This is a genomic window from Litoribacter ruber (assembly GCF_018500185.1).
GTDB classification, from domain to species: domain Bacteria; phylum Bacteroidota; class Bacteroidia; order Cytophagales; family Cyclobacteriaceae; genus Litoribacter; species Litoribacter ruber.
Genome location: NZ_JAHBGI010000003.1, coordinates 57,672 through 173,014, shown reverse-complemented (window position 1 = coordinate 173,014; position 115,343 = coordinate 57,672). Strand labels below are relative to the sequence as shown.

The window sequence follows — 115,343 nt, the reverse complement described above, 5'->3', positions numbered from 1 at the left end:
CGCTGGTTTGCCAAAGTAGGTTGTATTATTTGTCTTTCTTGGCAGTTTTGTCAGGCTCGTCAAAATTAAAGATTGACTTGAGCTCTACTGCGTCGTTTGGACTCATTCTTTTGGCCAAAACCAATCTTAACTGGCGTCGACGAAGTGCACCTGCGTACAACTCCTCTTCCTCTGGATTGGAAGGCTTTACTGAAGGAACCTCGATTGGTCTTCCGTTTTGGTCTACTGCCACGAAGGTGAAAAATGCGCGGTGAGTTTTGACCTTTTTGTTTGCAGGAATATCTTCCGCCCACACTTCGATAAACACCTCCATGGAAGAGTTGAAGGAGCGGGTGACTTGTGCCTTCAATGTAACCACGTTGCCCAAGGCAATGGGGTGCTGAAAAGAAATGCTGTCCGCAGCTGCAGTTACCACGATCCTGTTGGAGTGTTTTTGGGCAGCAATGGCGGCTACAATATCCATCCAATGCATCAGTCTTCCACCCATGAGGTTATTTAAAGGATTGGTGTCGTTTGGTAGCACCAATTCGGTCATGACCACTTCTGATTCGCTTACTAATTTCTGCTTTACCATAAAAACTTTATTTAATGTAAAAATAAGAAATTAAATTTTTACATCATGAAAAACCCATTGAAAAATCAGAATTTTATTTTGAAGACTTCCATCCTTCATCACCCAAAAGCGGTACGAAGGCAAAATTATCGTATTCCTCCTGCATGATTTCGGTAGGGGAAACTTTGGTGAGTTTTAGCATTTTCTGGGAGTTGCGGTCCCCAACTGGAATGACCAAGATGCCATTTACATTCAGCTGTTCAAGCAGGGAATGGGGCACCACGGGGGCGCCTGCGGTAACGATGATCTTGTCGAAAGGGGCTTGGGCTGGAAGTCCTTTGGAACCGTCACCTTGGTAAAAGTTGATGCTTATGCCAAGGCGGGGCAAGAACTTCTTGGTGCGTTCATAAAGCTTTGGCTGATACTCTATGGAATGAACCTCAGCGCCCAAGAGAAAAAGAACTGCTGCCTGATAACCTGAGCCCGTTCCTATTTCCAAGATTTTATCGCCCTGCTTGACTGCCAAAAGCTCAGTCTGAAAGGCCACGGTGTAGGGCTGGCTGATCGTCTGCCCCTCACCAATTGGAAACGCTTTGTCCTCATAGGCATGGGAATGCAGTGCGCTTTCGAAGAAAAAGTGCCTTGGGATGGCATTAATCACATTCAAGACGCCCTCGTCCGTGATTCCCTTTTTTCTCAACAGGTTTACTAATTCCCTTCTTTGGCCTTTGTGGCGATAGGTGTCCTCAAGTCTAATCATTAACTATTATGTTTCTAAAAGTGGTATTTTTGCAAAGTTACGGCTTTAAATGGCTTAATTTGAATTACAGTCGCAAGATATCATTTTGCAGCTGAGTATTTGCATTTTAAAAATCAGCAAAGATGTTTACAGGAATTATTGAAGCTTTAGGAGAAATAAAAAACATTGAAAAAGAAGGGACTAATGTACATTTTACCCTTGCCGCCTCACTTGCCCCTGAGCTCAAGATCGATCAGTCCGTCGCCCATAATGGGGTTTGCCTGACAGTAGTAAAGACTGATGGGGTGAATTATACTGTGACTGCGATAGATGAGACGCTGCAAAAGACCAATCTTGGTGATTGGTCGATTGGGCAAAAGGTCAATTTGGAAAGGTGCATGGCTGCCGATGGACGCTTTGATGGCCATATTGTACAGGGCCATGTGGACCAAGTCGGTGAAGTGGAAAACATAAGCGAAAAGGATGGTAGTTGGGTTTTTGATTTCGGCTTCGATCCCGGTAAAGGTAACGTCACGGTTGAAAAGGGTTCCATCACCATCAATGGCACCAGTCTAACCTGTTTTAACTCCAAGAACGGGAAATTTTCTGTAGCCATAATTCCCTACACATATGAGCACACCAATTTTCACCAGCTCAAGATAGGTGACAAGGTCAATTTGGAGTTTGATGTAATTGGAAAGTATATCCAGCGGATTATTCGCGGATATGATAATTAAGGGGCTTTGGTGAAATAGTTTTTGAGGAATACAGCAACTAACCAAGATAAGACGGCTCCGACAATTCCCACTATTGCCCCTACAATGATATCTCCAGGGTAATGGACTCCCAAATAAACCCGGGTAAAGGCATACATGGCAGCCCAGAGGAACAGCCAGCCAACCCAGTTTCTTTTACCCCAGAAAACTAGGGTGAAATAAGTGGCTACGGCAAAGGCATTGGAGGAATGTGAGGAGACAAATCCAAACATTCCCCCGCAGCCTCCATAATTATTGATATCGTCCAGCCAGCGTTCGTCATGACAGGGGCGAAGCCTGCCAAAGTAGGGTTTCATCAAGGCAGAGGCCACTTGGTCGGCAAAAAGTATGGCCAGGCCAATTCCCATCAAGAACCAAAAGGATTGCTTCCCGTAGTCTTTGAATACAAAATATAGGATAAAAAGATAAAGCGGGATCCAGATGACTGAGCCGGTAAAGGTCAGCATGACAGGATCCAGCCAATCTGCTCGAAGGGCATTCAGCTGCAAAAACAGCTTTTCATCAAGTTCTATCAGTTTTTCAAGCACCTTTGGAGTCAAGTATATGTATCCAGTCTATTTCCTTTTGAAGATGCTTTAAAGTAAACTCCTCTTTGGACCCTACCTCCGGTTGATGCATATATTCCCAATTGGCCATGGGAGGCATGCTCATTAGGATGCTTTCCGTTCTCCCATTGGTGTCAAGCCCGAATTTTGTGCCCGCATCCCACACGAGGTTAAACTCAACATAGCGGCCTCGTCTGAGTGCCTGCCATTTTTGGTTTTCTTCTGTGAAGGGTAGTTGGGCATTTTTGGCCATGTAGTGGCGGTAGATTTTTGGGAAAAGATAGCCCACTTCTTTTACGAAGGAAAAAAGCTTTTCGAAAGGCATCTCCTCATCAGCTTTCAACCTATCAAAGAAAATCCCCCCAATACCCCGTGTTTCATTTCTATGTTTGATAAAGAAATAATCGTCAGCCCATTTTTTAAATTTGGGGTAATAGTCCTGATGGTATTGGTCACAGAGGTCCTTCAGGGATTGATGAAAAAATTGGGCATCCTCCAAATTCACATAATGCGGCGTCAGATCAATACCTCCACCAAACCAGTAGACTCCATTTGACATCTCAAAATAGCGGATATTCATATGGATGATCGGTATCATGGGACTTTTGGGGTGGATCACGATTGAGACGCCCGTGGCAAAAAAGTCCGCTTGGTCCAATTGGAGTTTGACTAAAATCTTTTCCGGGGTAGGGCCGCTTACCGCTGAAAAGGCCACGCCTCCTTTTTCGATGATATTCCCATCCTGGATAATGCGGGTTCTGCCGCCGCCGCCTTCAGGCCTGTCCCATTGATCCTCTTTGAAGACAGCCTTGCCATCCCCAAGTTCTAACTCTTTGCATATGTAATCTTGAATGGACTGAAAGTCCCTGGAAATTTCTTCCTTGCTGATGCGCATATCGTTTTGGTTATTACACCACAAAATTAAAAAATCAAAAAGGATATCCTATCCCAATATTAAATACTGCCTGTCCTCGCTCCCCAAGGGGCCTGGCGAGAGATATCTTATCCAATACAAAGCGTTCACCCTCCGGTTGGGCTGGGTCTAGAGCTTTGACTCCCATATCCAACCTCAGCACGAGAAAATCAAAATCCATACGTAGACCTACACCTGTACCCACAGCAATTTCCTTATAAAACTCTGTAGCCCTAAACTGCGCACCTTCTCTGGTGGGGTCTGGCAAGAATGTCCAAATATTACCCGCATCAATAAAGAATGCTCCGTCAAAATAGCCGAAAAGCTTTCTGCGGTACTCAAACATGGTTTCAAACACAATTTCTCCAGGTTGCTCAAATCGATAGTCAAATGTTCCGTCCTCTCTCAGTTGAGGGGTGAACGAACCGGGTCCTAATCGACGGGGCTGCCAAGCCCGGTTGCTAGTGCTACCTCCGGCGAAGAAGTATTTTTCATAAGGAAGTACCCCATTGCTAATGCCATATGGTCGCGCCAAGCCTAGATTTGCTCTGTAGGCAAAAGTGCTCTGGTTATTTATGGGAATATACCTGCGCCAATCGAGTTGGACTTTCAGAAATTGGAAATAGGCTAGGGAGCGGTTGTCAAAGAATTCATCGGAGAGAAAATTATAGGTTGTTCCCCCGCTTTCTCCAAAAATCCTCAACAAGGAGGCGTTTCTTTTTCCAAAGAGGCCATATTCATTGAAATTGATAATTGCCTGTCCTGAAACGCTGCTGACGTAGGATGAGAGAAAGGAATTGATCAGGTTGTTTCCCTGGCCTTGAAGTTCCTCAAGTCGGGTCTGAAATGCCGGGTTGAGGTTTGAGCGGATGAAGTTAGCATCCAATAAATTGAGTGTAAACTGCTGCCTCAAATCCCGGGTGGCCCAATTGTAAGCAAAAATGGTGTTTAAGGCCTCTCTGACATATTCAGGCCGATTTACATAATTATAACCGAAGAGTACTCTTGTTCTCGGATTATACCGGCCAAATTGGTTCAACGCCCAGGTATTGAAAGGAAAAAGAAACTGGGGGAATATGATGGACGCGGAGGTGTTAAGCTCCCTACTACGATACACACCTCCCTCTGCTGTGGCTGAGGCAACTCCTTCCAAACCTGCCCTGAAATTCAATTCAAAGATTTCCAAACCACCAAAAAGATTCCTGTTCCTCAGCGAATGGCTGACAAACGGACCAGGCAACTGCTCCGTCACACTGGCTCCCAATTGGTTTATCACTTGATATTTTTGACTGGGGCTGGTAAATATCTTGGTGTGTATTTTATTTCCCAGAGTGTCAAAGCTGATGTTCACAAACCTGAAAACATCCAGATTGGCCAGCTGCCTTTGGGTTTCTAAGACATCTCGACGGTTATAGACATTGCCCTCATTGATGAAAATCCTGGAATTCAAAATTCTCTCGGCATATCGATCCCGATAGAAAATGAACTTCTTGTTGTCAAATTCCGACTCCACCTGCCTGTCACGGATCACGTCATTGGGCGAAGAAATGCGGAAGGTGACAGAGTCAACTTTATAGACGCGGTGCTGCTCATCATAAACCGGTTTACGGATAATTTGCTCCACCTGCACATGTTTTTCTACCGTGTCCTTATAAATGTTGTATTCAATATAGGATTTTGAAAATGTGTAATATCCATTCTCTTTGAGCAAATCCTCCACTCGCTGCCTTTCTCTGCTGATGTTGGACTGGATGTAACGTTGATTTGGGCTGATTAGAGAACTTCTATTTGACCTTTGGAGGAGTTCGTAAATGTGACTGTCATCAGACCGTGTAAAGACAGAATCGATCAGGTATTCATCGTGTTCATTTATTTCATAAGTAATGAAGGCCTTACGTTTTTCCCGTCTTACGGAGGAAGTCACTTCCGCGTCGAAAAAACCATTATTGACTAGGTAGTAATTGATTTGCCTTTCGGTTTCAAAGGTTTTGATGCTGTCATAGATCACTCTAGGACTCCCTGTACGCATAAACCAATTTCCGTATTCAAGCTTTCTTTCCAGATTGGAAATTTGGGAGTTGACTTTGATGTATCGTCTGCGCAGTTTTCGCTGATTGGGGTCTTTTTGAAGGGTGGTTTCAAGCAACTCCCTTTCTGCCTCAAATTCGTTTTTCCGTTCGGCTAACTTTGCGCTGTCATAGGTGACCATCCCCATATCGTGAAAAAACACACCGGGGGAGAAATTTGTCAACGGGATGCGGGTGTTGGGTTTTTGGGCGATGAGGTTGCGGATGGCCTCACCATCAGCTTTTTGGATGCCTTTTACTTCATTATTATAAACTAAATACTGTCCCCTATCCAGGCCTTTAGTCAAACTACAGGCCGTGGTTACGATTAGGAACAGAAGAAAGTTTATATATTTGAAGTAATTCACGCTATAGATATCCCAAATGCTCAGCAAAAATACGGTTAAGTTTATTAAATCCTTGCAACAGAAGAAATTCAGGAAGCAAGAAAACTCTTTTTTCGTAGAAGGTGCCAAAAATGTAACGGAATTATTGCGTTCCGAATATGAAATTACCCATTTGCTTTTTACAAAATCCTTTGAGCAAGAGAATATTAGCCTGATTAAGAGATGTGGGGCCGAAAAATTTGAAGTAACACCCAAAGTGTTGGAAAGTGCGGGTTCTTTTCAGAGCAATGACGCCGCGCTCGCTGTCGCTAAAATCAAAGAAAACCGTCCCTTGAAACTCGAAAGTTCTGAACTGATTTTAGCTTTGGATGATGTAAGAGACCCAGGGAATTTGGGAACGATCATTCGAATTGCCGATTGGTACGGATTGAAGAAAATCATTTGCAGCCCTCAATGCGCTGATATCTATAACCCCAAAGTGTTGAACTCCAGTATGGGATCTTTTACCAGAATGGATTATTACTATACCGATCTTGAGCTTTTTCTTCAAGATTGTGGCAAACCCATTTTTGGGGCTTTTTTGGGAGGGGACAACATCTACGATTCAGATCTGCCCGCTGATGGGGTGATAGTGATGGGTAATGAATCAAAGGGGATATCACCTGAGGTCGAAAAACTGGTCACCCATAAACTTACCATTCCCCAATTTGGGCAGGCGGAATCATTGAATGTAGCCATTGCAACAGCTGTCATTTGCGACAACTTCCGAAGGGCCCAATGGAAATAATCAGTTGAAAAACGAGGTGTCGGAGGAGGCTTCGTCCATCATTCTTTGCGCAGTATCTTTGCCTAGGTATCTGTCGATCACACTATGGCCAAGATATAGCATCGGTGTAAGCATCACAGCCACGACGAATTTGTAAATGTAATTCATGATCCCCACAGAGATCACCTGAGGCCAAGTCCAATCCCCAAAGACATAAAAGGCGATAATTAATACCACAAAAGAGTCAAAGAATTGGGAAACCACCGTGGAGCCAGTAGCTCTAAGCCATATTTTGCTTGGGCCGGTGATGGCACGCAGTTTTTGAAATACAAATACATCAATAAGTTGCCCCAAGAGAAAGGCTATCAGCGAGCCGGCAATGATCCCAAGCCCCTGTCTGAATATGGTGTTAAAAGCAAAGTCAATGTTAAAAGCGTTTCCTGCATCATCCACTGGGGTTACCGTTAGCCAAAATGGGGCGGGGGGCAGTCCGGTAACCACCGTTATGACGATGAAAATGTAGGCAATGAAAAAGGCAGTCAGAAAACTGATTTTTCTTACCCCTTTTTTGCCAAAATATTCATTGATAATATCTGTGGTTACAAAAACCACTGGCCAAATAATGGCACCGGCCGTGAGGTTAAAGTCCAAAACATAATCCCCGAAAAACGTCCAGCCGGCCGGAGAGAGCCCTATGGATTTTTCGGCAGAAAAAATCTTTACCCCGATGATTTCGGCTAGGATTGCATTGGTTAGAAAAATCCCTGCTAGGATAATGAAAAGGTTGGTCTTTTTTGACTGGAACTTTTGATCGGTTAATACGGCTTCCATTCTTCCAAAATGTGGGTTTTTCCTTCAATGCTTAATTCGGTATTGGGAAATACTTCTTGAGCTTCCAAGAGGAGCCCATCCAGTTCTTTGTATCTTACAGAATAATGACCCAAGAGTAATTTTTTTGCATTAGCCTGTTTGGCTATGCTTGCCGCCTGGGAGGCGGTAGAGTGGAAAGTTTCATGTGCTCTTTCCTTTTCACTTTCCATAAAGGTGGATTCATGGTAAAGTAAATCCACACTTTCAAAATTCGGAATCAAATCTGGATCATAGATGGTGTCGGCGCTATAGGCGTAAGACCGCCTATGTGCAGGGGGATAGGTGAAATCTTCCAAGCTGAACAGAAGCTCGCCGCTTTCTTCATCAAACACATCCCGGCCTGCTTTCAGATTATTGATAGCCTCAAGGTTCAACTTATGCTTGAAAAGCATTTCTTTTCTAAGATTGCGAGGTTTGGGCTTTTCTGCGAAAAAAAATCCAGTACAGGGCACCCTGTGTTTGGTTGGAAAGCTGTAAACCTCGAAAAACTTGTGGTCGATGAGTTTAGTTTTCTCTTTAGGGTTTATCAGGACAAAATTGAGCGGATAATTGAGTTTGATGTTGCCATACTTCAATTGCACGGTGATGATTTCATCCAGACCTTTTGGACCAAAAACGGTAAGCGGCTTGGTTCTCTTATTGAGGTGGAAAGTGGAAAGGATTCCCATCAAGCCAAGGTAATGGTCGCCATGGAGATGGGAAATCAGGATATATTCGATTCTGGAGGTTTTAACCCCAAATTTCCGAAACTGGATCTGGGTGCCTTCACCGCAGTCCACTAAAACAGAAACCCTCCCAATAGTAACTATTTGGGAGGTTTGGTTTCGGTCGTGGGCCGGTGCGGCAGAATTAGAGCCTAAAATGGTAACATGGAAATCCAATTCTATTCTTCCTCGTCAGAAGTGTTTTTGATTTCATGGATAAAGATTGCCTCAGCTGCTTCCTCATGACTGTCAGCCACGTTCAACACTTTGTCAAGCATTGAGATTTTGATCAATTTCATTACGTGCTCCTGAGGGTTGCTGATCACGAAAATGCCGCCATCTTCATTGAAAGCCCTATTACCAACCAACAAGGCACTCAATCCACTTGAATCCGCGTATTTTACCTCGCTCATGTCCAAAATCATATTTCGGTAGCCCTCAGCATGTACCGTAAGCAATTCTGATTTCAAGACAGGACTCAGAGCAGAGTCAAGCTTTTCTTCGTGTGGGGTGAAAACTACGTATTGCTCTTTTTTATCAACTGAATATTTCATAGTAGTATAAATATTAGAGACCTTGGGTGGCCTGTTATATATGGTTTAAAATTGCTTTTTCAATCCTTTCTGTCAGATTCTCGGCAGGAGCCTTCACAAACTTTTCTCCGGTAATCTTTTCAAAAAGCTCAATATATCTTTCGGATATTTCCTGGACTTTATCTTCCGACATAAATGGTGTTTTTTGATCCTCCTTACCTTGGAAGCCATTGGCGATCAGCCATTGGCGTACAAATTCCTTTGAAAGCTGCTTTTGAGGCAAATTTGCCTGCTGGTTTTTTTCATAGCTATCGGAATAAAAATACCGGGAAGAGTCTGGGGTGTGGATTTCATCAATCAAAAAGATTTCACCCTTGTATTTTCCGAACTCATATTTAGTATCTACCAAAATCAGGCCTTTTTTTGCAGCCAGCTCGGTTCCTCTTTCAAATAGGGCCCGAGTATATTTTTCCAAAAGTACGTAGTCCTGCTCACTGACGATTTTTTGGGCCAAGATTTCTTCCCTGGAAATATCCTCATCATGCCCCTTGTCCGCTTTGGTGGTAGGAGTAATGATGGGCTCGGGAAGCTTATCATTTTCCTTCAACCCGTTTGGCAACAATACACCACAAATTTCTCTTTTTCCATCTCGGTATTCTCTCCAAGCATGTCCCGCCAAATAGCCTCTAATGACCATCTCAACTTTGAAAGGCTCACATTTTTTACCAAAAGTCACATTGGGATCTAATTGGGCAGTCACCCAATTTGGGACAATGTCTTTGGTAGCTTCAAGTGATTTTGCTGCAATCTGATTTAAAACCTGGCCCTTGTAAGGAATCGGTTTAGGTAAGACCACATCAAAGGCTGAAATCCTGTCGGTTGCTACTACGGCAATGGAATCTTCAAAGATGTAAACATCCCTCACTTTGCCTCTATAGAAATCTTTCTGGCCTGGAAAGTTGAAATTTGTCTCTTTTATCGCGGAATTCATCCTAATTGGGTTAATTAAATAATGTTTTCTTGGAGCAACCCACTCTTTTAAAATACAGCGAGAGGGATGGAGCCTTAAGCGTAAACAAAAATATAAAAAGCAGAAGGATTACACGGTTAATCTGCCGATTTTTCTCCCATATTATATTCTTCCTCCTTGACGATATTTTCATCTTCATCAAAATATTGCCAGGTGCCATGCTTTCTGTTGGCTTTAAACTCACCTTTTACCGCTACATTCCCATTAGGAAAATACTTTTCAAAGGCGCCTTCCTTCCAGTTGCCCATGTAGGAGGTCCTGCTTTCTTTTTCTCCTGTAGGGAAATAGGCAATCTCTTCACCTGTCTGCTTCCCGTTTCGGAAGCGTCTTTCCAAGATTAGGTTACCATCTTCATCAAACCTTTGGTACTTTCCTTCGCGTCTGCCATTGACGTATGCGGTTTCTTCCTGAAGTTTTCCGGAAGGATAGTAGGTGTTTTCTTTTCCGTGGATTCTACCTTCTCTAAATGGGGTTTCCTTTTTCAATTTGCCGTCCTCATAAAAATTTTTGGCCAGAATAGGGTCTCCATATTTGTCGTGGGTAGTCACAGCCATTTTTTGTCCTGAAGGATAATAGGCCAGGATTTCACCATCAATTTGACCACGTTTGAACTTGGTGCTTCGGGAAAGTTTTCCATTATCGTAAAACTCCTTGAACTGCCCGTGGGGTTGGCCCCTTCTATAAGCTCCTTCCCGCTGTTTTTGGCCATTTTCGAAGTAAGTGACAAATTCACCATCCTTTACACCTTGGCGGTGAGAAATAACAGAGGCCACTTTTCCTGACGGGAAGTAGGTTTTTACATCCCCCTCGAGCTCTCCGTTTTTATAAAACGCTTCTTCTTCTACTTTGCCGTCGGGGAAATACGAAATTAGCTTGCCTTCCAACTGACCCAGCTCATAAGTAGCTTCTTCCTGAAGTTCTCCAGTGGGGTGGTAGGTCAATGATTTTCCGTGGGGATAATTTCTTGAAAATTCGGCTACTGACTGTAAAGTACCGTCTTCATAATAAGTCTTTACTTCTCCTTCAATGATGTCGGATTGGTAGGTGGTGGTTTGGGAAACCTGTCCATTTTTATAAAAAGTGTGTGATTCACCTTCCTTGAGGCCATCTTCATACTTGATTATGCGCAAAGTGTCTTCCGTACCTGGGTGAAAATCCACAAATGCGCCAATCTTTTTCCCCTCTTTAAAAACTCCCTTTTGTGCCAATGAGCCATCATCATAGTAGAGGGTATACTTGCCCTCTGGTTGGTTGTTGACTTTATTGTAGACTTCTCTTACCTGAGTTTGGCCTGGATCATAATAGGTCCTGACAGGTTCCTGTGCCTGGCTTTCAAAGGCCAGTGGGGAAATCAAAGATAAACAACCTAGTAAGAAAGGTGCCTTTTTCATAGGATAAGCAAAGAGATATTGGGCAGCCTAAAGCTGCCCAATAAGAAATTACATTTTTTCAATTACAATAGCAGAAGCACCGCCGCCGCCATTACAGATACCGGCAACACCGATTTTGCCGTTTTTCTGATGCAATACGCTGTTGAGGGTAGCGATGATTCTTGCTCCGGAGGCTCCCAGTGGGTGACCCAAAGAAACTGCGCCTCCGAATATATTCAACTTGTCATTGTCCAAGTTTAGTTCTTTTTGGTTGGCAATTGCTACAGCTGAAAATGCCTCGTTGATTTCATAATAATCAACGTCTGCTTCCGTGATGCCAGCATTTTTGATTGCCTTTGGAATAGCCAGTGCCGGAGCCGTGGTAAACCACAACGGGTCCTGAGCAGCATCAGCAAAGCCAAGGATTTTTGCGATTGGCTTCAATCCCAACTCTTCAGCTTTTTCCTTGCTCATTAAGATAATCGCAGAAGCTCCATCATTCATGGTGGAAGCGTTGGCTGCCGTTACAGTTCCTTCCTTGTCAAAAACCGGACGCAAGGAGGGGATTTTTTCGAACATGACATTCTTGAATTCTTCATCCTCATCGATTACAGAGGCCTCACCTTTTCGGCCTTTTATTTCTACTGGAACTACCTCATCTTTGAAAGCACCAGCTTCCCAAGAAGCAGCACTTCTTTTATATGACTGGATGGCATAATTGTCTTGGTCTTCGCGGGAGATGTTCATTTCCTTGGCCGTATGCTCTGCACAATTGCCCATCGGGAATTGATTGTAGACTTCAAATAGGCCGTCTTTTACCAAACCGTCAACCATTTCAGCATTTCCGTATTTGTAACCGAATCTTGCCTTTGGTATATAATAAGGTACGTTTGACATACTTTCCATACCCCCGGCTACGACTACATCGTTTTGACCAGTCATGATGCTTTGCGCACCAAACATTACGGCTTTCATACCTGAAGCACAAACCTTATTTACAGTGGTACATGGCACGTTTGTGCCGATTCCGGCTCCCAAAGCGGCCTGTCGAGCAGGTGCCTGACCCAGGTTGGCCGAAATTACATTACCCATCAATACTTCTTGAACTTCTTTTGGGTCGAGGCCGACTTTTGCCAAGGCGCCTTTGATCGCGATACTGCCTAGTTCAACAGCCGTCAAAGAGCTAAGTTTACCTCCAAAACTTCCCAGGGGAGTTCTTACCGCTGCTATGATATATACTTCTTTCATTTGGGTTTATATATTTATAGTTAACAAAATTTATTTTACCATTCTGGCAATCCACGGTTGGTTTTTTGCGTGGGTTTCCTGCGATTTTGTTGAATATGACGCATTTCAGCGTTATTCATCGCATCTAAAATTTGGGTGGCCTGCTGTGGTGTGATATTCATATCCTGAAGCCTTTCCTGCATCTGCTGCATTTGCTTTTCCCGTTCACTGAGGTCACTTTCTTGATCGGAAAGTTCATCTGATGGCTGTTCTTGCTGGGACTTTTCGCCCTGCCTTTCTTCAGATTTTTCGCTTTCCACATCAGCATCTTCATCGGTTTGTTCATCTCCTTCACCTTGCTTCTGGTCCTGAGAGTCCTGCTGGTTTTCCTGATCCTGATTTTGGCCGTCCTGCTGGTCCTGTTGATCTTGTTGCTGCTGTTGCTCTTCTTCGTCCTCTTGGTTGAGCTTGTCTAAAAGCGCCTGCATTTTGCGATCACCGGGAAAACGGGAGAGACCCTCTGCCAGTGTTTGGCCGGTGCTTTCCCGATCAGCATTGACATACTGCTTGGCAGCGCGGTTGAAATAATCGGCTGCCGACTGGGCGCTGGCCATGTGGGTTAGCCCAAATGCCAGCAAACAAACAAATAAGAATTTATTGATTGTTGATTTCATTTACTTCATCTAAATATTGCATAAACTCTTGGTAGTAGGCCACCGTCTCATCAATCTGAAGTGCACGCTCCATGATATTTTGGGCTTCTGCAAAGTTGAATGAGTCCACCATCTTGTCAGCCTCTGCCTTCATACGTTTGGCATAATTGGAAGGTTTAAGCTGATCCTCGTCTGGCTGTTCATCTTGCTCTTCCTGGTCCTCATTTTGAGCCAGCCATCGGGCAAGCATTTCGTAATTGTGCCTGGCAGTTTCGTTTTCCGGATTGCGGACAAGGGCTGCCCTGAAAGCCTGAAGTGCTTCTTTAAAATCCTTTTCCCTCCCAGCAATGGTGCCGTTTTGATTGGAGGCCATAGATGCGATTAACCTGTTTCTGCTCTCAGTTAGTTCCTGAAAACCCCGTTGGGCTTCCTCCTCCTGTCCATTGAACTGAAAACTCAGATTAAGGTTGAAATTGGCCTCAGGGGAATTGACATTGAAATCGTTTTTCAGAGCCAAATGTTCTCTAACCGCTGTTTCGTAATCAGTTTTTTTGTAGGCAGTTTCTGCGCGGTAGAGGGCTTTGTTTCGCAGGGCAATTTCCTTCCAGGTAGCTGGAATAATTAACAAAACGACAAATATGAAAGATAAAACCTGATTCATTCCTTACATTGAAATTGTGCGTAATGGTAAAATCATATCCAGAAGAGCAAGACTCAGACCTGCCAATAGAAAATAGAAGTATTTGTTGGCAGAGGCTTCGACCATTCTGGTTCCCGTGACGGTTCCTTCAATTCTTTCAATTGCTGAAATGAGATAAGGAATGTCCATGGCTATGTCACTAAGCTCAAAATACTGCCCATCTGTGCGGGTCGAAACCGTTTTTAGGGTGTTAGTTTCGAGTTTAGTCATGGCTGGCCGCCCAGTGCGCCGGTCCATGATCACCCCGCTGCCTTGGGGGATGGTGCTGCCTTCAGCGGTTCCCACTCCAAGACTGAATACACGGACCCCTGCCTCGTTGAGGTTTTTGATGGCATTATCCAGATTTTCCCCGAAATCTTCCCCATCACTGATCAAAATGATGGATTTTGAGGTGTTGTCCGGATTTTCATCCTGATTGAATTTGCTTAGAGCCAGCTCAAGAGGAGCAGCTATATCTGTTCCATAATTTGGAACCAATCCTGTGTTAAGGCCATCGATATGAAGCTGAATGATATTTTGGTCAAATGTCAACGGACATTGGATAAAAGCTTCGGAAGAGAAAATGATGATGCCAATCCTGTCGGAGTCAAAGTTTTTGACAAGTCTCTTCAATTCCAATTTGATTCTTTCCAGACGGCTAGGCGCAATATCTTGCGCATCCATTGACCGTGATAAATCCACGGCAATAAATATATCCTTACCCTCTTCCTTTATTTCCTTCAAAGCCCCGCCTATGGACGGACCGGTAAAAGCAACAAGAAAAAGGATAAAGTAGGCTGCACGGATCAACAGTTTAAAGAAAAGCGACCCTTTTTGCACTTTAAGTTTAGTGTTGATGCGGTAGAAGCGGTATAAATATATGACGTATAGCAGGGTGAAAAAAACCACCAATATACTTATCGTATCAAAATCAGGATATGCCCAAATCATGGCTTGAAATTAGGTATTTTTATCAAAACGAAATAGAAGCGGATTAATTATTCGTTAAGGCAGTGTTATAATTTATGTTAATTTTTGCTCCTTTGGGGTGAAACTAATTGTTTTGGGAGTTGTTATCGGTTTAGCATTGTCTTTGGATAGAAAGCATTGAAGATTTATATAGAATTTAGGAAAAGGAAATTACCCCAGTTTTTAGGGCTATTCATTTTGATTTTTACATTTTGTGGCCACCTCTCATTTGCCCAGCAGCGCGATGAAGTGGAAGGTGTGGTGTATGACACGGACTCCGGGGAACCACTCCCTGGGGCGAATATCTATTGGGCTGGCCGTCCTCAAAGCGGTGTGGTGTCCGATGAAAATGGCCGCTTCCGCCTGCAAAAAATCACCTTGCCTGCCGAGTTGGTGGTCAGTTTTATAGGATTTCAAGAGATCAGGCGGCAGATTCAAGAAAATGACAAACCAACCAAAATCTACCTCAGACCAGAAGAGTTTTCCCTCAGCGAAGTGGTAGTGAGTGAGAGGCGACCGGATGAAAATGTCAAGAGTGTGGACATGGGAAAATCAGTGGTGCCCATTGCCACGATCAAAAATATACCGGCCCTCTTCGGAGAAGTGGATATTTTGCGCTCGCTACAAATGCTTCCTGGGATCCAGACGGCCGGAGAGGGGACGACAGGTTTGTTTGTGAGGGGCGGATCGGCAGACCAAAACTTGGTGCAACTGGATGGTGCCCCGATTTACAACCCATCGCATTTCTTTGGGTTTTTCTCAGTTTTCAATCCTGATGCCATAGATAATGTCTCTTTATACAAAGGGAACATCCCAGCACAATTTGGAGGTAGGTTATCTTCATTGGTTGATGTGTCGCTGAAAGAAGGTAATACTAACAGGATCCGGGGTGAGGGTGGAATTGGGACTATTAGCTCGAGGTTGACTATAGATGGGCCGATCAATGATAAGGTGACTTTTGTGGCGTCCGGAAGAAGGACCTATGCGGATATTTTTCTTGGACTTTCAAGCGATCCAAACATTCGGAACAATTCCCTTTATTTTTATGACTTGAGTGGAAAGGTGACTTACAGACCTAGTGACAAGGATAAAATTACCGTGAGTAGTTATTATGGTAATGATTTCCTGGGGCTTTCCGAGCAGTTTGGCTTTGGCTGGACAAATTGGGTGAATAGCGCTGTTTGGAATAGGACATTGAGTGATAAGCTTTACCTGGATGTAAATGCCTATCACAGCTCATATAATTACGCGGTCTCCTTTCAGGATGAAGAAAGCGGCTTTGCTTGGGATAACCTGTTTTCCGAAAGTGGATTGAGAGGGGAGCTGGTTTATATGCCGAATGAAAACCTGAAATTTCATACCGGAGTGCATACCCAGTATTACCACTTTTCACCTTTGAATTTTGCGCCAGATGAAAATAGCAATCTGGAGGGGATTACAACTAATGCCAGAAATGCTTTGCAATATAACTTGTTCCTATCTTCTCAATGGGAAATAAATCCAAGGTTTAGCGCGGAAGTTGGACTGAGAAAAAGCTTTTACCAGCAAATAGGAAGTGGGGTGGCCTATGAATATGAAAATGGTGACCCACGCACAGGTGTGCTTACTGATACGTTGAACTACGGGTCTTTCCAAACCATGCAGACCTATTCCGGTTGGGAGCCTCGTGCGGCTTTGCGATACCTGGTAAACGAATCCAGTTCCTTAAAAGCATCTTATAACCGTAATTATCAATACTTGCAGGTGGCTTCCAATAGCTCAGCTGGTCTTCCCATCGACCGATGGGTGCCCGCTGATCGGTATATGAGCCCGATTAGTTCGGATCAGTATTCTGTTGGGTATTTCAAAAACTTGGTGAATAACAGGTGGGAGTTTAGTGTAGAAGCTTATTACAAGGATTTTCAAAATATCATTGACCTGAAGCAAGGGGCCAATGTTTTATTTACCGATAATGTAGAAACCGAAATTTTGGCAGGTAGGGGCTGGGCATATGGAGCGGAGTTTTTGATCAGGAAAAATGTGGGTTCCACCACCGGGTGGGTTGGATACACGTATTCCAGAACATATCGTCAAATTGAGGGTATTAGTTTGGGCCAGCCGTTCAATCCCAGGTTTGACCGTCCGCATGATTTGAATGTGGTGGTCAACCAGCAATTTAACCCGAAATGGTCCGCGTCATTAACATTCGTGTACACGACAGGGCAGGCGGTAACATTTCCCATTGGCATTTACGAGGTGGATAACCAGCGCCTGCCGCTTTATTCGGATTTGAGAAATGAAGATAGATTTCCCGACTACCACCGTATGGATGTGTCTATTAATTACAAAGCGCCTGACAAGGGTAGAAAATGGCGTGGTAGCTGGAACTTCAGCGTGTACAACGTGTATGGAAGGAAGAACCCCTTCTCGTATCAGTTTGCGGAGATTCTCAATGAGACCATTAATTTCCGCCCTACCAGCGACAACCCTGTCACCACCAGACGGCCAGGTGTGGTAAAAACTTACCTTTTTACCTACCTTCCTTCTTTAACCTATAATTTCGAGTTTTGAATAAGCTAGCATTATATATTGTAGTTATTACAGCCCTTTTGTTAACAGCATGTCAGGAGGAGGTATTTATAGAGTTAGACAGCCAGCCGGATATCCCGGTAATTGAGGCCATATGGACGGATGCGCCTGGCCTCAATCAAGTGACCATTTCTTACTCTAAAGATTATTATAACTTGGATGAAAACCAAGTTGAGCGTGATGCAGAGGTTTTTATCAGGGATGAGGAGACCGAGCAGATTTTTCCCTTCCGATTTGTGCCACAGATAGGAGCTTACTTGCCCATCAACAATCAGACAGCCAGAATTGGCCGTGAGTACTCCCTTCATGTGTTGATGAATGGTAGGGATTTTTACTCCAAAGGCAGGGTTTTGCCACCACCAACCTTGGACAGTATTGCCGTAAACTACAGGGAGGAGAGGTTATTTCGCGAGGAAGGATATTATTTGACATTATATGGGGATATTCCCTTTGAAACAGAGAATAATTACCGTATCCGGATTGTGAGAAATGATACGCTACTTAATCGAAGGAATGATTATTTGCTTTTTGACGACACATTTGGCACCCAAATATTAAACAGAGGTTTTGAATTAAATGGCTATGCATTTAAAGAAAACGATCGGGTCAGATTGGAGCTGTTTAGGCTTAATCGGGATGCTTATGATTATCTGAATGAATTGGTGGGGTTGTTGTTCAATGATGGGGGATTATTTAGCCCCCCGCCTCAAAATCCGACCTCCAATATTCGAGAACTGAATGAAAATGGTGAGGTGTTGGGATATTTTAAATGTAGTTCTGTATTAAGTTCGATTATCACAATTGGAGGTGCTGAAAATTAGCGATATATACATAAATGACTGTCTAACCAGCTTCAAATAAAATTTCGTTAGGGTAGGTTTGACCTCCTCAATTGATATTTTTTTGTATTTTTAGGGAACGGAAATTTTAATTTCGGCTCCTAACAAGAAACTTGGTTGCTTTGTTGTTAAAATAAAATTACTAGCAATCAGAGGGTTAGGTGGAACTGAAAAACCTTATTGTGGTGTCTGTGGAGCGCAAAGAGAAATTTATAGATATTGATAAAATCCTTGGGGATAAGAATCCAACCCTTAAAAAGTGGTTGCCTTCCCCGATTTTAAAGTATATTAAAAGAATTGTTCATGAAAAGGACATAAACGTCATCATGAACAAAAATGGCCATCTTCAAGGTCTGGATTTTGTAGATGCTTTGATTAAAGAATTTGGAGTAGAAGTTGAGCTTCGGGGTGCCGAAAACATTTCATTGGAGAAGGGGGTAATCTTTGCCGCAAACCATCCTTTGGGAGGTCTTGATGGGATTGCCTTCATGCATGTTTTGGGCAAGTATAGGAAGGATATAAAGTTTTTGGTCAATGACATTTTGACCAATATTAAGAATTTTGAATCCCTTTTTGTGCCGGTCAACAAACACGGAAGTCATGGAAGGGGTGGAGTGGCAGCCATCGAAGCGGCTTATTCCGGCGATGATGCCTTGCTGGTTTTTCCTGCCGGCTTGGTTTCCAGGAAGCAGGCTGAAGGCATCAAGGATTTGGAATGGAAGAAGAGCTTTATTTCTAAAGCAAAAAAATATAAAAAGACTATTATTCCGGTTTACATCGACGGGCGAAATTCGGGTTTTTTCTATAATCTCGCCCGGTTCAGAAAGATGGCCGGCATAAAGGCAAATGTGGAAATGTTTTACCTGGCTGATGAAATGTTTCAGCAAAGAGGTAAAAAAGTGGTTATCCATATCGGGAAGCCAGTTTCTTATCAACATTTTGACAATACCAAAAACGAAAAACAATGGGCCAGTGAAATGAGGGATCGTGTGTATAGTATGGCCCAAGAAAAATAGAATTATGCAAGAAATTATAGCACCTATAGATAAAGCAGTATTAAAGGACGAGTTGAATCATGATAGATTTCTCAGATATACCAATAACGGTAGCAACGAAATTTATCTGGTGAACTACCACAATGCTCCAAACGTGGTCAAGGAAATCGGTAGGCTGAGAGAAATCACTTTCCGTCAAGCCGGGGGAGGTACTGGATTACCTTATGATATCGATGAAAATGATACAAACGAAAGATGCTATGATCAACTGATTGCTTACAACCCCGAAGAGCAAGAAATTATTGCTGGGTACAGACTGATCAACTGTGGTGAGAATGGCGTGAGCCAAAATGGCAAGCTCAATCTTTCGACTGCTCATCTGTTTAAATTTTCGGAAAAGTTTATCAAGGATTTTTTGCCATACACCATTGAGTTGGGAAGATCATTTGTTCAGCCCAAATACCAGCCTAGCAAGGACAAGAGAAAAGGCCTGTTTTCTCTTGACAACCTGTGGGATGGCCTTGGCGCTATTGTGATGCTCAATCCAGAGGTGAAGTACCTTTTTGGTAAGGTGACTATGTACCCGCATTATAATAAAGAAGCAAGAGACTTGTTGCTCTATTTCATGAACCACTATTTCCCAGATCCGGAAGAATTGGTGAGGCCTCTTAAACCCTTGGGCTACCATGCGGATCCGTCCAGGTTTGAAGAGCTTTTTAAAGGACTTGATTATAAAGAGGGGTACAAGGTTTTGAATAGTAAAGTAAGAGCATATGGTGAAAACATACCACCGTTGATAAACACTTATATGAACCTGTCTTCGTCCATGAAAACCTTCGGGACGTGTATGAATAACGAGTTTGGAGCAGTAGAGGAGACCGGTATTTTGATCACCATAGATGATATCTACGAGACTAAGAAAAGTAGGCATATGGATACCTTTGAGCGAGATAGGGTGAAATAATATTATTTTAAAAGCCGATAATTTAAAATTATTGGCTTTTTTGTTTTTTACATTTATATTTAGGTCATCATATAGAGAGATTTTCCCTCAGGTGTATTTTTTTGGGCAATAATCTCTTCATAGGATTCAGTAGGAATTCGATTTTTAAATTTTCCCAGTATGAGATTCTCAGACTCACTATTTTATTTTTATCCCATACAGGCTAATTCCTGGAAAATTATAAATGTCCCAACTTCCTATAGTCCCAGTGGTTGTCAAATGAAATTTTAAAAGATTTTATTTAAATGCTTGTCATGTTAAATGCAAAAATGTATATTCGAAAAGCATTTTGTATTGTTTGTAGTTTTTTAGGTTTATAGATTATTTTTATGAGAACTGATTTTTGTCGAGTAGCGTCCTTCCTGTTGATTTTAGCGGTATTTACTGGCTGCATCTCCAACAAAAAGATCATCTATTTACAAAACCTTCCTGGCAAGCCAGAAATAGAGGAGGAAACCCTTGTGACATATGATCTGCCTATCTATCGAATCCAAAAGGATGATATCCTCGACGTACAGGTCCGGTCCACGAATGTGGAGGTGAATGAAATCTTTAACCTTGCCTCCGGCATGGCCGGAGCAGGAGGACAGATGGGTATGGGAGGTTTTATGGGGGGTGGTGGAGGTGATGTCTATTATATGACGGGGTATACCGTGGACAAAACAGGGATGATCGAACTACCATTTGTAGGGAAGCTGTCTGTAGAAGGACTAAATACCGATGAGATAAAGGAACTGGTGGAGAAAAACTTGATGCAATACTTTCAGGATGAAATTTTTGTCAGGGTAAAACTCGGAGGTATTAGATATGCTGCCTTTGGCGAATTTAGAATGGCAGGCAATTTTGTAGTTCTTCAAAATAGGCTTACCATATTTGAGGCCATCGCCAATGCGGGTGACTTGAACATCATGGCCAAAAGGGATGAGATTTTAGTTTTGAGGCAATACCCCGAAGGAACTAAGCTCCATAGGGTCAATTTGAAAGACCGAAATATAATTAGTTCGCCATTCTATTTTATCCAGCCAAATGACCAATTATATGCCGAACCCATCAAAGCCAGGGAAATTGGTGGGGGAGAAACTGGCGTCCAAACTTTTCAACTTTTCATGACTTTGCTGTCGGCAGGGTTATTTATCTATGCAATTTTTCTAAATGACTAAGGTATGAGAAACAATTTTCAAAATAACTCGTCGGGCAACCCTTTTGAATCCTCAGGAGATGGGTATGATTTCCAGGCCTTGCTCAAGAAATTCATGGCCAAATGGTATCTGTTTTTAATATTCCCTGCCCTTGGCTTCGGTATTACTTATATAGTAAACGACATTCTTTTTAGCCAATACAGGGTAGAATCATCCGTATTGATCGGTGATTTTGGCAAGGAAAATATGAATTCTGTATTGTTTGAAAATTTTGGTCCTCAAACGGGGACCAACCTTGAAAATGAGATAGGGATTTTATCGTCCTTTGGCCTTCATGCACGTACTTTACAGGGGCTTGATTTTAATGTTTCTATCTCAGAAAAAAACCTACTAGGTGATGAGCTGGATTTATATAGGGCGGGACCTGTAAATGTTAATCTTGACCTAAATAAACCTTATGTAGCCAATGCTACACTTATTTTGTCAGTAACAGATGAAGGCGTTTTTTTAGAAACCGAAGGAGAGAGTTACACCATATATAACCCCGTTTCAAAAACCTACTCTTATAATGATGGAAAATTAAAGACCAAGTTGAAAGATGGTGTTCCAAGCTCGACTCCATTTGGCTCTCTTACTTTTTCTATTATCGACCAGCAGTTTAGAGGAGAGTTGATTGTAAGGTTCAGACCTACCCATGATTTGGTTTTAGATTACCTTCACGCGGTAAGCTTTGCAGAGCCACTAAACGAAAGTACGATCATAAAATTATCGATGGTTAGCTCTTCGCCTGAAAAAGCAAAGGTTTATTTATCTGCTCTGATGAATCAGTATATTCAGGAGGAGCTAGATCAAGCTAACCAAACAGCTGAAAATATTGTCAATTTCATTGACTCCCAATTGACGGGTATCACAGACAGCCTCAATCATATAGAAAACAGATTGGAAAATTACAGGACGAATAATCAAATATTTGACTTAAGTAGTGAAGGTGCCTCTATTTATGGCAGGCTAGCCGACCTTGAGCAGGAGAAGGCTATTTTAGATATGAATTTAAGGTATTACAATACTTTGAATGAATATGTCCAAGAGGAGAAATTTGAAGAGTTGATGGTCCCTTCTTTGGCAGGTGTTACAGAGCCTGTGTTAAATCAGCTTGTGAGTAAAGTGTTGGAGCAACAGGGCAAACTTTCGACATTGAGGCTGGCATTAACAAAAGATAATTCAAGGCTGAAAAATGAGGAGGAAAAGCTAAGAATTGTTATCCGCTCACTTAAGGAAAATTTAAAAAATCTTTTGATCAATACTAAAGCTCAAAGTGGTGACTTGGAGCGCAGAATAGCAAAAGTAAATGCTGAAGTGAGTAGTTTGCCGGCTACCGAAAGACGCTTGCTCTCCATTCAAAGGAAGTTTACTATCAACGAAGGGATATACAATTATTTGTTGCAGAGAAGAGCGGAATCAGCAATTTCCAAAGCTGCTACTAAGAGCCAAAACAACATATTGGATGAGCCTAGAATAATGGAAACAGTTTTCCCAAAACGGCAGCACAATCTTGCTATTGGGATTATAGCGGGACTTATGATTCCAGGGTTGTTCATATTTTTGAAGGATTTTTTCAGGACCAAAGTAGAATCTATTTCTGATGTGAAAAAATACTTTAGTTTTCCGGTAATTGGGAATGTTCCAAAGAGCAAAGTAAATGGAGAGTTGGCTGTATACAATTTTCCCAAATCCCATGTGACGGAATCTTACCGTTCTATCAGGGCCAATTTTAAATATTTATTTCCTGAAAGGGACATGAAAACAATCTATGTCACCTCAGCCCAGCCCAAAGATGGCAAAACTTTTACGGCTGTAAATTTAGCATCTATTTTTGCCCTAAGCGGAAAAAAGACAGTAATAGTTGGTGTTGACTTGAGAAAGCCGCGGTTGCATGAGTCTTTTAATATGTCCAATAAAGTGGGATTAACATCCTACCTAATTGGGCAAAATAGTTATGAAGAAGTAGTTACGGCTACAGAGTATGAGAATTTATATGTGGTGTTAGCGGGACCTATTCCACCTAATCCAGCTGAATTAATCTTGACTCAGAAATTTAGAACTTTTGTAGCTGCTCTTCATGAGCAATTTGATACCATAATTTTTGATACTCCACCGATGGGGGTGGTCGCGGAAACCTTGGACATCATGTCTCTGTGTGATGCCGGATTGTTTGTGGTTCGACAAAACCAGACATCCTTGGAAGCTATGGAAGCCTGTAAGGATACTTTAGACAAGACCAATTCCCCCGCACTATATATTGTTTACAATGATTGCGATGACGTACGATCCGGATATGCTTCAGGCTATTACGGGGATGAAAGTGAAAGTAAATCCAAAAAGCTGATAAAGGACCCAGCATAAGAGTATTTTTTAGTACGCGTTATATTTTAATTAATTTTATAAGTAGCTGTTGCTAAGCTTTTTAATGGGGCTGACCGGGCGAAGCCGTGTTTTTAAGTGATAGTTACAAATGCACTATACTAAGTTTTTACGAGTAAGATTTATCTGATGAGTAGATTAAAAAAATTGTTTTATAAGTACTTTTCTTCATTTGCTTATTTTTACCAACATCTTCGTTACAGAATATTTATTGCCCTGGCATTAAGCTTATCTGTAGGATTGATGGACGGGTTGGGTATTGCAATGTTCTTGCCACTTTTGGAGTCGACTGATGGACAAGCCTCATCTGAAGGCTTGGGAAATCTCGGGTTTCTTTTGGATTGGATGGATGGCATAGGTTTGGGCACGGGTGTAGGAGCTGTATTAATAGTTTTGGTTTTTTTCTTTTCGATGAAAGGCCTGTTTTATTTTTGTTCTGAATATTATTCTGTGATTCTCCGCCGGTATTTCATTACCAAAATGCGATTTGAAAATATAGATAGTCTAGCAGATTTTAATTACAAATCATTCGTTTTGGCAGACTCGGGAAGAATTCAGAATACATTTTCCGGTGAAGTGGGGCAGGTTCTCCAATCCTATATTTATTACTTTCATACCATCCAGGCCGTGATTATGGTTTCGGTCTATGCTACTTTAGCATTTTTCGCCAATCCGCATTTCGCTTTATTGGTAGTATTGGGTGGTGTTGCCACTAACTTTTTGTACGGCAAAATTTACAAAAAAACAAAAGAGCTCTCAGCCAAAATTACAGAGGACGCACATGAGTTTCAGGGTTTACTCGTACAAAAAGTCGCTTTTTTCAAATATTTAAAAGCAACAGGTTTGGTGTATGCTTTTGGGAAAAAGCTAAAGGAAACCATAGTCAAGATCGAAGACAGTTCCATGAAGATTGGTAAGTATGGAGCTATCTTAAGTGGGGCCAGGGAGCCATTGGTGGTGAGCATTGTGGCCATTGTTATTCTAATACAACTCAATTGGTTTGGTACCAACATGGGGGTGATTTTATTAAGTTTATTGTTTTTTTATAGGGCATTGGCTTATCTGATGGGGCTCCAAAATACTTATAATGCATTCATTGGGACTACCGGTTCGCTTAACAATATGACTGCGTTTATGAAAGAGCTTAGAGAGGGTAAAGAAAGATTTGGAGACATATCCAGTCATTCCTTAGAAAATAGTATTGTGCTCAAAGACTTGAACTTTCATTATGGTATCACGCCAATTCTTACGGATATTAATTTGACTATACGTAAGAATGAAACGGTTGCTTTTGTAGGAGAGAGCGGAAGCGGAAAAACAACTTTGGTCAATATCATTGCCGGATTAATGGCACCTGAAAGTGGGAATATATTGGTGGATGGCATTGACAGAGCTCAAATTGATATCAGAAGTTTTGCACTCAACGTAGGATACATCACTCAGGAGCCTGTGATTTTTGACGATACAATTTTTAATAACATAACATTTTGGGCTGAGGATAATCGTGAAAATAAACAGAAGTTTTGGAAAGCATTGGAGAAAGCCTCAATTGCGGACTTTGTGCGAAGCCTGCCTGAGAAAGAGTATTCCCATTTAGGAAGTAATGGTATAATGGTGAGTGGAGGGCAGAAGCAACGGTTATCAATTGCAAGGGAACTTTACAAAGATATTGAAATCCTTATTATGGATGAGGCCACCTCAGCATTGGACTCCGAGACAGAAAAGGCAATTCAACAGAACATTGAGGCTCTAAAAGGAAAGTATACAATTTTGATTGTAGCCCATAGATTAAGTACTGTGAAGAATGCAGATAGAGTGGTATTGCTTCAAAAAGGAAAAATAATGGGAACAGGGGAGTTTTATGAACTGGTGAATGATTCAGTTACTTTTAAAAACATGGTAGCTTTGCAAGAAATATAACCGTGGTTAAATGAAAACCAAGAGGACTATTTTTATTCTGATTAACACACTTAGGGGAGGAGGCGCTGAGAAAGTGCTAATTGATATTTTGAGGCGAATAAATTTTGATAGGTATGAAATTACCTTAGGTTTAGTGTTCCCAAGCGGAGTACATATCAATAAAATACCCTCCCAGGTTAAGTTGATTTATTTGATGCCTGAGAATCCATTTTTTTCCAGATTATTGAATAAAATAATTTTTGAATGGCCCAATAAAATTGGTGTCGATTTTCTAACCAAGATTTTTATCAATATAAGGTTTAATGAAACCTATGATCTCGAAGTGGCATTTATGGAGGGACTATCCACCAAGTATTTGAGATATAAAAATAACCGTAATAAAAGAATAGCTTGGGTACATACTGACTTAAAGAACAATCATTATACCTCCTCGCTATTTGAGAGTGTCTCGGAAGAATCCCGCTTTTACAACTCCTATGATCAGATCATATTCGTCAGTAAAGAATCTATGCTGGAATTTAATGAAATGTTTGGAGTTCCAAAAAACAAGCAACTTGTTCAATCTAACCTGATCCCCCGGTCAGAAATTTTATATAAAAGTGAGGAGTTTCAGGTTTCTAAATCAAAGTTTACCATTGTATCCGTAGGGAGACTTGAAATTCAGAAAGCGTTTTATAGATTAATTGAAGTAGCTAAGTTTTTGAAAAATGAAGGATATGAATTTGAAATTTGGCTTATTGGTGAAGGTGAATTAGAAGCAGATTTAAAAGCTCAAGTTCAAAATTTGGATCTTACTTCTGAGGTTCAATTTTTAGGGTATAAACACAACCCTTACCCCTATATTAAGGCAGCAGATTTATACCTCAACACTTCAATTACAGAAGGCTATCCATTGTCTGTATGTGAGGCTATATGTTTGGGTAAAGTTGTAGTATGTACTTCGAGCCCTGGTTCTAGAGAAATATTGGGTGATAATGAGTTTGGTATCATTACTTACCATGAATCCTACGCAATATTCAGTTCGATCAAACAACTAATTGATACTCCCGAATTATTTGAGGAATATGAGGTGAAATCTTTAGAAAGAGCCAAAATCTTTGATGAAAAGAAAACCATGCGTGAAATTGAGAACATTCTAGGTTGATGATACTTTCAATTGTTTTGCCCACATATAATGTAGAAAACTATTTGGGAAGTTGCCTCAATAGTATTCTTAACCAAGGAATCAACCCTAGTTTGTATGAAGTGTTGGTCATAAATGATGGGTCCACCGATAATTCTGGGAAAATAGCGGAGAGATTTTCTAAAATTCATAATAATGTCAAGGTTATAAATCAACCAAATAAAGGGTTAAGTGGTGCTCGAAACACAGGTTTGAGAAATGCTATAGGAAAATACGTATGGTTTATAGATAGTGATGATATAATCGTGGAAGGAAGTCTAAAATTGGTTTTCCAAAACTTGAATGAAACTAACGTTGATGCTTTGGTTATTAATTTCGCTAGATGCACTCCTGAAGGAAAACTGATTTCTTCTTCCCCTTTAAACAAGACTTTTGATGAATATAAGACTTATACCGGCGTTGATTATTTTTCAAACAGGCCTGGTGATTTTTTATGTTCTTGGAGATATATTACCAAAAGGGAAATTTTATTGACTAATGACCTTTTCTGGCTTGAGGGAGTGATTCATGAAGATAACGAGCATACACCGAAGCTGCTTTATTATATACACAGTTTAAAAATTCTTCATTCGACTGTGTATGTTTACCAGGTTAGACCAGGGTCAATCATGAGCAGCTTTAGTCCCAAAAAAACAAAAAGCTGGATAGACATATTTAGATCCCTAAAAGTCTTCAGAGATAGTTTGCCAAAAAACGATTCCTACAGAAAGTGTCTGAATGAATATTTCCTTCAGCAGTATAGTAATTACCTTCATGACAGGTGTTTATTACCTAATATCAAGGCGGAAATAAAAATGTTAAATAGGGTCTCATTTCTTGAGTACTGGCAGGGGATGGGTGTAAGAAGTTTTGGGAAATTACTTTGGATTAAAAATTTCCCAATCATGTTTAGTAAATGCTCCTATTTTTATCATAAGCTGACCTGATGAAAATTTGCCTTGTTACCTATAGCGTTTTTACCCATGGCGGAATGCAGAGGATTACTGCTACAATGGCCAAGGAACTATGCAAAAGACATGATATTCATATTTTAGTGACCTCGGGAAAATCCGATGGGAACATTTATAATATTCCTGAAGAAATCCCCGTCACCATCCATGAGTTAAGTCTACCTAGGAAGGTGATCAGAAATTTTTTTAATTATATCGCCAAAAAAGGATTTTTCAACCGAAGACGTGTAAAGAGTTATAAAAAATTAATGTTTCTCAAAAAGCAGAGGGATTTTCTAATAGACTTTAATTATAGAAACAAGTTTGACCTTGTAATTGGATTTGATAATGGTAGTGATTTTTGGATGGCATCGGTTAAAGACCAAGTAGAAGTTCCCATGATTGGGGTGATCCAAGCGTCTTATGAGCACTTTTTCGGTAGTCCTTCAAGAGGAAATTATAATCACGAATGGATATTCCAACACCTTCTTGGCAAATTAGATAGGCTAATTGTGCTTTCTGATGATGATAGGAGATGTTTTGCAGAGAAGTTAGGCCTTGATACGGTTAAGGTTTATAATGCACATGACATGGCCTATGATCAGATCACCGGGTTGACAAATAAGAAATTTATTGCGCTAGGAAGATGTGCGCACCATAAGGGATTTGACATATTAGTTGAGGGGTTTAAAATTTTCGCTGAAAAAAATTCGGAATGGTCCTTAGAAATTATAGGAGATGGACCTATGAAGGCAGAGTTGCAGGAAAAAGTTGCTGAGTACAAATTGTCGCAACGCGTTAGTTTTCACCCTTACACTAACAACGTTCAGGCGCATTTGGCGGCTGCTTCTGTCTTTGTTTTTAGTTCTAGAAGTGAAGGGTTTGGAATTGTGCAGGTAGAAGCCATGAGTTGCGGTTTGCCAATTGTTGCCTCTACTATTCCTGTGACAGCCGAAATTCTTTCTGACCGTGGTTTAGCTATATTTTATGAAACCGAAAGCCCCCAATCTCTAGCTGCAGCCATGAATGAAATAATTCAGTTAGATTTGGCGCAAATGAGTCAGAGAGCCTTGTCCTATTCCAAAAATTTTACGGCCGAAGAGATTGGTAAGCAATATGAATCCATTTTTTATGAAGTAGTGAAATGCGTTCCGGAATACAATATATAATTAACCTATTCATGCCCTTGATTCCCGAAACGAGGCTATTTGGGCTAAAGAATAAGCTTTATAAAATTGCAGGGGCGACAATTGGTAGGGGCGTGAGGATCTGCTCATCGGTGCAAATCAGAGGAATTGGCGAACTGAGTATTGGGGACCACACATGGGTGGGCCATAATAGTCATATTATAAGCGCCTGTAATATAGTAATAGGGAAAAATGTGGACATTGCCCCAAACGTATTTTTCACCACGGGTTCTCATCAAATTAATATGTCGGGCGAGAGAATTGCGGGGAAAGGCACTCAAGAAGCTATTAACATAGGGGATGGTAGCTGGATTGCAGCAGGGGCTATCATTTTGCCGGGGACTTCTATTGGTAACAAATGTATAGTAGCTGCTGGTGCGGTAGTGAAGGGTTCATTTCCTGACAATTCATTGATAGGCGGAGTCCCCGCCAAACTTATAAAACAGTTAATCTAGATTTTTAGGTTGTGAATAAACTCATCAAGTATTCTGCATTTTTTGTTGGAGCAATAGGCATCAATCAAGTTTTAATCATTAGTCCGGAGGTAAATCAAAGTATTTATTACGGGATCTGTGGACTATTTTTTATCATGTTGCTTTTTTCTGGGGGGATAGATAAGCTGAATATTTTCCTTAGCGGATTTCTGTTTTTTGCGGTAGTAAGCATCATGATGAATACTATCCCTTCACAATTTCAACCTTGGTTTAGGTTGGTTTCCTTCATAATTATGGTTGGCTTGTTGGGCCCATTTATTTCTTCTCCAAAATTCTTTGCCTTTAGATATTTTACCTTTAGTAAAGTGAATTTATTTATTCTGATCCTTGGGTCGAGCAGCTTTTTAACTAAAATTGTTCCAATGGGTGTTGCGGAAGGACGAGGAGGTTGGAGCGGTTTATTTGTTCACACGATGATACTTGGACCTATGGCAGCCATTTCAATGGTTTTGGCATTGTACCTTTATTATAATGAGAAAATCAGCTGTCGACCACGAAAAAACTGGCTACTTTTGTATCAAGTCTGTATGGCTTCTTCATTTTTTAGTCTATTGCTTGCTAGTTCGAGAACGGCTATTTTGGCTTGTATAGGGGCACTTATATTCTTTTTTTATAAGATTTATCAAGATAGGCTGTCTAGGTTTTTCACCAAAATAATATTGATCTCAGGCTTATTGATATTCTCGAGCCCATTATGGCTTTCTTATGCCGAGGGAATTCAGGATAAGATGCATCAGAGTGAGAAAAAAGGTGATTTAGTATCCACCCGAAGGGCAATATGGGATGCCCGTTTTTTGGAGTTCTACGAATCCCCAATCTTTGGGGTTGGATTTGCCCATTTGAAGTACAATGCTAAAAAGAAAAAAGATGATGATGGGAAAATAGAACCCGGCAGCTCATTTTTAGCGACTTTATCTATGACAGGTATTTTAGGGTTTCTGATGCTGGTGGGTATTTTAGTATCCTATATAATTTTTGTAATTAGGAATAAGACTGATGTCTTAAATATTGGTGTTCTGGGAAGCCTCTTGGTATTCTTCTCAATTCATATGTTGGCAGAAGGCTACTTGCTTTCTTCTGGTGGAGTTATGTTTTTTTACCTCTGGCTCTTATTGGGAAATATTGAACTTTTTAAGCAAACTGGCAAAGTGCAGATTTTATAGCATATGAAAACCTTAATTTTTTGGCAGTACGCATTAAGCATTCATCAGTCCGCATTCACCAAGAACATTGCAAAAACACATAAGGTGATGTTATTGGTAAATAAGGACTTTAGTGAAAACAGGAAGGATTTGGGTTGGATTGCACCTGATTTTGGAAATGTGGAAGTCCGAGTTGCTCCATCTAAATCTGAAGTTGAGCAGGTCTTCAGATCCCATCCAGAGGCCATACATGTTTTTGGCGGTATAGACGCTTTTCCATTTGTATTTGAGGCATTTAAGTTGGCCGTGGGGCTAAAGAGTAGGATACTTGTTTACCTAGAAACCGTTAATCTCGAGGGTTTTAAAGGTCAGCTGAGGTTCATTAAATATACCTTGTTGTTTCGGAAGTATGAAAAACACATTCGTGGCATTTTGGCCACTGGATTAACAGCTAAAAGGTCTTTTATCAAATTGGGTTTTCCTGAAGCAAAAATTTATGATTGGGGATATTTTACTGAAGAACCTGATAATGTCTTGGATTTTGGTCAAGAGAATAAAAATAAGCCTAGCTACCTCTACGTGGGCGCTCTAATCAAAAGGAAGAATATAGTACCCATTATAAAAACCGTTTGTAAATTTTCTGAAAAAGTTGAAAGATTCACAGTTTTAGGTGGTGGACCTTTGGAAAACGAGGTTAAGGCTCTGCTGGAACCTGTTGGCAACTTCCATTTTTCCGGAAGCGTTTCCAATACTGAAGTTTTTGGCCTTATGAAAACCCATGACTATTTAATCCTGCCTAGTTATTTCGATGGCTGGGGGGCGGTGGTCAATGAAGCACTGATGTCGGGCATGAAAGTGCTGGTGAGCAACCGGTGTGGGGCCAGTGTGTTAGTGGCCAAAAATGAGGCTGGGTTGGTATTTGATCCATTTTTTCCAGAATCGTTTGAGTCGGTTTTTCGAAAGTCATTGCAGGATGGTCCATTAGAAAATGAATCAAGGGTGGCCATTCAAAATTGGGCCGTTTCCACAATTTCAGGTCCGGTGGTCTCTATGTATTTTGAAAAAATTATTGAACATATTTTTGAAGGTTCCGAGGACCTGACAGAGGCCCCTTGGCTTTAATATTCACTTTTTTATGCAAGTTTTACATGTTATTTCCACCTTGAATAAACGTTCCGGTGGGCCCTCCTTAAGTTCTTTTACTTTGGTGAAAGGGCTTCAGCAAATCGGGTTGAATATCGAAATGCTGACTTTTGCCCCTAGGGATGAAAACGAAAAATTGATTTCAGAGGAAGTTTTTATCTGGAAGCTTCCTTACTCTATGTTTCCAAGATGGGAGTATTCGTTGTCAGCTATCAAGTTTTTAAAATATAACCACAAGCAATTTGATATTTTTCATATTCATGGTCTGTGGGAGTTTTTGCCCCATGCCGCGGCCAGGCAGGCCATGAAAACCAATAAACCCTTTGTTTTTACCCTTAGGGGCATGCTGTATCCTTCAGCGCTGAATCACTCCAAAGCAGTGAAGACGGTAGCATCCATGCTTTTTCAAAACAAGGATTTGGCCAGTGCCGCAGTTCTGCACGCCACGTGTGAGGAGGAATACAAGGTCATCAGGTCATTGAATTTTAAAAATCCCGTTGCAATAATCCCCAATCCGATCTCTCTTCCGCCTGAATATAAAACGCTTAAAGAAAAATGCAGGGAAAAAGTTCGATTTGGATTTGTGGGGAGGCTCAATTTTATTAAAAATATTGAAGGGTTAATTTTTTCCTGGAGATTATTGATGAATGAACTGGATGAGGAAAGTGTAGAATTGGTGATTGTGGGCAATGGGAATAATAAATATAAGCGCAAGCTTACAAGTTTGGTGGCTAAAGAGAAATTGAAAAATATTATTTTTTCGGGATTTCTGGACGGTGAGGAGAAAGATGAAATGATCTCCTCTTTCCACTACCTTCTTTTGCCTAGCAAGTCTGAGAATTTTGGAATGGTGGTAACCGAAGCATTATCCAAAGGAGTTCCAGTGATTGCTTCCAAAGGGACGCCGTGGGAGGACTTGGAAACATTTGGCTGTGGATGGTGGGTGGATAATGAGCCATCAAACTTCAAATCTTACATATTGAAAGCCTACCATCAAAAGGAGGCAGAAAGAATCCAAATGGGCATTTCAGGACAAAAGTTGGTTAGAAATAAATACAGCCAAGCTGCTGTGGCCGACAATATGAAAGATTTATATAATTGGGTGATGAATAAAGAAACTATACCGCCTGCATTTGTAAAACTTCATTAATGATTGAGCAAATAAACAATATAGAGGTAGATTTATCCAAATACCAAAACAGGTTAAGTTTTGGCAATAAAGTGGGTAGGCTATTGTGGACCATAGTTCATCTATTATTAATTAGGCCATTTACCTTGGGGCTATTCAATTCCTATAGGGTGTTTATTTTTAATTTATTCGGTGCAAGTGTATCATATAAGGCGACTGTTAGTGCCAATGCGCGCGTTTGGGCACCTTGGAATTTGATTATGGAACCTTTTTCCTGTCTTGGTCCCAATGTGGACTGTTATAATCCAGGATGTGTCAGAATTGGCAAAAACTCAACAGTTTCTCAAAAAGCATATCTATGCACTGCTACGCACGACATTACTTTAGCGCACCATCCTCTGATAATTTCCCCGATTACGATTAAGGATCAAGTTTGGGTGGCCGCCGATGCATTTATTGGACCCGGGGTGACCATTCACCAAGGGGCAGTGGTAGGAGCGAGGGCGGCTGTTTTTAAAGACGTGGAAGGGTGGTCAGTAGTAGGGGGGAATCCTGCAAAGTTTATAAAAATCAGACAATTGGTAGGTTGAAAATCAGTGTTGTCATATTGACTTTTAATGAGGGAATTCATCTTCAAAGGTGTCTGGATAGTGCCAAATCCATTTCCAACGACATTCATGTAGTTGATTCCTTTTCGACTGACAATACCAGTCATATAGCCAAACAAAATTCAGTAAAGTTCTACCAAAGAAAATGGGAAAACAGCCACGCCAAACAATTGAATTGGGCACTGGCTACGTTGCCCTTTGAAGGTGATTGGATACTTAGGATGGATGCTGATGAATACCTGACCGATGAGCTTATTGAAGAAATGAAAATTAAGTTGCCTCACCTGGATTCCGATGTAAATGGAGTTTATTTGCCCTTGCAAAGGGTTTTCCTGGGTCGCCACATTAAAAGAGGTGGGGCAAATGGGGTGAAAATCATGAGGCTTTTCAGACCTGGAAAGGCATATTCCCAACAGAAATGGATGGATGAGCGGATGGTCGTACCAACTGGCTCTACTACAACCTTTAAAGGCGCTTTTGTAGATGAAAACTTAAATGATATCAGCTGGTGGATTGCAAAACATAATCAATATGCAACTAAGGAAGCCATTGATTTGCTCTCGGCTAGTTTCCGCAACCCAGATTTAAGGGTGCAGGATGATACTTTAAAGCGAAAGACCACCGAAAAGGTTGTCTACAACAAATTACCACTTTTCTTCCGAGCCTTCTTATACTTTTTTTATCGCTACTTTATTCAGTTAGGTTTTTTAGACGGCAAGGAGGGCTTTGTATGGCATTTCATGCAGGGGTGGTGGTATAGGACTTTGGTGGACGTGTTATTATTGGAAGTAAGGATCAAATACGGTAAAGACACAGAAGCCATTAAAACATATTTTTTGAAAGAGCATAATATAGACTTTTAAACTTTTGAAGTTATGAAGATTAGCGTTGTCACGGTCAGCTTCAATAGTATCCGGACTATTAAGGACACCATTAATTCGGTACTTGCCCAAGATTATCATGATTTGGAATATATCGTAATCGACGGAAATTCTTGGGACGGGACAGTGGAGATACTTAAGTCATTTGAGGATCCCAGGTTAAAATGGATCTCAGAACCCGATAAAGGGATTTATGATGGGATGAACAAAGGTATAAAAATGGCCTCGGGTGAAATAGTAGGGATTTTGAACTCCGATGATTTTTATAAGGATGAGACGGTTGTAAGCCAAATTGCAAAGGAATTTTCCAATTCAAATGCAGAGGCGGTATTTGGTGACGTGAGCTTTGTGAATCCTAAAAAGCTAAATAAAACCGTGCGGTATTACAGTTCCAAATTCTTCAACCCTTCAAAATTTCGGTATGGTTTCATGCCTGCCCATCCCACTTTTTTTACAAGGAAAATATGGTTTGAGGAATTCGGTTATTATCAAACAGACTATAAAATAGCGGCGGATTATGAGCTGCTGACTAGATTTCTTTACAAACACAAGCTCCCATACCGGTATGTTCCTGTAGATATGGTGGTAATGAGAACGGGTGGGGTGAGCAACCGATCCATTGTCAGCAATTACATTTTAAACAAGGAAATCATTAGAGGGTGCAAGGAAAATGGTATTAGGACTTACCTCGGTTTATTGATGTTCAAATATTTCGTAAAAGTTTTTGAATTGGTGCCAAAGTGGAAAGTCTCCTAAAATATGCTAATTTTGGGCTGTTTTAATCTAATTACCATATGCCGAGGCATATAAACGAAACTTGATGAAAGGAATTATTTTAGCTGGAGGCTCTGGCACGCGATTACACCCCCTTACCATATCCGTAAGTAAGCAGTTGATGCCTATTTACGACAAGCCCATGGTTTATTATCCGCTATCGGTGCTTATGTTGTCGGGGATCAAGGAAATCCTGATTATATCCACGCCTCATGATTTACCAGGCTTTGAAAAGTTATTAGGTGACGGAAGTCAATTAGGAATTAAATTAAGCTATGCCGAGCAGCCCTCTCCGGATGGTTTGGCCCAGGCTTTTATTATTGGAGAAGAATTTATAGGCGATGACGATGTCTGCTTGGTTCTAGGTGATAACATTTTCTATGGTGCAGGCTTACCGGGCTTGCTTACCAATTCCGCCAAAGTAGCCGCATCGGAGAAAAAAGGAGTGGTGTTTGGATATTATGTGGAGGATCCTGAAAGATATGGGGTAGCCGAAATTGATGACAATGGCAATGTTTTGAGTATCGAAGAAAAGCCAACAAATCCGAAGTCCAATTATGCAGTGGTCGGCCTATATTACTATCCAAACAATGTAGTTCAATACGCGAAGCAGATTAAGCCTTCAGAGAGAGGGGAGCTAGAAATTACCGCCATTAACCAGATGTATTTAGATGACAAAAATCTAAAACTACAAAAATTGAGCAGGGGATATGCCTGGCTGGATACCGGTACCCATGAATCGATGAGTGAGGCTACTGAATTTGTAAAGGCTGTCGAGAAAAGAACAAGTTTGAAAATTGCCTGTATAGAAGAGGTTGCCTACAGGATGGGGTATATTTCGAAGGATGAATTAAGGGAATTAGGTACACCGTTAGCAAAAAGTACTTATGGGCAATATATTTTGAAAATTGCAGAATAAATTATATAGGTGTTACATGTAGTAGCACCTTTTATTTCTTTATTTTTTTATGACATTAGTTACTGTTCTGATGCCAGTCTATAATGTGGCACCCTGGCTGCCTGAGACTATTAGCTCTATACTTAACCAGACTTTTACAGATTTTGATTTTTTGATTATAAATGATGGAAGTACAGACAATAGCGGAGAAATAATAAACTCTTTTAATGACCCCCGAATTAGGTATATTAAAAATAGCCGGAATTTGGGATATATTGAATGTCTCAATTTTGGGCTAAAAAGCATAACTAGCAAATATATAGTCCGGATGGATGCGGATGATATTTCTATGCCAGATCGACTTGCGAAACAAGTTGCCTATATGGAAGCTCATCCAGAAGTAGTAGTATGCGGAGGCAGCAGAATTAATCTGTTTGAGGAAAGTACCCGAAAGCCACAGTTAATTAAGGCAGTTACAGATACAAATCGGCTTTTTATTCAATCTATATTTAATACCTCAATACATCATCCCAGTGCAATTATTCGTACTTCTGTGGTAAAAGAAAATCAACTAGAATATAAGGAGAGGTTTTATTACGCTGAAGATAAGGAGTTTTGGTTGAAGTTGTCGCAATTTGGCCTTTTAGCAAATGTTTCAGACCCTGTTCTATATTATAGAATCCACAGTAAACAGGTGACTTTTTTGTTTTTGGAAACCCAGCGAGCTAACAGCACTACCATCACCCAGGAATTTTTTAATAGAAATGGGATTTGCATACCTGGCCGAAGTTTGAAGGCCCTCAGAAAAATTTGTTACGAGGAATCCTGCACCTCCCTTTCCGAATTAAGAGAGGTTGAAGAGTTAATTTTTTTTATCCTTGAAAAGGCGCTTGCAACAGGTTTAGCCTACTCAAATGAATTGGAGATAGAACTGAAAAAAAGGATGGTTACGATTGTTTCCCGGTCGTCAAGAGTAGGTTTTGAGATGTTTGCCTTTGTGTATAAAAGCAAACTTATTAGTCTTATGCAAATGGGCCCTTCTACCTATTTGAAAATTGGGGCCCGATACTTTTACAAGGGCAACAACCCCTTACCCAAAGGTATTAGAATATAGATGATCCTAAGCGTAATCATATCAGCTTATAATCTAGAAAACTTCATTGGGGAATGTATAGAGTCATTAATGCTTGATTCCGATTGCTATGAATTAATTGTTGTTGATGATGGGTCGAGTGATAAAACAGCGCAGGTTATTAAACAATTTTCGAATTCAAATTCACAAGTCAAATACTTTTACCAAGAAAACAAAGGAGTAGGAGCGGCCAGGAATTTGGGTCTTTCAAAAGCGGATGGGGAGTACGTATGGTTTGTGGATGGGGATGATTTTATAAATACTGTTCAATTTTCCAAAGCTCTTCAAATTGTAAAAAATAGTGAGGAAGATGTGTTAAGCTTTGGGTTTGACCTGGTAGATGAAGCGGGAAGAAAACATGATTGGTTAAATCTGAAACCTGTTTTTGAGAAGTCAATAAGTATGTCAGGCGAGCAGTTTTACCTTCAGAATTTGCGGTTCAACTATGTGTGGCAGTTTATCATTAGAAAGGACTTGTTGCTAAAAAACAACATAACTTTTCTAACTCCTTATAAAATGCAAGATGCAGCATTTTTTCCCCGTCTAATGTATCATGCAACTTTAGTAAAGACAATTGATCTTATATTGGTTAATTACAGGCAAAGATTAAACTCGGCCGTAAATAGCATAAATCCTTCCGATCGCCATTTTTTTTATTTATCAATGCTAGAGGTGGCCAATAGTGTGCAAAGATTCAGAGATAAATTAAAGGAAAATTCGTCCTTTAAAAATGGATTGGAAAAAGCCATAGACAGGTTTAATCAGATGCTGTTTTTAGATTTTATTAGTTCTGACTTTGATATGGAGAAGGAAAGTCAACTGTATAAAATGCTTAAATCGTATGGATTTTTTCCCTTTAAGAGGATTACCGGGTTTACCACCAAGATGAATTTAAAACTGAATTTCTACAGGTCAATTTGCAATACAAATCCACTATTTTTTAAAAAAATATATCGTATAATTAACTGATGGTTGAGGTTGATTCAAATTCAAAAATACACTGCATAGTTCCTAGGCCGCAATCGGCCCATTGTAACCAGATCTTTACCGGTTTTTATACATTGCATAAGATGGGCCTGATTGATATGCAGCTCACAAACCCGAGTCTGGCTAACAATAATATTTTTGATGTGATAGTCAACAATCAAATCAAGGTCAGGTACGATTTGTTGGATGGGTTTAATTGGGGGCTGGGTGAAAGTGATTCCGGAAAATTTGAGCTTTTTAGCAAGCTAACAGGGGATTGTGATTATTACTTTAAAAGAAGCTTCCACCCAATTTTAGAGAATTATGCCAAAGCGTCATGTAAGGTTTTGCCACTGGGCTTCAACCTGAATGTGGTACCCTCATCCTATTATTTTTTAAAGAAAGGACTCTCATCTTTGATTTTCACTCCCAAGGTATTATTAAACTGGCTTTCAAATTTTGCTCAAGACAACATCGAGGAAAAATACTATTCCTATCCGCCAGTTCAAGGAATAAATGTCAATATTTTATTTTATACACGACTGTGGGACCCTGCTGATTATGTAGATAGTTCTGATTTTTCGGATCACTTGGCTCAAATTAATATCACCAGAATTCAATCCCTTCAGACTTGTAGAAAAAATTTTGGCGACCAATTTAAGGGAGGTCTATATGACAGTCCAATAGCTAGAAGGTTGGCTCCAGAGCTAATTCTTAATAGGAGAGCTGTTCGGAAATTGAATTACTTAAAGGAAATGAAGAAAAGTAGCATATGCATCAGTACGGCTGGCCTTCATAATTCCACAGGCTGGAAAATGGCCGAATATATTGCTGCAAGTCGAGCTATTGTATCGGAGCCCTTGCATTATTTGCCGACAGGTAATTTTCAGAAAAACATGAATTACTTGGAATTCCATTCAACTGAAACATTGATTGGTCAAATAGAACAGTTGCTAGTCAATCCTGATTTACGGGCACAAATGATGAAAGCTAATCAGGAGTATTATCAAAATTTTTTACGACCAGACCAGCTGGTATTAAATTCCTTAAAGAAAATCCAAGAGTATGCGTGATTTGGTTACAGTGTTGATGCCTGCCTATAATTGTGCAAATTATATTCAGGAGTCTATTGATTCTATCCTGAATCAAACTTTTTCTGATTTCAAATTTTTAATCATTGATGACGGGTCTACCGATGCCACTAAAGAAGTGATCAACTCATATCCTGATCCACGCATCCAGTTTGTAAATAACCCAACCAACAATGGCTATATACATTGCTTAAATCAGGGGATTGAGATGATTTCCTCTAAATATATAGTCAGGATGGATGCTGATGATATAAGCTTACCTCAAAGGCTGGAAAAGCAAATTGAGTTTATGGAAAAAAACTCAAATATTGCAGTCTGTGGATGCGGTAAAATTAATTTCTTGGATGGCCATCCGGAAACTGAAACGGAAGTTTTTAATATTACAGATTCTAGAGAATTGCTATTTAGCTCCATATTTAACACCTCCATACCTCATCCCAGTGCGATTATAAGACGATCTATTTTATCTCAGAATAACATTAAATATAATGAGCACTATTATTATGCCGAGGATAAAGCCATGTGGCTTGACCTTTCCAAGTTTGGTGATTTGGCCAATTTACCAGAATATCTGATCAAATATCGGCTTCACAAAAATCAAGTGTCCACCACAAAGCATCTTATGCAAAGGAATAATAGCTTAGAGAAAACTAAGCTTGCTCTTAATGATTACGGGATTGACCTTGCACAGGAAGAAATGGATGCGCTTCATTTTATTTGTTACCCACAATGCTGTACTTCACTAAAAGATCTCTATCAAGTCGAAAGTCTGATCAATAAGATGATCTATTTTTTCAAGATCTCTAATCAGTTTGATATACAATTTGTAGAGAATTTTTTATTCAATAGGCTTTTGATGAACGTGACATGGTCCACGCCAATTGGTCTTGAAATTATCGGGTTTATTAAAGGCAGTAAATTCCTGAATTTAAATATGTTTGATGTCAAGTTCTTCGTTAAGTCAATTTTGAAAAGAAAAACTAGAGGGTTATTTCCATGAAAATTGTTTACCTCATATTGGCACATAGGTATCCAGATCAATTGATCAGGTTAGTAAATAAATTGAATACCGAGCATACCCATTTTCTGATACATTTGGATAAAAAAGTTGGGCGTTATGAATATCATTATATTCATAACGCCCTGGCCTCAAATGGTAATGTTGATTTTTTAAAAAGACATACTTGCAATTGGGCTGGATTCGGAATAGTGAAGGCAACTTATGAAGGTATAAAATTTTGCGTTGAAAATAACATTGCCTGTGATTACCTCTGCTTGATGAGTGGTCAGGATTATCCAATCAAAAGCAATGGATTAATATTTGATTACTTAAAAGCACATGAAGGTAAGTCATTTATAAACTTTAATTCTTTGCCAAACCCGATTTGGACGAATCACAATGGGGGATTGGAACGGTTAACTAATTGGTATATCATTACCGACAAGCAGCGATACGGATTCCCAAATAACCTATTTAGTTCTAGACCTAGGTTGTCTAAACTATTTAAAAGTACGATTGGCAAAGTAATTCCAAAAAGGAAGTTTCCATCAGGTTTCAAACCGTATGGTGGTGCTCAATTTTGGACCTTACATAGTAAACATGTCCGATATGTTTATGACATCATTCAAAGCCATCCTGATTTTTTCAACTTCTTTAAATATGTGATGGTTTCTGACGAGTTTTTGTTTCAAACCATCATGGGCAACTATCCCCAGCAAGCGGAATTGATAAACACTACACTTCATTTTTTGGAATGGGACAGGCCTGGAGCTGTATTGAATTATAAAGACCGTGAAAACATACGGACAACTGAACATCTTTTTGCCCGCAAATTTGACTGCAACGTGGATGCTGAAATAATCGATTATTTGGATTCACATCTTTTATAAACCTTAATTTTTTTTTATGGCTTCTGTTTTAATTACGGGCTCCTCTGGTTTTGTAGGTAAAAATCTGGTCAAGTATTTTCAACTGGATAAAGGTTTTGACATTACGGAGGTTAATAGGTCACCAGCTTTTCCAAATCCAAATTATTTTACGTTTTCAGAATTTTTCTCTGATAACAATCATCAATTTAACCACTATATCCACTTAGCTGGGAAAGCCCATGATGTACACAATGCATCAAGTCCAGAGGAATACTTTGAGGTCAATTTAAAGCTGACCAAGAAAGTTTTTGATAAGTTTCTTCAAGATTCTCAGGCAGAAACCTTTATTTATATAAGCTCCGTAAAAGCGGTTAGGGATTCTATTGAAACTGCCCTTACTGAAGAAATTGAACCCAATCCGCTTTCGGCATATGGGCTGTCAAAATTAAAAGCTGAGCAATATATCCTTGAAAATTGCCCTTCTGATAGGAAAGCAATTATCCTCCGGCCATGTATGATCCACGGTCCTGAAAATAAGGGGAATTTAAACCTATTGTATTCTTTTATTTCCAGAGGCATACCATATCCATTAGGGGCATTTTCAAATTTCCGATCATTTCTCAGTATCGAAAACCTTTGCTTTATTATCATGCAGGTTATTGCCAAGCCCATTGCCACAGGAATATACCATATCTCAGATGACATCCCGTTGAGTACCAGGGATTTGATTGAAATCATGGGCGATTCCACAGGAAAAAGGGCTAGGATTTTACATGTTCCCAAACCAATTATTCGGGGTATTGCTAAAGTAGGTGATTATTTACGCCTTCCCATCAATTCAGAAAGGCTCAAGAAGCTGACAGAAAACTATGTCGTTTCTAATTCAAAACTGACCCGCTCACTACTTGTCGAACTCCCCGTGTCCAGCAAACAAGGACTTTTTCAAACTTTTAAATCTTTTCAAAAGCTATGTATTATCTTTTTGCCATATGCGCTCTTTTAGCCACAGAAATCCTCTACATTCAGTTAGCCAAAAGCTTTAGGATAGTAGATTTACCAACAGACCGGTCTTCCCATAAATATGCTACAGTAAGGGGAGGGGGAGTCATCTTCCCGATAGCATTATTCCTGCCATATTACTTTGGTGAAATCAATTCCAGCTTGGTTTTGGTGGTCCTTTTGGTAGCCGCGATTAGCTTTCTTGACGACATGTTTTCTTTGAGTCAACTGCCGAGGGCTGTAGCTCAAATTGCTGGAACACTTTATCTCTTTTATGATCTGGAAGTTCTTTACCTGGAGTGGTATTATGTATTGATTTGCGCGGTGTTGTTTTTTGGATGGATCAATGCCTACAATTTCATGGATGGGATTAATGGAATATCCGTACTGTACTGTTTGGTAGCTTTGATTTCCTTCAGTGTAATTGAAGCCAATTATATTTATCATGAGACCTTTGCCATCCTGGGGCTGGCTTGTCTTGTTTTTTCATTTTTCAACTTACGCCAAAAAGCTGTTGCTTTTCTGGGGGATGTGGGAAGCATAAGTCTCGCAATTATCCTCGGCTACTTTATGCTTCATACAATTGTGGCAACTGATAACATTTACTATTTATTGTTTTTTGCCATTTATGGAGTGGATGCCATAATTACTATCTTTATAAGATTACTGAAAAGGGAAAACATTCTTAAACCACATCGCTCACACCTGTACCAACAGCTGGCAAATGAGCACGGCAAAAGTCATATTAGGGTCTCCTTCTGTTACGCCTTGGCACAATTATCTCTCAATTTCCTACTGATTTATGGAATCGGTATGGCTAATATGAGCGCAATATTATTTACGCTTGTATTGTGCACAATCTTCTTTTTTTACATCTTGGCAAGAATCAATTACCGGATTAAAACCGTAAGTTGATAGTTAAGAGAGAAACAAAAAAGGCCAGATGTTTAGTCTGGCCTTTTTTGTTTAGGTTAAGATCATTGTGAAAGAATCTTTGCAACTCGAAAGTCATCCTCATCAACCTCCTTGTCATCCACAATGGCACGCTTAATTGGGGTATAAACGATCTTGTTGTTTATAATTCCCGCCATCACGTCTTCTTTTCCATGTATCAACCCCTCTACGGCGGCAACGCCAAGCTTACTAGCCAACAAACGATCGAAGGATGATGGAGACCCTCCTCTTTGAAGATGGCCCAAAATGGTAACCCTGATGTCGTATGTTGGCAAGAACTTTTTCACCTTCTTGGAAATCTCCAATGCTCCACCGCTCTTTCCGCCTTCCGCCACGATTACGATATTGGATTGCTTTTTGGCTTTTGCCCTGGATTTTAGCCTTTCAATAAGGTTTTCCACCGGCATTTTTCGCTCAGGGATCAAAGTAGCAGCAGCGCCACTTCCAATTCCGGCATTCACTGCAATAAAACCTGCATCTCGTCCCATCACCTCTACAAAGAAAAGGCGGTCGTGTGAACTTGCCGTATCCCTAATCTTATCGATTGCTTCTATGGCCGTATTGCAAGCCGTATCAAAACCTATGGTACTGTCAGTCCCGGAAAGATCATTATCGATGGTGCCCGGAAGGCCTATGGACGGGATTCCAAATTCTTTATAAAACAGGTGCGCACCCGTAAGTGATCCATCACCACCAATGACTACCAGAGCATCAATGCCATGGGATTTCAAGTTGTCATAGGCAGTTTGTCGGCCTTCCGGAGTCCTAAACTCCTGGCTTCTGGCAGACTTGAGAAACGTGCCTCCTCTTTCAAGAATGTAGGCCACATCCCTATTTTCGAGTTTTTTGATGTCATTTTGTATCAATCCTTCATAGCCTCGGAAAATCCCAAAGACCTCCAAATTGTAGTATTTAGCCGATCTTACGACAGCTCTGATGGCGGCGTTCATTCCGGGTGCATCGCCTCCCGAAGTGAGCACACCAATGCGTGTGATCGTTTTGTTTGCCATTTTATTTCGAAATTGTGTTCAGGTGTTTAAACATTAATTCTGCAGACGCCAGGTTGGTGGCCAGGGGTATATGGTGTACGTCACATATGCGCATCAACATCTGTACATCCGGTTCATGAGGGTGTTTGTCCAGTGGGTCCCTGAAGAACACGACCATGTCGAGCTCTTTTTGGGCAGCCATGGCGGCAATTTGTGCATCGCCTCCCAAAGGTCCCGAAAGAACTCGGGTAACTTCAAATCCGGCTTTTTCTATGTGAAGTCCTGTGGTGCCTGTGGCGACCAACTGAACGTTTGAACTTTTCAACTTTTGCTTAAAGCCGCTAAGAAAATGAACCATATCGGCTTTCTTGCCATCGTGGGCAATCAGGGCAATTTTCATAGAGAGTGAGTAATAGGTTTAGTTTACCTCTATCGATGCTAGTGCGCATATTCATGGACCGGAGATGGAAGACCGAAGACCGAAAGAGTCCTCATTAGTCCCTCTTCCCTTCACCGTTGGAGCTTACTGGCAATGATGCGGGTTAACAAATAGGTTCTAAAGCTTAAAGTTATAAAAAAACCATTGACCAATAAGCATTCTGCCAAGTGTAAAATACTTTAATTTTTTGTTATAAGAATATGCTGAGGAAATATTTTGGCTGGAGAGGGGCATGGTTAAACGCATTAGTATCTTACCCCGGATCCACATCCACCACAAATCTGGTCGACCGGAAGGTCTTGTCTCCTTGAAGTTCCTCTATTTGTCGCATTAATTCCTGCTTGAAGTAGGCGGGGACTTGGTGGGACTTGTCGAGCTTGACCAAGATTTCAAAAATGTAGAGGTTTTTGATCTTGCCTATCAGCGCTTTTTCCGGACCGAGAATTATCTTTTTGACTTCTATGCTGTTCAGCAGATTGACTAGATGTTTGGCTCCACGCTCGGCAATGTTATGGTCTTTGTGCTTTACACTTATTTTAATGGCCTTAATGAATGGGGGATAGAAGAAATTTTTTCTCTCCCCCATTTCCTGCAGGTAAAAATTCCGGTAGTCCCCCTTGATGATTGATTGGTAGATAGGATTATCAGGTTGGCGGGTTTGGATGATCACCGAACCGGTTTTTTCTCTCCGCCCGGCCCTGCCGGCCACTTGGGTAATTTGTTGGAAGGCTCTTTCTCCGGCACGGTAATCCGGGAAATAGAGTATTCTGTCAGCATCCACGATGCCCACTACAGTCACCTTGTCAAAGTCCAGTCCCTTGGTAACCATTTGGGTGCCCACCAAGATGTCAATATTGCCTTGACCGAAATTTTCCAGGAGTTTTTGAAACCCATATTTGCTGCGGGTGGTGTCCATGTCCATTCTAGCGATTCTGGCTTCTGGAAAAAGCATGGACAAATTTTCCTCTATGCGCTCGGTACCTTGCCCCACCGTGGTAATGGATACACTGCCGCAGGCTTCACATTTTTTGGGAAGCTTTTCCTTAAATCCACAGTAATGACACCGCATTTCCTCGCCAAACTGGTGATAGGTGAGGCTCACATCACAATGCTCACATTCGGGAATCCAGCCGCATTCCTCGCAATTCACAAAAGGAGCGTAGCCTCGGCGGTTTTGAAAGATGATGACCTGTTCCTGATTGTTGAGAGCGGCCTGTATCTTTTCCCTAAGCTGTCGCGTGGTGTCAAGTTTGAGTAAATTTTTTTTCTTGTCACTCAAAATATCCGACAAGACAAAATCAGGCAACTGGGCATTTCCATACCTATGGGCCATTTCCACCAAACCATATTTTTGTTGGCGGGCATTGTAGTAGGACTCAAATGAAGGCGTAGCGCTGCCCAATAGTACCTTGGCTTGATGCAGGTAGCCCAACATAATGGCGGCATCTCGAGCATGAAATCGCGGTGCCGGGTCAAATTGCTTGTAGCTGGTCTCGTGTTCCTCATCCACAATGATAAGTCCGAGGCTGTCAAAAGGCAAAAAGATGGAAGAGCGCACCCCAACCACCAATGGAAAACGACCGCTCAGCACGCCCTGCCATACTTCCACGCGTTCATTGTCGGAATATTTGGAGTGGAAGACGCCCATTTTGCTTCCAAAAACTTTTTGTAGTCTATTAACAATCTGGGTGGTAAGTGCAATTTCAGGTAATAAAAATAAAACCTGAGAACCACTGTCAAGCACTTCTTCTATCAACTTTATGTAAATCTCAGTTTTCCCGCTGCCGGTGATTCCATGGAGCAGCACGGTCTGCTTTTCTTCAAAATGGGCCTTGATGGCTTGCATAGATTGGTCCTGCGCATCGGATAATTCCACCAGCTTTGGCTCATCCACCTGAAGTCCATCAAATCTGCTGATCACCTTTTTAAATTCCTCAAACACCCCGTTTTTGACCATTGTTTTGACAGTGCTAGGAGAAGACCCTGTTTCCAACAGGAGTTTTTTATCTACCCCAGCCTCATTCAATTCAGGTTTTTGATAAATGGGCACCATTTGAAGATAACGCAGGAGCAATTCTTCCTGCTTGGCTTTTTTGGAAAGGAGCTCGAAAAGCCCTTCCAAGGCCGCTTTTTCTTCAATGAATTTCCCATGTAACCTTATCCTGTTTTCTATCTTGGGGGAGAATTTCTCCTTTACTTGGTCAAAAATCAGCACAGCCTCTTTGGCCACAAGGCTTTTGATGATATGGTGAGCTGATTTTAGCTGCAGGAGCTTCCCACATTCCTCGTAACTAAGCTCATCCTTAGTTTCCAATTGATCCAAAATGACCTGTTCCCTAGGATCCATGGGGTATTTGGTTTCGTAAGGGTCAAAATTGGGGTTGAGCTGGATTTTACTTTCACTGCTTAATTTGAGCCCAGATGGCAGTGCGGCATTCATCACCTCCCCTATATGGCAACAGTAGTATTCAGACATCCAGGTCCAAAACTTGATCTGGAGCGGATTGACGGTAGGGTTGCTATCCAAAAGTTCCAATAGGGGTTTGGCCTCATATTCCTTTGGGGGTTTTTGATGCACCCTGCCAATGATGCCCGTCAACACTTTTCTTTTCCCGAAATGCACCATCACGCGCTGGCCAATTTGAATTTCAGCCAAGAGCTCTTTTTGGATTTTATAGGTAAACATTTTGGGAATCGGGACCGGAAGGATTACATCCGCAAAATGGCCACCTTGGGCCGATTCAGAATTGTCGAATAAGGTGTTCTCAAACATTTAATTCAGCTTAGGTAATTGTTTCAAGGCCTCTTCTACTGTTTCTACAGGCTGTTTGCAGGTCTTATTAAAGCAGACATAAAAACGTGAACCTGTTTCTGGGACAGTTTTGCCTTCCAAGAGTGGGGGAGTGGAAGATTCCACTTTTGAGAAACTGAAAACAACATTAGGGTGGAGTGATTTGGCAAGCCTTTCCGCTTGCTTCTTGGCACTTGGGCCCATTATAGCTATCTCGCCTGTAGGCAAATGCATCTCCATGTAATGTTGAGCCCAATGGGCCATAAAAGCGGGATCAGATAGGATAAGCTTTTGCACCATTCCCAGCATCTTTTTGGAAAGGTCCAGATATTCCTCATTGTAATAATACAGACCTAAGAAATGAAGATTTCTGGCCATTTTGGAATTGCTTGATGGGATTACATTATCGAAAAGCTCTTTTTTATTGGCAATAAGTTTTTCCGATTTTGGATTGTTGAAAAAGAATAGGGGTTCCTTCTGGTCAAGAAATTCATCCATAACCACTGCAGTCATCTCACGGCTTAATTCAATCCATTTTATATCCCCCGTCATTTGATAAACTTTGATGTTTGCCTCTATTGTTGTGGCGTAATCTTCCAGGAAGGCGTTGTTGTAGGCGGTCCCTTCTTTGTAAACTCTATAGAGTTTTTTGTCGGTGTATAATTTGTCTGCGATGAAATTAGCCGCATTAAGAGCCAAATTTCTATACTCCTCTTTTCCACAGGCGAAATAGCAATCAACAAGCCCAGTAATGGTTAACGCATTCCAGCCGGTCAAAATCTTGTCATCCAAGCCTGGTTTTACCCTGTTTTGACGATGTGTGAAAAGTTTATGCTTTATCCCCTTCAATTTGGTATGTAGGTCTGTTTCCGTAAAGCCATACTTCTGAGAAATTTGGTCGTATTCCTGGGTTTGAAATAGAATGTTGGTGCCTTCTTCCCAGTTTCCTGCATCCTTAATGTTGTAGAGGTCTTTAAACCACTCAAAATCCTCCCCAAGCATATCCTCCAGATCGTTTGCCTTCCAAGTATAGAACTTTCCTTCTACTCCCTCACTGTCGGCATCAATGGCAGCATTAAAGCCACCTTCAGGCTGAAGCATATCATTTTTAAGCCATGCTATGGTTTCACAGATCTTTTCCAAGAAAAAGCTGTCATCACTGGCTTGGTAGGCCTTGGCATACATGGATAAAAGTTGACCGTTGTCGTAGAGCATTTTTTCAAAATGTGGGGCAAACCACTCGGCGTCTACCGAATATCTTGCAAATCCACCTCCGACATGGTCATAGATGCCTCCCATTCCGATTTTTTTGAGCGTAAACAATACCTGATCTCTTACCTCCAAATTGTCGGAAAGCCTAGAGTAGCTCAACAGAAATTCCCAGATTGCGGGCATGGGGAACTTAGGGCTCCTTGAGAGACCTCCCCATTGGCCATCAAATTGCTTTAGGATCTCTTCAGCTGCTTTGTGTATGACCTCATCAGTGGTCTGTATGGTTTCATCGGAAAGCCCATATTTATCCTTTTCCAACCTACTCAAGGTTTCCCCAAAGCCATCTGCACTTTCAGCCAGCTTATCATAGTGCTCATCAAATGCCTGGGTAATGTTTTTCAATAAAGCCTTAAAGTTTTTATTGGGAAAATAAGTGCCTCCATAAAAAGGCTTTTGGTTTGGCAAAAGAAAAACATTTAAGGGCCAGCCGCCATTGAGCCCCATAGCCTGCACAGCATCCATGTAGATGTTGTCCAGATCTGGCCGCTCCTCACGGTCAATTTTGATGCATACAAAGTGCTCATTCATCAACTTCGCGGTAGCCTCATCCTCAAAGCTTTCTTTTTCCATCACATGGCACCAATGACAGGCTGAATAGCCAATACTGACCAGAATGGGCTTGTTTTGAGACACGGCCTGCTGCAAAGCATCCTCATTCCACTCCTGCCAATCCACCGGGTTGTAGGCGTGCTGGAGAAGGTATGGGCTTTTGCTATGAATGAGTCGGTTAGCGTTTTTCATGGGTGTTAAGCTGGTTAAGGATCGTTTGTTTTTCCGATTTAAAGTCAAGGCTTTCAGGAAGCTGTTCAATCTTCAGTAACAATTTTTTCAAAAATTTCTGGTGTCCCTCAGAGTCTGGATTGAATGGCTTATGCGCCAAATCCTTTTGAATGGAAGTGATCACCTGGTTTAATTGTTTTTCTTCTTCCTTCAAAAATGCATTTTCAAATTTCTCCCAAATGTAATCTTCTGCCATAGGGGTGACGTGAAGCAAGTCCGACTGGTAGAAACGGTAGTCCCGTAGATCATCCATCACCAATTCGTAGCTGGGGAAATAATGTACGTTTGCAAATTTGGAGCTGAGCTGATGGCTTAGCACCCTCAGAAGACTTTTGCTCACCTGGTTTTCAGGTATCCCGTCTTTGATATGACGTACTGGGCTTACAGTAAAGATCAACTGGATCTTCGGATTGACGGAAAGGAGTATAGCGTGAAGTTCTTCAAAAGACTCGATGTTTGCCTCCAGGCTCAGCAACCGTTTGCTAAAGTTTTTTGCGGGCTGCTTATGGCAATTGGCCACTAGCTGGCCTGAATCCAAATGCTTATATACGAATGAAGTACCTAGCGTGATAAAAAGATGGGAAGCCTGCGTTAAGTACTCTTTAGTTGCGCTTAGCTTTTCCTCAATTATTTTGCCCAGCAACTCTTTAGATCCGGCTTTGATTTCCGAGTGGACATGATAATGTAAATGTAGCCCGTTAGTTTCAAGCCTTAGAATTGGATCCAGCTCCTTATTGAGAAGAGCGCTCTTCAAAAGGTGAAAAAGGGAAATGGGGTTAAATATAATCCCAAATGGATTGGATAGAATTTGGTATTTTCTTTCCCCAAGCTTGTGTCCCAGCATGTTGGCAAAGCAGGAACCTACCGAAATTATTTTTTGGGAGTGGGTTAGGGGTTGCTGAAAAGTGGGGATGGGAAAAGTGGTGCGAAAATTCATATTATAAAAATAAGAATTTCAGCTTGAATGAGCCATAAAAAAAGCTAAGAACATACGTCCTTAGCTTTCTATTGGGGAAATAAAACAGTGCTTATTCGGCAACTACTTCAAATTTCACGTTAGTTTTTACTTCTCTGTGAAGGTCGATCTCAGCTTCGTATTCACCGGCTCCAACTACTGGAGAAGTGATTGCGATTTTCTTTCTGTCCACGTTGATGCCGTTGTTGGCAAGAGCGTCAGAAATCTGAAGAGTAGTAACCTTACCGAAGATTTTACCTGAATCACCGATTTTAGCTTTGATCTCCAAAGTGATTTTTTCGATCTGAGCAGCTATGTTTTCAGCTTCAGTTTTGATTTTTTCTGCTTTGTGAGCAGCTTGCTTGATATTTTCAGCTAGGATTTTCTTGTTAGAAGAAGTGGCCAAAACAGCAAAACCTTGTGGGATAAGGTAGTTTCTACCATAACCCGGCTTTACGGATACCAAGTCGTTCTTATAGCCAAGTCCTTTTATATCTGTTTTTAATATAACGTCCATTGTCTTATTGATTTATAAATAGTTGATAGAAACCGGATTATTTCAACCCGTCAGTCACGTAAGGCAACAAGGCAAGGTGTCTTGCTTTCTTGATAGCTGTAGCAACTTTTCTTTGGAATTTGGCAGAGTTTCCTGTCAATCTTCTTGGAAGGATCTTGCCCTGCTCATTTACAAACTTCAATAAGAAGTTAGGATCTTTGTAATCGATATACTTGATGCCGTGCTTCTTGAATCGGCAGTATTTCTTTCTATTTTCTCCTCTGTTGATTGGTTCGTTCTTAAGTGTCATTTTGCAGCTTCCTCCTTAACTTCAGATTTTTTGTTAAATTCACCTTTTCTTCTTCTTTCTGCATAAGCCATAGAATGCTTATCCATTACAGTGGTCAAGAAACGCATAACTTTCTCGTCTCTTCTGAACTCAAGCTCAAATTTCTTGATGATCTGTGGATCGGCGTTGAATTCAACCATAACATAAAAACCGGTGCTTTTTTTCTGAATTGGGTAAGCCATTTTCTTAAGGCCCCAGTTCTCAACATTCACGATTTCTGCCCCCTCTTCTTTTAACAAGTTCACGAACTTGTCTACGGTATCCTTCATCTGAACATCAGACAAAACGGGAGTTAAAATGAATACCGTTTCATAACTTTTTTGGAACATTTGTTTTTTCGTTTAATTTTAGAATATTTAAACAGACCGCAAAAGTATCACTTTCTAGTAAATAATCAAAATAGGGAGGGCAAATAATAGCCCTTCTCAGACCCATAAAACGAAAAAATCACGGGAGCTTTAAGTCCCGTGATATACTAATTCACCATCTCAGGTTTTCCTTTGGCTTGGAAACCTTACGACACTTCGCGGTCAAAGTCAGCTTTATCTCTGTGCCCCCGCGGGTATTTTTATCAATTACCTCACTTCAAACTCCCTGTTCCCAATTTGAAACCCATCGGCAAAAATCCTAACCTTGTAAGTGCCGGGCGCATAATCGGAGCCTTTCTCATAATAATAGGTTAGCTTTTGGCTGGAATTGTTATAAAGAATATCCTGCTTGGCAGTAAAGAATTCTTCTTTTCCCTCAAGGTCAAATGTGCCAGAACCTCTAGCTATGTCAAAGATCACTTGATTATTAGGAGCGATCACCTGCACAAAGATGTCCTTGGTACCCGCTGGGGTCAGGTCATTTTCCGTTAAGTCAAAAGAGATTTTAAGCTTGTCCAGCTGGCGGTTTCTGAAATTGTCTTCCCGCTCCCGTCCCCTGGAGTTGACGGCCGCCACTACGATGTTTTCAGCGCGTAGCCGTTCAGCTTTGGTGACTTTTTCGGTCAGTTGTTGCTGCTTGATATTGAGCTGGGCTACTTCCTCTTCAATCTCCGCCTGAGTGGATTTGAGCTGCTTGTTTTCTGAATAGAGTTCCTGATTTTGCTCACGCAACGCCAAAATTTCAGAATCTTTTTCACGGAGTAGGGTGGAGTAACCGTCAATTTTACGGTTTAGATTTGCAATCTCAGTCGCTGAGCGCTTGCGGTCAGTGGTCCTTTCCTCGATTAGTTGATCCCTGATCTGCTTGAGGGAGTCCACATCACCACCCAGGGTTTCGATCTCGTCGATACGGAGGGTGAGTTGGTAGGTCATAGAATCCAGCCTCAGGTTGAGATCATTGTTTTCCTCAGAAAGAATGATGATTTCCTCTGATTTTTTATTTTTGTCCTGGTGATCCATATACAATTTGACACCACTGACAATCACCAAAATGATCAAGACGATGATAAGAATATTCTTGCCCTTTTCGGTGTTTGGAGCTTTTCCCGAAGGAGTGTTGTTACTCATAATTGCTTTGTAGAAACTAAGTTATATTTGTTAAATATAAAATGCGAACGATGTTAGATGACCAATATTGGACAAATCGGTATATTAATAACGAAACTGGCTGGGATGCCGGAAACGTTACTTTGCCGATAATGCAATATTTAGACCAAATCAGGGACAAATCCCTGCAGGTGCTTGTTCCTGGGGCCGGCAACGGATATGAAGCGGCTTATGCTCATTCAATTGGTTTTAAGAATGTTCATATTCTGGATTTTTCCCCTGTACCAATTGAAAACTTTATCAAGGAAAATCCCAATTTCCCAGCCTCCCAAATACACTGCGAAGATTTCTTTGAGCATCAAAATAAATATGATCTGATTCTAGAACAGACATTTTTTTGTGCCCTTCTTCCCGATCAACGGGAAAATTATGTAAAAAAAATGAAATCCCTATTAAATCCCGGAGGAAAATTGGTTGGGGTGCTTTTCGATAAAGAGTTTGCAAAGCAGGGGCCGCCCTTTGGAGCATCGCGTGATGAATACCAAAAACTTTTTGAGTCCAATTTCCAGATCCAGACCTTGGAGCCTTGCTACAATTCCATCGCCCCTCGGCAAGGGCATGAGCTTTTTATAATCCTTGTTAATAAGTAAGAATGTAATGTTCTTTTTGCAAATCCTTTTTGAAGAAAACCACGCCACATTCAAAAAAGTCAAAGGTCATTCTCACCTTCGAGTGGCCTTTGATTTCCTCCCAGGCCTTTTTCATTCCTTTGGACCAATAGATGTCACCTACAATCACAATACTGGTCTCATGAAGGAAGGGGAGTAGTATGTTGAAATATTTAATTGTGGCCTCGTAGGTATGATTGGCATCTATCAATAGAAAATCAAGAGAAGTGAATTTGCTGGCGATGAAAGGCAAAACATGGTCTATTTCCTCGCATACCACTTCAACATTCTTCAGTTTTTCCAAATGGGATGCGGCTAGCTGACAAATAGCCTTGTCGGCTTCAATGGTGATGAGTTTGTTTTTCACCTCCGCTGCAAGGTATGCCGAATTGATGCCCAGCCCTGTCCCGAGTTCTAAGGCATTTTGGGCAGGGGTTTGTTTGAGGAAATATTGATATAGGAGGTTATACTTGATAGGAGAATTGCTGTATTGGGCAACCTCTTTTACCTTTCGCTTGGCATGGGGAACTTTCTTGCTGCCCGCTCCATAGTCGGTCACCTGGATTTCAGTGGGGTCTTTTAGGAAGGCAGTTCTAATTTTTTCGATCTCAGGATATCGTACTATTTTCAAATGGTTTCGAAGCCCATCATACATTTTGAATGCAAATGGAGATTGCAGGCTATGTCTGTCTTCTTTTTTGAGAAAATAAAGAATATACTGAAATGCGGAAAACATTGTTCTAATTCGAGAAGATATCAGCCACAAGTTGAAACTCCGGGATTTCCACTTCGATGATTTTGCCATCTACTACTCTTTCCATGTAATAGTAGCCTTTCATCTTACCAAAGCCAGACCGGAGGTTGCAGCCAGAAACATAGCTGTGGGAGGTACCAGGTTCCAGTACAGGCTGGTTGCCTACGACGCCTTCGCCTTCTACAAGTTTGAGGTCTTCGGCAGCGTCGGTAATTTCCCATTTTCTCCTCATGAGCTGAAGAGTGGACTTGCTGTGGTTTTCGATAGTAACCTTATAGGTGAATACATAATGATGTTGGTGCGGGCTGGAGAACTCCGTCTGGTATTTCGCATTTATGCTTACTTTTACACCCTCTGTGATTGCAGTCGCCATGGAGAAAGATTATGATTTCGAATATAGTTTAATAATTTCAATTTCCAATTATTGAGATATGCACTTTAACATCCATCCAGATTGGGAGGCCATCCTTAGACCAGAAATGGAAATGCCTTATTTTCAGGATTTATTGAAATTTGTAGAAGAAGAATACAAATATAAAACCATTTTCCCTCCAAAGGCATTCGTGTTTAATGCCTTAAACCATGCGCGGCCTGAGGAAGTCAAGGTGGTGATATTGGGTCAGGACCCCTATCATGGCCCCGGGCAGGCCCATGGGCTGAGTTTTTCTGTTCCCGATGGGATAGCATTTCCCCCCTCATTAAGAAATATTTTCAAGGAAATCCAGCGTGATTTGGGGATTTCGGCCCCTTTTTCCGGCAATTTGGAAAGATGGGCCGATCAAGGAGTGTTACTTTTGAACGCCACATTGACCGTAAGGGCCTCCCTCGCCGGGTCACATCAGAAGAAGGGGTGGGAGGAATTTACAGATGCCATCATCCACCGTTTGGCCGAAGATAGTGAGAATCTTGTTTTCATGCTTTGGGGATCCCATGCCCAGAAAAAAGGACAATTTATAGATGAAAGGCGGCATTTGGTCTTAAAAGCACCCCATCCAAGCCCGTTGTCAGCCCATAGGGGATTCATCGGTTGCGGGCATTTTAGTCAGGCTAATGAGTATTTGGAAAGTAAGAGGAAGGGTGGAATAGATTGGTGAGTTAATTAATGAAAAAATGGTCACGAAGCACACGAAGTTAAAATGAAGTAGCACAAAGGCCACTTCGCGGTAAGATTGGTTAAATTTCGATGAATCGGGAATGATGTCAGTAGCTAATTTCCGTTGCTTATAGGGACTGAAGACCGAAGACGGAAGACCGAAATAGGGGCCAAACTAGTGTCAGGCGCAGTTTTTACACTCTTACTTTTAAATATATGGGATAAGTAAAAAAAAGGCTTGAGTTTATGTACTCAAGCCTTTTGATTTATCGGATGGGTTTGAAGAATCTTTCCCAACGGATTTTGCTAAACATATTGCGGTGCTTGTCTAGGGAAAGCCATAGGAACCAGGCTTTGCCTACAATGTGGTCTTCTGGAACGAAGCCCCAATACCGGGAATCAGCTGAATCATGTCTGTTATCACCCATCATGAAGAAATAATCCTGCTTGAAGGTGTAGCTTTCCTGCAATTGCCCGTCTATATAGATTTTGTTGGCCTCAATGTTAAGGTTCTTGTTTCCTTCAAACCTTTCAATGGTAAATGCATATCTGCGAACCATGTCCTCGTCGGTCAAATCTATCGTCCAGCCTTTGGCAGGGATCTCCAAAGGACCAAAATTGTCGCGGTTCCAAGAATAGTAAGATCCGTCGGGCATGATGTCCGGCTCCCCGAGGCCTTCTTTGTAAGACCTTAAGTGAACGGCTGAAATACTGGAAACTTTTCTTAGCCTCTCCGCCGTGGCAGGAGTGGTGGAAACCAAATATCCAGCACCATTTGAAAATGGCATTATACTTTCCGGGTTGATCTCGTAATCCTGGAAAAACTCCAACCCAAACCTTCTTTCGGTCATGACCTCATAAGAGAATTGCATCAACTCCGGATTGTCACCGGGCTGGCCATTGATCAGCAGCTGGGTATCCTTGATCTCAATCACATCTCCAGGCATGCCGACGGCGCGTTTGATGTAATTTGTTCTCAAGTCGGAAGGATGCTCAAATTCAACTGGGTAATTGAATACCACCACGTCGTTTCTTTTGATTGATGTAAAGCCTGGAAGCCTAAAGTAAGGCAACTGAACAGCATCGTTGTAAGACTTTATGTTGGTGCCCCAGATGGTCTGATGGGTGAGGGGCATCTGAAGGATGGTCCTGGGAGCACGAGTACCATAATGCATTTTACTCACAAAAAGGAAGTCGCCTACCAAAAGGCTTTTCTCCATGGAAGCAGTAGGTATGGTAAAAGGCTCCAGCAACAGCCATCGGATTAAGCTGGCCGCAATGACTGCAAAAACCAATGCGTCCAACCATTCGCGGGCTGGGGATTTTTTCTTTTTTTCTTTAGTCTTCATTTACTTTCACTTAAAAGGATAAAAAATCATCCATGGACAAAATTCCTTTTCTGTTTTTTATCCATTCGGATACTAAAACTGCACCAAGTGCAAAACCTTTGCGTGAATGTGCGGTATGTTTGATCTCAATATCATCTGTCTCAGAGGAATAGGTGACTGTATGGGTACCAGGAACTTTGTCTATGCGCTTGGCACTGATCAGGATGTTGTGTCCGTTTTCGACCGACTCAGTGTCCAGATTCCAACGCTTGGCGCGGTCAATTTTGTTGATGATGTCTTCGGCCAGGGTGATGGCAGTTCCACTTGGGGCATCTTTTTTCTCCGTATGATGGATTTCCTCCATTCGAATGGCATAGTCGTGCTGTTCATCCATAAGTTTGGCTAAATAGCGGTTCACTTTGAAGAAAATGTTGACCCCGATGCTGAAGTTGGAAGCATAAAAGAATGCGCCTCCCTTAGAAAGTGTCAATTGTTCGACTTCATGTTTATGCTCTAACCAACCCGTGGTACCACACACCACGGGGATACCCTGGTTGATAGCCCATGAGAGGTTATCGACGGCAGATTCCGGCTGGCTAAATTCTATGGCCACATCCACGGATGATCCGTCCAGATTATCTAATTGAGCTCTGTTGTCAGAGGTGATTTTAGCGACTATAGTATGGCCTCTCTCTTCTGCGATTTCAGAGATGATTTTGCCCATTTTACCATATCCGAGTATTATTATATTCACTTTATTAAAAGTTGATTTTAAATGATAATCCTATTAATCCAGAGCCGGCATAGAGATTCTCATATGCTGGCTTTAATTCAAAGCTGAGGTCATCGCTGACATCAAAAGCCGAAAGGTGGGCGTCCACTTGGGCATCCACTAAATTCAGGGCGTAAATGATTACGAAAATCATGTAGTTCAAATCCCTGTTTCTTCTCCAGTAGTTAACGTTTCGGACCAGCCCATCCTCGTTGAGATTAGGGAAGGGGTTGAGGCTGGGGTCAATGTTGGGATCTCTTGAAATCCTCAATGCGTCACGGAAAAGCTGATAGCGCCTATTATTGAATTCCACAAAATAGGCAGTGGTGGTAATCCCCCCATAGATGATGGGTACCTTCCAGATTTTCTCATTGTACACCTGTCCGGCACCAGGCAAAATAGCTGAAAGCAAAGTCGCCGTTCGGGGATCCTTGGCTTTGGAAGGGTTGATTCGGATCTTATCCGCATCTGGACTTTCCATCACCACGCCTCCGGCCACGGTGTCTTGCACCACTTGGGCCATTCCCGACTGTGAGAAGCCAAATGATAAAACAAAAATAGCAATAGCTTTATTTAAAACTATTGCTTGAAGTTTTTTTGCCATCCAACGATTTTCAAAAATCTGCAAATCTCTATATGATTTCAAGAATTTCAAGAATCCGGTTAAGGTCTTCTGTTGATCTAAACGGTATTTTGATCTCACCTTTATCTTTATTGTCTGACTTTAATGCAACCTTTGCTCCAAAGTGGGAGGCAAGCTTTTGCTGCAGTTTTCCCAATTCATATTTTTTGACGGGATCCAGGTCTTTTTCTTTTGTGCTTGCCTTTTCTTCCGGTCCGTCATTGAGACTTTTTACAAGTGCCTCCACTTTTCTAACGCTCAATTCCTCATCTACCGTCTTCTTATAGATGGCCAATTGCGTGTCGATGTCTTCAATATTGATCAACGCCCTTGCATGGCCCATGCTGATTTTTTGATCCCGAAGACCGGCTTGGATATCCGGCGGCAATTTAAGCAATCGTAGGTAATTGTTGACAGTTGTTCTGTTTTTTCCTACGCGGTCACCCAGCTGTTCTTGCTTTAGGTCGCATTCGCTAAGCAGTCTTTGATAGGAGTGGGCGATTTCCAAGGCATTCAGGTTTTCCCGCTGAATGTTTTCGATCAAAGCCATTTCCAGCATCTGCTGGTCATTGGCGGTCCTGATATAAGCCGGTACTTTGACTAAGCCAGCTAGCTTGGAGGCTTGGAATCGCCTTTCCCCAGAAATCAACTGGTATTCATTGTCAGCCAGTTTTCTAACCGTAATTGGCTGGATGATTCCTTGGACTTTTATGGATTCAGAAAGCTCTTCTAGGGCTGTTTTATCAAAATGGGTCCGGGGTTGAAAAGGATTGACCTGGATTTCATCCAAGGGTATCTCGTTGATGCTCGCCGATGGGTTAGCAGCCGGCAAAACCTCTGGTTTTCCTTTCTTTGGACTGTCCTCTAATAATGCACCTAAACCTCTTCCTAATGCACTCTTCTTTTTCATAGGTTTATTATTAGCCATAATTATCCGTTAACTTTTACCATGTTGTTTTTCTCGACAATCTCACTTGCGAGGTTGAGGTATGCTACTGCACCTTTGCCTTCGGCGTCAAATGCCACCACTGGTACACCGAAACTTGGAGATTCACTCAGACGGACATTCCGGGGGATGATGGTTTCAAACACCATATCCTTAAAATGCATCCTCACTTCTTCCACCACTTGGTTGGAAAGTCGTAGTCTGACATCATACATAGTCAATAATATGCCTTCGATGCCCAATTCCGGGTTCAATCGGGTTTGGATAATCTTTATGGTGTTGAGCAACTTGCCCAAACCTTCAAGTGCAAAGTATTCACATTGCACCGGTATGATAACGGAATTGGCCGCAGTGAGTGCGTTGATGGTAATCAGACCGAGAGAAGGGGAGCAGTCGATGATAATGAAGTCATAAAGGTCTTTGATCCCTTCGATCACTTCTTTCATCTTTTCTTCCCGGTCTTCCAGGTTGATCATTTCGACTTCAGCACCTACCAAGTCGATATGGGATGGTACGAGATCTAAGTAGTCCATCTCAGTTTTGATGATGATAGAATCGATTTCGATTCCATCTACCATGCATTCGTAAATGCTAGTTTCGATTTCTTTGGGATCTTGACCAAGACCGGAAGTAGTGTTGGCCTGAGGATCTGCATCGATGACTAGGGTTTTGTACTCCAATACGGCCAAACTCGCCGCGAGATTCATAGCTGTAGTAGTTTTACCTACTCCGCCTTTCTGATTTGCAATTGCAATAATTTTTCCCATTCTATGCGATCAAAGGGTGATTATTTCTCCAATATTAAGCATTATCAATTCTTTTCCTGCCTCTTGGGCTGATTTTTTTACATCCTGCTCATCGATCTGGATGTAAGGAAAAGTATCGTAATGCATGCCTATGAACTTATTTGTGCCTACAAAGTCGGCCGCCTTGCAGGCATCTTTGATCCCCATGGTGAAATTATCCCCTATGGGCATAATGGCAAAGTCCAATTTAAATTCCTCTCCGATGAGCTTCATGTCATAGGTGAGGGCGGTATCTCCGGCAAAATAGAAAGTGCCCTCCTCGGTGCTAACCACAAAACCTCCCGGATTTCCGCCAGGGGTACCGTCAGGCAAGGTGCTGCTGTGGATGGCATTCACATATTTAACATTTCCAAAATTAAATGTTTTGCTGCCTCCGTGATTCATGGGATGGACATTTTCCAAACCCTTTTCTTGGAACCAGCTCACTACCTCAAAATTTGAAACCACGACTGCCCCTGTGTTTTTTGCTATGGCCTCAACATCGGCCACATGGTCCTCATGGCCATGGGTCACTAGGATGTAATCGGCTTCAATCTGCTTGATATCGATATCCTTTGCCAACTCATTGGGTGTAATGAAGGGATCGAAAAGGATTTTCTTATCAGCAACAGTGATCAAAAAAGTGGAGTGTCCAAAGTATTGAAGTTTCATGATGATAGCATTTTTGGGTTAGTGAGATTCTACAAAGATAAAAGTTTAATCTTTACTGAAAACAGATTCTTATCCACATGGCATTGTGGATATATATCAAAACAGTAATTTAATCTTTTAACGACATATTTACTAATAAATTTTGCATAAAATAAGTCGTAAAAAAAGGGGGCAAAATTCACTTGCCCCCTTGATTATTTTTTCAGAGAATCTTATTTCTTTTTCTTTTGAGCTTCAGAGGCTTTCATGGCTTCCTCAAGTCTAGTCTGAAACTTACTCTTCTTCTTATTGGCATTCTTCTTTTTGCTTTCCTCTACTTTCTCTCTGATTTTGGCATCATCTACGAATGCTTTGATTAGATATTGCTGTCCAAAGGTTACCATGTTGGAAACAAAGTAATAGAAACTCAATGCCGCAGGGTAGGAGTTAAGTACAAACATAAAACCTATTGGCATGATATAACCAAGATTTTTCATTGGTCCCTGAGCGGCGGTCAGCTGGTTGTTAAACCTGGTGTAAACAATCTGTGAAATTGTCATCAACAAGGTAAACAATGACACGTGCGAACCATAGAAAGGTATGGTAAACGGCAGATTAATCACCGAATCATAGGTAGAAAGGTCATGTGCCCACAGGAAGCTCTCCTGTCTCAACTCAATGGAGTTAGGGAAGAAGAAGAACATTGCAAACAAAAATGGCATCTGAAGCAACATTGGAAGACAGCCGCTGATTGGGCTAACTCCCAATTGGCCAAACATCTTCATTTGCTCTTGCTGCATCTTGGTAGGATCATCCTTGTATTTCTCCTTCAGCTCATCAATTTCCGGTTTGATCACCCTCATCTTGGCCATGCCCACGTATGATTTGTAAGTGAGCGGGAACAAGAAAAGCTTAATGATAAACACGATCAGGATAATGATCACACCATAGTTGGTGAAGAATCTTTCCAGAAAGTGGAATAGGTTAACAATTATATATTTGTTGACCCAGCTTACAAACCAGTAGCCCATTTCCACATTTTTGTGGAAACCCGGGGTGATTTTTCTTAGGAGGTTGTAATTGTTCGGACCAAAGAAATAGGAAATGTCAGAACCGTTTTGATCAAGATTAAGGATCAAAGTGGCCGACATGTTTTTTACCGACATGGTGTCGGTAGGCGTTTCTTGGGCTAGATTTCCTTCTTGAAACTGATTTCCGGCAATGATACCAGAAGTAAAGAATCGCTGCTTAAAAGCCACCCATTTTAATGGAGTCCTTACCTGTTCTGCATCTGAAGATGAAGATGCGCTCAGATAGTCATAGCTCTCATCAGCCGTGAAGAAGTTCATGTAGGTCTTTCTACGCGACTCTTCGATATCCGCTTCATGTTTCTTGAGCTGCCCCTCCCAGTTGATGGTAATATTTCTGTCGGTCAATAGAGTGGAGCCCGCTGAAAGATCCAAATGCTGATTTAAGACATAGCTCTCATTTGGAAGAAAATAGGTTCTTGAAAGCGTTCCGGAAGGAGTCTGGGCAGTGAAAACTAACTCCTGTCCCGGAGCCTCGGCATCGGACACCTGTCTGGTTTCAGCTGCAAAGTAAAGGTTGTTCAAGCTGATAGGACCCTTTGCGGTCTGGACTTGATAGTCCAGCGAGAAGTTTTCCTCATCCACCAAGATCAACGGTCGTTGGTCCCAAGTTTTAAAGGTTTTCAATTCTACTTCCCTGATTTCTCCGCCTTTGTTGGAAAAGGTAACCCTGATCACTTCATTTTCCAACACCAGTGACTCTTCCGTTCCGCTCACTAAAGCGGCAAAATCACCGAACTGGGCTTGATTCTGCACTTGCATCAAGCTGTCAGTTGGTTGTGGTACTGCCTGCGTGGTGCTTTGCTGTTCTGGCTGGTTGGAATCCACTACTTCCGTTTGGGCGGGAGTTTCTGTTGCTTCCGGAAGTTCTGGCCCCTTGGCAAAGAACATCGAATAAACCAGAATAACTGCTGCGAATAGGATTAACCCTGTCGCTTGATTTCTGTCCATACTTTACTTTTTAAAAGAGCTCAAAGTATAAGCTCCCAACTTTCGTTAATTTTTAGTTTTATTCTCTATCGCTGCTTTCACAAACCTCACGAATAAAGGATGAGGGTTCAGCACAGTACTCTTATATTCTGGGTGGAACTGGGAAGCCACAAACCACGGATGGTCTTTGATCTCAACAATCTCCACTAAGTTGGTGTCGGGATTTATCCCTGCAGCCACCATCCCGTTTTTCTCAAATTGCTCCAGATATTTATTGTTGAACTCATATCTGTGGCGGTGTCTTTCGCTGATCTTTGTTTTTCCATAGGCCGCACTGGATTTTGTTCCTTTTTTCAGCTCACAAGGATAAGCGCCAAGTCTCATTGTGCCGCCCATCTGTTCGATGTTCTTTTGCTCTTCCATCAGTGCAATCACCGGGTGGGAGGTTTCGGCATCCATTTCGGTGCTGTTTGCGCCTTTGAGATTCAATACGTTACGGGCAAATTCAATCACCGCCACTTGCATTCCCAAGCAGATTCCGAAAAACGGGATTCTTTTTGTCCGCGCAAATTTAACAGTTTCTACCTTACCATCAAGGCCTCTTTCCCCAAAACCCGGGGCAACCAAGATTCCATCCAGCTCAGCCAGCTTCTTTTCCACGTTTTCAGCATCAATTTCTTCCGAGCTAATCAGCTTCAAATTCACTTTGCACTCTGCAGCCGCACCGGCATGGATAAAGCTTTCGATTATAGATTTGTAAGCATCTGGCAGGGAAACATATTTCCCGATCAGGCCAATATTTACCTCAGATGTTGGGTTTTTCAACCTGCCCAGAAAGTCTTTCCACTGCTCCAACTCTGTGTTAGTTTTGGTGCTGAGCTTCAGTTTGGACATTACTCGTTCATCCAATTTCTCCTTTTTCATCAAAAGCGGAACATCATATATGGTTTCCGCATCCAAGGCTTCAATCACACAGTTGAGCTGCACGTTGCAGAAAAGGGCCAGCTTTTTCTTCACCTCCTGTGGCAAATGGTGCTCAGAACGGCAAACCAAGATGTCCGGCTGAATACCTGCCTCAAGCAATTGCTTTACCGAATGCTGGGTAGGTTTGGTTTTTAGTTCTTTTGCTGCCGCCAAGTAGGGGATCAGTGTGAGGTGGACTACCAAGAAGTTGTTTGGCCCCAAATCCCATCTCGCTTGTCTCACGGCCTCAATGAAGGGCAATGATTCAATATCACCCACACAACCACCGATTTCGGTGATTACGACATCATATTTTTCACCTTCGCCAAGCTTGTAGAAGTTTGACTTGATTTCATCCGTGATATGGGGGATTACCTGAACGGTTTTGCCCAAAAACTCACCTTTTCTTTCCTTGGTTATCACATTGTTGTAAATACGTCCGGTAGTGATGTTGTTGTTTTGGGAGGTAGGTGCGTTCAGGAAGCGCTCATAGTGTCCAAGGTCCAAATCCGTTTCGGCCCCATCATCAGTTACATAACATTCTCCATGCTCATAAGGATTCAGTGTTCCTGGATCAATATTTAGATAAGGGTCAAATTTTTGGATGGTAACAGAGAAACCGCGGGATTGGAGTAATTTGGCTAAAGAGGCGGCGATAATGCCTTTTCCCAAAGATGATGTAACTCCTCCTGTAATGAAAATGTACTTGGTAGGTGAGGCCATAGAAGCTGAAATGAAATTTTGTTTTGAACTCTATGGGATGCAAAATTAAGTAATTTTTCAGAGATTCCTGATGTTTGTGGAATTAAAATTCTGAAGCAGCTCCACTTCTGATTTTAATTCAAATTTTCCTCCAAACAGTTTAATCCGCATCCTCCCGCTGAAAATGTTTGGCCCTCAATTTCAAACTCGTTGTGCCAATTTCTAACGTTATTCAGAATTCTGTTATACTTTTGGGGTATAAAAGCATTTGATTAAAAACTGACCCCAATTATATAAAGTGGATATCAAAAAAATTACCGATACGATAAAGTCCAAAGGCAGAGTTTGTTTGCAGGAAAAGTCCGGGATGCGGTTTGAGTTGATCAGCCCTGAAAAGTGGGAAAAGGGCAAGGATGACAAGGAGGGGATTTTTCTCCTATTCGACCTATTCCAGATCAGGACCATTACTGAGCAGTTTTCAGAAATATCATTGGACATTGTGGAATTCACCACCAAGCCGGTGGTTTTTCACTCACCTGTGAACAAAGTTTTACAGTCTGGTCCGATGGTAGACGGAAATGTGAAGTTTCTGATGATTAAGGAAGGGGTGTGGAACAAAGTACTGTTTGCAATCGGCAGACCGGTTGTTTTTCAAAAGGCCGGAAGAGAAGCCGAGGTGATCGTGGATGACAACTTCATTATGCCAAGCAAGGAGATGTTTTTGGGGCCTGAAGGGGATGTGAAAATTTTGGATTGATGAATTTCAAAGAGCAATTAGACAAAGTAGATATTTTTAGAAAAGTTGGAGAATGTGCTGACCAGCTCCAGTTGGATACCTATGTGGTTGGTGGATATGTGAGGGATTTGGTCCTCAAAAGGGATAGCAAGGATATTGATTTTGTGTGTGTGGGCAGTGGGATTCAGCTGGCGCAAAAGGTTGCCGAAAGCTACGATTTTCACGTGCCTGTCTCCGTTTTCAAAACCTATGGAACCGCCCAAATCAAACTTGGGGAGTGGGAGGTTGAATTTGTGGGGGCCAGAAAGGAGTCCTACAGGAGCGATTCCCGCAATCCGCTGGTGGAGGACGGTACCTTGAAGGAGGACCAAGACCGACGTGATTTCACCATCAATGCGATGGCCATCAGTGTGAATAATGAAGATTTCGGTGAATTGATCGACCCATTCGACGGATTAAGGGATATCAAACGCAAACTGATCCGCACGCCGGCCGAGCCAAACATCACTTTTTCTGATGACCCGCTGCGCATGATGAGGGCGGTGAGATTTGCCACCCAGTTGAAATTTGACATTGAGCCGGATACTTTTGATGGCATAGTGGATAATGCTGAAAGACTGAAGATCATTTCCGGAGAAAGAATTATTGATGAACTGAACAAGATCATCCTTGCCGACAACCCTTCTTATGGATTTAAGCTATTGTTTGTTAGTAAATTGCTTCACCAGTTTTTCCCAGAAATGGTGGACCTGCAGGGCGTGGATTCGGTAGGGGACAAGTCACATAAGGACAATTTCTATCATACCCTCCAGGTATTGGATAATGTGGCCGGCGTATCTAATGACCTTTGGCTGCGCTGGGCCGCTATCATGCATGATATTGCCAAACCTGCCACGAAGCGCTTTAACAAGAAAGTTGGCTGGACTTTTCATGGGCACGAGGATAAGGGGGCGCGGATGACCCCGGGGATTTTCCGAAGGCTCAAGCTTCCCATGGATGATCGCATGAAATATGTGCAAAAGCTGGTAAGGCTTCACCTAAGGCCAATTGCCTTAGTCAACGACAAGGTGACAGATGCTGCCGTTAGAAGGCTGCTTTTTGATGCCGGAGATGATATCGAAGATTTAATGATGTTGTGCAGGGCGGATGTGACCTCTAAAAACAACAACAAGGTGAAGCGTTTTTTGGCCAATTTTGACAAGGTTGAGGAAAAAATGCAGGCTGTAGAGGAGCACGATCAGGTGAGAAACTTCCAGCCCCCGGTATCTGGAGAGGAAATAATGGAAATTTTTGATTTAAAGCCATCAAAAATGGTCGGAGAGTTAAAAGAAGAAATAAAAGAAGCTATATTGGAGGGCGAAATTCAAAACAATAAAGAAGAAGCTTTGGAGTTAATGTATAAATTAGCCGCCAAGAAAGGATTGAATATTAACAGATAAATGAGTATGACCCAGAAGTTTAAAATCTTAACCTTAGTATTGGCCCTTTGCAGTGCCAATCTTTTTGCACAAGACCAACAGGTGGATCCCAAGGACACCAATAAAGTGAAAAATGAAGCCGATCAGCGGATTTACCAAATGGCTTTGAGATACAACGATGTGGATGTAGCCAAATCCAAACTGTATGACCTGATTGCCAGAAATCCCAACAATGCCCGCTATGCAGAGATGTTGGCGACTATGTACTTTGAAATGGACCAATATGCTTCGGCAGCCTTGGTTTCCATGGATATTTTGGAGGCCAACAGCAAGAATGTAGCAGCTTTGGAAATTGCTGCCTATTCCCTTGAGCAACTGGGAGCTCTGGACAGGGCATTGGGACATTTTGAGTCATTGTACCTTTTGTCAGATGACATCTTTAGCCTTTATAAAGCCGCTAATCTTCAGTTTAGCTTGAAAAAGTATGATGAGGCCTTAAATTCTCTAAACATGCTGACCAAAAACAAAAAGGCGGATGAGGAGAAGTTGGCTTTCCCAACCAAAGACAATTCCCAGCAGGAGATCTCCATGAAAGCGGCAGCCTACAACCTTAAAGGGTTGATCTATAAAGAAAAGGGCAGTAGCAAAGATGCCAAAGAGGCGTTTAATCAAGCCTTGACCTTCTCGCCTGATTTTGAGGTGGCGAAAGAGAATATTGCTGAATTAAATTAAACCATTACAGGATATTTATAAAGGAGCTCTCGGGCTCCTTTTTTTATTTTTCAATTTTAACCTATTTTAGAGAGCCAAACATTATATATATGAGATTTCTGAAATTTACCACTTGCCTGATTCTTATCCTTAGCACGTTTCAATTTTCTTTTGCCCAAGGAAACAACAATCCTTTTGAAGAAGAAAACCCCTGGCCGGAAATCAGGAAGCAGCGTATTGCTGAACTACTGCCCTCTGCCATGAAAGCGGCCGAGGTGGACGCCTGGGTGGTAGTTTGCCGGGAAAACAATAACGACCCCATTGCGGCGCATGTAGGGGGAGAAAATGCAGGTGGAACCGCCGTGTTTTTATTTTATCAGGATGGTGGCAAAGTGACCTCCAAAGTATTTTCCCCCATAGGAGAGGCCACCGCATTGGCAGATTTGAAGATCCATGATGAGGTGATCCCCATCGGAAGAACAGAATCCGCCATGTCTGCGGCGGCGTCTTATATTAAAGACAGAGGGTTCAAGACTGTTGCCGTGAACAGCTCCAAAGATAACGAAATGGCCGATGGGCTCAGCTATACGCAAAGGAAGGCTTTTGAGCAAGAGTTGGGAGAATTGGCTTCCATACTGGTGTCCTCAGAAGGCTTGATATACGAATGGCTTAGCGTCAAACTGCCTCAGGAGGTTGAGATAATGAGAAAAGCTGCCCAACTAACAGCCGACTGGCAAGTGGAAGCTTATGAGCAGGTGGTGCCTGGAAAAAGTACCGATGCGGATATTGCCAAGTTTTTGAAAAACAAGATTGCTGAATTCGGTTTCAAAGATGGCTGGCATCCAGATCAGAACCCCAATGTAAATTCGGGACCCGACCGCGGACATTCCCATGCCACCGACAAGGTGATTATGCCTGGTGATGTTATCCAAATTGATTTCGGGATTAGAGTTCACGATATGTGGGTGACAGATATTCAGAGATTTGCTTATGTATTGAGAGAAGGGGAGACCACAGCCCCGGATTCCGTGCTTCAATATTGGGAAAACAGCAAGCAGGGATCAAGGATAGCTTTGGCTGCCATGAGGCCAGGATCGACGGGATATGATGTAGATAAAGCCCAGCGGGAATTTATGAAGGAGAAAGGATCCGAGTATGTGATGTGGAGCACTGGCCACCCTGTAGGCTATGTAGCCCATGATGTGGGTCCTAACCTTGGCGGTGCGCAATTAGATGAACCTAGGCCATCTTCTTTAAAAGAGCTCAAGGAAGGGATGACATTCGCATTTGATGGTTTCTTTACCTGGAAATTGCCCGATGGAAACGAAAAGACTATGTCGGTAGAGGAAATGGCGGTAATTACAGCTGATGGCGCTGAATATTTAATAGAGCCTCAGGAGGAGTTGATTTTGATTCCCAATAGGAATTGATTTCTCATTTAATTTAAAACAAAAGATCAGCTATCTATAGTTGATCTTTTGTTTTATCATAATTTTCTTTTAAAATTGCTTTGGAGGCAAATTCCAAATCCCATTTACCCCATCCAAACCTGATTATTATCATTAAAATAAACTTTTAAAGTTCTTCAACTTTCTTCATTGATTCATGGAACTGAAATGCATACTTTTGTAGTTGAAACACTGTTGCAAATAACTGGAGAACTTGAAAACTTTATTTCTTTATATACCCATTTTCTTTCTTAGCCTAATTCACGTGTCTGGTCAGACCAAGACTTTTTCTGTTTCTGGTACAATTGTAAACGATGCAGGAGAGGGGCTGCCTGCCCAGGTAGTCGTCCATGAATTACAGAAAGGTGTAATGGCAGACCTTGACGGAGAGTTTGAAATCAGCAGGTTGCGCAGAGGCAGTTATCACCTGCACATCACCATGATGGGGTATCAATCTGCTTCCCAAACCATCATCGTAAAAGACGAAGATCTCGCGGATCTGCACATTGTAATGAAGGAGTCTACCTTCAATCTGGAAGAGCTTACGATTGAGGCCAATCCTTTTAAAAATGGGCCTTTGGAGCATAGCCAAACCATTGAAGTAGTGGATCGGGCATATTTGGAAAAGAACAATGCAGGGACTTTTGCCAATGCTTTGGAAAAGCTTCCCGGTATCACCACCATCAATACCGGGGTGGGGATAAGTAAGCCCGTGATTCGTGGCTTAAGTTTTAACCGGATTATGGTCAATGACCGCGGAATCAAGCAGGAAGGTCAACAGTGGGGTGCAGACCACGGACTTGAAATCGATCCATTTGACGTGGATAGGGTAGAGGTGATCAAAGGTCCAGGGTCGTTAATCTATGGCTCTGACGGGATGGCCGGAGTGATCAATATTTCCCCAGCCCCACTTCCATCGCCCGGAACCATCAATGCCGATGTGATGTCCACTTACCGGTCCAATAATAACATGTGGGGAAATACGGTGTCTGTTGAGGGCAATGAAAATGATTTTGTTTTCAAGGGAAGGTTTACGATGCAGGATTATGAGGATTATAGAGTTCCTACTGATCGATTTACCTATGCAGGGTTTGTACTGCCTGTTCATGGTGGTAGGCTTAAAAATACTGCCGGGCAAGAAAGGCACTTCAGCGTTACTGGGGGGCTTCGAAAAGAGTGGGGCCACTCTACGGTTACAGTCAGTCGTTTTTCTCAGCTGGCTGGGATCTTTCCAGGAGCTGTGGGAATCCCAAATTCCTATAACCTTCAGCATAGGGGCGACCACACGGATATTGAGCTCCCCAATCAAAATAATTCCCACCTTAAAGTCATTTCAAATACGAAATACCTTTTGGGAAAAAATTGGCTGGAATTGGACTTGGGGTATCAAAAGAACAACAGAGAGGAACATTCACTTCCCCATACCCATGGAATTGGCCCGACCCCTTCTGGCACAATGGCCTTGGGGCTAAACCTGGATACTTATACGGCCAACTTGAGATACAATACTTCTCAGTCGGAAACCCATCAGCATATTTATGGCTTCCAGTTTCAGCATATGAGAAACCAGAAGGATGGTTTTGAATTTCTTCTTCCAGACTTTACCACTACGCAGGGTGGCGTATTTTATTTTCATGAAATGACCTACAGCCCAAGCTTAATTCTCAACGCAGGTATAAGAGTTGATGGTGCTGTCCATGATATTCAGGAGCATTTACAGCCCATTTATAGACGACAGGAAGCCACAGGAGAGTTTGACCAGAGAAACCCTGACATCAACAGGTCCATGTACAATGCTAGTGGTGGTACTGGTCTTTCATGGATTATCAATGACTCGAATAACCTGAAAGTAAACCTTGGGACAAGTTATAGGATACCCACAGCTATAGAATTGGCTTCCAATGGCGTCCATCATGGGAACTTTCGACACGAGATAGGGAATGCGGATTTGGAGAGCGAAAGAAGTTATCAAATCGATCTTAATTATACCTATAGAAAGAAGAACTTCTATGTCGGAATCAGTCCGTATTTTAGTTTTTACGACAATTTTATCTACCTAGCTCCAACAGGTTTGTTTTCACCCCTGCCTGCATCAAGCATGATGTGGGAATACCGTCAAAATGATTCCTACTTTTTAGGGGCTGAACTGAAAACTGAATTTGCCATTTTGCCAAGCTTGAGGATATCCACAGCCTTGGAGTATGTCTACAATCAAAATCTTGATACAGGTCTTCCATTGCCTTTGACACCACCATTCTCGGCTCTAACGCGACTGGAATATTCATTAGGTAATATTGGTAGGAGGATAGAAAACTTCTACGTATTCGGTGAAGTCCGAAATGTGGCAACACAAGATCGAGTTGATAGAAATGAACGAATTACGGAAGGTTACACGTTGTTTGAATCCGGAATAGGAATGGATTTTAGATTTGGTAATCAATTGGTTAAGCTTAACGTGTCAGGTCAGAACCTCACGGATGCGTATTACTTCAACCATTTGAGTAGGTATAGGTTACTTAACTTGCCGGAGCAGGGTAGGAATATCAATTTCAGTATCAAAGTGCCCGTTCAAATAAGAAAATAGCCGTTAGTTCTATTCATAAGTAAAATTTAAATGCAAACGTGTTGCAATTAACTGATGTTTGTCTTATTATTGCAATGTGATTGCAAATACAACTAACTTACAAAATACAAATACCATGATTAAAAAGTACCTTTTATTGTCAGCGATGGCAGGTGTGGTTTTTTTCAGCTGTAACACAGATGATGATACACCTAGAGATATGGATGCGCCGGTAATCTCCACTGCAGAGGGGCGAGATGAAATAAGACCTAGACAAGGTGAAAGAATGGCCGCCACCAATGATCACATGCACGTGCGTTTTAGCGTGTCGGATCCTTCAGGCATTCAACAAGTGAGAATTGATGTGCATTCTGGTTTTGATGGTCATACCCATGGAAGAGTTGCTCAGGGCTTTGAGCCTTTGACTGTTTCAAGAAGAATTGATTTGAATGGTGCTACTTTTTATAACCAGGATGGTCATGACACAGATATCTATTGGGAAGGCGAAAACTCTGAAATTGACGGAACTGTATTAGCGGGTCCTTACCACTTTGGAATTGACGCAACTGATATTCATGGAAACGTGACTAGCTATGCGGATAACAACAACTATTCTTCAACTTTCTATCTTGAAAGACCATATGCGCCAGATATGCAGATTACCAATTTGGATGGTAACGAACTTGATGGAGAGCCAGGTGAAGCACTAGATGTTCAGGGTACGGTTCATAGAAGAGATCATCAATTAAGCTCTGATATTACTTTCCTTTGGGTTAGATTGGTAGAAGAGGATGATCATGATGATGACGACCATGGCCATGGTGAAGATGTTTATGAGCGTATGTGGGGACAGTCTACTTGGAGACAGCATAGCAACGGTAACTGGTATGGTGGAGCTGATTTGCCATCAGGTGCCTCTATAAACCTTGCAGAAGCTTTGGCTGGTGAGAATGCGATAATATTGCCTTCAGGCGACCGTCATTATGAATTGATCATATGGGCTGAAGACTCCAATGGCAACGTGACCAGAAGAGCTTACGAAGTTCATGCACATTAAGGGTTAAGGTTTAATGAAATTGAAAAAGCCATCCGGATAGGATGGCTTTTTTAGTGCCTGCTTGGAGCGAGTGTGGCTGGAAATTAGAAGAGCATCCTGCAAAAGACCTCAGAATCTGATTACCTTTGTAGAATGGAAGACAACTTGCAGGAAGCTCAAAGCAAATACCTCAACAATCTCGGCATTGAAAAATTGAATGAAATGCAGGGGGCTTTTATCAAAAAAGCAAATAACGGAAACAACCTAATGCTCTTGGCGCCGACTGGGTCAGGCAAAACACTTGCTTTTCTACTCCCCTTAATTCATCAGCTCAAGTCAGATGTCAAAGGCATTCAGGCTCTCATCATAGCGCCTTCCAGAGAACTGACCTTGCAGATTGAACAGGTCTTTCGAGCCATGAAGACTTCATTTAAAGTGAGTAGCTGTTATGGAGGCCATGGCTTTAAGATTGAGCAAAACAGCCTTCAAGAAAATCCCGCGCTGGTGATCGGAACCCCTGGCAGGCTACAAGATCATGTTATTCGGGGATCATTTAATACAGATTCGATAAGCATTGTGGTGCTGGATGAATTTGATAAATCCTTACAATTGGGTTTTCACGAACAGTTAAAAACGATTTTCCATGCCTTAAATGGAGAGCAACAGCACCTGCTTACTTCGGCCACCAGATTGGATAAATGGCCCGAGTTTTTGACTTTTTCCTATCCTGAGACGGTAAGCTTTCTAAGGCAAGAAGCCTACTCTAGGCTGAAGTTGGGAGTGGTCCATACGGATAGCATTGAAAAAGCTCAGACCTTGATGAAACTGGTAGCAGGATTTAAAAACGAGGTTTGCTTGGTTTTTTGCAATCACCGGGATGCGGTAGAGCGGATTAGTTTGCTTTTGAATGACCATGATTTTGCACATGGTACCCTTCATGGCGGAATGGAGCAAATAGACCGTGAAAAGAACCTGATCAAGTTTCGTGGAGGGGCCTGCAATGTTCTTGTCGCCACAGATCTGGCTGCTAGAGGCTTGGATATTCCTGAAATCAAGCATGTGGTGCATTATCAATTGCCCCCTAAGGAGGATGCCTTTATTCACCGTAACGGGCGAACGGCAAGAATGCATGCCGAAGGTCAGGCCTACCTGGTTTTGGCCCATGATGAATCGCTGCCTGATTATATGGAAGGTTCTGTGGAGGATATCAGCATTGATAACCATATCGAGTTGCCTGCACCACCTGATTTTGTTTCCGTTTACATCTCTGCAGGGAAGAAAAACAAGATAAGCAAAGGTGACATACTTGGCTTGTTGACCAAAAAGGGAGGACTCAGCAGTGCTGATATTGGTTTGATTACTGTGTTGGACTTTTCCTCCTACGTTTCGGTCAAAAGGGAAAAGGTCACCAGACTATTGGCAAAGGTTAAGCATGAAAAGCTTAAAAAACAGAAAGTGAAAATGGAGGAAGCTAATTAGCAGCTACTCTATTTCAAGCATAAATGGGGCAGGCGTAAAGCATAGAATAAATATTAGCACAGCAGCCCATCCGATCAGTTTTTGCTTTTGAGAAAGTGGCCTGTTGTCCTTGACGGAGGGGTGTTCGATTCCCAGCACCCTTCCCAAGATGAAAGCAAAAAACAGCCATCCACTATAACCTATTGTTTCAGGATTGATAAAAACTATCAAATACTGGATAGCTACGATTCCCAAGGTAAGCATCCACTTTGTTTGGTTGGCCATACTTGTTTTTCGGAGACAGATGTAGATAAAGCCTATATAAAGGGGCAGAGCAAACATCAGATAGTTTGGATCATCGAAGGGGCTTACCATTCCTAATCCAGCGTAAAATATGAATAGGCAATAGGCCGTAATGGTGATGATTTTATGATGTTTCGGAAAAAGCCCAAACACCACGTGTCCTCCGTCCAACTGGCCAATTGGCAATAAGTTTAAAGCAGTAAAGAAAAGGGTAAGGAAGCCAGCGAATAAATATGGATAATGCATCACCTCGTCCATGGTAGGCATTTTGGCGGGATCGGCCAGCATTTTTTCCATTCCATAAAAGAGTAAATTATAGCCAAAGGTTACCTTCATCAAATCCCCCTCAGATTCCTCTGCTTGATTAGCTTCCAAATACTCGGGATGTATTTCATAAATGTAATCGGCCTCAGGAAGATTGGTGAAACCATAGGCCAGTAGACCAACAGCGACTACAAAGCCAGCAATAGGTCCTGCCACACCAATATCGAAGAATTTTTTCCGGCTAGATATTACATCTTGGATTTTGATAACGGCCCCAAAGGTCCCGATGGATGGGGCTCCAATAAACCCCAGCCAGCCTGGAATAAAATAGGGCAGGGTAGACTTTACCTTATGGTGAATGGAGGTAAATAGGTGTCCCAATTCATGAATTAGCAGAATTCCAATAAATGGAATAGAAAAATGAAGGGATTTCAGAAAATACTCCCAGGTCAAGGGAGATTCACTGGAAAGTACCGATCTACCGTAAAGCCACTCTGCACCAGCCAAGGTGGTAGCTACAAGCGTTAGAAGAAATAATAAGGTGTGTTTAAAATAGTCCTTTCTGCTATACATTATTTTTAAAATAGCCCATCCAAGCATTGGGATGGTCAACATGATACGTTCTTAAACCGGCTTTCTCTGCAGCTTTCAGGTTGTCTTCCAAGTCATCAAAGAAAAGACAACGATGTGGCTCTGAGTTGAGCTGCTTGATCACTTCATGATAAATAGCCGGGTCTGGTTTTTTATAGCCCATTTCATAGCTCAAAAACAACCTGTCGAAGATACTTGAAAAACAATGTACACCACAATCTCTCAGCAAGATTTCCTCCACTTTTTTGAAGTGGATAGAATTGGTGTTGCTCAACATGCAGATTTTATAGGTAGACTTTAATTTTCGTAGCATATCTATTCTTTCTTGAGGGATTCTTACCAAAAGAGAATTCCACATTTCATCGATCAATTGGTCTTCCCATTCCTTGGAAAAAGCTTTTCTCACTGAATCCCGGAACTCCAAATCGGCGATCCTACCAGTTTCAAAATCAGCATGGATCTGTGACTTAAAAAAATCTTCAGCTAATCCATGCTCGGTATCTTGAAGGTTTTGTTTTAACAAATTGACAGTAAGAGGGATATCAATATCAATGATCACATTGCCCAGATCAAATATCAAAAAATCCACTTCACGTAATTTTTTCATGCTACAAATTGTTGTTAATTTCGATTCAAATATGTAACATTGCAGTCCCAAAAGCAAGGTTTTTATGACCTTGATCTGGGACTATAGCTCTCCCGAAAGCTTTCGGGAGGTTAGAGCTTCTGACTCCCCCGATGTTCCGATAGCTATCGGGAGGGCAGGAGGTCCAGAAGAAAAGATATTATTAATTTAGGGCCTATAGCTCAGTTGGTTAGAGCTTCTGACTCATAATCAGGAGGTCCCTGGTTCGAGCCCAGGTGGGCCCACAAGCCGCTTAAGAGATTAAGCGGCTTTTTTTTATATATTGTAGTATGAAAACTTTTTTATATATACTCCACTCGCAGCAGCTCAATAGATTTTATACTGGCATTACAACTCTGGAAGTCGAAGAGAGGTTAGAAAACCATCTAGCCAAAAAGTATAGCCCATTAAATTATACCCAAAAGGCCAATGATTGGGAAGTCTTTTTTCATTTGGTGTGCGAGGATTATTCCCAGGCGCGAAAAATCGAAAACCACATAAAAAGAATGAAATCACATAAATACATTCAAAACCTGAAACTCTATCCGGATATCAGTATTAAACTATTGAAAAAATACCAAAGCTTTTGACCCGCTACTAGGGTAGTAATTGATACTGTCGTTAGAGCTTCTGACTCTCCCGAAGGTTTTCGGGACAGGAGGTCCCTGGCTCGTTATGTCCCGTTACTTGCTATCGGGAAGCCCAGGTGGGCCCACAAGCCGCTTAAGAGATTAAGCGGCTTTTTTTTGCATTAGAGATTGAAAAAAATGGTAAGAAGAAAACTCCGTGTTACTCTACGCAGAACTCCGTGCCCCTTTTTCTTCCGCAATGTTTTATTCGGTCTCCGGTCCTTCATCCTTACATCAAAAAAAGCTGCCTCAAATAGAGACAGCCTCAAATCTGTTTTTATCCTTGCCCTTCAAGCTCTCGGTAGGCCATAATACCACCGATTAGGTTGCGGACTTTCGAGAAGCCTTTGGTCTGCAAAAACTTCTTGGCATTGTCGCTTCTTGCCCCTGAGCGGCAGTGGACCACCAATTCCTTATTCTTATATTCATCGATCTCCGAAAGTTGGTGTGGCAGCTGGCTCAAGGGGATATTTAAAGCCCCTAAGTTGTCTTCTTCATATTCCCACTCTTCCCTCACATCCACAAAGCCAAATTCTTCCTTCTTTTCTAATCTTTCCTTAAGTTCCTGTACGTTGATATCTTCCATAGTTATTTCACTAAAATTCGTATTGAGGTTGGTTTCTGGTTCACATTTGTGCGTATCAAATATACGCCTTTTTGTTTGCCTATAAAATCCAAAACTTTACCGTTCTCGGTTTCGCTCATGTTCACCTGGATTTGGCGGCCAAAGGAATCATAAACTGTCACTTCACCTGTTGCTCCCTCCAAAACCAATCTTTCGGTCACCGGATTGGGATAGGCTCTCAACTTAACTTCAAGGGGTGCCTCAACTGTTTCTTCCGGGGCATCCTGGGTGAGGTGGGGGCGCAACAGCAGCGAGCCTTCCACTATCTGGTTCTGTGCCCAAGCACCTGTCACGTTGTAGAAGATTTCCTCTCCGCTGTCGTTGGTCTTATCCAATCCTACATGAATAAAGTCGTTGGTGAATTGCCTATAACCGACATAAAATTCCCCTTGAACTCTAAGCAGGGTGTCCAATGGGAAAAAGCTGATTTCTCTCAAGGATTCTTTTTGAGGGATGGTTCTTTCCCTTGCGTAAATTGGATCCTGATCTAGTGAATTCCAAACAAGGATTTCAATGGGGCTGCCGATCTGGACAAAATTTGTGAAATTGATACTTAATCCATTTACATAAGCCTCTTCCTCGATTTCATATCTTACGGCAAGCATACCCGCACGCTGGTTTATCCCAGCGGCATAATCGATTGAATTGTTGTCATAGGCAAAATAATCCCTCAAGGGGATGGTTTGCCGGATGGTGTCATTCACACGAAAATCTACTTGTCTTTGAAACACGGTATCCTGCCCGCTTATACTATTGATTAAATAGTTGTCACCTGTGGTAAGGTATATTACCGCCTCAAGGTCTATGCCCTCCGTGAGATCGGCGTCCAGTTCATCAAAAGGATTGCTAATGAAATCTCTTCTTTCACGGCTCAGGGGAACTGGATTGAAGGGTGTATCGGAATTGATGTTTTGTATTATGGCACCAGTCTCGGCATTTCTCAATTGCACGGTATATTCCATGGCCCTAAAGCGGTTGTCAAGGTTGTGAAATTGGCTGGCCACAATTCCTGAATAAAGTTCTGGGTGCGCTTGGTATTCAAAATACGGTATGGCCGTATAGCGTCCTAGAGGGGAGGAGGGGAGTTTGGTAAGGGCCCTGTCGGGAAAGTGTGTGTTGGATGGATTTCTGCCAGTGTTTAGAAAAACGTAATCCACTATCCAGGAGTCAAACGGGCCAGATAGCCGGCCTCGGTTTTGAAATTTGAATCTAAAGTTGTCATGGACAAATTCAGCTGGTATTTGAACAAAAACCTGAGTAAAAATTTCTCTTTTGGAAAGGTCCCCGCCAGGCATTTCCCACACCATTTGCCAATTACCGAGGGTGTCCATGAGATGGACTTCGAGGAAGTCATCTCCATCAGGAAATTCTGCTTTGCCGCCTGCCTGGTAAGAAAAACTTAAATAAAGGGATGAAATCTGCTCTGGAGTAAGACCTGAGAGGTTAAATGGCCAAGAAGAGAGCTGGTCTCCTAACCCTTGTTCACGCATCCTGGTGGAGTAGGGAGCGCCTCTCTCATCCGTTCCATCGAGAATTACACCGCCCTGTGTGACCGGATTGATCCCCACGGAGCGGGAGACTACAGTGCCGCTGTTTTCCCATTTGGCCGTGTCTAGAATGCCTGTGGAAAAGTCATCCCAAAAAGGCAGGGTTAATGTTTCTTGCTGGAGTCTTTGGCCTACAGATGGGGAACTTGCCTTCTTATGGGACACAGGAAGTTGCTGTAGCTGTGCTTTAATATTTTCAGGAATGAAAAATAAAAAAGTACAGCACAACCAAAAACCTATGTTGCCCAGTTTTCTCATGTAAGTACGCGGTGTTTAGATTACCGGCTATAATTTTAATAAGTATATCCGCAATAGAGCCAGTTATAAAATCAATTACTTAATCCAAGCTTAACGCTAACAGTGCCCGCTTCTTCGGTTCTGCCTTTGCTGAGCAGGCAGGTTTCGGTCTTCCGTTCAGTCTATCAAAGAAACAATGGGAGGATAATCATAAACCTTAATTATATTCCTCCATTTCAGAAATCCAAAGGTCAATGATCTCACCTGTTTTGGCATTTATGCCTGCTGGGGGAGACTGCTGTACGATGGTGCCTTTAGGCACCGTATCGGTTTCCACAAAGGCGATACGCCCCATTCTTAGCCCCGAGCCAATGATCAAGAATTCAGCGTCGGTTTCGTCCATTCCCAAAAGATCAGGAACCTGCAAGGTCTGCTTGCCCAAACCATCACCTACCACCAAGTCAATTTGTGAGCCTTTGCTGATTTCAAAGCCTTCCTTGATTGGCCTTCCTCTATATTTTTGCTCCAATACAGAATTAAGGGCAATGTCTGGAACATATACGATCTCCCCCCTCACCAGACCATGGTTGGCCAGGATTTCCTGGGCGTTTTTAAGTGGGGTATTCACCAAATTAGGCATCTTAATCAAAGGCGCATTCTTGGCGTTTAAGGTGATGTAGATTTTTCTGTCCTTTTTAACTTTGGACCCAGCTCTGGGATACTGCTTTAGAACTGCCAAGGGTTTTGCTTCAGCCATAAACCCACTGTCTGGTGTGATTTCATAGCGTAGGTCTTTGCTTGAAATGAGGTTTTGAAGTTCTTCATAGGCATATCCCTGAAGGTCAGGCACCGTGACCGTTTCTCCGTGATTGGTATAGCTAGGAAGATACACCCTAAAGAAAATGATCAATAGTATAAATAAAGCCCCGAATATAAGTAAGGTATGTAATCCTAATTTCTTTAATGCTGCTTTTAAAGTACTCATTTTATAATGTTATGAAGCGGTAAATTTATACCTATTTAATGGAATTTCCATTTACTATATGAATAATACGCAGTAGCCACTGTTCAAGTATAGATCTTGAGTTAAAAAATCTATTTACTGAATAAGTAGCCTCTTTGTGTCTGTGATGGATTGGCTTCTGATTTTCACGATAAATACACCTTTGGAAAACATTTGCGTACTGAATGTATAGGTCTGATTAAGCGTGTTGGGATAGTCTACATCATGAAGGACCATGCCTGATAGGTTTAGAATCTGAATATTAACATCCTCAAATTCATCAAAGTTAAAACCTATGCTAAACACATCCACAGCTGGATTTGGGTACATTACAGAGGTGCCTTGCTCGGGAATTACCGGTTCCGGTGTGTTGGTGAAGAACAGCTCCATGTTATCCACGTAAACCGGGGCAGTTGTGGATGTAGCCTGGTCCACTACAAATGCCACCCTCACGTTGTCGTTTCCACTTCCTGCAAATGCAGAAAGATCCACAAACTCTCTTCTCCAATCTTCTGGGCTGTTAGGATTGACACCCCCTGAGCTCTCTATCGAGGCGATTTCCGCACCCACTTGGGAAAGCACCTCGTTGTAGGTAGTCCCTCCGTCATTGGTGACCAGCACCCTGAAGCGGGCATTTCCGCCTTGGTGGCTGTGGGCCTTGTCAAAGAACACGCTAGCCGCGCCAGTCCTGCTCAAATCAAATTTTGGCGAAGCCAGCCAATAACTGTTCCCCTCTACCATTGAGCTCAGTTCCATCACCCTCTCCGGGCCGTTGCCAGTAGAAAGACTGAAGAATCTCCATGTGCCCAAGTTGTTTTCTGGATTGATTACAACCCAGGGCGCAAGTGGTCCCTGATTAAAGTCTTTTCTCCAAGGAGCACGTACGGTGTCAGGGGACTGAACAATGAACCTGGTTAATCTTGAGGTATTCCCTTCATTTTGGTCAAAGTTCGGCCTGCTGATTTCAAGATTCAGACGGTTTGTTCCATTGCCGAAATTGCTTGCAGGGAGGTTTATCTGGGCAGTTTCTCCTGCCGGCACTGCTTCACCTTGCGCTATGAAACTTTGCACACCCCCATTGTTGACCTGGCGGGAAAGGATAAAGGAAGAAATGGGGAGGTTACCTATGTTGGAAACTTCCAACACCTGGTTCTCCTGACTGCCATCGATCACTGGCCCTGGGCTGAGCAATCTATTTAGCCTTAAATTGTATTCAAACTCCTCAGTAGAAGTGATGCTGATGTTTTTAACATAAATATTGTTGCCATATCCGTTCAAGCTCACAAAGGCTATTCTGACATTGGGTTCACCCTCATATGCGCTTAGGTTGAGGATTTCTTTCCTAAACTGATCTTCAGAGTTGGGAACAAACTCATTTTGATCTGGGTCAGTGGTCTGTAGTTCGACACCTTCTTTCCGGTAGGGTGCGTTAAACAAGTCAAAGGTATTGCCACAATCCGTCGAAACAGCGATCCATAGCCTGTCCTCAAGTCCTTCCTGGGGATATGGGGCATAGGCCAAATCAAATGTCATTTGGGCACTCGGGGTATTGCTTAGATCTATGGGTGGAGAGATGAAGAAATCCTGAGCGCCAATTCTTTCATACTCAAAGCTTCTTATGAAAACCACTTCTTGACTTACTCCACTGATATTGAGAACCCTTGACTCCCATGTGAAGCCGCTGTCATCATTTCTCACTGTCCAAGTAGACTCAAAGTCACCAGGCGAATACGTATAAGGCAAAGGCAAGCCATCCTGTAAAATCGGTTCACTGGATACGAGGTTGGTGCTGGCATTGACATCCGCATCCTGGGCATTGATTTCAATAATTTCTAATTCAAATGTATTATCACTTGATTCATTCAAATCCACAGGATTGAAAGTAAGGGTCGCCCGATCCCCTGTTGGGAGGTTGGTGCTTACGGTTTGTCTGTAGGTTGCGCCACCATTTACCCTTACTTCCACTCTCACGGAGGTGATGGTGGTCTCGCCCACATTTTGAACTTCAATTTGTGGGTTGAGGGGAGTTTCACAGATAAAGTTGCTGGGCTGGATCAGCCTTCTGATCACGAGGCTGAAGGAAGGCAGGTCAGCTGGAGGCGTGGTGGCTCGGTTGTTAACCAGGCTTACACGTCTTGGGCTATTAGCCAATACCACCCACATTCTCTCCACCTGTCCTTGGGTGAAAAGATTCATGCAGCGATCTGGAGTGTAATCCATGTAATTTTGGATCATATCTCTAGAGTCGCAGGTAAATATCTCTGCAGTGGTACAGCTGGTATTGGCCCGCTGCTGGTTGGGGGTGTCGGCTACAAAATCATCCACATCACAGCCATTTGTCCCTCCTGGAGGATCCCCCCAGATGTGTCTCAAACCCAAAAAGTGCCCCACTTCGTGCGTGAGCGTACGTCCTCTTGCTGTACCCAAGGCATTTCCACCTTCACCGAAATACCGGTAATCCACAGTCACGCCATCCAACTCTCTGGTAGTGGGAGGGAAATTTAGGCCAGGGAGGTCGGAAATCGGAAAGGAAGCATAGCCAATGTTGGGGGCGGAAAGTCTCACCACCCAAATGTTAAGATATTCCTCTGGTGGCCAAAGGGCCAAGCTGGAAATCAAACTAGCGTCCTGAGGGGCATAGCTCTCCGCTGGTCCCTGTACCCGGTTAATGCCTGTGGTAGGCAGCCCGTCTGGATCTTCCTGAGCCAAGACAAACTCAATTCTGGAATCTGCCGCCACTCCTTGGAATTCAGCGGGAGTATCTCCTGCATCAGGGTTTGTCCTGCGGAAATCTTCATTTAAGGATCTGATTTGAGCTTCAATCTGTGATCTGGGTATGTTGGCTCCATCACCTACGGCAGTTCCGTCGTGAATCACATGGATTACTACCGGGATGGTTCTTATGTCATCTTGGGCAGTTCTTAGCTGTGGGGCTTCTTTAAGTTTTTTTAACTCACCCTGCATCCAGGTTTCAAAATATTCCTGGCTGCCATAGATGCCCATGGACTCGGTCTGCTTTTGTTCAATAAAAGTGGCAGCACATTTCTCATCGTGCTGGTGCAGGGGAGCGGTGTTTAGTATTTGCTGGGAATGACCGTGAAAGACTAAAAATAAAAACAAAAAGGATAAGACCAATCTCATCCTAAAAATCAGTAATATCCTTTTCATTTAAGAATCATTAAATAATCGCAATTAAGCCACAGTGATATTTATGGCTTCCACACGCTTGATCTCAGGGATTGCCCTCTTAACGGCTTCTTCCACCCCCGCTTTCAATGTCATGGTGGACATCGGGCAGCTGCTGCAGGCGCCAGTAAGCTCAAGCTGCAGGACCATATCCTCGCTCAACCCCACTACCTTCACATTGCCTCCATCTGCTTCCAGATAAGGTCGTATACTGTCCAAAGCCCCTTCTATTTTTTCCTTTAACTCTACTTGCATTTCATTATGCTTTAACCTGTACAATTTCTGTTTTACTTCCTTCGGCGTTTCTGATGGCCACTTGGCGGGCAAGATTCTCTGCCAAAGCTTGGAATGCCACTTGGGTTACGCCTTCCTTAAAAACGGCCGGGTAACCACTATCCCCACTTTCCCTGATACTCTGCACGATTGGGATCTCTCCTAAAAATGGAACATCAAATTTAGCGGAAAGTTTTTGTCCTCCTTCTTTTCCAAATAGGTAATATTTGTTGTCAGGCAATTCTTCCGGTGTAAAATACGCCATATTTTCGACAACACCCAATATTGGAACCTTTATTTGTGGCTGTTGAAACATTGTCAAACCCTTGGTTGCGTCTGCTATGGCCACTTTTTGAGGGGTAGTCACTATGACGGCGCCTGTTACAGGGATAGTCTGCACCATAGTCAAATGAATGTCCGAGGTGCCCGGAGGAAGGTCAATCAATAGGTAATCCAGTTCTCCCCACTCCACGTCTGCAATGAATTGACGAAGGGCGGAACTGGCCATTGGGCCTCTCCATACCACCGCGCTATCGGCAGGGGTCAGGAAGCCAATTGACATCAACTTCACGCCATATTGCTCTATTGGGATAATGATGTTTTTGCCATTTTCCTGCTTTACGGCCGGCTGTTCACCTTCCACATTGAACATGGTAGGGAGGGAAGGGCCGGAAATGTCTGCGTCAATCAGGCCTACTTTGGCGCCTGTTTGAGCCAGGGCTACTGCTAAGTTAGACGAACAGGTTGATTTACCTACGCCGCCTTTACCGGAGGCAATGGCGATGATGTTTTTCACCTGCGGGATAAGCGGGGCATTGTCTCTGGCAGTGGTTACATTGGACGTCATGAAGATGTCCGTTTCCACCTCGGTACCAAATTCTTGTTCAATTGCCTCAATACAATTGTTCTTGATCAGCTCTTTCAGCGGGCATGCAGGAGTGGTAAGCACTACCTTGAAACTGATTTTGTTGTCTTGGATCTCCACTTCTTGGATCATTCCCAAAGTGACAAGATCCTTCTTTAAATCGGGGTCATCTACCGTTGATAGAGCCTTGAAAACGCGTTCTTTATTGATACTCATTCTTCTGCTAGCTTATTGGGTCGCAATTTACTTCTTATAAATGCTTTTTTAAAACTTAATAAGGAATAATCCTCGGTATTTGTTCCACATCGGCCAGTTTTGGGTTAAGCAATTTTGCTTATCTTTATGCCCTAATTCTTCGATTGAAATAGTTTATGTCCATAAGTCACAGCACCACAGAGAAAGTAAAGGAAAGAGCGGATATTGAGGATGTGGTAAATGATTATGTGCCCCTGAAGAAAAAGGGGCAAAACCTTTGGGCCTGCTGCCCTTTTCACAACGAAAAATCCCCATCTTTTTCCGTTTCCCCTGCCAAACAGATTTATAAGTGCTTTGGCTGTGGCAAAGCGGGCGACCCCATTCAGTTTGTGATGGATGTGGAAGGAATCGGTTTCAATGAAGCTATCCGCCACTTGGCCAAAAAATACGGGATTGAAATAGAGGAGGATAAAGCCACCACCCCTGAGGACATTCAGGCATTCAATGAGAGGGAAAGCCTTTATATTGCCCTCAATTTTGCTAAAAACCTTTTTGTGGAAAACCTGAAAAGTGACGAAGGCCGGTCCATTGGTTTAAGCTATTTTAAAGAAAGGGGATTTACTCAGGAGATAATCGAAAAGTTTGACCTGGGCTATGCCCTGGACAGCTGGGATCACATGCTCAAATCGGGCAAGAAAGCCGGTCACAGCGAAGAAATCCTCCTAAAGGCCGGGCTGGTCCTTCAAAAAGACGACGACAAAGCCAGGATATACGACCGGTTTAGAAACCGGGTGATTTTCACCATCCATAACCTTGGTGGGAAACCCATTGCCTTCGGGGCCCGGATTTTAACCCAAGATAAGAAGCAACCCAAATACATCAACTCTCCGGAGACGGAGGTTTACCATAAAAGTGATGTCCTTTATGGCCTCTTTCAGGCCAAGCAGGCAATGCGTCAGGCAGACAATTGCTACTTAGTAGAAGGATACACCGATGTGATCTCCCTTCACCTCGCCGGCATCCAAAATGTGGTGGCCTCATCTGGAACATCATTAACAGAGGGGCAGATCAAGCTCATCAAGCGGTTTACCGATAATGTGACTGTCCTCTATGATGGGGATGCGGCCGGTATCAAGGCCTCTCTGAGGGGGATAGATATGTTATTGGAAGGTGGACTCAATGTGAAAGCCGTTGTATTCCCTGACGGGGATGACCCGGATAGCTATTCCAGAAAAGTGGGCGGAGAAATATTTCAGGATTACCTGAAAAACAATGCCCGAGACTTCATCGAATTCAAAATTGACCTTTACGCCAAAGAGTCGGAAGGGGACCCCATCAAGCGGGCAGAAGTGATCAGGCAGGTGGTGCAGAGTATCTCCAAGATCCCTGATCCGATCATCCGGACGGTTTATGTAAAAGAGTCTGGCAGGTTGCTCAGCATCGAAGAGGACATCGTGCTCGCCGAGCTTAACAAAATCCTGCTCAAAGGTGAAAAAGACGCCGCTTTCAAGGCTCAAAGGGAACAGGAGGCCAATGCCGCTGATATTCCTTTTGAGGACCTGCTTCCGGTGGCCAAACCTGAAGTGCCCGCCAAGGAAATTCTGGCCGCCCAGGAAGGGGAAACCCTTAGGTTGCTGATATCCTATGGGTTTGAAAAAGTCAGCGATGACCTTCATGTCTGTGAATACCTGCTTCAGGAAATTGCCGATCTTAGTTTTGAAACGCCGGTTTATCAAAAAATTCTTGTCAGGTATAAGCAGGCTTTGGCCAAAGGGGAGCTGCCTACTGCCGAATATTTCCTCAACACCCCAGATGCCGAGGCCAAATCCATCATTGTGAACATGATTTCCCCCAAGCACGAACTGTCAGAGTCTTGGGAGAAAAAGCATCAGATCTTTACCGCCCGGGAAAGAGACAATCTTCCCAAGACCATCTATGATGGGGTACTCAGGTTGAAAAGAAATGTGCTCAAGAAAATGATAGACGAGACCAAGTTAAAAATCAAGACTGCGGGTGATGATGAGCTACTCGAATTGCTTGGCGTGTATCAGGAGCTCAAGAGGTACCAGGCAGAAATTGATAAGCATTTCGGGACCGTGATCTCAAATTAAACCAAACTAAAAATCGCTTTAGTCGGTTTTAGTGGATAAGAAGTGTATTTTTGCACTCGAATTTCGATCTTTCAAAAAATATTATGGCAGAAGAATTTAAGCTCAATACCATAGAAGAGGCAATTGAGGCAATCAAAAACGGGGAAATCATCATTGTGGTAGACGACGAGGATCGTGAAAATGAGGGTGATTTCATCTGTGCTGCAGAAAAAGTAACGCCTGAAATCATCAACTTTATGGCCACCCACGGCCGCGGACTTATCTGTGCATCCCTCCATGAGGACCGCTGCGATGAATTGGGTCTGGAATTGATGGTTGGGAAGAATACCGCAACTTACGAAACCCCTTTTACCATATCTGTTGATTTGATAGGTCATGGCTGTACTACGGGTATATCCGCAAGTGATAGAGCCAAAACCATCCAGGCTTTGGTTGATCCGGAGACCAAGCCGGAAGATCTAGGCAAGCCAGGCCACATTTTTCCCCTTAAGGCAAAAAGAGGAGGTGTATTGAGAAGAACTGGTCACACGGAGGCTGCTATGGATCTTGCCAGACTTGCGGGATTTGCTCCAGGGGGCGTTTTGGTAGAGATCATGAACGAAGACGGTACCATGGCCCGCCTGCCGGATCTTGTGGAAGTGGCCAAGAAATTCGATTTGAAACTGGTAACCATCAAGGACCTAATCGCCTACAGGCTGAAGCATGATACCTTGATCAAAAGAGAAATTGGCGTTGACCTACCTACCGAATGGGGGAATTTTGACCTGATTGCTTTCAGACAAACCAACACTGACGAAATCCACCTTGCCCTTATCAAAGGGGAGTGGGAACAGGATGAGCCTGTAATGGTGCGTGTACACTCCAGCTGTATCACAGGCGACATATTTGGCTCATGCCGTTGCGACTGTGGATCCCAGCTTCATACTGCCATGGAAATGGTGGAAAAGGAGGGTAAAGGTGTCATTATTTATATGAATCAAGAGGGCAGAGGTATAGGCCTTATCAATAAATTGAAAGCCTACAAGCTTCAGGAGCAAGGAATGGATACCGTACAGGCCAATATTGCCCTGGGCTTCCCAACCGATAAAAGAGATTATGGGGTAGGAGCGCAAATCTTAAGAGATCTTGGCGTTTCCAAAATTAGGCTGATCTCCAACAATCCTACCAAGAGAGCCGGTTTGCTCGGCTATGGCTTGGAGATTGTTGATTCCCTGCCTTTGGAGGTGGTGCCCAATCCACATAACACCAGGTATTTAGAGACCAAACGCGATAAAATGGGACACACCATTTTGAAGAAAGAAATAGATAAAATCAAATAAAAACACGGCCCGGAACTCCGGGCTTTGTTTTGCCTATAAAATCGTATTTTCTCCTAACTATTCTGTGGTTTAATTCGTTATGTAGATATAAAAATCATCCAAAATGAAAAAATACTTTTATATCGTCTTACTCACCCTAATTAGCGTATCGTTCGTGCAGGCTCAGGAGTTTCCAAGCCAAATCTGGCACGAAGGCCGACTATTTTTGACTGATGGGGAAATCCTTGATGGCCCTATCAAGTACGATCTGGAAACCAATACGGTCCAGAGGAAAGGTAACACCATAGAGACCTTCAACGCAACTTCTTTGGAGTATTTTGAAATCTATGACGAATATTACGGCGGGATCAGGACTTTTTACAGTCTGCCTTATGCCATGAATCCCGATTATGAAGTTCCTGTTTTCTTTGAACTTCTGGTCGATGGAAATAACCTCACTCTTCTTTGCCGTGAGTTCATCACCGTGGACAACCGCATGGGTGGTATGGGCATGGGTGGAATGTACATGAACCCAATGTGGGGAGGCCCGATGATGGGGGTCAACAAACTTGCTTTCAACTTCTATTTTCTCCAGGATGGGAAAATCCAAAAGTACAGCCAGAAGAGAAAAGAGCTTTTGAATATTATGGATGACAAATCATCCGAAGTTAAACTTTTCATTAGGAAAAACAGGTTAAACCACGATCGTCGTGGTGACCTGCTCAGAATCACCTCATATTACAATAAATTAAAAGAATCTTAAATGTCAAGACCGCTTATTTTGGTCTCCAATGATGACGGTATCACGTCTAGGGGAATTCGTGTGCTAGTAAATGTAATGAAAAAACTTGGGGATGTAGTCGTGGTAGCCCCAGATAGCCCTCAATCCGGAATGGGGCACGCCATCACCATAGGAAACACCCTCCGACTCGTGGAGGAGGAGATTTTTGACGATGTATTGGCCTACAAATCCAGCGGTACCCCTGCGGATTGCGTAAAACTTGCCAAACACTACGTTTTAAAAGACAGGTCGCCAGATTTGATTGTCAGCGGTATCAACCACGGTAGCAATACTTCTATCAGTGTTTTGTATTCAGGTACCATGTCTGCTGCTATTGAAGGAGCAATTGAAGGATATCCGTCTATTGGTTTTAGTCTTTGTGATTACAGCTCAAAAGCAGATTTTTCCCATGTGGAGGAAATCGTTTATAAAGTAGCCAAACAGGTTTTGGAACATGGCATGCCCAAAGGGGTTGCCTTAAACGTAAACTTCCCTCCAAAGAGAAATGAGCCTATCAAGGGCGTGAAACTCTGTAGACAGGCAAGGGCCAAATGGCAGGAAGAGTTCAAAGAAAGATATGATCCGAATGGTCAGAAGTATTTCTGGATGGCCGGTAACTTTGTGAACTTCGATAAAGGTGAAGACAATGATGAGTGGGCCATTGCCAACAACTATGCATCGATTGTTCCTTGTCAATTTGATATGACTGCCCATCATGCCATTACCCAGCTGAATGAGGATTGGGACTGGGAGGAAATGAAATGATTTGAAAGGTCAAAATCAGGGATTAAAAAAAGGACGGTTTGTAAGCCGTCCTTTTTTTATGCCTCCGCCTAAAATTCTCTCATTACCAGGCGGGGAAAAGGTTTACCTGAACCAGTCATAGACCAGTATTAAACCAATGTTAAACCAGTTTAAAAACAATCTGTGATTGGTTTAATATAGGTTGACTACAGGTTGTTGTAAGGGATTTAAATGGTTGTTTATTTGGTTGATTACTATTGTTGTGGTCTAAATGTTCTGATTTGAGATGCCTGAATGCCTGGGGAAGCCATGCGTAATTTGAAGAATAAACTAAAATAGCGTTACGTCAATTTTACAAAATTCAAATCTACCAATTCCTCAACGGGCAGCTCTTGATCTATTAAGCCGAGCTCTTCCAGAATGGTCATGGTGTTGAGCAGGGTGATTTTTTCCATATTCGGATCGGTGGCCCAATTGAGGTCCTTTAGCCAAGATTTGATGTCCTCAAGTTTCAATTGGTAATGCTTGCTAAGGTCTTCGGCAAGGGTGTCCTCTTCCTTGAGACTGGCAGTAGTTTCGTAGAGTGCTTTTTGAAGTTGCTTGAGCTCCTCGGTGTGGTTTTCCAAAGCGTTGTGGCTTGCCACGATCACAAAGCAAGGCCAAGGGGTGGGAATGGATCCTATGCGTCTAAACTCGCCATTGTCTACAAATGGCTTGGTCGTGTATTTTTCCCAAAGGAAAGCTTGTGGCTGGTTGGTGGCAAAGCTATTTCTAGCCCCATTGAGATCTCCGATGATGTCAAATTTGAGATTTTCCAAAGCCCATCCTTTTTGCTTGGCCAATAGAAAAGCCATCAAGTGAGATCCTGAACCCAATCTGCTGATCAGAAAGGGGTGATTTTGTAGCTCCGCCAGATCAGTCACTTCACTTCCAGAGGGAACATGAATTCCCCAAGTAAGTGGACTTTTGACATGGTAGCCGATAGCCTGCGCTTTTAACTTTTCCACCTTGGCCTTGAGGTAGCTTTCCGTTAAAAGAATGGCAACATCTGTTTCGCCATTTTGAAGAGACTGAATCATGGCTCCTGAGCCTTTGGGCTCTTCTTTCCAGGTTAGGTTGAATTTAAAAGGCTGTTTTTCAATTAATTTGATCCAGGGAAAATTGAAATGTTCCGGCACACCGGTGATTGTAATGTTTTTCATCTAATCGGTTTTTTCAAAAGTCAAACTCATCCTCCCGCTTTTCCAGCGGATAATCCAACAATACCAAATAGGGATTTCCTTCCAACCCTAATAACTTGGTAAATGCGGGCTCTGTTTTCATCCCTTCTCTTTTAAGCTCAATAATCTTCTCCTTGAAATCATCATCAAACTTTTTAAGGATATGGTATTCGATGATCATGTGGCGGAAAGCCAGCTGTTTTTCCGTTGGCATGTCCTGCCCAAATACCTCAATAGGTAGGCCTTCCAGCTCAAAACGGCATACAATGGTAGGTTTGTTGTGCAAATCGGTTTTTTTGATGCTAAACCATTTTTCCCCGCCAAACTTGGATTGCAAATCCTTCCTGAAATCATCAGGATCCTTTATTTCACAGATAATATCCACATCGCTTTGGGGAACATCTATTCCTAAAGGAATAGTGCCGACCACTAGCGGATGATATTTTTCCAATTTTGCCATCAATTGGTATTTGGTAAGAAGTTTAAAAACCTGTTTCTGGCGTTGGTTTCCATGCTCAAGGTAATCGATGGTGGTAAAAGGGTACATAAGTCAACTGTTAATGCTTGGCCATTCGTCGGCTAATATTCCAAAAAAAATGGTGTCTCTTCGTCTTTCCTTTGTCATCAAGGTATGACTTCTCAATATTCCTTCTTCTTTGATCCCCATTTTCTGGAGAGCTTTGCGGGCAGGTTGGTTTAGTACATCAGTTTTAAACTCTACACGCACAAAGTTTACTTTACCAAATGCATAGCTGAGCATGGCTTTTTTCATGTCCGCATTGTAACCTTTTCCTCTGGCGGAAGGAGAAAGCCAAGTCCAGCCTATTTCCACCCGTTGGTCGCGAAGGCTGATGTTGCCAAAGCTGCTGGACCCCAGGATCTCGCCAGTTTGCTTATCCTCTACTGTAAAGGGAATTCGCTGCCGTGATTCTTTCAGCTTTAAACCTTCCAATAGCCACATCTCAAGCTCCCTCTCATCAGAAAGATCATGTGTGAAATATGTCCAGTCCGAGGTTTTGGTCAATTCTTCAAAGGCTTTCATATCCTCAAGCCTCATGGGTCGCAATCTGACCAATTCGCCTTCCAGGCAAAGGTTGAAATCCAGGTATTTTGGGTCACATTTCATGCTAAAAAGTTTTTAGGGTCTAAATTTTATAGCCTCAAAGGCGCTAAGAAAGCAATTATGGTTCATTCGTAAAGGTTTTTTGGGTCCGCATCTGCAATTTCCGTATAGAGCTGGGCAAGTTTGTCCGTGACATCTTGGAAAAAACGTGCGCCCTTTTCAGCAGATGCAGCTTTGGGGTTTCCCACTCCGGTGTCTTCAGAGATAAGGGGCCAATTTCTTTCTGTCCAAGCCCAACCTTCACGGAAGCCCTTGATCTTGTTCTTTTTTTCCTGGCCCTCACCGGCTTCATCGAGGGGCAGTACTAGCTCAGGCTTGAGATGCATGATCAAGCTGGTTTCCATTTCATCAGCATGATCACCGTCTTGGTCAAAATACTTGGATTTGTCCAAAGACCTGAACCAATTGGAAGTCGCCAGAAACATCTCAGGATATTTAAGGCCAAGCTCTCTGAGTGCGGTTTTAAAATCATTTCCTCCATGGCTGTTGACAATCAGCAGCTTTTTAAGCCCTTGCCTATTCAATACCTCGATGATATTGTCGAGGATGGCCATTTGCACGGAGGGGTTTAAATTGATGTCAAGATAAATGTCTTTTTGGCCGGTATTTACGCCAAAGGGAATGGTGGGCAGGACGGTCACTTTTGTGCCGTTTTCCCAAGCTTTTCTGGCAGCTTCAGCGGCCAGGTATTCTGATTCGTAATTGTCTGTTGCGTAGGGGAGGTGATAATTGTGTGCTTCAGTTGCGCCCCAGGGTAGGACGGCTAGGTCAAAGCGAAAAGTCTGGAGGTCTTTCCAGTGGCTTTCTGCCAAAATATAGGGTCTACTCATGTGCTTCTATGCTAACTTCAATATGCTCTGGTAATTTTTCCAAACTGTCCAATTTGCCCTCAATGCCGATGTAAATATCCATCTCGGCATTTCTCCAATCCTGGATTTCACTGCTGTAAACTTCAAAATCGGTGCTGTACTTTCTGTCAATGTCTGATTCCCAAATCTCTTTCCAGGCCGCGGAATGGCATTCGGGAATTTTTTCATGGGAGCGAACTTTTAAATACGGCCCGTGGTCCATCTCAAATGTCTGCATCCCTTCTGGGATCTCATCGACATGTGTCACCTGACAGCCTACCAGAAACTCAAATGGCTTAGTACTGTCTCCCTCAAAATTAAAATAAGCGGCAATGATGTTATCATTAACTTTATTGGGTATTGCTTCGGAGTAACCACCCGTGACAAATTTTTTCCAAATCTCATCGCAATTTTCAAAAAAGTCAGAATCTACATCATGACTGACACATTTAGTAGCTAGCCCGATAACCGGAAAACTTTTGATATTTACTATTTTAAGTTTAAGTTTTTTCATAAGAGCACCCTTATACAGGCTTATAAGTTAAGAATATTTCTATATAGACAAAAACCACATGTATAAATGAGGATTGTCTTAGGGGTTGGTAATGTTGTTTTGAATATATTCGGGTAGCTCTTCAAGTTGGGAAGCACTCAATGAAATTCCAATAAACACATCCATATTAGCACTTCGCCACCTTTGGATGTCTGCATCATATACCTCAAAATCTGTTTTATAAGTTCTTGCCATATGGGAAGACCAGATCTTTTTCCAGGTGTCGGTGTGGCATTCCGGGACCTTGTCAAATGTGGTAACCTTCAAGTAAGTACCTCCTTTTATAGTCACGCAATCCATTCCCTCCGGTACTTCGGCGTCTGGAGCTACCTTGGACCCTACTAGGTAACGGGCCTGGGAGCCGGTCATCTCCGGATAATCGTAATACACTGCATACACTTTGCTATCGATTTTGTCTGGAATGTTTTCAGAAACCCTTTCCAATATGAATTTTCGCCAGACCTTACCGCAAGTATCCTCAAAAACCAGCTCATTGAATTCACAACTATTCTCAGATGTGATGCCTATAACTTTAAAAGACTCAACATTAATAATTCTGAGGTTGTGATTTTCCATGATCTTATTTAGTGTTAGTGGTTCGTAAATCTTATATAGCAGTAATGTGCATATATCATTCCTAAATATTCATATTTAACTATTTCAAAAAAGGAAAAGTTAAATTTTTTTTCTACAATTTAGAGAAATCCCTGGAAAACGCCTCCACTTTTTGCCAATTGGTAAATTCCATGGCGATGGGAGGGAAGAGGGGCCCATCGGTGAAAAACATGATCATTCTTATGAGCCACTTATCCCAAAAGCTATATTTAGCATAGTCCAGTTTACCTGCAAAGACGCCAACCATATCAGGTTTCCAATCCGTATTCTCGAAAAATTTCTTCACATAAGGATTGGTATCGGCCTCAGCTTTGTTTTCCTTCCGCGCTACAAGATTTACAGATAAAAATGCCGTTTTAAGCCGATTTAACTCCGTCAAATTTTCGTCAATAAAAGAGATAAGTTCTGCATTGTGTTTTCCATAGCGGATGCTGGAAGCCAAAATTATTTTATCGAAACCTTTAATCGAGGGCGGGGGATCTTGGATAGTCAAAATTTCTACCAGGTGTCCAGCCTCTTCCAGTTGCCCCCTTATTTTGCCGCAGATGTCTGCTGTTTGACCATCTACACTTGCATAAAGAATCAGGGTTTTATTAGGCATAAGTAGCTGTAAAAATGAATTGGTGATTAAACTTAATGAAAATAGCCGCAAAGGCTTTACCCTTACGGCTATTTTTATACCAAATCAATTTAATGATGAATTAACTGTTACTATTCATCCACGATTACTACATCATCTTTATCCTCTACGAACATTACGCAAACAGCTGCAATAAAGAGGATGATGCCAGCCGAAAGGATAGCATAGATGGCTTGGCCGCCATATAAATATTTGACGATATAGCCACCAAAGAAACCGTTGACGATCTGAGGGGCGGTGATAAAGAAGTTAAAAATTCCCATGTAGACACCCATTTTACGCAATGGTATGGATCCAGCCAATATAGCATAAGGCATGGCCAATATACTTGCCCAGGCGATTCCCACGCCAATCATGGAAATGTTGAGCATCCAAGCTTGTGATGGATCGGTGATCAACATGATGGAAGCCAGGCCGATTCCTCCCGCTGTCAAACAAATTGCATGTGTCCATTTCCTGCCCACCTTGGCTGCAATAACGGGGAGAGCTAGGGCGAAAAGGGCAGATACAAGATTGTAAACGCCAAAAATCACCCCTACATAATTTCCCGCTTCATTGAAAGCCAGCGAGCTCCGGTCCTCGGGTGCCAATCCCCAAACGTGCTGGGCCAAAGCGGGCGTGGTAAATACCCACATCGAAAATAGAGCAAACCAGGAGAAAAACTGTACCAAGCCTAGCTGGCGCATAGTTTCCGGCATTTTCCAAAAGTCGGTGAAAATGTCCATGATGCCCTTAGATTCCTCCTTGGGTTTCTCTTTGTCATGCCCGTCTATGGCCGCCTGTTCATCAGGAGAATATTCTGTAGTTCGCAGTACGGTCCAAAGTATGGAGCCTACCAGGATCATGGCCCCAATGAAGAATGCCATGATCACGTTGAGAGGAATAATGCCTTCATCGGCGGTGGTTGCTACACCAAACCAATTGGTCAAAATATAAGGCATCCAAGAGCCCAAAACAGCTCCTAGGCCTATCAATAACGTTTGCACGGAAAAACCCAAAGTTCGCTGATCAGTCGGGAGTTTGTCCGCAACCAAAGCCCTGAAAGGCTCCATGGCCACATTGAAGGAGGCGTCCATGATCATCAAGAAACCAGCCCCCACCCAGAGAGCGGGAAGATAAGCCACGAAAAGTGAGGCGTTGGGCATCAATATCAATCCAATGGCTGCCAGGATGGCCCCGACCAGAAAATAAGGCCTTCTCCGGCCTAATCTGGTCCAGGTTCTATCGCTATAATAGCCGATGATAGGCTGCACGATCATCCCGGTAATGGGGGCCACCAACCAAAATAGAGACAGGTGCTCCACATCGGCTCCGAAAGTCTGAAGGATCCTGCTGGCGTTGGCATTCTGCAAGGCAAAGCCCATTTGTATCCCAAGAAACCCAAAACTCATGTTCCAGATCTGCCAGAAGCTTAGTTTTTTCTTTTCCACAAGTGTAGCCATGGCTTAGTTAGTCAAAACTCTATACCCCCAAGGCTGCATTTTTATCGAGGAACCAATCTCCGAGGCACCTGGGCTGAAATAGTCTTTCAGTCCTTCTTTGTTGTCGGTAAACTCATAGGTCATTTCCCTATCCGAAAGGTTAACAATAGTGATCACCCTGTTACGGTCCTTTTTCCTTTCAAAGGCATAGATCCCCTCCGATTTGGAATTGGGAAGTCTCTTGAAGCTGCCACCATGCTCTCCATTCCAAAGGGCTTTGTTTTGGTGTTTCAAAGCATTCAGTTGGGTATAAAAATCGGCCTTTTCGTAATGACCCCAATCGATTGGGTCTCTTTCAAAAAACTCAAGGCGCTGGGTGATATTGGCCTCTTGTCCGGAGTAAATAAGCGGCATACCCGGGATGGTGTGGATCAACACTGCCATGGCTTCATGGGCTGGACCCAAAAGTGAATCAATGGTGCCTTTCCAAGTATTTTCGTCATGATTGGTCAAGAAATTCATTTTAAAAGCCCCTTCAGGCAAACCTTCAACGCCTTCCAATACTGACCCATGCAAAGTGTCATTGTTTTTCTCTCTGTCTCCAGCCAAATCTACCAGCGTGTGAAAGACATTCCAAGCGTATGTCATATCGAAAGCCTCATAGAGCTCTACTTTTTCACCTTCCGCTAGCATGAATACAGGCTTGATTTCATCCAGACTTTTCCGGGTGTTGTTCCAGAATTCCATAGGAACCAATTCGGCCACATCACATCTGAAGCCATCGATATCATGTTCCTTTACCCAATACACCATGGCATCCTCCATGGCAGTATGAACCTCTGGATTGTTATAATCCAAATCGATCACATCCTCCCAATCGGTATTGGCTGGAGGCATGAAATTGTCATTCTCATCCTTGGAGTAGTATTCCGGATTGCTTTTAGTCCAAGGGTGGTCCCAAGCGGTGTGATTGGCCACCCAATCAATGATTATATACATATCATTGTCATGGATGGTCTTTACAAGCCTGTCAAAGTCTTCTTTGGTCCCAAACTCTGAATTTACGCTCTTGTAATCTTTGATGGCATAATAGCTGCCGAGGGAGCCTTTTCTGTTCTTTTCCCCGATATCATGAATAGGCATAAACCATAGGATGTCCACGCCCATTTCCTTTAATCTTGGAACCTCCTTTTCAAAAGCAGCAAAGGTACCCTCTTGGGTATACTGGCGAAGATTGACTTCATAGATGTTTTTGTCCTTTACCCAATCAGGGGCCTGGGAAAAGTTACTCGTTTCCTGAGCTGTATCCGGGGGGCTTGTTTCTGGAGCCGGCTTGCAGCTCATAGTAAAGCCAATCAAGATCAACAGCAGGTAATTCTTAATAAAATTCGTAGTCATTCTGGGTTACTTATTAGGTGCTAAAACTAATTCTGGGTGTTTAATGCAATTCGATTTCCACAGCATCCGTGGTATTCTCAATTTCAAAGGTAAATACATTTTTCACCTCATGGAATGGATGTAAATGCTCCGGCAAGGGATCAAACTCGGTAAGTTTTTCAAGGAAAGCTAAATTCTCTTTCTTCAAGTTGCTCTCTGATTCACCGATTTGTATGGACTTGGTGCTAAAACCGTGGAAATGCAGTTTGTATGTTTTGTAAGTAGACTCATGAGCTCCTTCCTGGCTGGAAATGGTAACCGAACCGGAATCCGAATCCAGGGTTATGATCCTTTTGCAGAAATCCCCATCCTTGTGGCCGTTGGATATTCCGTCATCTTCATAATGAACATATCTTGTCTCACCTTTTCCTTTGTAAAAATGAAGGTTCAATATGCCGTCATGTTTTTCCCCGGTGTGGTATGTTTCCGATTGCAGGGCTATAATACTGCCTCCTTTAACAAAAACAGGAAGGTAATTCAAAGGTGACTCCACAAAAACTGGATTGCCGCCCTTATGGTGTTGGTCATTAAAGAAATAATACCAGTCACCTTTTGGGAGGTAAACTTTGGCAATATCGCGGGTGCTTTTCACTGGAGCTACTAAGAAAGCATCACAGAAAATATATTGGTCCTGGAATTTGGAGTCAAACACATTCGGATCCTGGCTGTATTGTATGGCTAGGCTTTCTGTTAAAGGCAGGCCTGTAAGGGTGCTTCGATAAAAGGCGCTATAAATAGTGGGAAGTAGCTTGTACCTCAGCTTGATGTAGTTTCTTGAGATTTCTTCCACTTCTTCACCAAATGCCCATGGTTCAGCATCGTTGCTGTTTATCATACTGTGGGCGCGGAAAAGAGGGGCAAAGGTGGCGATACTCATCCACCGTGCATAAAGGCTCGGTGCAGCATCACCGGCAAATCCGCCAATATCATAACCTGAAAATGGTATGCCGCTGATCCCCATGCTGTTCAGTAACCTGACTCCAGCTAGCATATGGTCTTCAGAGGCCACATTGTCCCCGGTCCAAGCTGCTGCATAGCGTTGAATTCCGGAAAATCCGGCTCTTGTAAGTACAAAAGGACGGGCATCGGGGCTGATTTTTTCCGCGCCTTCTTTTACGCTTCTGGCCATCTGCATGCCGTAAATGTTTCGGGCTTTTCGGTGGCTCACCTTTTGGCCTTCAAAATCGAAATCAATTAAATTGGGAGTACATTGACCCCATGTGGCCGGTTCATTCATGTCTGTCCAAAACCCGTCTACACCTGCTTCAGTGTAAAATTTCATTTTCTCCGCCCACCAGTCACGGGTTTCAGGGTTGGTGTAATCAGGGAAAGCACACCAACCGGGCCAAACCTGGCCTTCATAGATACTGTCATCCGGGTATTTGAGGAAGAGGTCTTTTTCTTTGCCATCTACATAAGGCTCATAGTCTTCTTCCGTTCGGATTCCTGGATCCATGATGACCACCACTTTAAACCCTCTATCTTTTAGCGTTTGGATCATGGCTTTTGGATCAGGGAATTTTTCTCCGTCAAAAGTAAAGACCTTGTATTTCTCCATATGATGGATATCAAGATAAATAACATCTGCGGGTACCTTTTTATCTCTAAATGTCTGTGAAAGCGTCAATACCTCACTGTCAGGGTAGTAGGAATAGCGGCACTGCTGATATCCCAAAGCCCATTTGGGGGGCAGTTGCATCCGGCCAGTCAGATCGGAATAGGCACTGATGATCCCCTTGACCTCCGCATCATGGAAGAAATAATAATCCATTTCTCCATCCTCTGCAGAATAGTATGCAAAGCGGTTGTTGGAGGCGCCAAAGTTGAATACAGTTTTGTGGCTGTTGTCGAAGAATATGCCATAACTGCCCTTGTCATGGATGCCCACATAAAATGGGATGGACATATACAAGGGATCATCATCGGTACCATAGGCAAAATAATCCGTGTTCCAGTTGGTATAGGCGTTTCCACTCCTATCCAAGTTGCCTGTCTTTTCGCCCAGTCCGATAAACCGCTCGTTTTCTTGCAGTTTTTTATAGTTGGTGACCTCAGTGCCTAGCCAAGAGACGGAAAAAGCCTGGTCATCTTGGTTTATGATATTGCCCTTTTGGTCTTTAAAGGTGATAGCGAAGGGTGTTTTATTGATTTCTACATTGATGTAGTCAGTCTGCAACAGCAAAAAGCTTCCTCCATCACTCACTTCAAAACCTTCTGACACCGGGGCTTTCACCACCGAGTAGGGGTTGGGGTTGAATTCATCCGAGCGGCTCACCTGTACCCTGACCGTTTTGGGTCCATATACGGAGAGGTTGAAAACCCCATTTTCGGTGGTGCCCTCAAGACCAAATGGGGTAGGGGACCATGAGTTGATGGCTCCAGCATGAAGGTTGCGGGAAGTAGATGTTGATTGGACTTTTTGGGTCATATTGGGCGTAAATTTTTGTCTTGAATCCAAACCTGGCCGAAAAATAAGAAGGTTTGTTTAGGGCTAATTTAGAAAGTATAATCAAATGAAAAAACCAGCCCAAGAACCAGATATGACAAAAGAAAGCCTTGCAAAGTCAAACTTTGACGTAAAAAATGATTACAAAACAATTTCAATCGTTTGCACTAAAAAATCAAATTTTGTTATAAAAAATTAATTTTAATCCTTTTTGAGGGAGGATCCTCTCACCAAAAGCTCCGTTTCCAGGATTTCGGTGATGGGCTCAAAGGGGTCTTCCTCCTTTTTGTTGATCATCTTTAGAAGCAACTGCGTGGCTCTTTCCCCAATCTTGAAACCTGGCTGGGATACGGTAGTGATGGGTGGGTCAACCATGGATGAAAACTGCCAGTTGCTAAACCCAACTATGCCCACATCCTGCGGAACTCTTAATCTGAGACTTTTTACAGCCCTCATCGCACCGGCCGCCGCAATATCATTGGCCGCAAAAATGGCATCAGGCCTGTCGTTGGATTCTTGGAAAACTTTTGTGATGATCCCGAAACTTTCCTCCTCGGTGCCTATGGGGCAAGATTCCACCATAGTTGGGTCGAATTCACGGTTAGATTCTTTAAGGGCATCTTTATAGCCATCCAGACGGTGGGTACTGATAAGCAGGTTTTTTGGTCCTGCCAGATGGAAGATTTTTTGGTATCCCTGGTCAATGAGATGTTTGACGGCCTCCTTTGCTCCGGAATAATCGTCAACGGTTACGTTAACGGTATTGGGAAGTTCTGGAACCCTGTCAAAAAACACAATGGGGAAATTATGGTCAATGAGCTTTTGAAAATGGCTAAAGTCCGTGGTTTCTTTGGAGTAGCTAATCAATAGCCCATCTATCTGGTTACTTATTATTGTATCCACACTGGACATTTCCCTGGAAAGGCTTTCGTTGGTCTGACACAGGATTACATTATAGCCATTTGCAAAAGCTATTTCCTCAATACCGCTGATTACAGTGGAGAAAAAGAAGTGAACCACCTCCGGAATGATCACCCCAATAGTAAAAGATTTGCTTTTCCTAAGACTCAATGCCACTGCATTGGGACGGTAATTCAGCTTTTCCGCCAACTCCTTCACTTTCCGCTTGGTTTCCTTGCTGATACCGGGGTAATCCTTCAATGCCCGGGACACGGTGGAGGAGGAGACATTTAAAGCTTTGGCTATATCTTTTATGGTTGCTTGACCAAGTTTCATGGTATTCCTTTTTTCTGATTCAGAATTGGTAAAGAAAGCTTATTTTGATGATTATTCATAAAAACAAGCTAATTAATTTAAAGTTTGCAAAATGATGAGGCGCTCTTGATTATTTTGCAACGGTATGGCTATAATTTTAAATTATTCGCATTTTTAATAGTTAGAACGTCAAATAATTGAATTTTTTTAAGATATATTGATTTATTCAGAGGTTTGAATTAGGCTCTTTGTCACACATCCATTTTTAACAATTTAACAATCATAGACACCTTTTTGCATAATGTACTAAAAAATATTTTTTCTATGCAAACGATTGCGGTTTCGTTTGCAATAAAAAATGCAGGAAATACCCCTGCAACCTCCTTGGTAGGGAATTATTTTTTGGTTAATATTTCCTAAAATATGCACAGGGACTAGGAACGATATCATTTTCCAATCGCTTCAAACCTCTTCGGAGAATTCACGGAATTGGAATATTTTAAGAATTTTAACCTTGTACTAATTAAATAAATCCAAAATAAAACAGTTATGCGAAAAGTTTTTACCGTCTTTAAAATCACGGTCGTATTACTGTCCTTTATTTGTTGTCAGGAATTGATGGCACAGGAAAGGACAGTGACAGGTAAGGTGACAGATCTCAACTCAGGTGAGGAATTACCTTTTGTCAATGTTAGCATCAAGGGTACCACGCGGGGTACCACTACCGACATCGATGGTAACTATTCAATAGGCGTCCAATCCAATGAGGAGATCTTGGTTTACTCCTTTATAGGGTACACAGCCAGAGAAGTGGTAGCTGGAAACCAGTCTGTGATTGATGTGCAGCTGGAGGGTGACACCAAGCAGCTAGATGAAGTAGTTGTAATCGGTTACGGTACGCAAAGAAAAGCTGACCTTACGGGTTCAGTTGGCTCGGTGACCAGGGGCGACTTCAACGTCGGTCAGGTAACCAATCCCGAGCAGCTGATCACCGGTAAGATCGCTGGGGTGAACATCACCCCAAACAGTGGTCAGCCAGGTGCAGGTGCCAGAATCAGAATCCGTGGGGGTTCCTCTTTGAATGCATCAAATGACCCTTTGATTGTAATCGATGGGGTGCCTTTGGATAACTCCTCCATAGCAGGCTCTGCCAACCCGCTTAACTTTTTGAACCCAAATGATATCGAGACTTTTGATATCTTGAAAGATGCCTCTGCAACGGCAATCTACGGTTCTCGAGCTTCTAACGGTGTGATCTTGATTACTACTCGTAAAGGTAAAAGAGGTCAAGACCTGAGTGTTAATGTCAGCAGCTTAATGTCGGTGTCTGAGGTTACCAACACTGTCGATGTGCTAAACCCGGATCAATTCAGGCAAATAGCGTCGGAGCAGGCTTCTCCAGCACAACAAGCCCTGATGGGTGATGTCAATACCAACTGGCAGGATGCCATTTACAGAGATGCCATCTCTTTCGACAACAATGCAAGTATTTCAGGATCCATTAATGACATCCCTTATAGAGTGTCAGTGGGTTACTTGGATCAAAACGGGGTGTTAAGAACAGACCATATGAACAGAACTACGGCTGGCCTTTCCTTGACTCCAAGCCTTTTGGATGATCAGTTGAAAATCAATTTCAATATACGTGGAGCTTTGACCAGAAGCCGTTTTGCTGACCAAGGAGCCATTGGCGCAGCAGCGGTTTTTGACCCTACTCAGCCGATCCGTGACCCAGAAGGGTTAGGTGGATTTTGGGAATGGAGAAATCCTGACGGAAGCCCTCAGCTTTTGTCACCAAGAAACCCAGTGGGTCTTCTTGAGCAAAGAGACAATAGAAGTGAAGTGAGAAGAAGTATTGGTAACCTTCAATTGGATTACTCGCTTCCATTTGTGGAAGGCTTGAGAGCTAATTTGAACTTGGGTTATGATATCAGCCGTGGTGAAGGTACAGATATTATTCCTTCCACTGCTGCAGCAGGATTCAACCAGGGAGGATCAATTTCTCCATACGCACAAAATAACAGAAACCTATTGGCTGATTTCTATTTGAATTATGTCAGGGATTTTGGAAATGCGGGAAGACTTGATGTGACGGGTGGTTACTCTTGGCAAGATTTCTTGTTTGAATACCCACAATTCCCTACGGTGAACGAAGAAGGGGTAGAGCTCACCCCTGCAGGTATCGAAACAAGGCCACAATATAGATTGATCTCTTTCTTTGGAAGAGCAAACTACAACTTGATGGATAAATACTTGTTGACCGCTACAATCCGAACTGACGGTTCTTCAAGATTTAGTCCTGAAAATAGATGGGGTGTATTCCCTTCTCTTGCAGCAGCATGGAGAATCAGTGAAGAAGGATTCTTGGCCGATAACAATACACTGACAGATTTTAAATTGAGATTGGGTTGGGGGATGACAGGTCAGCAGGATATTGGATCGTTTTTCCCTTATCTACCAAGATATACCGTATCTGACAACGCTGCCAGATATAGATTCGGCAACACTTTCTACAATACGTTGAGACCAGAAGGATACGATAGAAATATCAAGTGGGAAGAGACGGTGACTTGGAATGCAGGGGTTGATTATGAATTCCTGAACGGAAAAGTATTCGGTACCTTGGACTACTATTATAAGAAAACAAATGACCTTCTTGCTGTAATACCGGTTCCTGCAGGTACTAACCTGACCAACCAGCTTTTTACCAACGTAGGTAATATTGAAAACTACGGTGTGGAAGCAGCCATCAATTACAACATCATCAGAACTAATCAGCTAGACTGGACTATAGGAGCAAACTTTACCTATAACCGAAACAACATCCTAAGCCTTAGCAATGTAGCCGAGGATGCAGTTGGTATCTTGGTGGGTGAAATTTCCGGTGGAACTGGTAACACTATCCAAGTTCATACTGTTGGCTTCCAGCCTAATTCTTTCTATGTATGGCAACAGGTATATAACCAAGACGGCAGACCATTGGAGAATGTGTATGTGGACAGAAACGGTGACGGTGTTGTCAATGAGCAGGATCTTTACAGAAGAGGATTCCCTGATCCACAATACTTCTTTGGCTTTAACTCGCAATTGCGTTACAACAACTGGGATTTCAGCTTCGTGTTGAGAGGCAATACAGGTAACATGGCTTACAACAACATCAGAGCTGCCAACGGAGCTTATCAAGGGCTTAGATTCCCAGGTTATTTGAACAACATCACTTCGGATATCCTTCAAACTGGTTTCCAGGATTACAGGTTGAGATCTGATTACTATTTGGAAGATGCCACTTTTGTAAGAATGGAGAACATCAGCTTGGGATATAACTTCGGTAATATTTTCAACTCCAATATTAATTTAAGAGCAAACGCAACGGTTCAGAATGCTTTCTTGATTACCAACTATTCAGGTATCGATCCTGAAATCCCAGGTGGTATAGATAACAACTTCTATCCGTTCCCAAGAATTTATTCCTTTGGTGTAAACTTTGGATTTTAATGGACTCAACCAATGAAAGGGTCTGACTCTTTGATTGTTAAAAATATTGAAAAGATGAAAAAACAATTTCTAAAAATAATGGCATTGGTGATGGGGACCTTTTTCTCATTCACCTCCTGTACCGACTTGGATTTGGAGCCCTTCAATGAGCTCACCTCCATTCAGGTATATGAAGATTTTGATAACTATATCCAAGTGTTGGCTAAACTGTACGGTGGTTTAGCCGTATCCGGCCAATCTGGACCTGATGGCCGTGGTGATATTGGCGGCCAGGATGAGGGTGCTTCCACTTACCTTCGTGCATACTGGAAACTTCAGCAACTTCCAACTGATGAGGCAATCATCGCTTGGAATGATGAGGGTCTTCCAACCTTGAACACTATGACTTATTCTGCTGACAACGGCTTCATTGCCGCTATGTACTACAGGATTTTTTACCAAATCACTTTGGCTAATGAGTTTATCCGTGAGCTAAGTGATGAAAACATGGCTTCTAGAGGAATTTCAGAAGCTAACCAGAATACCGCAAGAGGTTATAGAACCGAGGCGAGATTCCTTAGAGCCCTTTCTTACTACCATGCTTTGGATCTTTACGGAAACGTTCCGTTTGTGACTGAAGCAGATGTGGTAGGTTCATTCTTCCCAGAGCAGATTCAGAGAAGAGATCTTTTCAACTACATCGAAAGTGAGTTGGTAGAGATCATCCCTCAGATGGTGCCAGCTGGTCAGCATGAATATGCGAGAGCAGATCAGGGTGCAGCGAGAATGCTTTTGGCCAAATTGTATTTGAATGCCGAAGTGTACACTGGTGAAGCCAGATATACAGAAGCACTTGCCCAATTGAATGAAGTGATTGGAGCTGGCTATTCTTTGGAGCCAAACTACAACCACTTGTTCCTTGCTGACAATGATAATTCTCCTGAAATCATTTTCCCTATTGCTTTTGACCAAGTAAGCACAATGGCTTGGGGTGGCGCTACATTTTTGATCAATGCGGCGATAGGTGGTGACATGGCTTCAAACATCAACTTTGGCGTTCCAGGTGGATGGCAGGGATTGAGAATTAGGCCTGAAGTAGCCAATCTTTACCCTGGCTTAAATGGTGAGCCTGATGCAAGAGGTTGGTTATACACTTCAGGTCACCAAGCTGATATTGAAAGTGTTTCAACTTTCCAGGATGGCTATGGTGTAGTGAAATTCAGAAATGTGCTTAGCACTACTGACGCCAGACCTGACGGCCCTATCAACGATCACGTGAGTGTTGATTTCCCAATGTTTAGATTGGCGGACGCTTACCTGATGTATGCCGAAGCGGTATTGAGAGGCGGTTCTGGTGGAAGCCAGGCGCAGGCGTTGACCTTTATCAATGAGTTGAGAGAAAGAGCTTATGGTGATGCGAGCGGTAATATTGCTGCAAACCAGCTTAACCTGGATTTCATCATTGACGAAAGAGCCAGAGAGTTGAAGTGGGAAGCTCACAGAAGAACTGACTTGATCAGATTCGGCAGATACACCGGTGGGGATTATGTATGGCAGTGGAAAGGTGGATCATTCAATGGAGCAAGTACGCCTGCTTCCAGAAACCTATACCCACTTCCTCAGGCAGATTTGATCGCCAACCCTACATTGGTACAGAACCAAGGTTATTAATCTAAAATTAGAAGAAGCATGAAATCTTTATTTAATATATTCTTTGCAGTATTTGCCCTGGCTTTTGCCTGGGCATGTACTGAGGAAATGGAGCAGGTCAGGATCAGCGAAAATCCTGAAGCCGCTACAATAACCAGCCCCTCAGCAGGCCAGTCATTCGTGTTAACTGAGGAAGACGCCGGAGAGAGAATGGTTTTCAACTATGAGCCTGCCGACTTTGGCTATTCTGCGGCAGTAAGCTATACGGTACAAATGGATGTGGCGGGTAATGAATTTGCCAACCCAACTGAGGTAGGAACAACCAACGGGACTTCATTGGACCTTTCTTATGCGGAATTTAACCAGAAGTTAGTTGGAAAAGGCTTAGCACCAGAAGAAGAAGCAGAAATTGAAATTAGGGTTAGATCTTCAGTGGGATCCGCTGTTGCGGCTAATTACTCTTCCCCTATTACTATGGTGGTAACACCTTATTTGGCAGCATTGACTTTCCCAAGAATGTACGTGCCTGGTGATTACCAAGGATGGAATCCTGGCAATGAAAACACCGTAATTTACTCTGTGGAAGGTGATGATGTTTACGAAGGTTATGTACACATCCTTGGTGGTTCAGGAGCTTTTAAAGTAAATGAAGAGCCAAACTGGGATGTCAACTACGGTGGAGTTAATGGCGTTTTGGAACAAAACGGACCAGATATTATCCTAGATGAACCATTCGGAACATTCAGATTAAAAGTTGATTTGAATGCAGGAACTTACGAAATCGGGACAAGAAGAGTTTGGGGTATTATAGGTAGTGCCACTCCAGGTGATTGGGAAACTGACACACCATTGGAGTTTAATGCTGATGAAAACGTTTTGACATTAACATTAGATTTGGTAGCTGGAGAAATGAAGTTTAGGGCTGATAATGTTTGGGATATTGATTATGGCGCTAATAGTCCTGAAGGTGGTGTCCTTGAACAAGGTGGACCAAATATTCCGGTTGAGGAAGATGGAAACTATACCATCACAATGGATTGGAAAGTACCTGGTGAAATTACGTATTCAATAGTTAAGAATTAACAATTCAAATTTTATATAAAGCTACCGGGTATGTGCCCGGTAGCTTTTTTTAAACCCAATTTGCCTATGAAAGCAACTTTTACTTCACTTTTACTTTGGGTGATTGTCTTACTGCCGGTGGCAGTTCAGGCCCAAATTACCACAGATCCGGAATTTCCCAAAGCAAATGCTCCTCTAACCATAAGATATGATGCCACCCAGGGTACCTCAGGGCTTCAGGGCGCAGATCAGGTATATGTGCATCTAGGCGCTGTAATAGCCGGACCCAACTCAACTTCGTGGGAAATTGTCCCATTTGATTGGGGACAAGATATTGAAGAGGCCAGAATGAGCAGAGTGGAAGGGGATATCTGGGAATATACCCTTACCCCAAATGAACTTTTCGAGCCTTCAAGCGAACAGACCATTTATAGAATAGGGCTGGTGTTCAGAAACCGGGACGGTTCGCGAGAAGGAAAAACTGAAACCCACCAAGATTTTTTCATCAACCTCAGCCAGGGGTTTGATCTCCAGTTTACAGAGCCTACCAGGTCTACGGTCATGCTTGAAATAGGGGACAGTCAAAACATCTCCTTTTCCACTTCGGATGAAGGAGATTTAAGCCTTGAGATCAATGGCAGCCTTGTCGCTTCTGAAGCCAACTCTTCATCGCTGGATTATACGTTTATCGCTACAGAGGCAGGAAATTTTGAGGTGCTTGCCAAGGCGGTTGCCAATGGGGAAACTGCAGAGCGTAGCATGAGGATTTCCGTAGTGGCTGAAAGCCCTAGGGGAGATTTTCCGATAGGAGCCAGAAAGGGAATCAACTACAATTCTGATACAGAGGTGACTTTTGTATTGGAGGCTCCGGGAAAGAAAAACGTATTCTTGATCGGGGATTTCAATGACTGGCAAGTTGATCCGGATTATCAGATGACAATGACTCCCGATGGGGAAATGTTTTGGTTTACTCTTACGGATGTGGAACCTGGCAGGGAGTATATTTTTCAGTATTTGGTAGACGGCGACATCCGCATCGGGGACCCGTATGCCGATAAAACTTCCGATCCATTTCACGACCAGGAAATCATTGATCAAAACAGGTATCCTGGCCTGCTTCCTTTTCCAGATGGACAAACTGAATTTCAGGCCACCTACTTCCAGACTGCCCAACAGCCATATGAATGGAAACACCTGAATTATGAAAAACCTGCACCAGAGGAATTGGTAATTTATGAACTGCTCGTAAGGGATTTTGATGACCGACGGACTTACAAGGCCGTGACCGAAAGGTTGGATTACCTGCAGGATTTGGGGATTAATGCCCTTGAACTAATGCCCATAAAAGAATTTGAAGGCAACCTGTCTTGGGGATACAACCCGTCATTCTTTTTTGCCCCTGATAAATTTTACGGGACGAAAAATGACCTTAAAGAACTCATAGATGAAGCCCACAAAAGAGGCATGGTGGTGCTGTTAGATATGGTATTGAACCATGCGTTTGGCCAATCCCCATTTGTGAGGCTTTACAATGACGGGGACTATGGCGCTCCCACTGAGGATAACCCTTGGCTCAATAGAGTGGCCAGACATCCATTTAATGTGGGCTATGATTTTAACCATGAAAGCCCTTACACCAGGGAGTTTGTGGATTCAGTTAACAATTATTGGCTCACCGAATATAAGTTTGATGGATATAGGTTTGATTTGAGTAAGGGCTTTACCCAAGTCAATTCAGGTGATGATGTGGGGTTGTGGTCGCAGCTAGATGAGTCCAGAATCGAAATCTGGAAACACATTTATGACCGCATCAAGGCCAACCATCCTGATGCTTATGTGATTTTGGAGCATTTTGCGGACAATTCCGAAGAGACTATCCTTGCCGATTATGGGATGATGCTTTGGGGCAATATGAACCATCCTTTCCGGGAAATGGGTAGGGGCTTGAGCCGAAATTTCAATGGAGCTTATTATGAAACTCGCAATTGGTCGAAAAATCACTTAATCGCTTACATGGAAAGCCATGATGAAGAAAGGGTGATGTTTGAAACCTTGACCCGTGGGGCCACGTCTCCTGTTAATCTAAGGAATCTCACCCATGCAGTCAACAGAAAGCAACTTTTGACTGCCTTCTACTTTGGCATCCCAGGGCCGAAGATGATCTGGCAGTTTGGTGAATTTGGCTATGATGTGGAGCTAAACGATGACCGGCTGGGTATCAAGCCCACCAAGTGGGAGTATCTTGATGATGAGGACCGCCTGCGACTGTATTACCTCTACAGGGCCATGATCAGGCTAAAGGATCAGCATGAGGTGTTCAACCGTCCTGAGGAAGTGAATTTGAGTCTGAACGGATTGATCAAAACCATTTCTCTTAAGCATACTGATATGGATGTGTTCGTGGTTGGGAATTTTGGTTTGGAGGACGCCGAGCAGGCTTCTGTCAATTTTCCTTCCTCAGGGGTCTGGTATGACTACCTTTCTGGCGAGCAGATTTCAGTTGGTGGAAGCATTTACCGTTTGGATTTTGCTCCAAATCAGTTCCATATTTTCACAAGTGTGCCATTGGAAAAGCCTGAGGAGGAAATACTCTTTAATGACCCGATATTAAGTGTGGAGGAAAAGCCAAGCCTCGAGGGGTTAAAATTATACCCAGTGCCAGCCTCAAATTCATTAAATATTGAATTACCGAATGGTTTTGGACAAGCCAATTATCGCATCATGGATGTGACCGGACAAATGCTCCAGGAAGGTAGCTTAGAAAGCGAGTTTGTCAATGTGGGGCTTCAATCCATCCGGCCGGGTGTGTATGTGATAGAGATGTACAACAGCAATAATGTGGTGAGGAAGAGGTTTGTGAAGGAATGACCGGTGTGGGGTGTCGGATGTCCGATGTCGGATGGCAAAGTAACCAAAGAGCCTCAGAGAAAACCTGTCAAGAAAAATTAGGACGTGACACTGTTGAGAAGGAAACATCAAAAGGGGGTTACCCTCTTGATGTTTCTACCTCTGCTGTTTTTGCTATTTTTTGAAAAACTTCTGCGGTTAGTTCAAATGACTTCAGCCGGTCCTCATGATCATAAATGTTGGTAGTGACCATGATCTCATCGACTTTAGTCTGATCTAGAAAGCTTTCCATTTCCGCCTTTATAGTTTCCTTGGTGCCAATAAAGGTGCAAGCCATCATATTTTGAATGGCAGCAGCTTCTTGGGGAGTCCAAATGTCTTGCATGCTCTTAACTGGCGGACGCAAAGGGTAAGATTTTCCTCTGACAATTCCCAAAGCCATCTGATAAAAAGAGGTAGCCAATCTGTGCGCTTTCTCTTCATTTTCTGCGGCAATTACATTCACGCATGAGATTACATATGGCCTTTGGCAGTCAGGAGATGGACGGAAGTTATCTTTGTAATATTTGGTGGCTTGCAGGAAATATGTGGGGGCAAAATGACTGGCAAACACATAGGGGAGTCCCCTTTCAGCGGCCAGCGCGGCACTACTCATGCTCGATCCTAAAATGTAAAAAGGAACGTGGAGGCCTTCCGATGGAAAAGCCCTTACCGATTTGTCAAAATTGGATTTGGAAAAATACTGCTGAAGCTCGCTGAGGTCTTTAGGGAATTCCTGGATTGTTTCCACCCGCCCTCTTCGTAGCACTGAGGCCGTTTTCTGGTCTGTGCCCGGTGCTCTGCCCAGTCCTAGGTCTATTCTGTCAGGATAGAGCGATTCCAGAACACCGATTTGCTCAGCCACGATCAAGGGGCTGTGATTGGGAAGCATTATACCCCCGGAGCCTATTCGGATTTTTTTTGTGCCCTGAGCAATATACCCCATCAATACCGTTGGGGCGGAACTGCCCACGTAGGGCATGTTATGGTGCTCGGCCAGCCAAAATCTGCTATATCCCCAGTCTTCAGCCTTTTGGGCCAATTCCAAACTCCTGCGGTAAGCGTCTCTGGCATCAAAATTCTCCTTGAGGATAGCCAGATCCAAAATCGAAATAGGTAAGGTTGTTCTCAAAATTCAGTACGGAATTAGTCTGCTATCAAAACGGTGACTTTATTGGTTTCGTTCCTCTTCATCCTAACTCGTGAAAATCAATGTTTCAAGCTGTTATTTTTCAGCTATTTAAATTAATAATGAGTTAGTGGTATATCGTTTGTTTGAGAGATATTTTAAAATATCGTTTATTTAGACGATATTTGTGATTATCGTTTGATTAGGCGATAATATGGAGATGCCTGTAATAATGGAGAAGAATGATAGCAGTAATTAAAGGGGATATTATAAATAGTAGGGCGGTAGAAAACCAAGCCATCTGGCTGGAACCGCTAAAGAAGCTTTTGAGTGAGTGGGGTAGGGCAAATGCTGATTGGGAAATCCTGTGGGGTGATTTTTTTCAACTGGAGATAGGGGAGGTTCAGGATGTTTTGACGGCTGCTTTTCAGATCAAAGCTTTGATCCGGTCTGTGGAGACAGAGACGGGGAAAAACCTGGATGTTCGTATGGCCATCGGTATAGGAAAAAAGACATTTGAAGCCGAAAGGATTTCGGAAAGCAATGGCGAGGCATTTGTTTTTGCAGGTGAGAAATTTGACAGACTGGCAAAGGATAAAACCAATTTGGGGCTACTAACTTCATGGCCTGAGTTTGACCAGGATATAAATTTGATGTTGAGACTGGCAGGATTGTTTATGGATAAATGGACCGCCCCCTCAGCAGAGCTAGTCCAGCTGGTTTTGCAAAATCCAAAAATCACTCAGCAGGAAATTGGTAAAAAACTGGATATCAAGCAAAACTCAGTAAGCGGCAGATGGAGCAGATCTAATGTGGATGAAATTTTGGCTATCGATCAGGTTTTTAGGAAAAAATTGGCTAAGCTTATTGGATGATTATTTTTATAAAAATGATTTTGGCTCACCTCATAGGTGATTTTCTTTTACAGCCTACGGGCTGGATCAAAAGCAAGGAAGATAAAAAGGCCGGCAGCATGTTTCTCTACCTCCATGTTGTTCTTCACGGAGTATTGGTGTTTTTATTTTTATGGAATTGGCAAATAGCTTTGCTCATTGCAGGAAGTCATTATTTGATTGATGTAATAAAACTCTACGCTCAAACTCCCCAAAACAAGCCCGCATGGTTTTTAGGAGATCAATTACTCCATCTAACAGTGATTTTTGGCGTGGGAATGTACTTTTCTGGCATGACCATATTTCCTTTCTGGGAAAATCACTTGGTCTGGCTTTACCTTACGGCTATCCTGTTCTTAACAGTAGCGTCGGGAATCATCATACAGGTATTGATGTCCAAATGGTCCCAAAACTTATTTGACGGGGAAAATGAATCGCTTACCAATGCAGGGAAATACATTGGGATCTTGGAGCGCTTGTTTGTTTTTGTCTTTGTGATCAGCGGAAGATGGGAGGCTGTCGGATTTCTGTTGACCGCCAAATCTGTTTTCCGTTTTGGGGATCTTAAGGAATCCAAAGACAGAAAGCTTACAGAGTACATCCTGATAGGGACTCTGATGAGCTTTGGGCTGGCGATCTTTACCGCACTTTTGGTTTTAGGGATGGACAGAATCCAATTTTAATCGGAACCGACTTCAAAGGTGACCACCTCTCTTAAAGCCTGTCCTTCTGTGGTAATTCCTTCGATTATTACCCTATATGTGCCTGGGGTATCAGCAGTGAAGAAATTAAAGGTTTTTCCTCCTTCATTACTCAGGTGTATAATGGGATTCCAATAGAGGGTACTTCGCAGGTCAGGCAGGTCATAATAGTCCATGTCCTCATGGGTGGGTGAATAGAAGTTTCTGGTTCTCGAAAACCCTTGAGCTCTATGTACGACAATATGCTTGCCTCCCTGAATATCTATTTCCTCCTCATATCCGATATCTGTAAACATCGCTATCACCCCTCCGCCACCTCTTCCCCCATAAATCCCGGCAGCTGAGGGTCTCCTGATGATTTCAATCCTGCTGATATCAAAGGGATTGATCATCTGAAGGGTATTCTCAGGGATTGGCATGCCATCCAACAAATATAAAGGAGTGCCTTGACCCCGAATGGTGGCTGTAAACTCATTCATGCCCCTTCTTATAACCTGCAAGCCAGCCACTCTTCCTTGAAGGACCTCGAGAATATTTCCTGAGGGGGCCACAGGAAGTTGCTTGCGGAACAGCACCATATCCGGTTGGGTATGAAGCCTAAAGGGTTTATGAATTTCAGCCCTTCCTTCCACTACAATTTCATCCAAAAGCAACTCTCCCAGTTCCATCGCCCCAACTTCGGCCTCCGTACGGCGGAATTGATCCAAAACTGTGGCGGCATAATCCCGCGGAGGCTGACCAATTGTCTTGATTCTATTGGAAAGAAGGGGTGGGGTGTACTCCTCTTCCCCCATAATCACTTCCACCTGCTCCCTTCTCCCACGGTGGTCGCCCCCTTGCACCACTACGGGGATTTCTCCGGTATAATAGAAGCCTCGGAAAGCGAAATAGCCCTCCTCATCTGTGTTGGTACTGACAAAAGTCTGAAAGCGGTCCTTCAGCCACAGCAAAGCTTCTCCGTTGTTGACAGGTTTTCCGTTTTTTAACAATTGACCTCTGATGTTGATTTCCTGCTCATTGCCGTACCGAATCGCGGGAAACTTGGCACTTGCTAAGTCATCCAGGCTATAGCGTTTAAATTTAGCCTGGCTCAAGGCCTCATTCAACAATTCAATCTTCTTGTCATCTTCTCCGTTGAAAAATGCCCCCGCATTTAGGAGTGGGTTTTCAATTTCAGAGTTGATATACAAATAGCTTAAAATATTTTCTTGCTCGGGTTGGTAAGGAACAAAGTTGTCAGCCGTCACGGACAGAGAAAGTTTGGCAATATTTCCTTCGTCCAAACCCAATGCCGATATGGATAAGGTAACTTCTTCCCGCACGTCATAGCTTTCTTTTTCAAGGTTGACCGAGATGGTTGGGGTGAATTCTTGATTTACGAAAAATAGCCTTTCTGCTACTTTGTCTCCATCCGGATTGACCAATACAAACTTTGAAATGCCTGTTTGAAAATCCTCTCTAGGGATTTCTACGGAAGTCATATTTTCCTCTAAAGTCTGATCAAAAATCATTTTATCTCCCAAAAAAGCCATCAGTATAAGCTCAGTAGTTTCTGGAAGATCATGGGTTACAAGGACAGCATCTTCCTGTACTTGTATAGAAAGTGGGGAATCGTGTTCATCAATTGGGATACTAGATGAAGCATTTTCGGTAGGGATTTCAGAGCCTTCTGCAAGAACTTGGATTTCCTTTTGGAAAAATGTCTCCTCGCCAAAGTTTCTCATCCACCTGGTATAGGCAGTCAGTTTATAGGTCCCTGCTTCCAAATCATCGGGCAGGGTGATATCTCCATAGGACTCCCCTTCGAAAACAGGCAAGGTGAGCTTTTCCACCGCTGAGCCTTCATCATCCAATAAATCCACATACAATACACCACTCCGCTCAGTAGCCTTTAGATCCGACGCTCTTAGCACATAAGCTTTTAGCCAAATTATCTCTCCACCCAAAAAATGGGATTTGTCCAGGTGCAGATAGATTTTCTCGGGTGTAAAGCTCTCCCTGTAGATTTTCAGGTTTTCTTTAATCTTGCTGGTTTTGTCTTGTGCTGAAAGTGGCGGAATTAGTAAAGCAATCAGACAGAATAGAATGAGCAGGTTTCGCATGTGTGGTTAAGGAATTTGGGTCTCTTAATCAATACGTTAATATAACCAAAAAGATTTTATAGGGAATAAATCCTGCCCCAGGCGTGTTAGAGGGAAATACAGAGATATGCAATTGCTGTGCATGCGGTAATTGGCTAACTTTCCCAAAAGCATATATGCGAATGAAAGACTCCACTGAACAAACAGATACTTTGGAAGCAACCGAAAAGGCGCAGCCGTCAGCTTCATTTTTGGATGCTGAAGGCTGTGGGTGCGATTCCCATGCCTGTAGTACCCATGCCTCCATCGAAGGTTCCACCTTCGATTGGAAATTGTATTGGCAGGCGGGAGTGAGTTTTATTTTGCTGGCATTAGGTATCGGTTTTGATTTTTTTGATTCCAGCTGGTTTGAGGGAGTACCGAGATTTTTATGGTTTGCCGTCGCATATGTTTTGGTGGCCTACCAAGTTGTGGGACCTGCGGTGAGGAACTTGGTAAAGGGTTCCATATTCAATGAATTCTTTTTGATGACCATCGCCACCTTTGGAGCTTTTTATCTGGGAGAGTATGCCGAAGGGGTAGCCGTGATGCTGTTTTATACTATTGGGGAGCATTTCCAGGCCTTGGCAGTGAAAAGGTCTAAAAACAGTATCAAAAACCTAATTGATGCCCGGCCTGATAAAGCTTTTGTCAAGCGTAACGGGGTTTTTCGGGCGATTGATCCCAAACAGGTCAAAATAGGGGAGGTAATTCAGGTCAAGGCTGGGGAAAAGGTGGTTTTGGATGGCGCGCTTCTCTCTGGACCAGCAGAGTTTAACACGGCAGCTCTCACCGGGGAATCGGTGCCACGTGTTTATGAAAAAGGTGATAAGGTGCTTTCAGGTATGATCAACCTAAGTGGGCTGATTGAGCTTCAGGTCGCCTCCCGCTTTGAGGATAGTGCCTTGTCCAGGATTTTGTATTTGGTTGAGCAGGCTGGATCCAGAAAAGCCACCACCCAAAAGTTCATCAGTAAATTTGCCAAGGTTTATACGCCCATAGTGGTTTTTCTGGCGCTTGGGCTATTGTTGGTGCCGATGCTGATTGTTGCAGAATACGATTTTCAGGAATGGCTGTATAGGGCTTTGGTGTTTTTGGTGATTTCCTGCCCCTGTGCTTTGGTGATTTCCATCCCCTTAGGCTACTTTGGAGGATTAGGTGCAGGAGCCCAAAACGGGATTCTTTTTAAGGGCGCCAATTATCTGGATGTGTTGGCAAAGGTTGACACCATCGTGTTTGATAAAACAGGAACCTTGACAGAGGGAAAATTGAGGTTGACTGGGATTTCACCGACTGATATAGATCCTAATGTCATTGAAAAGGTAGTAGCACTGGAAATGGCCTCTACCCATCCGGTGGCCAAGGCTATAGCAGAACGCTTTTCAGAAATTGATTCGACAACAAAATTGGA

Annotated in this window: 102 protein-coding genes and 1 tRNA gene (1 of these 103 only partly in view); 49 read left to right on the top strand and 54 right to left on the bottom strand. The window is 42.6% G+C overall.

Translation table 11 applies throughout. The features are described from left to right. Positions 1-25 precede the first annotated feature (25 nt). A complete protein-coding gene (locus tag KIH41_RS05220) occupies positions 26-574 on the bottom strand; it encodes an acyl-CoA thioesterase (protein WP_213944026.1) in 549 nt (182 codons plus the stop codon). A gap of 73 nt (positions 575-647) precedes the next feature. Beyond that, complete coding sequence (locus tag KIH41_RS05215; protein ID WP_214161763.1) at positions 648-1,313, bottom strand: protein-L-isoaspartate(D-aspartate) O-methyltransferase; 666 nt, start codon at positions 1,311-1,313, stop codon at positions 648-650. Positions 1,314-1,435: 122 nt separating this feature from the next. Between KIH41_RS05215 and KIH41_RS05210 the strand changes: the two genes are divergently transcribed. Then, positions 1,436-2,029, top strand: a complete 594-nt coding sequence (locus tag KIH41_RS05210) for a riboflavin synthase (RefSeq protein WP_214161762.1) — start codon at positions 1,436-1,438, stop codon at positions 2,027-2,029. On the opposite strand, the gene KIH41_RS05205 is transcribed toward KIH41_RS05210, so the two are convergent. The 3 genes from KIH41_RS05205 to tamL are packed head-to-tail and all read right to left on the bottom strand — an operon-like array spanning position 2,026 to position 5,987. Continuing rightward, on the bottom strand, positions 2,026-2,595 hold the full coding sequence (locus KIH41_RS05205) for a phosphatase PAP2 family protein (protein ID WP_213944029.1): 570 nt from the start codon (positions 2,593-2,595) through the stop codon (positions 2,026-2,028). The two genes, KIH41_RS05210 and KIH41_RS05205, sit on opposite strands and share 4 nt — an antisense overlap. Then, positions 2,588-3,508 (bottom strand): oxygen-dependent coproporphyrinogen oxidase, encoded by a 921-nt coding sequence (hemF, locus tag KIH41_RS05200; RefSeq protein WP_214161761.1) that lies wholly within the window; start codon positions 3,506-3,508, stop codon positions 2,588-2,590. Before hemF ends, KIH41_RS05205 begins: the two co-directional genes overlap by 8 nt. Before the next feature lie 34 nt (positions 3,509-3,542). Next, positions 3,543-5,987 (bottom strand): translocation and assembly module lipoprotein TamL, encoded by a 2,445-nt coding sequence (tamL, locus tag KIH41_RS05195; protein WP_394369794.1) that lies wholly within the window; start codon positions 5,985-5,987, stop codon positions 3,543-3,545. Between tamL and KIH41_RS05190 the strand changes: the two genes are divergently transcribed. Then, positions 5,977-6,726, top strand: coding sequence for a TrmH family RNA methyltransferase (locus KIH41_RS05190; RefSeq protein WP_214161760.1), 750 nt, complete (start codon positions 5,977-5,979; stop codon positions 6,724-6,726). The two genes, tamL and KIH41_RS05190, sit on opposite strands and share 11 nt — an antisense overlap. Here KIH41_RS05190 and KIH41_RS05185 read toward each other — a convergent pair whose 3' ends face one another. The 9 genes from KIH41_RS05185 to KIH41_RS05145 form a co-directional block, all read right to left on the bottom strand. Beyond that, complete coding sequence (locus KIH41_RS05185; RefSeq protein ID WP_213944032.1) at positions 6,727-7,536, bottom strand: queuosine precursor transporter; 810 nt, start codon at positions 7,534-7,536, stop codon at positions 6,727-6,729. It abuts the gene before it with no gap. Beyond that, entirely contained in the window at positions 7,521-8,456 is a 936-nt protein-coding gene (locus KIH41_RS05180) for a ribonuclease Z (RefSeq protein ID WP_214161759.1), read from the bottom strand. Before KIH41_RS05180 ends, KIH41_RS05185 begins: the two co-directional genes overlap by 16 nt. A 2-nt stretch (positions 8,457-8,458) precedes the next feature. Further along, complete coding sequence (locus KIH41_RS05175; protein WP_213944034.1) at positions 8,459-8,833, bottom strand: STAS domain-containing protein; 375 nt, start codon at positions 8,831-8,833, stop codon at positions 8,459-8,461. Between the two features lie 34 nt (positions 8,834-8,867). After that, positions 8,868-9,803, bottom strand: coding sequence for a phosphoribosylaminoimidazolesuccinocarboxamide synthase (locus KIH41_RS05170; protein WP_213944035.1), 936 nt, complete (start codon positions 9,801-9,803; stop codon positions 8,868-8,870). 116 nt (positions 9,804-9,919) lie between these two features. Beyond that, on the bottom strand, positions 9,920-11,233 hold the full coding sequence (locus KIH41_RS05165; protein WP_214161758.1) for a toxin-antitoxin system YwqK family antitoxin: 1,314 nt from the start codon (positions 11,231-11,233) through the stop codon (positions 9,920-9,922). Between the two features lie 48 nt (positions 11,234-11,281). Further along, positions 11,282-12,460 carry an acetyl-CoA C-acyltransferase gene (locus KIH41_RS05160; RefSeq protein ID WP_214161757.1) on the bottom strand — a complete coding sequence of 393 codons (1,179 nt, stop codon included), beginning with the start codon at positions 12,458-12,460 and terminating at the stop codon, positions 11,282-11,284. Between the two features lie 35 nt (positions 12,461-12,495). Next, entirely contained in the window at positions 12,496-13,113 is a 618-nt protein-coding gene (locus KIH41_RS05155; protein ID WP_214161756.1) for a hypothetical protein, read from the bottom strand. After that, complete coding sequence (locus KIH41_RS05150; protein WP_214161755.1) at positions 13,094-13,753, bottom strand: hypothetical protein; 660 nt, start codon at positions 13,751-13,753, stop codon at positions 13,094-13,096. Before KIH41_RS05150 ends, KIH41_RS05155 begins: the two co-directional genes overlap by 20 nt. A gap of 3 nt (positions 13,754-13,756) precedes the next feature. Further along, positions 13,757-14,722, bottom strand: coding sequence for a vWA domain-containing protein (locus KIH41_RS05145; protein WP_213944040.1), 966 nt, complete (start codon positions 14,720-14,722; stop codon positions 13,757-13,759). 216 nt (positions 14,723-14,938) lie between these two features. Between KIH41_RS05145 and KIH41_RS05140 the strand changes: the two genes are divergently transcribed. From KIH41_RS05140 to KIH41_RS05020, 25 genes are all read left to right on the top strand, one after another. Then, on the top strand, positions 14,939-17,290 hold the full coding sequence (locus tag KIH41_RS05140; RefSeq protein ID WP_246538974.1) for a TonB-dependent receptor: 2,352 nt from the start codon (positions 14,939-14,941) through the stop codon (positions 17,288-17,290). Continuing rightward, on the top strand, positions 17,287-18,129 hold the full coding sequence (locus KIH41_RS05135) for a DUF4249 family protein (RefSeq protein ID WP_214161754.1): 843 nt from the start codon (positions 17,287-17,289) through the stop codon (positions 18,127-18,129). Before KIH41_RS05140 ends, KIH41_RS05135 begins: the two co-directional genes overlap by 4 nt. A gap of 179 nt (positions 18,130-18,308) precedes the next feature. Continuing rightward, positions 18,309-19,163, top strand: a complete 855-nt coding sequence (locus KIH41_RS05130; RefSeq protein WP_317194921.1) for a 1-acyl-sn-glycerol-3-phosphate acyltransferase — start codon at positions 18,309-18,311, stop codon at positions 19,161-19,163. Positions 19,164-19,167: 4 nt separating this feature from the next. Continuing rightward, the gene (locus KIH41_RS05125) at positions 19,168-20,106 is read left to right on the top strand and encodes a GNAT family N-acetyltransferase (protein WP_213944042.1); all 939 of its coding nucleotides are present in this window, start codon (positions 19,168-19,170) and stop codon (positions 20,104-20,106) included. Positions 20,107-20,474: 368 nt separating this feature from the next. Next, positions 20,475-21,305 (top strand): polysaccharide biosynthesis/export family protein, encoded by an 831-nt coding sequence (locus KIH41_RS05120; protein WP_214161753.1) that lies wholly within the window; start codon positions 20,475-20,477, stop codon positions 21,303-21,305. A gap of 3 nt (positions 21,306-21,308) precedes the next feature. Continuing rightward, positions 21,309-23,687 carry a GumC family protein gene (locus KIH41_RS05115; RefSeq protein ID WP_213944044.1) on the top strand — a complete coding sequence of 793 codons (2,379 nt, stop codon included), beginning with the start codon at positions 21,309-21,311 and terminating at the stop codon, positions 23,685-23,687. Positions 23,688-23,834: 147 nt separating this feature from the next. After that, positions 23,835-25,625, top strand: a complete 1,791-nt coding sequence (locus KIH41_RS05110; protein WP_214161752.1) for an ABC transporter ATP-binding protein — start codon at positions 23,835-23,837, stop codon at positions 25,623-25,625. A gap of 10 nt (positions 25,626-25,635) precedes the next feature. Then, a complete protein-coding gene (locus KIH41_RS05105; protein ID WP_214161751.1) occupies positions 25,636-26,769 on the top strand; it encodes a glycosyltransferase in 1,134 nt (377 codons plus the stop codon). Further along, positions 26,769-27,734, top strand: a complete 966-nt coding sequence (locus KIH41_RS05100; RefSeq protein ID WP_213944047.1) for a glycosyltransferase family 2 protein — start codon at positions 26,769-26,771, stop codon at positions 27,732-27,734. The genes KIH41_RS05105 and KIH41_RS05100 overlap by 1 nt, the downstream gene beginning before the upstream one ends. Beyond that, positions 27,734-28,906, top strand: a complete 1,173-nt coding sequence (locus KIH41_RS05095) for a glycosyltransferase (protein WP_214161750.1) — start codon at positions 27,734-27,736, stop codon at positions 28,904-28,906. Before KIH41_RS05100 ends, KIH41_RS05095 begins: the two co-directional genes overlap by 1 nt. An 11-nt stretch (positions 28,907-28,917) precedes the next feature. Beyond that, positions 28,918-29,379, top strand: a complete 462-nt coding sequence (locus tag KIH41_RS05090; protein ID WP_214161749.1) for an acyltransferase — start codon at positions 28,918-28,920, stop codon at positions 29,377-29,379. An 11-nt stretch (positions 29,380-29,390) separates the two neighbouring features. Next, positions 29,391-30,581, top strand: a complete 1,191-nt coding sequence (locus tag KIH41_RS18265; RefSeq protein ID WP_213944050.1) for an O-antigen ligase family protein — start codon at positions 29,391-29,393, stop codon at positions 30,579-30,581. Between the two features lie 3 nt (positions 30,582-30,584). Beyond that, positions 30,585-31,682 carry a glycosyltransferase family 4 protein gene (locus KIH41_RS05080; RefSeq protein WP_213944051.1) on the top strand — a complete coding sequence of 366 codons (1,098 nt, stop codon included), beginning with the start codon at positions 30,585-30,587 and terminating at the stop codon, positions 31,680-31,682. A 13-nt stretch (positions 31,683-31,695) separates the two neighbouring features. After that, a complete protein-coding gene (locus tag KIH41_RS05075; protein ID WP_214161748.1) occupies positions 31,696-32,853 on the top strand; it encodes a glycosyltransferase in 1,158 nt (385 codons plus the stop codon). Continuing rightward, positions 32,853-33,422: an LbetaH domain-containing protein gene (locus KIH41_RS05070; RefSeq protein WP_213944053.1), complete on the top strand. Its 570-nt coding sequence runs from the start codon at positions 32,853-32,855 to the stop codon at positions 33,420-33,422. The genes KIH41_RS05075 and KIH41_RS05070 overlap by 1 nt, the downstream gene beginning before the upstream one ends. Beyond that, positions 33,419-34,303 (top strand): glycosyltransferase family 2 protein, encoded by an 885-nt coding sequence (locus KIH41_RS05065; protein ID WP_214161747.1) that lies wholly within the window; start codon positions 33,419-33,421, stop codon positions 34,301-34,303. The genes KIH41_RS05070 and KIH41_RS05065 overlap by 4 nt, the downstream gene beginning before the upstream one ends. A 12-nt stretch (positions 34,304-34,315) precedes the next feature. Next, the gene (locus KIH41_RS05060) at positions 34,316-35,077 is read left to right on the top strand and encodes a glycosyltransferase family 2 protein (RefSeq protein WP_214161746.1); all 762 of its coding nucleotides are present in this window, start codon (positions 34,316-34,318) and stop codon (positions 35,075-35,077) included. Positions 35,078-35,141: 64 nt separating this feature from the next. Continuing rightward, positions 35,142-36,014, top strand: coding sequence for a glucose-1-phosphate thymidylyltransferase RfbA (rfbA, locus tag KIH41_RS05055; RefSeq protein WP_214161745.1), 873 nt, complete (start codon positions 35,142-35,144; stop codon positions 36,012-36,014). Positions 36,015-36,063: 49 nt separating this feature from the next. Beyond that, positions 36,064-37,107 carry a glycosyltransferase family 2 protein gene (locus KIH41_RS05050; RefSeq protein ID WP_214161744.1) on the top strand — a complete coding sequence of 348 codons (1,044 nt, stop codon included), beginning with the start codon at positions 36,064-36,066 and terminating at the stop codon, positions 37,105-37,107. Beyond that, positions 37,108-38,094: a glycosyltransferase gene (locus KIH41_RS05045; protein WP_213944058.1), complete on the top strand. Its 987-nt coding sequence runs from the start codon at positions 37,108-37,110 to the stop codon at positions 38,092-38,094. A 101-nt stretch (positions 38,095-38,195) separates the two neighbouring features. Then, the gene (locus KIH41_RS05040; protein ID WP_213944059.1) at positions 38,196-39,164 is read left to right on the top strand and encodes a glycosyltransferase; all 969 of its coding nucleotides are present in this window, start codon (positions 38,196-38,198) and stop codon (positions 39,162-39,164) included. After that, the gene (locus KIH41_RS05035; RefSeq protein WP_214161743.1) at positions 39,157-40,182 is read left to right on the top strand and encodes a glycosyltransferase family 2 protein; all 1,026 of its coding nucleotides are present in this window, start codon (positions 39,157-39,159) and stop codon (positions 40,180-40,182) included. The genes KIH41_RS05040 and KIH41_RS05035 overlap by 8 nt, the downstream gene beginning before the upstream one ends. Next, positions 40,179-41,072 (top strand): beta-1,6-N-acetylglucosaminyltransferase, encoded by an 894-nt coding sequence (locus tag KIH41_RS05030; protein WP_214161742.1) that lies wholly within the window; start codon positions 40,179-40,181, stop codon positions 41,070-41,072. The genes KIH41_RS05035 and KIH41_RS05030 overlap by 4 nt, the downstream gene beginning before the upstream one ends. Positions 41,073-41,088: 16 nt before the next feature. Continuing rightward, positions 41,089-42,054, top strand: coding sequence for an NAD-dependent epimerase/dehydratase family protein (locus KIH41_RS05025; RefSeq protein ID WP_214161741.1), 966 nt, complete (start codon positions 41,089-41,091; stop codon positions 42,052-42,054). Next, a complete protein-coding gene (locus KIH41_RS05020; RefSeq protein WP_214161740.1) occupies positions 42,021-42,965 on the top strand; it encodes an MraY family glycosyltransferase in 945 nt (314 codons plus the stop codon). The genes KIH41_RS05025 and KIH41_RS05020 overlap by 34 nt, the downstream gene beginning before the upstream one ends. A 62-nt stretch (positions 42,966-43,027) precedes the next feature. On the opposite strand, the gene pfkA is transcribed toward KIH41_RS05020, so the two are convergent. From pfkA to KIH41_RS04975, 9 genes are all read right to left on the bottom strand, one after another. Continuing rightward, entirely contained in the window at positions 43,028-44,014 is a 987-nt protein-coding gene (gene pfkA, locus KIH41_RS05015) for a 6-phosphofructokinase (protein WP_213944064.1), read from the bottom strand. 1 nt (position 44,015) lies between these two features. Then, positions 44,016-44,393, bottom strand: coding sequence for a methylglyoxal synthase (locus KIH41_RS05010; protein WP_213944065.1), 378 nt, complete (start codon positions 44,391-44,393; stop codon positions 44,016-44,018). A 292-nt stretch (positions 44,394-44,685) separates the two neighbouring features. Continuing rightward, positions 44,686-47,205, bottom strand: coding sequence for a replication restart helicase PriA (gene priA, locus KIH41_RS05005; RefSeq protein ID WP_214161739.1), 2,520 nt, complete (start codon positions 47,203-47,205; stop codon positions 44,686-44,688). Next, the gene (locus KIH41_RS05000; protein ID WP_214161738.1) at positions 47,206-49,236 is read right to left on the bottom strand and encodes a thioredoxin domain-containing protein; all 2,031 of its coding nucleotides are present in this window, start codon (positions 49,234-49,236) and stop codon (positions 47,206-47,208) included. Continuing rightward, complete coding sequence (locus tag KIH41_RS04995) at positions 49,223-50,212, bottom strand: GSCFA domain-containing protein (RefSeq protein ID WP_213944068.1); 990 nt, start codon at positions 50,210-50,212, stop codon at positions 49,223-49,225. Before KIH41_RS04995 ends, KIH41_RS05000 begins: the two co-directional genes overlap by 14 nt. A gap of 91 nt (positions 50,213-50,303) precedes the next feature. Then, entirely contained in the window at positions 50,304-50,747 is a 444-nt protein-coding gene (gene rplI, locus KIH41_RS04990) for a 50S ribosomal protein L9 (RefSeq protein WP_213944069.1), read from the bottom strand. Between the two features lie 37 nt (positions 50,748-50,784). Then, entirely contained in the window at positions 50,785-51,036 is a 252-nt protein-coding gene (gene rpsR / locus KIH41_RS04985) for a 30S ribosomal protein S18 (RefSeq protein ID WP_143960718.1), read from the bottom strand. Further along, the gene (rpsF, locus tag KIH41_RS04980) at positions 51,033-51,404 is read right to left on the bottom strand and encodes a 30S ribosomal protein S6 (RefSeq protein WP_213944070.1); all 372 of its coding nucleotides are present in this window, start codon (positions 51,402-51,404) and stop codon (positions 51,033-51,035) included. The genes rpsR and rpsF overlap by 4 nt, the downstream gene beginning before the upstream one ends. A gap of 246 nt (positions 51,405-51,650) precedes the next feature. After that, a complete protein-coding gene (locus KIH41_RS04975; protein WP_214161737.1) occupies positions 51,651-52,571 on the bottom strand; it encodes a kinetochore Spc7 family protein in 921 nt (306 codons plus the stop codon). A 41-nt stretch (positions 52,572-52,612) separates the two neighbouring features. On the opposite strand from KIH41_RS04975, the gene KIH41_RS04970 reads away from it, so the two are divergent. Continuing rightward, the gene (locus tag KIH41_RS04970; RefSeq protein WP_213944072.1) at positions 52,613-53,200 is read left to right on the top strand and encodes a methyltransferase; all 588 of its coding nucleotides are present in this window, start codon (positions 52,613-52,615) and stop codon (positions 53,198-53,200) included. Here the strand turns inward: KIH41_RS04970 and KIH41_RS04965 are convergent. Together KIH41_RS04965 and apaG are read right to left on the bottom strand one after the other, a co-directional pair. Then, a complete protein-coding gene (locus tag KIH41_RS04965; RefSeq protein WP_214161736.1) occupies positions 53,190-53,954 on the bottom strand; it encodes an O-methyltransferase in 765 nt (254 codons plus the stop codon). The two genes, KIH41_RS04970 and KIH41_RS04965, sit on opposite strands and share 11 nt — an antisense overlap. Positions 53,955-53,958: 4 nt before the next feature. Beyond that, positions 53,959-54,345, bottom strand: coding sequence for a Co2+/Mg2+ efflux protein ApaG (gene apaG, locus KIH41_RS04960; RefSeq protein WP_214161735.1), 387 nt, complete (start codon positions 54,343-54,345; stop codon positions 53,959-53,961). Between the two features lie 58 nt (positions 54,346-54,403). Here apaG and ung point away from each other — a divergent pair, with 58 nt between their 5' ends. Next, positions 54,404-55,066 (top strand): uracil-DNA glycosylase, encoded by a 663-nt coding sequence (gene ung, locus KIH41_RS04955; RefSeq protein WP_213944075.1) that lies wholly within the window; start codon positions 54,404-54,406, stop codon positions 55,064-55,066. Between the two features lie 265 nt (positions 55,067-55,331). Here ung and lepB read toward each other — a convergent pair whose 3' ends face one another. The 8 genes from lepB to KIH41_RS04915 all read right to left on the bottom strand — a co-directional run bounded on the left by lepB (position 55,332) and on the right by KIH41_RS04915 (position 63,873). Then, complete coding sequence (gene lepB / locus KIH41_RS04950; protein ID WP_214161734.1) at positions 55,332-56,414, bottom strand: signal peptidase I; 1,083 nt, start codon at positions 56,412-56,414, stop codon at positions 55,332-55,334. Positions 56,415-56,424: 10 nt separating this feature from the next. Then, on the bottom strand, positions 56,425-57,147 hold the full coding sequence (gene dapB / locus KIH41_RS04945) for a 4-hydroxy-tetrahydrodipicolinate reductase (RefSeq protein ID WP_213944077.1): 723 nt from the start codon (positions 57,145-57,147) through the stop codon (positions 56,425-56,427). A 4-nt stretch (positions 57,148-57,151) separates the two neighbouring features. Further along, positions 57,152-57,769, bottom strand: a complete 618-nt coding sequence (locus KIH41_RS04940; RefSeq protein WP_394369793.1) for a DUF5683 domain-containing protein — start codon at positions 57,767-57,769, stop codon at positions 57,152-57,154. A 28-nt stretch (positions 57,770-57,797) separates the two neighbouring features. After that, complete coding sequence (locus KIH41_RS04935; protein WP_214161733.1) at positions 57,798-58,715, bottom strand: ParB/RepB/Spo0J family partition protein; 918 nt, start codon at positions 58,713-58,715, stop codon at positions 57,798-57,800. A gap of 2 nt (positions 58,716-58,717) precedes the next feature. Continuing rightward, positions 58,718-59,500, bottom strand: coding sequence for a ParA family protein (locus KIH41_RS04930; RefSeq protein WP_213944079.1), 783 nt, complete (start codon positions 59,498-59,500; stop codon positions 58,718-58,720). Between the two features lie 9 nt (positions 59,501-59,509). Continuing rightward, entirely contained in the window at positions 59,510-60,190 is a 681-nt protein-coding gene (locus KIH41_RS04925) for a metal-dependent hydrolase (protein WP_214161732.1), read from the bottom strand. A 212-nt stretch (positions 60,191-60,402) separates the two neighbouring features. Next, entirely contained in the window at positions 60,403-62,208 is a 1,806-nt protein-coding gene (gene yidC / locus KIH41_RS04920) for a membrane protein insertase YidC (protein WP_214161731.1), read from the bottom strand. A 45-nt stretch (positions 62,209-62,253) separates the two neighbouring features. Continuing rightward, positions 62,254-63,873 (bottom strand): CTP synthase, encoded by a 1,620-nt coding sequence (locus tag KIH41_RS04915; protein WP_213944082.1) that lies wholly within the window; start codon positions 63,871-63,873, stop codon positions 62,254-62,256. A gap of 277 nt (positions 63,874-64,150) precedes the next feature. Between KIH41_RS04915 and KIH41_RS04910 the strand changes: the two genes are divergently transcribed. The 7 genes from KIH41_RS04910 (at position 64,151) to KIH41_RS04880 (ending at position 73,243) form a co-directional block, all read left to right on the top strand. Beyond that, positions 64,151-64,609, top strand: a complete 459-nt coding sequence (locus KIH41_RS04910) for a hypothetical protein (protein WP_213944083.1) — start codon at positions 64,151-64,153, stop codon at positions 64,607-64,609. Continuing rightward, entirely contained in the window at positions 64,609-66,027 is a 1,419-nt protein-coding gene (locus KIH41_RS04905; RefSeq protein ID WP_213944084.1) for a CCA tRNA nucleotidyltransferase, read from the top strand. Before KIH41_RS04910 ends, KIH41_RS04905 begins: the two co-directional genes overlap by 1 nt. A 6-nt stretch (positions 66,028-66,033) precedes the next feature. After that, on the top strand, positions 66,034-66,738 hold the full coding sequence (locus tag KIH41_RS04900; protein ID WP_214161730.1) for a tetratricopeptide repeat protein: 705 nt from the start codon (positions 66,034-66,036) through the stop codon (positions 66,736-66,738). 89 nt (positions 66,739-66,827) lie between these two features. Then, positions 66,828-68,147 carry a M24 family metallopeptidase gene (locus KIH41_RS04895; protein ID WP_214161729.1) on the top strand — a complete coding sequence of 440 codons (1,320 nt, stop codon included), beginning with the start codon at positions 66,828-66,830 and terminating at the stop codon, positions 68,145-68,147. Positions 68,148-68,379: 232 nt separating this feature from the next. Next, positions 68,380-70,749 carry a TonB-dependent receptor gene (locus tag KIH41_RS04890; protein ID WP_246535277.1) on the top strand — a complete coding sequence of 790 codons (2,370 nt, stop codon included), beginning with the start codon at positions 68,380-68,382 and terminating at the stop codon, positions 70,747-70,749. 115 nt (positions 70,750-70,864) lie between these two features. Beyond that, the gene (locus tag KIH41_RS04885; protein WP_246538972.1) at positions 70,865-71,785 is read left to right on the top strand and encodes a DUF4625 domain-containing protein; all 921 of its coding nucleotides are present in this window, start codon (positions 70,865-70,867) and stop codon (positions 71,783-71,785) included. Between the two features lie 132 nt (positions 71,786-71,917). Beyond that, on the top strand, positions 71,918-73,243 hold the full coding sequence (locus tag KIH41_RS04880) for a DEAD/DEAH box helicase (RefSeq protein ID WP_214161728.1): 1,326 nt from the start codon (positions 71,918-71,920) through the stop codon (positions 73,241-73,243). Between the two features lie 3 nt (positions 73,244-73,246). On the opposite strand, the gene KIH41_RS04875 is transcribed toward KIH41_RS04880, so the two are convergent. Further along, positions 73,247-74,362 carry a site-2 protease family protein gene (locus KIH41_RS04875; RefSeq protein ID WP_213944088.1) on the bottom strand — a complete coding sequence of 372 codons (1,116 nt, stop codon included), beginning with the start codon at positions 74,360-74,362 and terminating at the stop codon, positions 73,247-73,249. Then, on the bottom strand, positions 74,355-74,987 hold the full coding sequence (locus KIH41_RS04870; protein ID WP_214161727.1) for an HAD family hydrolase: 633 nt from the start codon (positions 74,985-74,987) through the stop codon (positions 74,355-74,357). Before KIH41_RS04870 ends, KIH41_RS04875 begins: the two co-directional genes overlap by 8 nt. 189 nt (positions 74,988-75,176) lie before the next feature. Between KIH41_RS04870 and KIH41_RS04865 the strand changes: the two genes are divergently transcribed. Then, a tRNA-Ile gene (locus tag KIH41_RS04865) sits at positions 75,177-75,250 on the top strand. Between the two features lie 45 nt (positions 75,251-75,295). Then, positions 75,296-75,595: a GIY-YIG nuclease family protein gene (locus KIH41_RS04860; protein ID WP_214161726.1), complete on the top strand. Its 300-nt coding sequence runs from the start codon at positions 75,296-75,298 to the stop codon at positions 75,593-75,595. A gap of 316 nt (positions 75,596-75,911) precedes the next feature. Here KIH41_RS04860 and KIH41_RS04855 read toward each other — a convergent pair whose 3' ends face one another. The 6 genes from KIH41_RS04855 to KIH41_RS04830 form a co-directional block, all read right to left on the bottom strand. Then, a complete protein-coding gene (locus KIH41_RS04855; protein ID WP_213944091.1) occupies positions 75,912-76,220 on the bottom strand; it encodes a rhodanese-like domain-containing protein in 309 nt (102 codons plus the stop codon). A gap of 2 nt (positions 76,221-76,222) precedes the next feature. Beyond that, complete coding sequence (locus KIH41_RS04850) at positions 76,223-78,064, bottom strand: T9SS type A sorting domain-containing protein (RefSeq protein ID WP_214161725.1); 1,842 nt, start codon at positions 78,062-78,064, stop codon at positions 76,223-76,225. A 196-nt stretch (positions 78,065-78,260) separates the two neighbouring features. Beyond that, a complete protein-coding gene (locus KIH41_RS04845) occupies positions 78,261-79,028 on the bottom strand; it encodes a PASTA domain-containing protein (RefSeq protein WP_213944093.1) in 768 nt (255 codons plus the stop codon). Between the two features lie 114 nt (positions 79,029-79,142). Next, entirely contained in the window at positions 79,143-82,214 is a 3,072-nt protein-coding gene (locus tag KIH41_RS04840; RefSeq protein WP_213944094.1) for a M43 family zinc metalloprotease, read from the bottom strand. A gap of 24 nt (positions 82,215-82,238) precedes the next feature. Beyond that, a complete protein-coding gene (locus KIH41_RS04835; RefSeq protein ID WP_213944095.1) occupies positions 82,239-82,487 on the bottom strand; it encodes a NifU family protein in 249 nt (82 codons plus the stop codon). 4 nt (positions 82,488-82,491) lie between these two features. Beyond that, a complete protein-coding gene (locus tag KIH41_RS04830) occupies positions 82,492-83,586 on the bottom strand; it encodes an Mrp/NBP35 family ATP-binding protein (protein WP_214161724.1) in 1,095 nt (364 codons plus the stop codon). A 155-nt stretch (positions 83,587-83,741) separates the two neighbouring features. Between KIH41_RS04830 and dnaG the strand changes: the two genes are divergently transcribed. The 4 genes from dnaG (at position 83,742) to surE (ending at position 88,520) form a co-directional block, all read left to right on the top strand. Further along, positions 83,742-85,676, top strand: a complete 1,935-nt coding sequence (gene dnaG / locus KIH41_RS04825) for a DNA primase (protein WP_213944097.1) — start codon at positions 83,742-83,744, stop codon at positions 85,674-85,676. An 83-nt stretch (positions 85,677-85,759) separates the two neighbouring features. Continuing rightward, positions 85,760-86,995 carry a bifunctional 3,4-dihydroxy-2-butanone-4-phosphate synthase/GTP cyclohydrolase II gene (locus tag KIH41_RS04820; protein WP_213944098.1) on the top strand — a complete coding sequence of 412 codons (1,236 nt, stop codon included), beginning with the start codon at positions 85,760-85,762 and terminating at the stop codon, positions 86,993-86,995. Between the two features lie 103 nt (positions 86,996-87,098). Then, entirely contained in the window at positions 87,099-87,737 is a 639-nt protein-coding gene (locus KIH41_RS04815) for a hypothetical protein (RefSeq protein WP_213944099.1), read from the top strand. Next, positions 87,738-88,520, top strand: coding sequence for a 5'/3'-nucleotidase SurE (gene surE, locus KIH41_RS04810; protein WP_213944100.1), 783 nt, complete (start codon positions 87,738-87,740; stop codon positions 88,518-88,520). Positions 88,521-88,840: 320 nt separating this feature from the next. Here the strand turns inward: surE and KIH41_RS04805 are convergent, their stop codons facing one another. The 11 genes from KIH41_RS04805 to KIH41_RS04755 all read right to left on the bottom strand — a co-directional run bounded on the left by KIH41_RS04805 (position 88,841) and on the right by KIH41_RS04755 (position 100,038). Then, a complete protein-coding gene (locus tag KIH41_RS04805) occupies positions 88,841-89,701 on the bottom strand; it encodes a PhnD/SsuA/transferrin family substrate-binding protein (protein WP_214161723.1) in 861 nt (286 codons plus the stop codon). Positions 89,702-89,714: 13 nt separating this feature from the next. Further along, entirely contained in the window at positions 89,715-90,266 is a 552-nt protein-coding gene (locus KIH41_RS04800) for a DUF4269 domain-containing protein (protein WP_214161722.1), read from the bottom strand. Positions 90,267-90,269: 3 nt separating this feature from the next. After that, positions 90,270-90,845, bottom strand: coding sequence for a GNAT family N-acetyltransferase (locus tag KIH41_RS04795; protein WP_213944103.1), 576 nt, complete (start codon positions 90,843-90,845; stop codon positions 90,270-90,272). Between the two features lie 62 nt (positions 90,846-90,907). Next, positions 90,908-91,672 (bottom strand): creatininase family protein, encoded by a 765-nt coding sequence (locus KIH41_RS04790; protein ID WP_213944104.1) that lies wholly within the window; start codon positions 91,670-91,672, stop codon positions 90,908-90,910. Beyond that, positions 91,665-92,204 carry a GyrI-like domain-containing protein gene (locus KIH41_RS04785; RefSeq protein ID WP_213944105.1) on the bottom strand — a complete coding sequence of 180 codons (540 nt, stop codon included), beginning with the start codon at positions 92,202-92,204 and terminating at the stop codon, positions 91,665-91,667. The genes KIH41_RS04790 and KIH41_RS04785 overlap by 8 nt, the downstream gene beginning before the upstream one ends. 78 nt (positions 92,205-92,282) lie before the next feature. Then, positions 92,283-92,819 carry a GyrI-like domain-containing protein gene (locus tag KIH41_RS04780; protein WP_213944106.1) on the bottom strand — a complete coding sequence of 179 codons (537 nt, stop codon included), beginning with the start codon at positions 92,817-92,819 and terminating at the stop codon, positions 92,283-92,285. Between the two features lie 112 nt (positions 92,820-92,931). Next, positions 92,932-93,459 (bottom strand): menaquinone-dependent protoporphyrinogen IX dehydrogenase, encoded by a 528-nt coding sequence (gene hemG / locus KIH41_RS04775; RefSeq protein ID WP_214161721.1) that lies wholly within the window; start codon positions 93,457-93,459, stop codon positions 92,932-92,934. Between the two features lie 110 nt (positions 93,460-93,569). Beyond that, a complete protein-coding gene (locus KIH41_RS04770) occupies positions 93,570-94,940 on the bottom strand; it encodes an MFS transporter (RefSeq protein WP_214161720.1) in 1,371 nt (456 codons plus the stop codon). A 3-nt stretch (positions 94,941-94,943) separates the two neighbouring features. Beyond that, the gene (locus tag KIH41_RS04765; protein ID WP_214161719.1) at positions 94,944-96,317 is read right to left on the bottom strand and encodes an alpha-amylase family glycosyl hydrolase; all 1,374 of its coding nucleotides are present in this window, start codon (positions 96,315-96,317) and stop codon (positions 94,944-94,946) included. Between the two features lie 40 nt (positions 96,318-96,357). Continuing rightward, a complete protein-coding gene (locus KIH41_RS04760; protein ID WP_214161718.1) occupies positions 96,358-98,784 on the bottom strand; it encodes a glycoside hydrolase family 31 protein in 2,427 nt (808 codons plus the stop codon). A 219-nt stretch (positions 98,785-99,003) separates the two neighbouring features. After that, a complete protein-coding gene (locus KIH41_RS04755; protein ID WP_214161717.1) occupies positions 99,004-100,038 on the bottom strand; it encodes a LacI family DNA-binding transcriptional regulator in 1,035 nt (344 codons plus the stop codon). Positions 100,039-100,566: 528 nt separating this feature from the next. Here KIH41_RS04755 and KIH41_RS04750 point away from each other — a divergent pair. The 4 genes from KIH41_RS04750 to KIH41_RS04735 all read left to right on the top strand — a co-directional run bounded on the left by KIH41_RS04750 (position 100,567) and on the right by KIH41_RS04735 (position 109,071). Then, on the top strand, positions 100,567-103,512 hold the full coding sequence (locus KIH41_RS04750) for a SusC/RagA family TonB-linked outer membrane protein (RefSeq protein WP_214161716.1): 2,946 nt from the start codon (positions 100,567-100,569) through the stop codon (positions 103,510-103,512). Between the two features lie 54 nt (positions 103,513-103,566). After that, positions 103,567-105,162 (top strand): RagB/SusD family nutrient uptake outer membrane protein, encoded by a 1,596-nt coding sequence (locus KIH41_RS04745; RefSeq protein ID WP_213944113.1) that lies wholly within the window; start codon positions 103,567-103,569, stop codon positions 105,160-105,162. Between the two features lie 18 nt (positions 105,163-105,180). Beyond that, positions 105,181-106,224, top strand: coding sequence for a SusE domain-containing protein (locus tag KIH41_RS04740; RefSeq protein WP_214161715.1), 1,044 nt, complete (start codon positions 105,181-105,183; stop codon positions 106,222-106,224). A 66-nt stretch (positions 106,225-106,290) separates the two neighbouring features. Next, entirely contained in the window at positions 106,291-109,071 is a 2,781-nt protein-coding gene (locus KIH41_RS04735; RefSeq protein ID WP_214161714.1) for a DUF4961 domain-containing protein, read from the top strand. 118 nt (positions 109,072-109,189) lie between these two features. Here the strand turns inward: KIH41_RS04735 and KIH41_RS04730 are convergent, their stop codons facing one another. Then, complete coding sequence (locus KIH41_RS04730; protein ID WP_246538970.1) at positions 109,190-110,221, bottom strand: LLM class flavin-dependent oxidoreductase; 1,032 nt, start codon at positions 110,219-110,221, stop codon at positions 109,190-109,192. Positions 110,222-110,460: 239 nt separating this feature from the next. On the opposite strand from KIH41_RS04730, the gene KIH41_RS04725 reads away from it, so the two are divergent. Then, positions 110,461-111,093, top strand: a complete 633-nt coding sequence (locus KIH41_RS04725) for a SatD family protein (protein ID WP_213944116.1) — start codon at positions 110,461-110,463, stop codon at positions 111,091-111,093. After that, complete coding sequence (locus KIH41_RS04720; protein WP_213944117.1) at positions 111,090-111,794, top strand: DUF3307 domain-containing protein; 705 nt, start codon at positions 111,090-111,092, stop codon at positions 111,792-111,794. The genes KIH41_RS04725 and KIH41_RS04720 overlap by 4 nt, the downstream gene beginning before the upstream one ends. Here KIH41_RS04720 and KIH41_RS04715 read toward each other — a convergent pair. Further along, on the bottom strand, positions 111,791-113,914 hold the full coding sequence (locus tag KIH41_RS04715; RefSeq protein ID WP_214161713.1) for a TonB-dependent receptor plug domain-containing protein: 2,124 nt from the start codon (positions 113,912-113,914) through the stop codon (positions 111,791-111,793). The genes KIH41_RS04720 and KIH41_RS04715 overlap by 4 nt on opposite strands. A 161-nt stretch (positions 113,915-114,075) precedes the next feature. Between KIH41_RS04715 and KIH41_RS04710 the strand changes: the two genes are divergently transcribed. Further along, positions 114,076-115,343, top strand: the 5' portion of a protein-coding gene (locus KIH41_RS04710) for a heavy metal translocating P-type ATPase (RefSeq protein ID WP_214161712.1). 748 nt of this gene lie beyond the right edge of the window; only the first 1,268 of its 2,016 coding nucleotides appear in the window; it begins with the start codon at positions 114,076-114,078; the stop codon falls past the right edge of the window.

Excerpts from the sequence above, each read along its gene's own strand:
- KIH41_RS04750 (WP_214161716.1), top strand. The coding sequence starts at position 100,567 with ATGCGAAAAGTTTTTACCGTCTTTAAAATCACGGTCGTATTACTGTCC.
- KIH41_RS05090 (WP_214161749.1), top strand. The coding sequence starts at position 28,918 with ATGCCCTTGATTCCCGAAACGAGGCTATTTGGGCTAAAGAATAAGCTT.
- KIH41_RS04870 (WP_214161727.1), bottom strand. The coding sequence starts at position 74,987 with ATGAAAAAATTACGTGAAGTGGATTTTTTGATATTTGATCTGGGCAAT.
- surE (WP_213944100.1), top strand. The coding sequence starts at position 87,738 with ATGTCAAGACCGCTTATTTTGGTCTCCAATGATGACGGTATCACGTCT.
- KIH41_RS04845 (WP_213944093.1), bottom strand. The coding sequence starts at position 79,028 with ATGAGTACTTTAAAAGCAGCATTAAAGAAATTAGGATTACATACCTTA.
- KIH41_RS04725 (WP_213944116.1), top strand. The coding sequence starts at position 110,461 with ATGATAGCAGTAATTAAAGGGGATATTATAAATAGTAGGGCGGTAGAA.
- KIH41_RS05215 (WP_214161763.1), bottom strand. The coding sequence starts at position 1,313 with ATGATTAGACTTGAGGACACCTATCGCCACAAAGGCCAAAGAAGGGAA.
- KIH41_RS05045 (WP_213944058.1), top strand. The coding sequence starts at position 37,108 with ATGATCCTAAGCGTAATCATATCAGCTTATAATCTAGAAAACTTCATT.
- KIH41_RS05040 (WP_213944059.1), top strand. The coding sequence starts at position 38,196 with ATGGGCCTGATTGATATGCAGCTCACAAACCCGAGTCTGGCTAACAAT.
- KIH41_RS05220 (WP_213944026.1), bottom strand. The coding sequence starts at position 574 with ATGGTAAAGCAGAAATTAGTAAGCGAATCAGAAGTGGTCATGACCGAA.
- KIH41_RS05025 (WP_214161741.1), top strand. The coding sequence starts at position 41,089 with ATGGCTTCTGTTTTAATTACGGGCTCCTCTGGTTTTGTAGGTAAAAAT.
- KIH41_RS05105 (WP_214161751.1), top strand. The coding sequence starts at position 25,636 with ATGAAAACCAAGAGGACTATTTTTATTCTGATTAACACACTTAGGGGA.
- KIH41_RS04855 (WP_213944091.1), bottom strand. The coding sequence starts at position 76,220 with ATGGAAGATATCAACGTACAGGAACTTAAGGAAAGATTAGAAAAGAAG.
- KIH41_RS04900 (WP_214161730.1), top strand. The coding sequence starts at position 66,034 with ATGACCCAGAAGTTTAAAATCTTAACCTTAGTATTGGCCCTTTGCAGT.
- KIH41_RS04780 (WP_213944106.1), bottom strand. The coding sequence starts at position 92,819 with ATGGAAAATCACAACCTCAGAATTATTAATGTTGAGTCTTTTAAAGTT.
- KIH41_RS04895 (WP_214161729.1), top strand. The coding sequence starts at position 66,828 with ATGAGATTTCTGAAATTTACCACTTGCCTGATTCTTATCCTTAGCACG.
- KIH41_RS04715 (WP_214161713.1), bottom strand. The coding sequence starts at position 113,914 with ATGCGAAACCTGCTCATTCTATTCTGTCTGATTGCTTTACTAATTCCG.
- KIH41_RS05160 (WP_214161757.1), bottom strand. The coding sequence starts at position 12,460 with ATGAAAGAAGTATATATCATAGCAGCGGTAAGAACTCCCCTGGGAAGT.
- KIH41_RS04935 (WP_214161733.1), bottom strand. The coding sequence starts at position 58,715 with ATGGCTAATAATAAACCTATGAAAAAGAAGAGTGCATTAGGAAGAGGT.
- KIH41_RS05145 (WP_213944040.1), bottom strand. The coding sequence starts at position 14,722 with ATGATTTGGGCATATCCTGATTTTGATACGATAAGTATATTGGTGGTT.
- lepB (WP_214161734.1), bottom strand. The coding sequence starts at position 56,414 with ATGAAGACTAAAGAAAAAAAGAAAAAATCCCCAGCCCGCGAATGGTTG.
- KIH41_RS04820 (WP_213944098.1), top strand. The coding sequence starts at position 85,760 with ATGGCAGAAGAATTTAAGCTCAATACCATAGAAGAGGCAATTGAGGCA.
- rplI (WP_213944069.1), bottom strand. The coding sequence starts at position 50,747 with ATGGACGTTATATTAAAAACAGATATAAAAGGACTTGGCTATAAGAAC.
- KIH41_RS04965 (WP_214161736.1), bottom strand. The coding sequence starts at position 53,954 with ATGTTTTCCGCATTTCAGTATATTCTTTATTTTCTCAAAAAAGAAGAC.
- KIH41_RS04995 (WP_213944068.1), bottom strand. The coding sequence starts at position 50,212 with ATGAATTTTCGCACCACTTTTCCCATCCCCACTTTTCAGCAACCCCTA.
- KIH41_RS04770 (WP_214161720.1), bottom strand. The coding sequence starts at position 94,940 with ATGGCTACACTTGTGGAAAAGAAAAAACTAAGCTTCTGGCAGATCTGG.
- KIH41_RS05190 (WP_214161760.1), top strand. The coding sequence starts at position 5,977 with ATGCTCAGCAAAAATACGGTTAAGTTTATTAAATCCTTGCAACAGAAG.
- KIH41_RS05155 (WP_214161756.1), bottom strand. The coding sequence starts at position 13,113 with ATGAAATCAACAATCAATAAATTCTTATTTGTTTGTTTGCTGGCATTT.
- KIH41_RS04785 (WP_213944105.1), bottom strand. The coding sequence starts at position 92,204 with ATGAAAAAACTTAAACTTAAAATAGTAAATATCAAAAGTTTTCCGGTT.
- KIH41_RS05000 (WP_214161738.1), bottom strand. The coding sequence starts at position 49,236 with ATGAAAAACGCTAACCGACTCATTCATAGCAAAAGCCCATACCTTCTC.
- KIH41_RS04860 (WP_214161726.1), top strand. The coding sequence starts at position 75,296 with ATGAAAACTTTTTTATATATACTCCACTCGCAGCAGCTCAATAGATTT.
- KIH41_RS04835 (WP_213944095.1), bottom strand. The coding sequence starts at position 82,487 with ATGCAAGTAGAGTTAAAGGAAAAAATAGAAGGGGCTTTGGACAGTATA.
- ung (WP_213944075.1), top strand. The coding sequence starts at position 54,404 with ATGCACTTTAACATCCATCCAGATTGGGAGGCCATCCTTAGACCAGAA.
- hemG (WP_214161721.1), bottom strand. The coding sequence starts at position 93,459 with ATGCCTAATAAAACCCTGATTCTTTATGCAAGTGTAGATGGTCAAACA.
- KIH41_RS05070 (WP_213944053.1), top strand. The coding sequence starts at position 32,853 with ATGATTGAGCAAATAAACAATATAGAGGTAGATTTATCCAAATACCAA.
- KIH41_RS04805 (WP_214161723.1), bottom strand. The coding sequence starts at position 89,701 with ATGAAAAACATTACAATCACCGGTGTGCCGGAACATTTCAATTTTCCC.
- KIH41_RS04795 (WP_213944103.1), bottom strand. The coding sequence starts at position 90,845 with ATGAAATGTGACCCAAAATACCTGGATTTCAACCTTTGCCTGGAAGGC.
- KIH41_RS05120 (WP_214161753.1), top strand. The coding sequence starts at position 20,475 with ATGAGAACTGATTTTTGTCGAGTAGCGTCCTTCCTGTTGATTTTAGCG.
- KIH41_RS04800 (WP_214161722.1), bottom strand. The coding sequence starts at position 90,266 with ATGTACCCTTTTACCACCATCGATTACCTTGAGCATGGAAACCAACGC.
- KIH41_RS04830 (WP_214161724.1), bottom strand. The coding sequence starts at position 83,586 with ATGAGTATCAATAAAGAACGCGTTTTCAAGGCTCTATCAACGGTAGAT.
- rpsR (WP_143960718.1), bottom strand. The coding sequence starts at position 51,036 with ATGACACTTAAGAACGAACCAATCAACAGAGGAGAAAATAGAAAGAAA.
- KIH41_RS04930 (WP_213944079.1), bottom strand. The coding sequence starts at position 59,500 with ATGGGAAAAATTATTGCAATTGCAAATCAGAAAGGCGGAGTAGGTAAA.
- KIH41_RS04815 (WP_213944099.1), top strand. The coding sequence starts at position 87,099 with ATGAAAAAATACTTTTATATCGTCTTACTCACCCTAATTAGCGTATCG.
- KIH41_RS04970 (WP_213944072.1), top strand. The coding sequence starts at position 52,613 with ATGCGAACGATGTTAGATGACCAATATTGGACAAATCGGTATATTAAT.
- rfbA (WP_214161745.1), top strand. The coding sequence starts at position 35,142 with ATGAAAGGAATTATTTTAGCTGGAGGCTCTGGCACGCGATTACACCCC.
- KIH41_RS05095 (WP_214161750.1), top strand. The coding sequence starts at position 27,734 with ATGAAAATTTGCCTTGTTACCTATAGCGTTTTTACCCATGGCGGAATG.
- KIH41_RS04765 (WP_214161719.1), bottom strand. The coding sequence starts at position 96,317 with ATGACTACGAATTTTATTAAGAATTACCTGCTGTTGATCTTGATTGGC.
- KIH41_RS05035 (WP_214161743.1), top strand. The coding sequence starts at position 39,157 with ATGCGTGATTTGGTTACAGTGTTGATGCCTGCCTATAATTGTGCAAAT.
- KIH41_RS05165 (WP_214161758.1), bottom strand. The coding sequence starts at position 11,233 with ATGAAAAAGGCACCTTTCTTACTAGGTTGTTTATCTTTGATTTCCCCA.
- KIH41_RS04915 (WP_213944082.1), bottom strand. The coding sequence starts at position 63,873 with ATGGCCTCACCTACCAAGTACATTTTCATTACAGGAGGAGTTACATCA.
- KIH41_RS04905 (WP_213944084.1), top strand. The coding sequence starts at position 64,609 with ATGAATTTCAAAGAGCAATTAGACAAAGTAGATATTTTTAGAAAAGTT.
- KIH41_RS05020 (WP_214161740.1), top strand. The coding sequence starts at position 42,021 with ATGTATTATCTTTTTGCCATATGCGCTCTTTTAGCCACAGAAATCCTC.
- KIH41_RS05125 (WP_213944042.1), top strand. The coding sequence starts at position 19,168 with ATGCAAGAAATTATAGCACCTATAGATAAAGCAGTATTAAAGGACGAG.
- KIH41_RS04975 (WP_214161737.1), bottom strand. The coding sequence starts at position 52,571 with ATGAGTAACAACACTCCTTCGGGAAAAGCTCCAAACACCGAAAAGGGC.
- yidC (WP_214161731.1), bottom strand. The coding sequence starts at position 62,208 with ATGGACAGAAATCAAGCGACAGGGTTAATCCTATTCGCAGCAGTTATT.
- priA (WP_214161739.1), bottom strand. The coding sequence starts at position 47,205 with ATGTTTGAGAACACCTTATTCGACAATTCTGAATCGGCCCAAGGTGGC.
- KIH41_RS04720 (WP_213944117.1), top strand. The coding sequence starts at position 111,090 with ATGATTATTTTTATAAAAATGATTTTGGCTCACCTCATAGGTGATTTT.
- KIH41_RS05050 (WP_214161744.1), top strand. The coding sequence starts at position 36,064 with ATGACATTAGTTACTGTTCTGATGCCAGTCTATAATGTGGCACCCTGG.
- KIH41_RS04940 (WP_394369793.1), bottom strand. The coding sequence starts at position 57,769 with ATGGCAAAAAAACTTCAAGCAATAGTTTTAAATAAAGCTATTGCTATT.
- KIH41_RS04735 (WP_214161714.1), top strand. The coding sequence starts at position 106,291 with ATGAAAGCAACTTTTACTTCACTTTTACTTTGGGTGATTGTCTTACTG.
- KIH41_RS04740 (WP_214161715.1), top strand. The coding sequence starts at position 105,181 with ATGAAATCTTTATTTAATATATTCTTTGCAGTATTTGCCCTGGCTTTT.
- KIH41_RS04875 (WP_213944088.1), bottom strand. The coding sequence starts at position 74,362 with ATGTATAGCAGAAAGGACTATTTTAAACACACCTTATTATTTCTTCTA.
- KIH41_RS05210 (WP_214161762.1), top strand. The coding sequence starts at position 1,436 with ATGTTTACAGGAATTATTGAAGCTTTAGGAGAAATAAAAAACATTGAA.
- KIH41_RS04885 (WP_246538972.1), top strand. The coding sequence starts at position 70,865 with ATGATTAAAAAGTACCTTTTATTGTCAGCGATGGCAGGTGTGGTTTTT.
- KIH41_RS05170 (WP_213944035.1), bottom strand. The coding sequence starts at position 9,803 with ATGAATTCCGCGATAAAAGAGACAAATTTCAACTTTCCAGGCCAGAAA.
- KIH41_RS04790 (WP_213944104.1), bottom strand. The coding sequence starts at position 91,672 with ATGAGTAGACCCTATATTTTGGCAGAAAGCCACTGGAAAGACCTCCAG.
- rpsF (WP_213944070.1), bottom strand. The coding sequence starts at position 51,404 with ATGTTCCAAAAAAGTTATGAAACGGTATTCATTTTAACTCCCGTTTTG.
- KIH41_RS05115 (WP_213944044.1), top strand. The coding sequence starts at position 21,309 with ATGAGAAACAATTTTCAAAATAACTCGTCGGGCAACCCTTTTGAATCC.
- KIH41_RS05060 (WP_214161746.1), top strand. The coding sequence starts at position 34,316 with ATGAAGATTAGCGTTGTCACGGTCAGCTTCAATAGTATCCGGACTATT.
- apaG (WP_214161735.1), bottom strand. The coding sequence starts at position 54,345 with ATGGCGACTGCAATCACAGAGGGTGTAAAAGTAAGCATAAATGCGAAA.
- KIH41_RS05075 (WP_214161748.1), top strand. The coding sequence starts at position 31,696 with ATGCAAGTTTTACATGTTATTTCCACCTTGAATAAACGTTCCGGTGGG.
- hemF (WP_214161761.1), bottom strand. The coding sequence starts at position 3,508 with ATGCGCATCAGCAAGGAAGAAATTTCCAGGGACTTTCAGTCCATTCAA.
- KIH41_RS05185 (WP_213944032.1), bottom strand. The coding sequence starts at position 7,536 with ATGGAAGCCGTATTAACCGATCAAAAGTTCCAGTCAAAAAAGACCAAC.
- KIH41_RS04755 (WP_214161717.1), bottom strand. The coding sequence starts at position 100,038 with ATGAAACTTGGTCAAGCAACCATAAAAGATATAGCCAAAGCTTTAAAT.
- KIH41_RS05030 (WP_214161742.1), top strand. The coding sequence starts at position 40,179 with ATGAAAATTGTTTACCTCATATTGGCACATAGGTATCCAGATCAATTG.
- KIH41_RS05175 (WP_213944034.1), bottom strand. The coding sequence starts at position 8,833 with ATGAAATATTCAGTTGATAAAAAAGAGCAATACGTAGTTTTCACCCCA.
- KIH41_RS05110 (WP_214161752.1), top strand. The coding sequence starts at position 23,835 with ATGAGTAGATTAAAAAAATTGTTTTATAAGTACTTTTCTTCATTTGCT.
- KIH41_RS05010 (WP_213944065.1), bottom strand. The coding sequence starts at position 44,393 with ATGAAAATTGCCCTGATTGCCCACGATGGCAAGAAAGCCGATATGGTT.
- KIH41_RS04880 (WP_214161728.1), top strand. The coding sequence starts at position 71,918 with ATGGAAGACAACTTGCAGGAAGCTCAAAGCAAATACCTCAACAATCTC.
- KIH41_RS04760 (WP_214161718.1), bottom strand. The coding sequence starts at position 98,784 with ATGACCCAAAAAGTCCAATCAACATCTACTTCCCGCAACCTTCATGCT.
- pfkA (WP_213944064.1), bottom strand. The coding sequence starts at position 44,014 with ATGGCAAACAAAACGATCACACGCATTGGTGTGCTCACTTCGGGAGGC.
- KIH41_RS05100 (WP_213944047.1), top strand. The coding sequence starts at position 26,769 with ATGATACTTTCAATTGTTTTGCCCACATATAATGTAGAAAACTATTTG.
- KIH41_RS04745 (WP_213944113.1), top strand. The coding sequence starts at position 103,567 with ATGAAAAAACAATTTCTAAAAATAATGGCATTGGTGATGGGGACCTTT.
- KIH41_RS04925 (WP_214161732.1), bottom strand. The coding sequence starts at position 60,190 with ATGAAACTTCAATACTTTGGACACTCCACTTTTTTGATCACTGTTGCT.
- dnaG (WP_213944097.1), top strand. The coding sequence starts at position 83,742 with ATGTCCATAAGTCACAGCACCACAGAGAAAGTAAAGGAAAGAGCGGAT.
- KIH41_RS04840 (WP_213944094.1), bottom strand. The coding sequence starts at position 82,214 with ATGAAAAGGATATTACTGATTTTTAGGATGAGATTGGTCTTATCCTTT.
- KIH41_RS04850 (WP_214161725.1), bottom strand. The coding sequence starts at position 78,064 with ATGAGAAAACTGGGCAACATAGGTTTTTGGTTGTGCTGTACTTTTTTA.
- KIH41_RS05150 (WP_214161755.1), bottom strand. The coding sequence starts at position 13,753 with ATGAATCAGGTTTTATCTTTCATATTTGTCGTTTTGTTAATTATTCCA.
- KIH41_RS05080 (WP_213944051.1), top strand. The coding sequence starts at position 30,585 with ATGAAAACCTTAATTTTTTGGCAGTACGCATTAAGCATTCATCAGTCC.